This window comes from Acetobacter tropicalis (assembly GCF_030644465.1).
GTDB classification, from domain to species: Bacteria; Pseudomonadota; Alphaproteobacteria; order Acetobacterales; family Acetobacteraceae; genus Acetobacter; species Acetobacter tropicalis.
On the sequence record NZ_JAUYUW010000001.1, the window covers coordinates 228,812 to 344,154 of the forward strand.

The 115,343-nt window shown below is 57.2% G+C and carries 88 protein-coding genes (2 of these 88 running past the window's edge); 48 read left to right on the forward strand and 40 right to left on the reverse strand.

Going from position 1 to position 115,343, the window contains the following annotated elements:
- From QWU00_RS01075 to QWU00_RS01090, 4 genes are all read left to right on the forward strand, one after another.
- Window positions 1-900 carry the 3' portion of an ABC transporter substrate-binding protein gene (locus tag QWU00_RS01075; RefSeq protein ID WP_392388307.1) on the forward strand. The gene continues 828 nt to the left of window position 1, outside the view, so 900 of the gene's 1,728 nt are visible here — the last part of the coding sequence; its start codon lies beyond the left edge, outside the window; it ends in the stop codon at window positions 898-900.
- Window positions 901-1,430: 530 nt separating this feature from the next.
- Window positions 1,431-1,727 carry a hypothetical protein gene (locus QWU00_RS01080; protein WP_052051566.1) on the forward strand — a complete coding sequence of 99 codons (297 nt, stop codon included), beginning with the start codon at window positions 1,431-1,433 and terminating at the stop codon, window positions 1,725-1,727.
- A complete protein-coding gene (locus QWU00_RS01085) occupies window positions 1,724-3,190 on the forward strand; it encodes a PepSY-associated TM helix domain-containing protein (protein ID WP_187668672.1) in 1,467 nt (488 codons plus the stop codon). Before QWU00_RS01080 ends, QWU00_RS01085 begins: the two co-directional genes overlap by 4 nt.
- Complete coding sequence (locus tag QWU00_RS01090) at window positions 3,190-3,510, forward strand: DUF3325 family protein (RefSeq protein ID WP_035382382.1); 321 nt, start codon at window positions 3,190-3,192, stop codon at window positions 3,508-3,510. Before QWU00_RS01085 ends, QWU00_RS01090 begins: the two co-directional genes overlap by 1 nt.
- Before the next feature lie 77 nt (window positions 3,511-3,587).
- Here the strand turns inward: QWU00_RS01090 and QWU00_RS01095 are convergent, their stop codons facing one another.
- Entirely contained in the window at window positions 3,588-4,634 is a 1,047-nt protein-coding gene (locus QWU00_RS01095) for an alpha/beta fold hydrolase (RefSeq protein ID WP_231551921.1), read from the reverse strand.
- Between the two features lie 268 nt (window positions 4,635-4,902).
- Between QWU00_RS01095 and QWU00_RS01100 the strand changes: the two genes are divergently transcribed.
- Complete coding sequence (locus QWU00_RS01100; RefSeq protein ID WP_156105429.1) at window positions 4,903-5,079, forward strand: hypothetical protein; 177 nt, start codon at window positions 4,903-4,905, stop codon at window positions 5,077-5,079.
- Window positions 5,080-5,152: 73 nt separating this feature from the next.
- Here QWU00_RS01100 and pstS read toward each other — a convergent pair whose 3' ends face one another.
- The 5 genes from pstS to rpmI form a co-directional block, all read right to left on the reverse strand.
- On the reverse strand, window positions 5,153-6,202 hold the full coding sequence (gene pstS / locus QWU00_RS01105; protein WP_045542833.1) for a phosphate ABC transporter substrate-binding protein PstS: 1,050 nt from the start codon (window positions 6,200-6,202) through the stop codon (window positions 5,153-5,155).
- Window positions 6,203-6,262: 60 nt separating this feature from the next.
- Window positions 6,263-8,722: a phenylalanine--tRNA ligase subunit beta gene (pheT, locus tag QWU00_RS01110; protein ID WP_035382383.1), complete on the reverse strand. Its 2,460-nt coding sequence runs from the start codon at window positions 8,720-8,722 to the stop codon at window positions 6,263-6,265.
- A gap of 3 nt (window positions 8,723-8,725) precedes the next feature.
- Window positions 8,726-9,796, reverse strand: coding sequence for a phenylalanine--tRNA ligase subunit alpha (pheS, locus tag QWU00_RS01115; RefSeq protein ID WP_035382384.1), 1,071 nt, complete (start codon window positions 9,794-9,796; stop codon window positions 8,726-8,728).
- A 195-nt stretch (window positions 9,797-9,991) separates the two neighbouring features.
- Window positions 9,992-10,351 (reverse strand): 50S ribosomal protein L20, encoded by a 360-nt coding sequence (rplT, locus tag QWU00_RS01120; RefSeq protein ID WP_006557068.1) that lies wholly within the window; start codon window positions 10,349-10,351, stop codon window positions 9,992-9,994.
- A 14-nt stretch (window positions 10,352-10,365) separates the two neighbouring features.
- Window positions 10,366-10,569, reverse strand: a complete 204-nt coding sequence (rpmI, locus tag QWU00_RS01125; RefSeq protein WP_006557067.1) for a 50S ribosomal protein L35 — start codon at window positions 10,567-10,569, stop codon at window positions 10,366-10,368.
- A gap of 460 nt (window positions 10,570-11,029) precedes the next feature.
- Here rpmI and QWU00_RS01130 point away from each other — a divergent pair, with 460 nt between their 5' ends.
- The 4 genes from QWU00_RS01130 (at window position 11,030) to QWU00_RS01145 (ending at window position 17,029) form a co-directional block, all read left to right on the forward strand.
- Window positions 11,030-12,505 (forward strand): mannitol dehydrogenase family protein, encoded by a 1,476-nt coding sequence (locus tag QWU00_RS01130; RefSeq protein WP_035382404.1) that lies wholly within the window; start codon window positions 11,030-11,032, stop codon window positions 12,503-12,505.
- 381 nt (window positions 12,506-12,886) lie between these two features.
- The gene (locus tag QWU00_RS01135) at window positions 12,887-14,215 is read left to right on the forward strand and encodes a c-type cytochrome (RefSeq protein ID WP_035382386.1); all 1,329 of its coding nucleotides are present in this window, start codon (window positions 12,887-12,889) and stop codon (window positions 14,213-14,215) included.
- Window positions 14,216-14,235: 20 nt separating this feature from the next.
- Window positions 14,236-14,712, forward strand: coding sequence for a (2Fe-2S)-binding protein (locus tag QWU00_RS01140; RefSeq protein ID WP_006557063.1), 477 nt, complete (start codon window positions 14,236-14,238; stop codon window positions 14,710-14,712).
- A complete protein-coding gene (locus QWU00_RS01145) occupies window positions 14,705-17,029 on the forward strand; it encodes a xanthine dehydrogenase family protein molybdopterin-binding subunit (protein WP_035382387.1) in 2,325 nt (774 codons plus the stop codon). The genes QWU00_RS01140 and QWU00_RS01145 overlap by 8 nt, the downstream gene beginning before the upstream one ends.
- Window positions 17,030-17,191: 162 nt before the next feature.
- On the opposite strand, the gene QWU00_RS01150 is transcribed toward QWU00_RS01145, so the two are convergent.
- The 6 genes from QWU00_RS01150 to QWU00_RS01175 all read right to left on the reverse strand — a co-directional run bounded on the left by QWU00_RS01150 (window position 17,192) and on the right by QWU00_RS01175 (window position 24,700).
- The gene (locus QWU00_RS01150) at window positions 17,192-18,316 is read right to left on the reverse strand and encodes a hypothetical protein (RefSeq protein WP_035382388.1); all 1,125 of its coding nucleotides are present in this window, start codon (window positions 18,314-18,316) and stop codon (window positions 17,192-17,194) included.
- Between the two features lie 187 nt (window positions 18,317-18,503).
- On the reverse strand, window positions 18,504-18,950 hold the full coding sequence (locus QWU00_RS01155; RefSeq protein ID WP_035382389.1) for a SufE family protein: 447 nt from the start codon (window positions 18,948-18,950) through the stop codon (window positions 18,504-18,506).
- Window positions 18,950-20,263 (reverse strand): ATP-dependent protease ATPase subunit HslU, encoded by a 1,314-nt coding sequence (gene hslU / locus QWU00_RS01160; protein WP_035382390.1) that lies wholly within the window; start codon window positions 20,261-20,263, stop codon window positions 18,950-18,952. Before hslU ends, QWU00_RS01155 begins: the two co-directional genes overlap by 1 nt.
- The gene (gene hslV, locus QWU00_RS01165) at window positions 20,263-20,868 is read right to left on the reverse strand and encodes an ATP-dependent protease subunit HslV (RefSeq protein ID WP_035382391.1); all 606 of its coding nucleotides are present in this window, start codon (window positions 20,866-20,868) and stop codon (window positions 20,263-20,265) included. The genes hslU and hslV overlap by 1 nt, the downstream gene beginning before the upstream one ends.
- 45 nt (window positions 20,869-20,913) lie before the next feature.
- The gene (locus QWU00_RS01170) at window positions 20,914-22,926 is read right to left on the reverse strand and encodes a response regulator (RefSeq protein WP_035382392.1); all 2,013 of its coding nucleotides are present in this window, start codon (window positions 22,924-22,926) and stop codon (window positions 20,914-20,916) included.
- Window positions 22,910-24,700 (reverse strand): ATP-binding protein, encoded by a 1,791-nt coding sequence (locus QWU00_RS01175; protein ID WP_035382393.1) that lies wholly within the window; start codon window positions 24,698-24,700, stop codon window positions 22,910-22,912. The genes QWU00_RS01170 and QWU00_RS01175 overlap by 17 nt, the downstream gene beginning before the upstream one ends.
- Before the next feature lie 390 nt (window positions 24,701-25,090).
- Between QWU00_RS01175 and QWU00_RS01180 the strand changes: the two genes are divergently transcribed.
- Window positions 25,091-25,501: a hypothetical protein gene (locus tag QWU00_RS01180; RefSeq protein WP_035382395.1), complete on the forward strand. Its 411-nt coding sequence runs from the start codon at window positions 25,091-25,093 to the stop codon at window positions 25,499-25,501.
- 61 nt (window positions 25,502-25,562) lie between these two features.
- On the opposite strand, the gene QWU00_RS01185 is transcribed toward QWU00_RS01180, so the two are convergent.
- On the reverse strand, window positions 25,563-26,885 hold the full coding sequence (locus QWU00_RS01185; protein WP_304651017.1) for a zinc ribbon domain-containing protein: 1,323 nt from the start codon (window positions 26,883-26,885) through the stop codon (window positions 25,563-25,565).
- A 275-nt stretch (window positions 26,886-27,160) separates the two neighbouring features.
- Between QWU00_RS01185 and QWU00_RS01190 the strand changes: the two genes are divergently transcribed.
- Genes QWU00_RS01190 through QWU00_RS01200 form a run of 3 tightly spaced genes read left to right on the forward strand, consistent with a single transcriptional unit; the run spans window position 27,161 to window position 29,436 of the window.
- Window positions 27,161-27,832: a cell division ATP-binding protein FtsE gene (locus tag QWU00_RS01190; RefSeq protein WP_035381130.1), complete on the forward strand. Its 672-nt coding sequence runs from the start codon at window positions 27,161-27,163 to the stop codon at window positions 27,830-27,832.
- Window positions 27,833-27,835: 3 nt separating this feature from the next.
- Entirely contained in the window at window positions 27,836-28,819 is a 984-nt protein-coding gene (locus tag QWU00_RS01195; RefSeq protein ID WP_035381132.1) for a cell division protein FtsX, read from the forward strand.
- 53 nt (window positions 28,820-28,872) lie between these two features.
- The gene (locus QWU00_RS01200) at window positions 28,873-29,436 is read left to right on the forward strand and encodes a YdcF family protein (RefSeq protein ID WP_035381134.1); all 564 of its coding nucleotides are present in this window, start codon (window positions 28,873-28,875) and stop codon (window positions 29,434-29,436) included.
- A 23-nt stretch (window positions 29,437-29,459) separates the two neighbouring features.
- On the opposite strand, the gene QWU00_RS01205 is transcribed toward QWU00_RS01200, so the two are convergent.
- The 4 genes from QWU00_RS01205 to fghA form a co-directional block, all read right to left on the reverse strand.
- Window positions 29,460-31,307 carry a hypothetical protein gene (locus QWU00_RS01205; protein ID WP_187668670.1) on the reverse strand — a complete coding sequence of 616 codons (1,848 nt, stop codon included), beginning with the start codon at window positions 31,305-31,307 and terminating at the stop codon, window positions 29,460-29,462.
- Between the two features lie 165 nt (window positions 31,308-31,472).
- A complete protein-coding gene (locus QWU00_RS01210) occupies window positions 31,473-32,552 on the reverse strand; it encodes an IS5 family transposase (RefSeq protein ID WP_007397870.1) in 1,080 nt (359 codons plus the stop codon).
- 49 nt (window positions 32,553-32,601) lie between these two features.
- Complete coding sequence (locus QWU00_RS01215) at window positions 32,602-32,901, reverse strand: hypothetical protein (RefSeq protein ID WP_035377783.1); 300 nt, start codon at window positions 32,899-32,901, stop codon at window positions 32,602-32,604.
- A 213-nt stretch (window positions 32,902-33,114) separates the two neighbouring features.
- On the reverse strand, window positions 33,115-34,011 hold the full coding sequence (gene fghA, locus QWU00_RS01220) for an S-formylglutathione hydrolase (protein ID WP_052051139.1): 897 nt from the start codon (window positions 34,009-34,011) through the stop codon (window positions 33,115-33,117).
- A gap of 281 nt (window positions 34,012-34,292) precedes the next feature.
- Here fghA and QWU00_RS01225 point away from each other — a divergent pair, with 281 nt between their 5' ends.
- The 3 genes from QWU00_RS01225 to QWU00_RS01235 all read left to right on the forward strand — a co-directional run bounded on the left by QWU00_RS01225 (window position 34,293) and on the right by QWU00_RS01235 (window position 37,580).
- Window positions 34,293-35,168, forward strand: coding sequence for a bestrophin family protein (locus QWU00_RS01225; RefSeq protein ID WP_035377779.1), 876 nt, complete (start codon window positions 34,293-34,295; stop codon window positions 35,166-35,168).
- 79 nt (window positions 35,169-35,247) lie between these two features.
- A complete protein-coding gene (locus QWU00_RS01230; RefSeq protein ID WP_035377777.1) occupies window positions 35,248-35,838 on the forward strand; it encodes a CarD family transcriptional regulator in 591 nt (196 codons plus the stop codon).
- Between the two features lie 116 nt (window positions 35,839-35,954).
- Window positions 35,955-37,580 carry a tetratricopeptide repeat protein gene (locus QWU00_RS01235; protein WP_035377775.1) on the forward strand — a complete coding sequence of 542 codons (1,626 nt, stop codon included), beginning with the start codon at window positions 35,955-35,957 and terminating at the stop codon, window positions 37,578-37,580.
- Window positions 37,581-37,689: 109 nt separating this feature from the next.
- Here the strand turns inward: QWU00_RS01235 and QWU00_RS01240 are convergent, their stop codons facing one another.
- Window positions 37,690-39,096, reverse strand: a complete 1,407-nt coding sequence (locus tag QWU00_RS01240; protein WP_035377824.1) for a penicillin-binding protein activator — start codon at window positions 39,094-39,096, stop codon at window positions 37,690-37,692.
- Here QWU00_RS01240 and rsmI point away from each other — a divergent pair.
- Complete coding sequence (rsmI, locus tag QWU00_RS01245; protein WP_035377773.1) at window positions 39,090-40,055, forward strand: 16S rRNA (cytidine(1402)-2'-O)-methyltransferase; 966 nt, start codon at window positions 39,090-39,092, stop codon at window positions 40,053-40,055. The genes QWU00_RS01240 and rsmI overlap by 7 nt on opposite strands.
- Window positions 40,056-40,134: 79 nt before the next feature.
- Here rsmI and QWU00_RS01250 read toward each other — a convergent pair whose 3' ends face one another.
- Window positions 40,135-41,352 (reverse strand): BaiN/RdsA family NAD(P)/FAD-dependent oxidoreductase, encoded by a 1,218-nt coding sequence (locus QWU00_RS01250; RefSeq protein ID WP_052051144.1) that lies wholly within the window; start codon window positions 41,350-41,352, stop codon window positions 40,135-40,137.
- 7 nt (window positions 41,353-41,359) lie between these two features.
- Window positions 41,360-42,028: a glutathione S-transferase family protein gene (locus QWU00_RS01255; protein ID WP_035377771.1), complete on the reverse strand. Its 669-nt coding sequence runs from the start codon at window positions 42,026-42,028 to the stop codon at window positions 41,360-41,362.
- 169 nt (window positions 42,029-42,197) lie between these two features.
- On the opposite strand from QWU00_RS01255, the gene minC reads away from it, so the two are divergent.
- The 4 genes from minC to QWU00_RS01275 all read left to right on the forward strand — a co-directional run bounded on the left by minC (window position 42,198) and on the right by QWU00_RS01275 (window position 44,334).
- A complete protein-coding gene (gene minC / locus QWU00_RS01260) occupies window positions 42,198-42,896 on the forward strand; it encodes a septum site-determining protein MinC (RefSeq protein WP_035377769.1) in 699 nt (232 codons plus the stop codon).
- A 146-nt stretch (window positions 42,897-43,042) separates the two neighbouring features.
- Complete coding sequence (gene minD / locus QWU00_RS01265) at window positions 43,043-43,858, forward strand: septum site-determining protein MinD (protein WP_006557037.1); 816 nt, start codon at window positions 43,043-43,045, stop codon at window positions 43,856-43,858.
- The gene (gene minE / locus QWU00_RS01270; protein ID WP_006557036.1) at window positions 43,855-44,175 is read left to right on the forward strand and encodes a cell division topological specificity factor MinE; all 321 of its coding nucleotides are present in this window, start codon (window positions 43,855-43,857) and stop codon (window positions 44,173-44,175) included. The genes minD and minE overlap by 4 nt, the downstream gene beginning before the upstream one ends.
- A 12-nt stretch (window positions 44,176-44,187) precedes the next feature.
- Window positions 44,188-44,334, forward strand: a complete 147-nt coding sequence (locus QWU00_RS01275; RefSeq protein WP_156105399.1) for a hypothetical protein — start codon at window positions 44,188-44,190, stop codon at window positions 44,332-44,334.
- A gap of 51 nt (window positions 44,335-44,385) precedes the next feature.
- Here QWU00_RS01275 and QWU00_RS01280 read toward each other — a convergent pair whose 3' ends face one another.
- Both QWU00_RS01280 and QWU00_RS01285 read right to left on the reverse strand, forming a co-directional pair.
- Complete coding sequence (locus QWU00_RS01280; RefSeq protein ID WP_006557034.1) at window positions 44,386-45,075, reverse strand: GntR family transcriptional regulator; 690 nt, start codon at window positions 45,073-45,075, stop codon at window positions 44,386-44,388.
- Window positions 45,072-46,862, reverse strand: a complete 1,791-nt coding sequence (locus tag QWU00_RS01285) for an ABC transporter ATP-binding protein (RefSeq protein WP_035377767.1) — start codon at window positions 46,860-46,862, stop codon at window positions 45,072-45,074. Before QWU00_RS01285 ends, QWU00_RS01280 begins: the two co-directional genes overlap by 4 nt.
- A 246-nt stretch (window positions 46,863-47,108) precedes the next feature.
- On the opposite strand from QWU00_RS01285, the gene cysG reads away from it, so the two are divergent.
- The 8 genes from cysG (at window position 47,109) to rsmA (ending at window position 58,694) form a co-directional block, all read left to right on the forward strand.
- Window positions 47,109-48,506 carry a siroheme synthase CysG gene (gene cysG, locus QWU00_RS01290; protein ID WP_006557032.1) on the forward strand — a complete coding sequence of 466 codons (1,398 nt, stop codon included), beginning with the start codon at window positions 47,109-47,111 and terminating at the stop codon, window positions 48,504-48,506.
- A gap of 431 nt (window positions 48,507-48,937) precedes the next feature.
- Window positions 48,938-50,596, forward strand: a complete 1,659-nt coding sequence (locus tag QWU00_RS01295) for a porin (RefSeq protein WP_035377765.1) — start codon at window positions 48,938-48,940, stop codon at window positions 50,594-50,596.
- A 175-nt stretch (window positions 50,597-50,771) separates the two neighbouring features.
- A complete protein-coding gene (locus tag QWU00_RS01300; RefSeq protein WP_035377763.1) occupies window positions 50,772-51,599 on the forward strand; it encodes an aldo/keto reductase in 828 nt (275 codons plus the stop codon).
- Window positions 51,600-51,798: 199 nt separating this feature from the next.
- The gene (lptF, locus tag QWU00_RS01305; RefSeq protein WP_045542857.1) at window positions 51,799-52,947 is read left to right on the forward strand and encodes an LPS export ABC transporter permease LptF; all 1,149 of its coding nucleotides are present in this window, start codon (window positions 51,799-51,801) and stop codon (window positions 52,945-52,947) included.
- A 17-nt stretch (window positions 52,948-52,964) separates the two neighbouring features.
- Window positions 52,965-54,080, forward strand: a complete 1,116-nt coding sequence (gene lptG, locus QWU00_RS01310; protein ID WP_035377759.1) for an LPS export ABC transporter permease LptG — start codon at window positions 52,965-52,967, stop codon at window positions 54,078-54,080.
- Between the two features lie 6 nt (window positions 54,081-54,086).
- Complete coding sequence (locus QWU00_RS01315; RefSeq protein ID WP_035377820.1) at window positions 54,087-56,414, forward strand: LPS-assembly protein LptD; 2,328 nt, start codon at window positions 54,087-54,089, stop codon at window positions 56,412-56,414.
- A gap of 80 nt (window positions 56,415-56,494) precedes the next feature.
- Window positions 56,495-57,856, forward strand: coding sequence for a peptidylprolyl isomerase (locus QWU00_RS01320; RefSeq protein WP_035377818.1), 1,362 nt, complete (start codon window positions 56,495-56,497; stop codon window positions 57,854-57,856).
- A complete protein-coding gene (rsmA, locus tag QWU00_RS01325) occupies window positions 57,828-58,694 on the forward strand; it encodes a 16S rRNA (adenine(1518)-N(6)/adenine(1519)-N(6))-dimethyltransferase RsmA (protein ID WP_052051138.1) in 867 nt (288 codons plus the stop codon). Before QWU00_RS01320 ends, rsmA begins: the two co-directional genes overlap by 29 nt.
- Window positions 58,695-59,149: 455 nt before the next feature.
- Here rsmA and QWU00_RS01330 read toward each other — a convergent pair whose 3' ends face one another.
- The 8 genes from QWU00_RS01330 to QWU00_RS01365 form a co-directional block, all read right to left on the reverse strand.
- Entirely contained in the window at window positions 59,150-60,364 is a 1,215-nt protein-coding gene (locus QWU00_RS01330) for an SAM-dependent methyltransferase (RefSeq protein WP_035377757.1), read from the reverse strand.
- Window positions 60,365-60,472: 108 nt separating this feature from the next.
- Entirely contained in the window at window positions 60,473-61,069 is a 597-nt protein-coding gene (rplI, locus tag QWU00_RS01335; protein WP_035377755.1) for a 50S ribosomal protein L9, read from the reverse strand.
- A gap of 13 nt (window positions 61,070-61,082) precedes the next feature.
- Complete coding sequence (gene rpsR / locus QWU00_RS01340; RefSeq protein ID WP_006557020.1) at window positions 61,083-61,358, reverse strand: 30S ribosomal protein S18; 276 nt, start codon at window positions 61,356-61,358, stop codon at window positions 61,083-61,085.
- A 6-nt stretch (window positions 61,359-61,364) separates the two neighbouring features.
- Window positions 61,365-61,838: a 30S ribosomal protein S6 gene (gene rpsF / locus QWU00_RS01345; protein ID WP_006557019.1), complete on the reverse strand. Its 474-nt coding sequence runs from the start codon at window positions 61,836-61,838 to the stop codon at window positions 61,365-61,367.
- 156 nt (window positions 61,839-61,994) lie between these two features.
- A complete protein-coding gene (locus tag QWU00_RS01350; RefSeq protein ID WP_035377752.1) occupies window positions 61,995-62,579 on the reverse strand; it encodes a GNAT family N-acetyltransferase in 585 nt (194 codons plus the stop codon).
- Complete coding sequence (gene rpoD / locus QWU00_RS01355) at window positions 62,569-64,539, reverse strand: RNA polymerase sigma factor RpoD (RefSeq protein WP_035377750.1); 1,971 nt, start codon at window positions 64,537-64,539, stop codon at window positions 62,569-62,571. Before rpoD ends, QWU00_RS01350 begins: the two co-directional genes overlap by 11 nt.
- Window positions 64,540-64,688: 149 nt before the next feature.
- Entirely contained in the window at window positions 64,689-66,521 is a 1,833-nt protein-coding gene (dnaG, locus tag QWU00_RS01360) for a DNA primase (protein ID WP_035377747.1), read from the reverse strand.
- 62 nt (window positions 66,522-66,583) lie between these two features.
- Window positions 66,584-67,039, reverse strand: coding sequence for a GatB/YqeY domain-containing protein (locus QWU00_RS01365; protein WP_035377745.1), 456 nt, complete (start codon window positions 67,037-67,039; stop codon window positions 66,584-66,586).
- A 180-nt stretch (window positions 67,040-67,219) separates the two neighbouring features.
- On the opposite strand from QWU00_RS01365, the gene carA reads away from it, so the two are divergent.
- From carA to QWU00_RS01410, 9 genes are all read left to right on the forward strand, one after another.
- The gene (gene carA / locus QWU00_RS01370) at window positions 67,220-68,626 is read left to right on the forward strand and encodes a glutamine-hydrolyzing carbamoyl-phosphate synthase small subunit (RefSeq protein ID WP_035377744.1); all 1,407 of its coding nucleotides are present in this window, start codon (window positions 67,220-67,222) and stop codon (window positions 68,624-68,626) included.
- Between the two features lie 107 nt (window positions 68,627-68,733).
- Complete coding sequence (carB, locus tag QWU00_RS01375; RefSeq protein WP_035377742.1) at window positions 68,734-71,988, forward strand: carbamoyl-phosphate synthase large subunit; 3,255 nt, start codon at window positions 68,734-68,736, stop codon at window positions 71,986-71,988.
- A 142-nt stretch (window positions 71,989-72,130) separates the two neighbouring features.
- Entirely contained in the window at window positions 72,131-72,604 is a 474-nt protein-coding gene (greA, locus tag QWU00_RS01380; protein WP_035377814.1) for a transcription elongation factor GreA, read from the forward strand.
- Between the two features lies 1 nt (window position 72,605).
- Window positions 72,606-73,802 (forward strand): threonine ammonia-lyase, encoded by a 1,197-nt coding sequence (locus tag QWU00_RS01385; RefSeq protein ID WP_035377740.1) that lies wholly within the window; start codon window positions 72,606-72,608, stop codon window positions 73,800-73,802.
- Window positions 73,803-74,185: 383 nt separating this feature from the next.
- On the forward strand, window positions 74,186-75,724 hold the full coding sequence (gpmI, locus tag QWU00_RS01390; protein WP_035377736.1) for a 2,3-bisphosphoglycerate-independent phosphoglycerate mutase: 1,539 nt from the start codon (window positions 74,186-74,188) through the stop codon (window positions 75,722-75,724).
- Entirely contained in the window at window positions 75,725-77,233 is a 1,509-nt protein-coding gene (locus QWU00_RS01395) for a murein hydrolase activator EnvC family protein (protein WP_035377734.1), read from the forward strand.
- Window positions 77,234-77,400: 167 nt separating this feature from the next.
- Window positions 77,401-78,843, forward strand: coding sequence for a S41 family peptidase (locus QWU00_RS01400; RefSeq protein WP_006559288.1), 1,443 nt, complete (start codon window positions 77,401-77,403; stop codon window positions 78,841-78,843).
- A 21-nt stretch (window positions 78,844-78,864) separates the two neighbouring features.
- Window positions 78,865-80,004 carry a divergent polysaccharide deacetylase family protein gene (locus tag QWU00_RS01405; RefSeq protein WP_035377732.1) on the forward strand — a complete coding sequence of 380 codons (1,140 nt, stop codon included), beginning with the start codon at window positions 78,865-78,867 and terminating at the stop codon, window positions 80,002-80,004.
- Between the two features lie 3 nt (window positions 80,005-80,007).
- Window positions 80,008-80,517, forward strand: a complete 510-nt coding sequence (locus QWU00_RS01410; RefSeq protein ID WP_035377730.1) for an RNA pyrophosphohydrolase — start codon at window positions 80,008-80,010, stop codon at window positions 80,515-80,517.
- A 353-nt stretch (window positions 80,518-80,870) separates the two neighbouring features.
- On the opposite strand, the gene QWU00_RS01415 is transcribed toward QWU00_RS01410, so the two are convergent.
- The 5 genes from QWU00_RS01415 to QWU00_RS01435 form a co-directional block, all read right to left on the reverse strand.
- Entirely contained in the window at window positions 80,871-82,448 is a 1,578-nt protein-coding gene (locus QWU00_RS01415; RefSeq protein ID WP_035377728.1) for a DHA2 family efflux MFS transporter permease subunit, read from the reverse strand.
- Window positions 82,445-83,620 carry an HlyD family secretion protein gene (locus tag QWU00_RS01420; protein ID WP_035377726.1) on the reverse strand — a complete coding sequence of 392 codons (1,176 nt, stop codon included), beginning with the start codon at window positions 83,618-83,620 and terminating at the stop codon, window positions 82,445-82,447. The genes QWU00_RS01415 and QWU00_RS01420 overlap by 4 nt, the downstream gene beginning before the upstream one ends.
- Window positions 83,621-83,899: 279 nt before the next feature.
- A complete protein-coding gene (locus QWU00_RS01425) occupies window positions 83,900-85,690 on the reverse strand; it encodes an ABC transporter ATP-binding protein (protein ID WP_035377812.1) in 1,791 nt (596 codons plus the stop codon).
- A 150-nt stretch (window positions 85,691-85,840) separates the two neighbouring features.
- On the reverse strand, window positions 85,841-87,064 hold the full coding sequence (locus tag QWU00_RS01430; RefSeq protein WP_035377810.1) for a CCA tRNA nucleotidyltransferase: 1,224 nt from the start codon (window positions 87,062-87,064) through the stop codon (window positions 85,841-85,843).
- A 20-nt stretch (window positions 87,065-87,084) separates the two neighbouring features.
- Window positions 87,085-87,642 carry a DUF1285 domain-containing protein gene (locus QWU00_RS01435; protein WP_045542891.1) on the reverse strand — a complete coding sequence of 186 codons (558 nt, stop codon included), beginning with the start codon at window positions 87,640-87,642 and terminating at the stop codon, window positions 87,085-87,087.
- A gap of 143 nt (window positions 87,643-87,785) precedes the next feature.
- Between QWU00_RS01435 and QWU00_RS01440 the strand changes: the two genes are divergently transcribed.
- From QWU00_RS01440 to QWU00_RS01460, 5 genes are all read left to right on the forward strand, one after another.
- On the forward strand, window positions 87,786-88,799 hold the full coding sequence (locus QWU00_RS01440; RefSeq protein WP_052051137.1) for an AAA family ATPase: 1,014 nt from the start codon (window positions 87,786-87,788) through the stop codon (window positions 88,797-88,799).
- 4 nt (window positions 88,800-88,803) lie between these two features.
- Window positions 88,804-89,865, forward strand: coding sequence for a DUF58 domain-containing protein (locus QWU00_RS01445; protein WP_035377807.1), 1,062 nt, complete (start codon window positions 88,804-88,806; stop codon window positions 89,863-89,865).
- Window positions 89,862-92,846, forward strand: a complete 2,985-nt coding sequence (locus QWU00_RS01450) for a DUF4159 domain-containing protein (RefSeq protein WP_035377722.1) — start codon at window positions 89,862-89,864, stop codon at window positions 92,844-92,846. Before QWU00_RS01445 ends, QWU00_RS01450 begins: the two co-directional genes overlap by 4 nt.
- Before the next feature lie 6 nt (window positions 92,847-92,852).
- Window positions 92,853-95,054: a hypothetical protein gene (locus tag QWU00_RS01455; RefSeq protein ID WP_035377720.1), complete on the forward strand. Its 2,202-nt coding sequence runs from the start codon at window positions 92,853-92,855 to the stop codon at window positions 95,052-95,054.
- Window positions 95,055-95,123: 69 nt separating this feature from the next.
- Window positions 95,124-95,729, forward strand: coding sequence for an ankyrin repeat domain-containing protein (locus QWU00_RS01460; protein ID WP_035377718.1), 606 nt, complete (start codon window positions 95,124-95,126; stop codon window positions 95,727-95,729).
- 90 nt (window positions 95,730-95,819) lie between these two features.
- Here the strand turns inward: QWU00_RS01460 and QWU00_RS01465 are convergent, their stop codons facing one another.
- From QWU00_RS01465 to QWU00_RS01475, 3 genes are all read right to left on the reverse strand, one after another.
- A complete protein-coding gene (locus QWU00_RS01465; RefSeq protein WP_035377717.1) occupies window positions 95,820-96,953 on the reverse strand; it encodes a site-specific DNA-methyltransferase in 1,134 nt (377 codons plus the stop codon).
- Complete coding sequence (locus tag QWU00_RS01470; RefSeq protein ID WP_187668563.1) at window positions 96,950-97,594, reverse strand: ribonuclease HII; 645 nt, start codon at window positions 97,592-97,594, stop codon at window positions 96,950-96,952. Before QWU00_RS01470 ends, QWU00_RS01465 begins: the two co-directional genes overlap by 4 nt.
- A 110-nt stretch (window positions 97,595-97,704) precedes the next feature.
- Window positions 97,705-98,010 carry a CsbD family protein gene (locus tag QWU00_RS01475; protein WP_035377713.1) on the reverse strand — a complete coding sequence of 102 codons (306 nt, stop codon included), beginning with the start codon at window positions 98,008-98,010 and terminating at the stop codon, window positions 97,705-97,707.
- 111 nt (window positions 98,011-98,121) lie between these two features.
- Between QWU00_RS01475 and QWU00_RS01480 the strand changes: the two genes are divergently transcribed.
- The 5 genes from QWU00_RS01480 (at window position 98,122) to QWU00_RS01500 (ending at window position 109,126) form a co-directional block, all read left to right on the forward strand.
- A complete protein-coding gene (locus QWU00_RS01480; protein ID WP_035377712.1) occupies window positions 98,122-99,516 on the forward strand; it encodes an MFS transporter in 1,395 nt (464 codons plus the stop codon).
- A gap of 287 nt (window positions 99,517-99,803) precedes the next feature.
- The gene (locus QWU00_RS01485; RefSeq protein ID WP_035377805.1) at window positions 99,804-101,066 is read left to right on the forward strand and encodes an efflux RND transporter periplasmic adaptor subunit; all 1,263 of its coding nucleotides are present in this window, start codon (window positions 99,804-99,806) and stop codon (window positions 101,064-101,066) included.
- Window positions 101,063-104,242, forward strand: a complete 3,180-nt coding sequence (locus QWU00_RS01490; protein WP_035377710.1) for an efflux RND transporter permease subunit — start codon at window positions 101,063-101,065, stop codon at window positions 104,240-104,242. The genes QWU00_RS01485 and QWU00_RS01490 overlap by 4 nt, the downstream gene beginning before the upstream one ends.
- Complete coding sequence (locus QWU00_RS01495) at window positions 104,239-107,538, forward strand: efflux RND transporter permease subunit (RefSeq protein WP_035377709.1); 3,300 nt, start codon at window positions 104,239-104,241, stop codon at window positions 107,536-107,538. The genes QWU00_RS01490 and QWU00_RS01495 overlap by 4 nt, the downstream gene beginning before the upstream one ends.
- 10 nt (window positions 107,539-107,548) lie before the next feature.
- Window positions 107,549-109,126, forward strand: a complete 1,578-nt coding sequence (locus QWU00_RS01500; protein ID WP_035377708.1) for an efflux transporter outer membrane subunit — start codon at window positions 107,549-107,551, stop codon at window positions 109,124-109,126.
- A gap of 1,187 nt (window positions 109,127-110,313) precedes the next feature.
- Here the strand turns inward: QWU00_RS01500 and QWU00_RS01505 are convergent.
- Together QWU00_RS01505 and QWU00_RS01510 are read right to left on the reverse strand one after the other, a co-directional pair.
- Window positions 110,314-113,640, reverse strand: a complete 3,327-nt coding sequence (locus tag QWU00_RS01505) for a glycosyltransferase (RefSeq protein WP_035377706.1) — start codon at window positions 113,638-113,640, stop codon at window positions 110,314-110,316.
- A 97-nt stretch (window positions 113,641-113,737) separates the two neighbouring features.
- Window positions 113,738-115,343: the 3' portion of a glycosyltransferase gene (locus QWU00_RS01510; RefSeq protein ID WP_231551549.1), read on the reverse strand. It continues 1,298 nt past the right edge of the window; 1,606 of the gene's 2,904 nt are visible here — the last part of the coding sequence; its start codon lies beyond the right edge, outside the window; it ends in the stop codon at window positions 113,738-113,740.

Sequence of the window (115,343 nt, forward strand, 5' to 3'; positions counted from 1 at the left end):
GTCACAGCGGTAGAAAACGGCCAGTATGACTGGATGGAGGGAAGCATTCCCATGGACAGGCTGGGCGAGCTGGGCAGCCGCTACACGGCGCAAACGCATGTCATGCCGCATGCAGCCATGTATTTTCTGCCCATGAACGTCAATCTGCCACCCTTCAATGTTCAGAAGGCCCGGCAGGCCGTGAATTATGCCCTGAACCGTAAGGCCATGGTCATTTTCTATGGCGGCCCCGGCATCGCCCGTCCCCTGTGTGGCATGCTGCCGTCTTCCCTGCCGGGTGCGACGGATTTCTGTTTCTACACCAAAGGCGCCTCTCCCGCCGCACCCGCTCCACGCTGGAGCGCCCCTGATCTGGAAAAAGCGCGCCAGCTTGTGCGCGAAAGTGGCACTGCCGGGCAGAAAGTGACCTTGATCACGGCCAACACCAGTGTGGACATGGCCATGGGCACCTGGGTGCGGGACATGCTGCAAAGCCTGGGCTATCAAGCCACACTGCGTCCGCTCAGCAGTTCTGTGGCCTTTAATTACATGCAGAACACGTCCAACAAGGTGCAGATTGCCCTTAAAGACTGGTCTGCCGACTATCCTTCTCCATCCAATTTTCTGGATGATCTGCTGGGGTGCGAGAATTTCCACCCCAATTCAGACAGTTCCATCAATATTCCTGGCTTCTGTGACAAACGCATTCAGGCGTTGATGGACCGCGCCAAGACAGACGTCTCCCTCACCCCGCAGCAGAGCGAAGCTCTGTGGCGTGAAGCCGATAAACTGGTGATGGAACAAGCCCCCATTGCGCCGCTGATTGAGAAAGACACCGTTCTGCTGACTTCCCCACGGCTGGGTAATTTTTTCTACACCACGGTAAACCAGCTCTTTTTCTCACAAGTCTGGGTTCAGTAACCTCCGCTCCGTGCGTTTATCCACAGAATCTGTGGATGAAAGACGGGATAATTACGGGAGGACACCGGGATGAGAGCGGGATAACAAAGCACGCTCTCCCCCACTCCTACCTGATCAGACACAATGCTCCCTCTCATAATGCCCAAAAGAAAGGCAATTACGTCGGCACACTCCCTCCTGGGCGTTATCCACAGAATCTGTGGATAGACCTCCGGACAACAGCGGGACGATTACGGGATGAGGCGGGACAGTTCAGCCCACAATTTGAAAAATTTCTTTTTATAAAATAACAATTAGAAAGCGGCGATGTTGGAATAACCTTTCCCCTACACTCCATCACCCCAACGCGTCCTCCACGCACAATCTTACAAAACAGCGAGAAATCGGATTTCACTCGCCTCAGATATTGCAAATAAGTCGCAAAACAAACATGGTGACTTACCCATAGGAGTGCGGCACGCGCTTTCTTGCCCGTTTTCACCTTTTTCCTTTCAAGGCTCTGCGTTGCCTCGCGTGACAGTTTCTCTTTCATGATCTTGTTTTTAGCCCCCCGCACACAGGTTGCTCTGGCCATTACATCCCGTGTTCTTGCAGGAGTGGGTGGCGGTTACCTGTCTTCAGCACTTCTGGCCATTGCAACAGCCTCTGTCCTGCCTCTCTCTCGGTCTGATGCCACCATTGTGTCCACGCTTCTGGCATTGCTGTGCTGGCCTGTCATGATGATGATGTGCTTCAGCACCCGCACCGCCACACGGGCATGGGGGCTCACCGTAATGGTCTGCCTCGCACAGGCCGCCATTGCTCTCCTTGCAGGATGGCGACCATGAAGCCCACCTTTCGCGCCTGCATGGCCTGGCTGCACACATGGTCCGGGTTGGTCATGGGATGGTTGCTACTGGTCATAACTCTGGCAGGTACACTCAGTGTTTTTCGGCCAGAAATCAGCACATGGATGCGCCCGGAACTCAAAGCGCATATGGCTGTCAGCCCGGATGCAGCAACACAGGCGGCCATACAGTGGCTTTCCACGCATGCGGCCCATGCCCCCACATGGTATCTTGAAGCCGCGAATAGCCGTGCACCTTATGTGCAGGCCTTGTGGGAGGATGGGCAAACCTATCAGGACCACGCTCTAGATCCGCAAACAGGAAGCCCTTCCCTTTTACGGGAAACACGCGGCGGAGAATTCTTCTACCGTTTCCATTTTGAATTACAGCTTCCCTACCCTTGGGGCAGATTGATGGCAGGCATAGCCGCCATGGCGCTTGTCCTGATACTCCTCACCGGCATTGTGGCCCATAAGCGTATTTTTCTGGATTTTTTCACCTTCCGCCCCAACAAGGGACAGAGAAGCTGGCTGGATGCCCACAATCTTCTTGGCGTGGTAGCGCTCCCCTTCCATCTGATGATCGCCTTTACAGGCGCATTGACGCTCGCCAGCATGTTTATGCCGTGGGGACTCACCACCCTGTATCATCAGGATTTTGCGGCGCTAGAGCATGATTTCAATCCAGCCGACATGGACCGTCCCGCTTCCGGCAAGGCGGGAACGCTGGCCCCCATTGGCCCTGTTCTGGCTGATATAAAACAGCGTTTTGCCCCAAATGATCTCATCCGCCTGACCATCAGCAACCCGTCAGATGCATCCTCCATCATCATGGCCGTTGCCGGACAGAACGCCTCTGGCGTGGGGGTAGAAACCCATACTCTCAGTTACGATGGCACAACAGGCAAGCTCCTTGCTGAGCATATAGAAAAACGGCCCATCATGGGGTTTTATCGCTTCCTGTATGGGCTGCACGTTGCCCACTTTGCGCCCGCCTTCACCCGTTGGCTTTATTTTCTGTCCGGGTTGGGGCTTGCTGGCGTGATTGCCACTGGCCTGCATTTATGGACACGCAAACGCTGCCACCGTGAACGTGGTCTTGGGTTCCTGCTCGTGGAGCGCCTGAATGTGGGTATGATAACGGGCACCCCCACCGCTTTTGCGGCCTTTTTCCTCGCAAACCGGCTTTTGCCTCCCTTTATGGCCAACCGCGCGCAAATAGAAATTCAGACAGTGTTTGGCGTATGGGCCATCCTGCTTCTCTATGCCGCCGTGAGCCCTCCCTCGGTGGCATGGCGAGACCTGATGAGTGTGGCGGCTCTGGCCTGTCTTGGCGTCACCTTTTTTAACGGCCTGCCTCTTACGTCCTTGCAGCTTGGCGTCGGCGTGACGGCATTCTCTCTGGCCTGCCTGTTTTTTTACACGGCACGACGCATGGGCCGATCAGCAATAGGTCAACCCTGATGCTTCTGCCCATTGCCTGTCTGGCGCTGATTGCTGTGTGCTTGCTGGCCCTTGCTACACCTCGTCAGGCTACAACGCTTTTTACGCCGCCACTACGGCCCCGGCATCAGTCACTCTTACGCACGGCCGGATTTTTCCTGCTGGGAGCATCCTTCTTTCTGTGCTGCCTTGCAGAAAACGCTGCACGACTTCTGCTCGCCCTTACAGGCCTGTTAAGCATCTATGCTGCTCTGGCAGCCCTTTGCTGCACAGCATGGACCCATTTCAGAAAAAACCCTCACTCACACCACACGGCAACGCGCCCTAAGCACCCACGCTGAGCAGTCATCTTTCACACCTGAAAAATGATCTGCAAAGACAGCATGAAAAGACGAAATACGCCTCTCCAATTCGCGCTCTATTGCTCGGGAGAAAGCGTCTTCAGCAACGCTTTATGAAAGGAAACCGGGTCCTGAATCTGAGGCGAGTGTCCAAGGTCCGGAAACAGAATGAGGCGCGCATGAGGGATCGCATTGGCCGCAGCTTTACCCAGTTCTGGATAATGGCCCAGTTGTTTCTGAACCTCCGGCGGGGCTGCTGCCTTGCCTATGGCGGTGTTATCCTTCGCCCCAATCATCACCGTTGTGGGCACTGAAATTTTTCCAAATTCATATACCACTGGCTGCGTATAAATCATGTCGTACAGCAGGGCGGAATTCCACGCCACAGTCTGCTTGCCTGCCCCACGATACATCCCCGCCAGCATCTGCACCCATTGTTCATACTCGGGCCGCCACTCACCCGCGTAGTATGTCTGCTTTTCATAAGTGCGGATGGTGTCTGCTGTTGTTGCCAGTTCACGCGCGTACCATTGGTCCACGCTCAAGGATGGCACTCCTTTTGCTTTCCAGTCTTCAAGTCCTATCGGGTCCACCAGCACAAGCTGCGCCGTCTGATCCGGGTACATCAAGGCGTACCGCACTGCCAGCATGCCCCCCGTAGAGTGGCCTATCAGCACCGGATTGGAAACACCAATACTGGCCAGCAGATCATGCGTATTGCGCGCCAGTTGCTGAAAACTGAACTGATACCGCTCCGGCTTGCTGGATTTGCAAAAACCGATCTGGTCCGGTGCAACAACCCGGAACCCTGCATTTACAAGAACCTTGATTGTCTGCTGCCACGTCGCTGCACAGAAATTCTTGCCATGCAGCAAAACTGCTGTGCGTCCATTTGGGGTTTGTGGATGCACATCCATGTAGGTCATGTGCAACCCTTGCCGTTGAGAAGAAAAGCTGTATTGCGCCACAGGATAGGGGTACATAAACCCTTCAAGTTCAGGGCCATACTGCACCGTTTCCGCATACGCCACCGGCTGCATAGCCATCATGCCAACACAGCCCCCCAGCGCCATCACACTTGTCAACTGCAACAAGGTGACACAGCAGTTTTTCTTCTTTTTCATTCTGCTTGCTTCCTTATCCCGGCCCATCTTCACCATACACAGACCCGCGCTTTACCTCTGCCGCTACGGCACAAACGCGCAATAGCAAACTCGTTTCATTTCTGCCCCTTCTCCTTTGATCCGATTTTCCACCGCGCCTTCGTCTGACTGAAAGATTTTTCAGGCAAACAGAAAAGACCGCACGATACCACGGGAAGACGCAGTCCCCTCTTTGTCAGGGGCACAGGATACCCGGCCCGCCACGTAGGCTAAACCAGTCAGAGTGAACGTGGGAATTGCCAAAAACAAAGGAAATTATACTGGAAAAAGAAGAGTGCTGTCCGCTGAAACTGCCCACCAGAAGCCTTTTGAGGAAAGCATCTGCGGCTTTATTTTCACTGATTTAAGAAGACGTTTTTTGTGTTTAAGTAGCGCAGAGAAAAATACTCAACACATCCGCCGTTGAACAAAAGCCCAATGTGCGCAACCGCACAAAATGCACTCAACTGACCTGAAAGATTTTTCAACATCGCCTGCTGTCAGGGCTTTGCGTCACTATTCAAACGTTGCAGCACCGCATCTCGGATACGGGCGGGAATGGGCACGTAATCCAGCTTGCGGCTTTCCGCCTCCCCCTCTGTCAGCCCCCATGAAAAAAAGCGGCTGACAGCCTTGCCGTGTGGCTTTGCCAACGAGGCCCGAGGAACCAGCGCATAGGTAGTGGTGACAATGGGCCAAGCCCCCTGTCCTTCCGTATTGCACAAGGAAGCCGTCAATGTGTCATCAGTCCACTCGGCTGAGTCTGCGGCTTTTGCAAAACTGTCTGCTGTCGGCACAACAAACTCTCCAGCCCGGTTCTGCAACTGCACTGTTGGCATATGGTTCCGTTCCGCATACGCGTATTCCACATACCCCACACTTCCCCGCGTGTTACGCACGTAAGATGCTATTCCGTCATTCCCGCGTGCGCCTGCCCCTATGGGCCATGCAACAGATGTCCCCCTCCCCACATTCTCTTTCCATTGGGGAGCGACCTGGCTCAGATAATCCGTGAAAACATAGGTGGTGCCAGAGCCATCCGCACGATGCAGCGGGGCCACTGGCAGATCAGGTAATGTCAATTCAGGATTAAGGGCGGCAATACGGGGGTCATTCCAAACGGCAATACTGCCATCATACAACCCCGCCAGAACAGGGCCGGTCAGCTTCAGGCGGCCCTCCGGCACACCGGGCACATTCACAATCACCACAATGCCGCCAATAGCGGTGGGAAACTGTAGCAGCTTGCCTTTTTCCAAGCGCTCCGGCGCCATGGGCGCATCAGACGCACCAAAATCCACCGTGCCCGCCAAGACCTGATTTTGGCCCGCCCCAGAGCCAATGGTCTGGTAATTGACCTGCACCCCGGTTTTGGCAACGGAATCCGAAGACCACGCCTCATACAAAGGAGCGGCAAAACTGGAGCCTGCTCCTGTAATACGCTCCGCCGCCAGAGATTGTGGCACCCCGGCCAGCCACACGGAGGCCAGTAGAGCCGAAAGGGGAGCAACACGCCGGACATTACGGCCAAAAGCCCCTGCACACAGCATCCTCATCCCTTTCTCTCCCTGCTTTTTATGGTTTTGCAGGCTTTAACGCCTGCACACCCGTTAACGCAGCACAGCACCTGTGGCTTTGGTAACGGCTGCCACAATCCGCTCGGACACAGCTTCCAGTTCCGCATCCGTCAGGCTTTTGTCCACTGGCTGCAACGTGACTTCAATACCAATGGAACGATGGCCTTCGGGCACATGCGGGCCTTCATACACGTCAAACAGACTGACACCCGCCACCAGGTTCCGATCCGCCCCACGCACGGCCCGCAGCAGAGCCTCGGCAGGCACATCACGCCCGACAACAAACGCAAAGTCACGCCTTACAGGCTGGAAGGCAGACAGGGATGGAGCAGATTTCTTACGGCGCTTGGGTTCGGGCACCGCATCCATCAGCACCTCGAACCCGACAACAGGCACATCAATGCCTTCTGCCTGAAGCAAAGACGGATGCAATTCACCAAAATAGGCCAGCACGTTCTTTGGCCCCTGACGCAGCACACCAGAGCGCCCCGGATGATACCAGGACGGTGCATCGGCTGTGGTTGTCAAAGCATCGGCACTTACGCCAAGCTGCGTCAGCAGTTCCAGCGCATCGGCCTTGGCCGCCCATAGGGAAACCGCACTGCTTTCCTGCCCCGGATAACGGGGAGTATGGCCTGTGCGCACACCAGCCGCCACCAGCGTCTGAGCTTTTTCAGAAAAAGCTGGGCCGACTTCAAACAGCCCGATATCCGCCCAACCACGTGCGCTGTTCCGCTGCGCGCTTGCAACCAGATTGACCAGCGGCGTGGGCCGCATCTGGTCCAGATCAGACGCAATGGGGTTCAGCAGACGCAGACTGTCTGGCGCACCGCCAAACCGCAACGCTTCCTCGTGCGAGACAAACGAGAAACCAACGGTTTCCACCAGACCACGCGCAGCCAGAATACGCCGCGCACGTGCTGCTCGCGTCTGTTTGGCTGTCAACGCCACGCCCGGCACCACACTTAGCGGCGGCAACGGAACGGCTGGCACACTATCCAGCCCTTTCAGGCGCAGAATTTCTTCAACCAGATCACTTTCCGCTTCAATCTGGTCAACGCCTTCAGCCGCCTTGGCCGCAACATCGGCAGCAATATCCGCGCCCTGAGCCAGAACGGACTTCTGGGCAATATCATTCCGCCAGGATGGTACGCTAACCCGCACGGCCGCGTCCGTCTGCTCCTGCACCTCAAAACCCAGCTTTTCCAGCAGGGTCACGCTCTCCTGCGGCGGCACATCCAGCCCACCAAGTGTTTTGACACGTTCAAAACGCAGCGTCGCGTCACGCTGCCACGCAGGTTGGTCACCAGCAGAAACAACCTCGCTGGCTTCACCACCACACACATCAATAATCAGACGGGTAGCGGCTTCCAGCGCGGCAACGGGAAGTGCCTGATCGACCCCACGCTCAAACCGGTAGCTGGAATCAGAAGAGACCCCTACCCGGCGCGCGCTCAGCGCAATACGCACCGGGTCAAACAGCGCACATTCCACAAACACATCGGTCGTGCTTTCATCCGCGCCTGATGCTTCGCCGCCCATGATCCCGGCCAGAGACTGCACGCCATTCGCGTCTGCAATCACGCAATCATCTGGCGTGACGGTGTAATCCTGCCCATCCAGCGCCCGGAATGTCTCACCCTCACCGTGGCACATCGTCAGGCGGCCACCTGCAAGCTTGTTCACGTCAAACACGTGCAGCGGACGGCCCAGATCAAAGCAGAAATAGTTGGTGATATCGACCAACGCGGAAATGGGCCGCAGACCAATACTTTCCAGCTTACGCCGGAGCCATTCAGGGCTTGGCCCGTTTTTCACACCCCGGATGGTGCGTCCGAGAACCCAGGGGCAGGCTTCCGGGTAGCTGTTCTCCCACACAACGAGGGAGTCAAATGTGCCATCCACCGTATCTGCCAGCCAGGGGCGCAAGGTGCCCAAACCTGCTGCGGCCAGATCCCGTGCAATACCCCGCACACTCAGGGCATCGCCCCGGTTGGGCGTGATGGCAATTTCAATCACCACATCATCCAGCCCGGCAAAATCAGCATAGGACTGGCCGGGCAGCGTATCGTCAGGCAGTTCGGCAATGCCGTTGCTTTCTTCACCCAGCCCCAGTTCCCGCAAGGAACAAAGCATGCCGCCGCTGGCTTCGCCACGGATCTTGCCGGCTTTGATGGTGATATCCAGCCCCGGCACATACGTGCCCGGTGGCGCGAAAATAACGGCCAGACCAGCACGTGCATTCGGCGCGCCGCACACCACCTGCACATCCTGCAAACCCGGACCAGCATCCACACGGCAAACCTGAAGACGGTCTGCATTGGGATGCTGCGTCGCTTCAAGAATACGGGCGGTCAGAAACGGCTCTATGGCCGCGCCACGGTTTTCAACGCCTTCAACCTCAAGGCCAATCTGGTTCAGTTTGGCGCAGATTTCAGCCAGCGTGGCGGACGTTTCAAGATGGTCATACAGCCAGGATAGCGTGAATTTCATGGCTTACACCCCCTCGTGCAGCAGCGCGGGCGCAAGCGGGTCAGACCCGTAATGGCGCAGCCAGCGGATATCACTTTCATAGAACGAACGCAGGTCCGGAATACCGTTCTTCAACATGGTCAGCCGTTCAATGCCCATGCCAAAGGCAAAGCCCTGCCACTCACGCGGGTCCAGCCCGCAATTGGCCAGAACACGGGCATGCACCATGCCGGAGCCAAGCACTTCAAGCCAGTCATCCCCTCCGCCAATCTCACCTGTACGGCGGGACCACCCGATATCCACTTCCATGGAAGGCTCGGTGAACGGGAAATAAGAAGAACGGAAACGCACAGGCAGATCCGGCTTATCAAAAAACACGCGCAGAAATTCGATCAGGCAGCCCTTGAGGTGCCCCAGCGTAATGCCTTTGCCCACCACAAGCCCCTCACACTGATGGAACATGGGGGAATGTGTGGCATCATGATCTGCGCGATAAGTGCGCCCCGGACAGATCACGCGGATAGGCGGCTTCTGCGCCAGCATGGTGCGGATCTGCACGCCAGAGGTCTGGGTCCGCAGAACGCGGGTGACATCCAGCCCCGGCGCGGGGGGCAGATAAAAGGTATCATGATCCGTGCGGGCCGGATGGTGATCAGGCGTGTTCAGCGCGGAGAAATTGTGCCAGTCCGTTTCGATATCCGGACCTTCCGCAACGCTGAAACCCATCGCCCCGAAAATGGCGGTCATTTCTTCCACCGCGCGCGCAATCGGGTGAATGAAGCCCTGTTGCACCGGCGGCGGCGGTAGAGACACATCCACACGTTCAGCCACCAGACGCGCTTCAAGCTCCGCAGCTTCCAGCGCCTTGCCGCGATCTTCAACAGCGCGGGTCAGTTCATCCCGCAGGCGGTTCAACGCCACACCGCGCGCCTTGCGCTCATCCGGGGCCATTTTCCCCAAGGCTTTTAACAAGGTTGTCAGGCGGCCTGATTTACCAAGAGTGCCGACACGAATAGCATCCCATGCCCGCAGGTCTGCGGCCTCAGCCAGTTCGGACAGGACATCCTGCCGCAGAATCTCAAGATCGTCGCTCATGAAACCTCGCACGAGGGAAAAAATACGCTACAGGGCGGATACTCTCTCTGCGGCGCGGAGAAAACCCCTCCCCACAGAAAACCAGCCAAAAGCCGGGGTGGCCACCCTACCTCAACCGCTGTTCAAACCATCACTGGCAATAAAAAAGGCCGCCCAGACTGGACGGCCTTTTCTAACACTTTATCGGCCGAAATTTCAGGCAGCCAGAGCGGCCTGAGCTTTCTTCACGATTTCAGCGAAGGTTGCGGCGTCATCAAAAGCGATGGCGGCCAGAACCTTACGGTCGATTTCAATACCAGCCTTGTCCAGACCGTTGATGAAACGGCTGTAGGTCAGGCCATGCTCACGCACGGCGGCATTGATACGCTGGATCCACAGAGCGCGGAATTCGCGCTTCTTGTTCCGGCGGTCACGGTATGCGTACTGGAGAGACTTTTCGAGCCGTTCCAGAGCAATACGGTAGTTTGTGGAAGACCGACCACGGAAGCCCTTGGAAAGTTCAAGAACCTTCTTGTGACGGGCGTGCGTGGTTACACCGCGTTTTACACGTGCCATTTCTCAGATACTCCTCAAACCAGCCCGTAGGGTGCCCACTGCTTGACGGTACGACCGTCCTGCGGTGTCATCACCTGTGCGCCGCGGTTGGTGCGCTTCATTTTCTGCGGGCGCTTGATCATGCCGTGACGCTTGCCGCACGGACCAGAGAGCACCTTGCCGGTTGCGGTGATCTTGAACCGCTTCTTGACCGACGATTTGGTCTTCATCTTGGGCATTTCTTTACTCCTGAAAGCTCGAAAAACGCGTCGCCCCATAAGAACGACAGAACACGGCCGGGCATGCCCCACAAGCCCGGACGCGTGTGCGAAGGGCCTCCCTTAACGGAAGCCCCTTACATTTTCAAGTCATCTCCGCGCAGGATTTTTCAGTCAGAGTATGTTATGCTCCATTCACAGTCAGGCCACACGCACCTGTAAAGCGTTATCAGCCGCCTCCTGCCACTGGGGGGGGCATTCCATGCCTTCATGGCATAAGGCACCTGCTGCGGGTTCCCCTTTTCATCATGGCCCCCGCGGGCCATCCTGCCGGGCAACCCTGTGCTTTCTTCCGCACTTTCTCCTTCGCGCACGGCCTGACCCATGTGCACAGAAGCGCAAAACAGTATTTAGCTGCGCGCTTCTTTTCACCTTTCATGCCCCATTGGGCGTGAACAACATTATGAGGTACGCCACTTTCATGACTCCCCTTTCCAACGCCACGCTCAAACAGCTTCCGCCGCAGGTTCTCACTTCTGCTTATGACCGTCAGAAGACCACACCCGGCATTGCACATCTGGCTGTTGGCAATTTTCACCGGGCTCATCAGGCGATGTATGTTGATCGGGTTCTGGCTCGTCCCGGCCAGCAGGATTGGGCGATTGTAGGCATAGGGCTACGCGATAATGAGCGTGAAACCCGCCGCGCGGCCATTATGGCCGAACAGAACGGCCTTTATACCCTTACCGAATTTGCAACGGATGGCGGCCATACCACGCGCGTGCTTGGCGCCATTACCGAGTATGTGCAGGCAGCAAAAGACCGGGCCGGAGCCATTCGTCGGCTGGCTGACCCTGCCATTAAGATTGTCAGCCTGACCATTACAGAAGGCGGCTATTATGTAGATGCCGATGGCCGTTTCATGCTTGATGATCCGGCCATTGCCGCTGATCTGAAACGGGATGTGCCGGAAACCGCCTTCGGGCTGGTGACGGAAGCCCTGCGCCTGCGCCGGGATAGCGGGGTTGGCCCCTTCACCGTTCTCACATGCGATAATCTGCGGGATAACGGTGTGGTTGCCCGCACGGCCTTCTGCTCCTACGCCAAAGCCCGTGATGCTGCTCTGGGAAAATGGGTTGCGGAAAACGTGACCTTCCCCTCCACCATGGTGGACCGCATCACCCCATCCGTTTCATCAGCAGATGTTACCCGACTGGACGAACTCAGCGGCGTTGCGGACAAGATGCCTCTATTTGCTGAAGATTTCACCCAGTGGGTTGTAGAAGATAATTTCTGCGCGGGCCGTCCGGAACTGGAAGCGGTGGGGGTAGAATTCACCAACGATGTGGGGCCGTATGAGCAGGTCAAGCTGCGCATGCTCAATGCCTCTCACTCCATGCTGGCCCTGCCCGGCCTGCTGATGGACTATCAGACCGTGCCAGATGCAATGGGTGATACCTCTCTGGTCACACTTCTGGAGCAGTTTCTGGCACAGGATGCCTCCCCCTTCATCACGCCTCCCAAAGGTGTTTCGCTTGAAGGCTATGCCCATCAGGTGCTGCACCGCTTCCGCAACCCGGCTGTGGGTGACCAGCTTCTTCGTATTGCATCAGACAGTGCATCCAAACTGCCTGTCTTCCTGACAGACACAGTAAAAGGTGTGTTGGGGGCCAACAAGGATCACCGCCGTCTGGCATTTGGCGTCGCGTGTTTCCTGGAATATCTGCGCGGCGAGACGGAAAGCCACAAATCCTACACGCTGTCTGAACCCGGGCTGCCTGATGCGGCAAAGGCTCTGGCGCTGGAGAGTGATCTGGCCGCAGGCCTGCAGATGCCGGTCTTTGCCGGATGGGGGCTGGATGCTTACCCCGCCTTTACAAAAGATGTGGTGGCTCTGCGCACCAGCATGCGTGAGCACGGCGTGCGCCACACCCGGAAAAATCTAGGCTTGTCATAACAAAACCCCTTCTCCTGAAAGGCTCCAGCGCTTTTCAGGAGAAGCACCTCCCGGTCCCCAACACAATAAAACGGCGTAATGTCACAAGCCTTGACTGCATGGCTTTCATGCAAAATTGGCCTTGTCTATATACGTTAAAACATAGATGCTGCGAAAATCAGCGGTTTCTTCTAACATTCTCGTGATCCAAATAAATCTTATTCATTTTTTGGCGCGCGAGAGCCGAACCTATGCGTTTATTTGCTACTCAATTCAAGATAAGCCTTATCTTTAAGAAATAACGGGCCTTTAGACTGCCGCCTGCCAACGCCAGGGAGGGAAGACTGCTGTGGCGGTCTTTCTGCGTATGGTGGGCGCTGTCTTTACTGGATTGGGGGTAGAGTGATCAAACGTCTCTTAGCCGGAGTGGTTGGAGCCGGTGTCCTGGGTGGACTCGGCTTCCTGTATTATGCGTGGTACCCGCCTATCGCCACAATTGATCCACCGGCGGCGAGCAGCTTCTCGGCGGAGCAGATTGAACGCGGCCGCATTGTTGCGGCTGAAGGTTATTGCGCGGAATGTCACACCCGCACAGACATGGGCGGTGGCCCGGAACTGGCGGGTGACTACAAGATGGAAACCCCGTTCGGGGCCATCTATTCCTCCAACATCACGCCGGACCCGGAAATGGGGATTGGCCGCTGGTCAGAAGAAGCACTGCGTCGCGCCATGCGTCTGGGCGTCTCCCGCAAGGGTGTACACCTGATCCCGGCTTTCCCGTATGATCACTTCACCAAAATGACGGATCAGGACATTTCTGATCTGTACGCCTATCTCATGACCCGCCCGGCCGTACATATGGCGCGGCGTCCGAATGAACTGCCTTTCCCGCTCAGCCTGCGCATTGGTCAGGCAGCCTGGAAACTGCTGTTCTTCACCCCCGGCATATACAAGCCTGATCCAAGCCATGATGCCTTGTGGAACCGTGGGGCCTATCTGGCGGAAGGCAACGCCCACTGTGGCGCGTGCCATACACCCCGTAACTTCATGGGGGCCGAAAAGAAGGGCTCCATGTATGATGGCGCGGTTGTGGATGGATGGATTGCCCCTCCGCTGAACGACAAGAACCCCACCCCCACCACCTGGACCGAAGACGAACTGTATCAGTATCTGCGCTTTGGCGTGGCCCCGCTGCACGGTCCTGCCGGTGGCCCCATGTCTCCTGTACCGCACCGCTTCCTGTCTCAGGTTCCGGAATATGATGTGCACGCCATTGCCCATTATTATGCGGACGTGGACCACGCTGCGGAACGCGAGAAGCATGACAAGGTCGCCCTTGCCCGTGCCATGGAGCAATCCAAGATTGATCTGATCGGCCCGAATGTGGACCCGGACGCCAAACTGTATCAGGGCGCCTGCGCGGCCTGCCATTACAATGCGGCCCCTTCCCCTGTGCTTGGTCGCCCGGATCTGGCGCTCAACAACGCCCTGTGGCTGGACGAGCCGACAAACCTCTTCCAGGTAATGCTGCGCGGCCTTACGGCTGAAGAAGGCCAGTCCGGCATTGCCATGCCCAGTTTCTACAATGCCCTGTCCGATGCCGACATGGCGCGTATTGCAGCCTATCTGCGCCGCACACGCACCACCCTGCCGCCGTGGACAGACCTTGAGAAGAAAGCCGCTGAAGTGCGCGAGACCGTCAAGACCATTCCTGTCAATTCTTCTCACTGAGACGGCACACGGAGCCAGACATGATTAAGTTCAAACTCAATGGCCGTGACGTATCCGTCGATGTGCCAGATGATACCCCCCTTCTGTGGGCACTGCGGGACGAACTGGACCAGACCGGCACCAAGTTCGGGTGCGGTGTGGGCCAGTGCGGTGCGTGCACGGTGCATGTGGGTGGGCGCGCCACGCGCTCCTGCATCACCCCTGTCAGCTCCATTGAAGGTGCTGAAGTAACCACCATTGAAGGCCTGCACCCGGAAGGCAAACATCCGGTGCAGGAAGCATGGCGTGACATTCAGGTGCCTCAGTGCGGTTACTGCCAGTCCGGCCAGATCATGCAGGCGGCAAGCCTGCTGAAGGATTATCCGGACCCCACGGATGAACAGATTGATGGCGTTATGGGCGGTAGCCTGTGCCGCTGCATGACGTACATCCGTATTCGCAAGGCTATCAAGAAAGCCGCTGCCGCCATGCGTGAGGAGACTGCATCAAATGGGTAAACTTGAACGCATTGCGGCACAGCAGGATCGCGCAGCAGGACGTGGACCAACCCGCCGAGGCTTTTTGCTGACGGCTGCTGGCTCCGCTTTTCTGTTCGGGTTCGCGCGGGAAGCCAAGGCCGCGCAGACTTTCCCCGCTTCTGCCGGGCTCCCCGGTGATGGCGCTTTTGAACCGACCATCTGGTGCTCCATCGCACCGGATGGCGTGGTGAACGTCAACGTCATCCGTGCGGAAATGGGCCAGCACACCGGCACCGCCCTCGCCCGGATCATCGCGGACGAAATGGAAGCCGACTGGGACAAGGTCAAGATCACGCAGGTGGATACAGACCCCAAATGGGGGCTGATGGTCACAGGTGGGTCCTGGTCCGTGTGGATGACATGGGATGTCTTCCGTCAGGCTGGTGCGGCAGCCCGTACGGTCATGGTGGAAGAAGGCGCCAAGCTGATGGGTGTTTCGCCCGCCAGTTGTATCGCCCGCAATGGCCGCGTGGTTGCAGGCAGCAAATCCATTTCCTATGGCGATATTGTCAGCCGCGCGCACCCCACGCGCACCTATACGCCTGATGAAATGGCCAAGCTGCCGCTGAAACCGGCCTCCGAACGTCGCCTGATCGGCAAGGACGTCAAGGCGCTGGATATTCCGGCCAAGACCGACGGCACCGCCATCTACGGGATTGATGCCAAGCTGGACGGCATGGTGTATGCGCGCCCCAAACTGCCGCCAACCCGCTATGGCTCCAAGGTTGTCTCTGTAGATGACAGCGAAGCCAAGAAGATCAAAGGCTATATCCGCTATATCGTTCTGGAAGACCCGTCCGATACTGTGCCCGGCTGGGTTGCCGTTCTGGCGTCCTCCTACCCAGCGGCCATCCGCGCGACGGATGCGCTGAAAGTCACCTGGACACCGGGCAAGACAGCCAATGTGTCTGAAAAGGACATTATTGAGCACGGCCGCAAACAGATTGCCGAGAAAACCGGTGGGTCCTGCGTGTTCAATGATTCCGGGGTGGATGAAGCCTTCTCGTCCGCCAAGCAGGTTTTTGAACGCACATATACCTGTGCCTCCGTGCTGCATTACCAGCTTGAACCCATGAATGCGCTGGCACGCCTGCAGGACGGCAAATGGGAAATCCATTGCGGAAACCAGTGGCAGTCGCTGTTCCTGCCGGTTATTGCCAAAGCCTTGCAGGTGCCGGAATCTCAGGTGGTCATGCGCAGCTATCTTCTGGGTGGGGGCTTTGGCCGCCGCCTGAACGGGGACTACGCTGTACCCGCAGCGCTCATCTCCAAGGCGCTGGATGGCAAGCCGGTCAAACTAATCCTGACCCGTTCAGACGACATGCTGTTTGACTCCTTCCGCTCCCCATCCATTCAGACGGTGCGCGTGGCGTTGGATGACCAGAAAAGCCTCAAAGGGTGGGAGCACCACGCTTCCGCTGGCTGGCCCACAGGCGTGATGGCTGCGGCCTTCATGGAAAAAGGAGCCGACGGCAAACCTTACGATCAGTTCGCCATTGCTGGTGCTGACCATTGGTATGATGTTGGCCCCATGCGGGTGCGGGCGCTGGATAATGATCTGGCTGACGCCACCTTCCGTCCGGGCTGGCTGCGTTCGGTCAGTTCCGGCTGGACGCCTTGGGCGCATGAAGCCTTTCTGGACGAACTGGCGCACGAACTCGGCAAAGACCCTGTGGACTTCCGCCTATCCCTGCTGACGGCCAAAGGCCGGAACGTAGGCAGCGCGCCTGATTCCGTTGGCGGCGCCACCCGTCAGGCCAACGTGCTGAAGCGGCTGGTGGAAAAATGTGGCTACGGTAAAGTGCAGTTGCCCGCTGATACAGCCATCGGCATTGCCACAACCTTCGGGCAGGAACGCGCCATGCCCACCTGGACGGCGGGTGCCGTACAGGTGCATGTGGACCGCAAAACCGGCGTTGTGACCTGTCAGAAAATCTGGCTAGTTCTGGATGCGGGCACCATTGTGGACCCCGATGGCGCAGCCGCGCAGACAGAAGGCGGTGCATTGTGGGGCTTGAGCATGGCGCTGTTCGAAAACACGGAAATTGTGAACGGCAATGTCCGGGACCGGAACCTGAACACCTACACGCCCCTGCGTATTTCAGATGCACCCGAAATCGACATCGAATTTGTGGAAAGCACTGAAAAACCCATGGGCCTTGGGGAACCGGGGGTCACCACCATTGGGGCGGCCATTGCCAATGGCGTCTTCAATGCCGTGGGCGTACGACTGCGCCATCAGCCCATTCGTCCTGCGGATGTGCTGAAAGGCCTAGCTGAGAAAAAATCTGCTTAAACCCAGCCTTTTTCTACGGCATGCACTATAAATGAAAAAAACCGGCATCCTGTTTTTCAGGAGCCGGTTTTTTTATCTCCTCAAGGAGTATGACCTCACCCTTCTGACGAAGTTTTCAAACAGTGCGTTGGTTTGCAAAACATGGTGGCTGCCCCGACAGGCCTAACCATCCCTCTGTTTCATAAAACGCATGATGGCCAATGCCCCCCGTTTTGATGCTCCCAGAACTGGATCTCCCAAAGACTCCTTCACAAGCTTTTCCTGCAAGGGGCGATACCGGGCATGAACCGCGTGGGCGCGCATGATGGCTGGCATGACTTCCTCTGGCTGCTCAACCACTTCCCCCAAATTCCAGTGCAGAAAATGCGGGTTGTTCCGCCAGTTTACGCCGCTGGGGTTCAGGAACACACAAGGCCTCGGCTTGACTAGAAATTCGTAAACCTGACTGCTGACATCCCCTACATAGATATCCGCATGGGCCGTGTAGGTCATGTCAATCAGCCGGTCAGAATATGTATCCACATGAATGGTAGGAGCATTATAACGCTTCATAAAGCGCGTTTTCATGCCAAGGCTTTTATGAAATGTCTTGATGTGCGGGGCCACAACCAGATTATAGCGTGATTGTGCCTGAAACCCCTTGAACAAAGCCGGCATGAAGCGTTGCAAAGAAGAAAGCTTACGCTTGCAATGGGCATTATAAAGCACAAAGGGGTTGGCGTTTGAAAATAACCCCACAGGGTAATCCTGCTGCATTGCGGCGCACACATCCATGCGCGGCAACCCAACAGTGGCATAATGGCCTTGCCTTACCAGATTTTTCTGAAGGCTGTATTGCTCAACTTTTGGCCCCGGCAGCAGAATAAAATCAAAATCCCGCATCAGGGCTTCATCATCCACCAACCGATCCCCTGCCCCATGCAGCACAAGGATCAGTTTAGGCCGGGTCACTCCCAATTTGCGTAAAATGCCCGCCGTATATTCGGTGGCTACAAGAGCATCATACTGGTTCAGTTCTTCTGCATTCTGCCGCAGCAGCATCAGCTTTACCCGATCCAGACGCTTTGCTGCCTCGTGCATTTTTATCGAAAAAGAACGTTCCAGAAAACGCATCTCCGGTTCTGGCGCATCCATTGCGCGGCTGATCCGCTTCAAATGCTCCTGCGTTTCCGGAAAGTTGTAGTAATTGACAACATGAACGCCGGCATAAGCCTCAAGCGCCAAAGCCAGAGAGGCGCCATGATAACACTGATACGGCTCGGCAATATAAAGGAACGCTATGTTCATGACGGGCCGAGCCTGCGCAGACCATTATGGAAAGCCGCGGCCATTACCCCGTCCAACCGGCTATATAATCGATACAAAATACGGCCCCTGATACACGACGCCCTCTTTCCTGCTTTCAAGCAGAAAAGAGGGGGCAAAAGCGTTTCTGCCCGCTCCTATCAGAAACAGGCAGAAACCGTACTCTGATTTAGGAAATTTTTTGGGGTGTTGCTGCGGAACGAATTGCCCGCGCCATGGCTTCTACCCCATTGCCGCGATTGGTGGACAACGCCTGCACCAACCCCAGATCCCGCAAAAACTGTGGGTCTGTAGCCAGAATTTCATCCGGGCTGCGTCCGGAATAGACACGCAGCAACAGCGCCACCAAACCGCAGACAATGGCGGCATCGGAAAGACCGGCAAAATACAGAATGCCATCTTCCTCCTTAGCCTCCAGCCAGACCTGGCTCTGACATCCCGGCACCCGACGGGCATCATCACACCAATCCTTGGGAAATGGAGGCAATTTGCGCCCCATTTCTATGATGTACTGATAGCGCTCCATCCAGTCATCAAACAGTTCCAGCTCATCACGAATGGCGTCAATGGCTTCGGCTGCGGTCTCTTCCGCAGGGAGAACGAACGGCGCCTCCATTACAAAATAAACCGGCTGAGATCACCCTTGCGGGCCAACGGGGCAACCTTGTCATTCACAAGCGAGGCTTCCACCACAATGGTTTCCCCCTTCCGGTCAGAAGCCGTGAAGGAGATTTCTTCCAGCAGTTTTTCCAGAACCGTGGCCAGACGACGTGCGCCTATATTTTCCACCCGTTCGTTAATATCCGCCGCCAGTTCAGCCAGAGCATCCACTGCGCCATCAGAGAAGGAAAGCGTCACACCCTCCGTCCCCATCAGAGCGGTATATTGCTTGAGCAAAGAGTGTTCGGGATCGGTCAGGATAGACCGAAGATCCTCACGGGTGAGCGGCTGCAATTCCACACGAATGGGCAAACGCCCCTGCAGTTCCGGCAGCAGATCAGATGGTTTGGCCAGATGGAACGCACCGGAGGCAATGAACAGAATGTGGTCTGTCTTCACCGGCCCGTATTTGGTGGAAACCGTTGTGCCTTCAATCAGCGGCAGCAGATCACGCTGCACGCCTTCACGTGAGACATCGCCCCCGCGTGCGCCGCCTTCTGCCGCGCGGGCGCATACCTTGTCGATCTCATCAATAAAGACAATGCCGTTATCCTGCGCATGAGCTACGGCTTCACGCGTCAGGGCTTCATTATCCAGCAGTTTGTCCGCTTCTTCCCGCTCCAGATACTCACGCGCGGCGGCAACCTTCAGACGGCGCTGCTGGGGTGTGCGGTTCATGAAGCCTTTCATCATCTCGCCAAAATTGATGACATTTCCGGGCATCACGCCAGGCATTTCGCCCCCACCCTGCGGCGGCGCTTCAACCACGGCAATATCAACCTCTTTATCTTCAAGGTCGCCATTGCGCAGCATGGTACGAAACTTGTTTTTGGTCTCAGCCGCAGCACCCTGTCCCACCAGAGCATCTACCAGCCGGTCTTCCGCCGCCTGCTCGGCCTTCACCTTCACATCACGCCGCCTGACATCACGCAGCATGGTGATGGAGGCCTCCACCAGATCACGCACAATGCTATCCACATCGCGGCCCACATAGCCCACTTCCGTAAACTTGGTGGCTTCCACTTTCAGGAAGGGAGCCTGCGCCAGCTTGGCCAGCCTGCGGGCAATCTCGGTTTTACCGCACCCGGTCGGGCCAATCATCAGGATGTTCTTGGGCACAACTTCCTCACGCAGTCCTTCACCTAACTGCGCACGCCGCCAGCGGTTACGCATGGCAATGGCCACAGCCCGCTTGGCGTCACCCTGCCCTACGATAAACCGATCAAGTTCCGAGACAATTTCTCTGGGGGAAAAGGTTGGTGCTTCCATCACGCTTCTCCCTTGCCGGTTGCCGTGCTGGCAGAAAGCGTTTCCACCCTGACGGAATGATTGGTGTAAACGCAGATGTCCCCGGCAATTTTCATGGCGCGGCGCACAATTTCCTCCGCATCCAGCCCGTCTACGGTCAACAACGCACGGGCAGCAGAAAGGGCGTAATTCCCGCCGGACCCGATAGCGATAATGCCATCTTCCGGCTCCAGCACATCACCGTTCCCGGTCAGGGTGTAGGAATGTTCAGCATCCGCCACGGCCATCATGGCTTCCAGCCGACGCAGATAACGGTCTGTCCGCCAATCCTTGGCCAGTTCTACACAGGCCCGCTCAAGCTGGTTGGGGTAGCGTTCAAGCTTGGCTTCAAGCCGTTCAAGCAGGGTGAAGGCATCCGCCGTGGCTCCGGCAAAACCTGCCAGAATGGACCCGGACGGGCCAATGCGGCGCACCTTGCGCGCATTGCCCTTGATGACGGTCTGACCCAGTGTCACCTGACCGTCACCTGCCATGGCAACGTCCGGGCCACGCCGAACACAGAGGATAGTGGTCCCGTGCCATCCGACGGGATCATGCGGGGAGGAGGCTGTGTGATCGCTATACATGGTAGAAAGAAATAGGCTTTCCTTCCGTCAGCACAAGAGGGGAGTTTACGCTGCCAGCATTGCCCGCACGTCCCCCAGCAGCGCATCCCGCGTGTAAGGCTTGTGCAACACCGTTACACCGGCAGGCAGAAGCCCCAGATCCGTATACCCCGTGACAAACAGAACCCGTAGATCCGGCCGCAGAACATGAATGCGCCTTGCGGCTTCATCGCCATTCATGCCCGGCATCATCACGTCCATCACCACCAGCGAGATTTCCGGCCTGCCCTCGACCATGGCCAGAGCTTCCGCCCCACTTGATGCCTCCAGAACCTCATAGCCAGCCCGACGCAGGAAGCCGGATGTGACACTCCGCACCCCTGTCTCGTCATCCACCACAAGAATGAGGCGTCCGTCCCCTACGGGCGGCAGCGTAGCGGCCCGTTCCTGCTGTGCTGGCAGTGGGGTCACGACAGAAGAAGAGGAGTCTTCCGCGTTCACATCCGTCGCCATGGCTGGCAGCCAGAGTTCTATGGACGTCCCCCCTCCCGGCACGCTTTCCACACGGACTTCACCCCCGCAATGGTTGATGAAGCCGTAAATCATGGAAAGACCGAGGCCTGTTCCTTTTCCAATATCCTTGGTGGTGAAAAACGGATCAAAAATACGGGCCTGCATTTCCTCTGTCATGCCCACACCGCGATCCATCACCTGCACCACCACCCACGCACCGCCAGCGGCGGCCGTGGTGCTCCGCCCAAGCAGACGCGCCGCCTTGCGCACTGAAACGCTGATAGTGCCCCCATCGGGCTGCGCATCCTGCGCGTTGATGCACAGATTGAAAATGGCCAGTTCAAGCTGCACTGCATCTGTCCAGACCGGCGGAAGAGCCTCATCCGGGATATCAAACTGCACGGAACCAATTCGGCTAGCGGCTTCCTCGCTGTTTGCGCCCAGGGCGGTTTGCAGGTCATCAGGTACCTGCCCACGCACCATGAAACTTTGCAGATCTCGCAAGATCTGCCCCACCTCCACCTGCTGGCAAGACAAATGGCGCGGACGGCTGAAATCAAGCAGTTTCTGCGTCAGCGCGCCGCCGCGCCGTGCAGCCTCTATTGCATTATGGAACAACCGCGCCACCCCAGGCTCCTTGGGCGGCTCAAGATCCATCACCAGTTCAAGCGATCCCATAATGGCGGTGAGCAGATTGTTGAAATCATGCGCAACACCTCCGGCAAGCGTTCCAATAGCCTGCATTTTCTGCGCCTGCCGTAGCCGCTGTTCCAGATTGAGCAGATCTGTCACATCCCGATCTATCAGGATGGAATAATCAGCCAGTTCATCTTTTCGCGGTTGTCCGGCGTCATCCGGCGCGCCCCCCAGTTTCATACGGGTGAGGTCATGCCAGCGGGCCTGCCCGTCCGGGCTGGTGAGCCTGAGAACCTGCTGGTCCCGTGCGCCAGAGGCCAGAGCCGCCTGCGCCTCTTCAAGGCTTTGCAGGCGTTCAGCATCAATCAGGGCGTCTTCTTTCTGCCCGATACAGTCAGCAGCAGAACGACCAAACTGCGCTGCCATTTGCTGGTTCAGGCGGATAAAACGGCCTTCTTCATCCTTGAACGCAAGCCCGAAGGGCAGGTTGTCCAGAAGCCCACGCAAGAGCCGTTGCTCGCACGCCAGTTCCTTTTCAAGCTCATACCGCCCCGCCGCCTGCGCCACCATAGAGAGCAGGGTTTCATCATCCCATGGCTTATAGGCAAAAAACGAAATCTTGCCCTGATTAAGAGCGGCCTCCACAGCAGAGATATCCGCATATCCCGTCAGCAGGATAGCGCCTGCGGACGAAACCATGCGCGCACGCGCCAGAAAGGCGTCCCCAGTCATGTTGGGCATACGCTGGTCGGAAATTATGACGGCCACATCCGGAGTCTGCTGAAGCAGGGCCAGCCCCTGCTCTCCTGATGATGCGGAAAGAACGTCGTACGTCTCCTCCAGCAGATCAGCCAGCGCGACAAGAATTTCAGGCTCATCATCTACAACCAGAACAACGGCTTTCCGGTCTGGCTCAGGCAGCGTAATCACTCCGCCTCTCCTCCACAGCCCTGTAAGGCACCCGCAATGTAAAGCAGGCACCACCTTTTTCCCGCGCGTTTGTCACAACTATACTCCCACCATGGGCCTGTACAACGCCGTAAGCGGTGGCCAGTCCAAGCCCGGTCCCTGAGCCTACAGGTTTTGTTGTAAAAAACGGTTCAAATATCCGTTCCTGCAAATTTTCAGGCACTCCGGGTCCGGTATCACTGATACGGATCACGTAATCCTGTCCCTCCTCCTCGCCTTGGCGGGGCTCGAGACAGGAGCTGATTTCTATACTGTCCTCTTCCACCACCGGGGAAAGATGCTCCTTGTTTTCACGCCGTTTTTCCAAAATGGCGTCTGCTGCATTACTCACAATATTCATGACCACCTGATTAACCAGTGCCGCCTGACAGAACAGTTCTGGCGGCGCATCCAGATGGCAGACAACGCGGATCTCCTGCCCGAGTTTGGGCGCAAGCAGCATCAGCACCATAGCCAAGGCCTCGGGCACATCCAGCCGGGTAAATTCGCCTTCCTCCAGTCTCGAAAATCGTCTCAGACTAGCCACCAGATCCCGCATGCGGGAGAGGCCGACAAAAGAGGACGCAAGACGTTCCTGGCTTTTGGTCAGCGCGCTTTCAGCCCCCTGCATGTCCCCTTCCCGCACGGCCTGCATGGCGCGCGTAATGCTGCGGTTCACCGTGCCTTCATGCGCCAGAACAAAAGCAAGCGGGTTGTTGAATTCGTGCGCGATCCCTGCTGCCAATTCCCCCAGCGATGCCATTTTGGCAGACTGCACCAGTTTGGCCTGCGCCTCGATCAATTTCCGGTTGGCGGCAGCCAGATCCGCATTCACACGCCGCAGGGCATCGGCCAGTGCCATACGGGCACGTGCGCTTTCAATATGCGCGTCTTCCCGCCGCATTTCATCCTGCAAGATCTTGCGGCGCACAAGGCTGCCAATACGGGCCAGCAACAGATCTGGGGAAATATCGGCATCCACCAGATCATCAATCCCCGTTCCGAAGGCAATGACCGCCAGATGGCTGGAAACCTGCCCCCGCTCCGCCATGCCCAGCACCCGAATACATTGCCGGTTCCTGCGCCGCATGGCCACTAATGTGCGGGCCAACGCCAGCCCATCAAAAAGCGGGCAGCCCAGATCCACCACCACACAATCCGATGGATGGGGACCAACCGGATGCGCCGAAAAATCCAGCCGGTCAGGATCATCTATCAGCTTTACGGATTCGCCATCCTGCTGAAGCAGTTCCACCAGCAAAGGCACGCCCGCATTACCGCCTCCCCGCCAAGACCACAGAGCACCGCCCGGGGCCGTGACCACCGCAACCGATGGCTGCCGGAAAACCGCATTTTCCCGTGCGGGCGTTTCCTCATCATAGTCCCGCAAGAGGGCGCAGATGCGAAACATCAAAAAAGCGGGGTCCCCATTCAGGGGGAAGCAGGCATCAGCCCCCCGCCCCAGAACTTCATGCTCCACCACGGCATCAGCGGCGTGTGTCAGCACCACAACAGGAATCCCTCGTGTTACGGAATTCAGGCGCAAACGCTGACAAAGCTGGCTGGCCGCCATATCCGGCAGAGAAGCCGCAATCACCAGCATATCCGGCAGAGAGGCATCAAACCCGTTAAAGGCTGCTTTCCCATCGGGAAACACAAGAACCTTGAAGCCACGCTGGCTAAACTGGGCGACAAGACGCTCGCTTTCTGCGTCTGCTACTCCCACAAGCCAGATTGTACACGACAAAAAATTCATTCCTGCTCCGCTTCAGGCTCACTCAGCCGGAAAATCTCCTTTGGTCTTTTGCAGCGTTCACCTTGCGCACGCTGTATCCTATTACTGATGCTTCGCCCTACTGGATAGAATTGGCCTCCCCCTGGAAGATACCGCCATAATCCTGTTTTCCTTTAACAAATTGCCCCGGCATCCGTCTGCTCTCGAATGCGTTATCACCCTCTGACCATAGCCGGTATGCGTGCCTTAGCTCCCGTGCAGACGTAGCCGGAAAACCACGCTCTATTGTCTTTTTACTGCAGCGGTGTGACCAGACCGCACGGTGGTGTATAGTCAGCACCATCATGTCTGCGCGCCTGCGGTTCAGGTTGATGCAGAAACCCGTATTACGCCCGAAGGAACTACAGGACCATGGACCAGCGCCCTAACGCCAATTTTGCTCGCCCTCTGGCGTTTTCCTCCCGCTCGGCAGACGGGTCTCCTCTGGCTTTCCGGCTGGTGCGCACCGGCATCTGGTCTGTCTGCTATTTTGCATTCTATTTCATTCAGCAACTGGCGGAACTGTTTGCCCCCCTGCTGCTGATTGCCGGCGTGCTCTGGAAAGTTCTGCCTGCTCTGGTTGGAGCATTGTCCCACGCGGCCGTTGCGGCTGACCCTCAGGCTAAAGATGCGATCACCAACGTTGCCGCAGCCATCCCGCAACATATCCTTGTAGCCGGACATGACCTGACGGCGGGCGGTCTGATCTGGGATGGCATTCTGCTGATGGGCCTTGCTGCCGCAGGCGCCACGCTCGCTACGCTGGCAGGTAGAAACCTCTAAGCCATTTAGTCTAACAGCTTTCACCTCCCTCCTTGAAGGCTGGGAGGCGAAAGCTGCCTTCTTAGCCAGCCTGATGCAGCCGCCCCGCAGCGGGCCACACATGAACAATGGCATTCCACCAATGCCAACCGGCTACCAGAACAATGATCGCCACAATAAAACTGGCAATCCACGCGCGCCGCCAGAAAACGTCCCTCACCATCATATCCCGCAGGCTACCCGCGCCAGCTACCCGCTCGGCCACTCCGGCTCCAGCGGCCTTTACTTGCTGATAAGCTGATGCAGCCTCCTGCTGGAATGCACGTGTCGCACCTGTATGACCGGCTGGCTCTTTGACAGCCTCCGGCTGCCCAGCGGCAGGCTCTGCATAGACCGGCGCAGAAACGCTTTGCTCACTACCGACCAAAGGCTCACCGCGGACTGTCTCAACGGGAACCGCGTCTTCCGGAGGTGCCGGGATGGGTGGAAGCTCGGAGACAGGCGGCGCAACCGGTGAGGAGGGTTCAGTATGCTCTCGGGGGCGCTCTTCCTCTGCTGGCAGTTGGACTTGGTGCCCCTCTTCCGTTGCGTCTTCCGGGGCAGAAACCACTCTCGCTGGCTGAGAAGTGCCCCAAGCAGGTTTAGGCCACGCTGAGGTCACTGAAGACACAGGGGGCACAGGAGAGGCCGGTGGCTTCTCAGTTTCCTGCTCGCCCTTCGGTTCTTCTACAGCTTCCTGTGCGGGCGGCGCTGCCTCCGGTTTTGGAGCAGCCGGAGTAACGGCCTCAGGCTCAGGCTCAGGCTCAGGCTCAGGCTCAGGCTCAGGCTCAGGCTCAGGCTCAGGCTCAGGCTCAGGCTCAGGCTCAGGCTCAGGCTCAGGCTCAGGCTCAGGCTCAGGCTCAGGCTCAGGCTGCCGGGGAACGAAAGAGACTGCAACCTCTTTCGGGGTATCTTCCCCCACTTCTGCCGATTCAACAGAAAATTCTGCTTCTGGCTCTACAGGATGAGGTGCTTCCTCCTCAACAGGCTCTGCTGGCCGAGAGGGTTCGGCCTCAGAAGATGTGGGCGCACCAGCGCGGCCTTCAAAACTTGCAGGAGGCGAAGAAGGCTGGCGTTCTGTAACGGGCAGTGTGTTAGCCGCGTTCTGCTGGCCGGCTTCCTGAGACGCTGAGAAATGAGAGGGCGCATCAGACTGGGGCGCAGCATGGCCAATCTCTGCCTCGGGCGATGGTGCACGCGCGGCAACAGGTTCTGCCTGCGGCGTGTTATGGGATGCGGCCTCCTCTACTGGAAGGTCCACGCGCCATTTCACGCCGCAGGCAGAACATTTTAGCGTGTGCCGTTTGGCCAGTAGAGCCGCAGGGACCTGATAGGCAACGCCACATGAAGGGCAAACAATTCTCATCAGTACTCTCTGTCATGCCGTAGCTGTCATGGCACGCGCTATTCAGCCAATACCTTGCGCATCTACCTGAAAAGCAGCTTTCCAAACATCCTCTTTAATACAAGAGGCTGCCCTCCATGCCAGAGGGGATTTTACACAATCCCCGTTAAATCCGTTCTCGCCACTCTCTTTGCGGCTTATCATCGACAGTGCAGGCTGCTCTCCGCTACTATCAAACCCATGCATCACGTCGCCCAGATCACGCCGCGCCTCAGCGCCCAATCCATTTTTCTCTCATGATCCGCCTGCAGAACGTTTCATGGCGGCGGGAACGCAAGAATGGTGCTCCGGTCCTTTCGGGCCTGTCCTTTTCGGTGCCACAGGGCGGCTTTCGCTGGCTGCTTGGACCTTCTGGCGCGGGTAAAACAAGCCTGCTCAGCCTGCTGCATGTAGAAAGCCTGCCGACAGACGGCAGCATGGACATTCTGAACAAGACCGTAACGGCAGAAGCCCCACGCGCCGCATTGATGCGCCTGCGGCAGCGAATCGGGATGGTACATCAGAACTACCGACTGATGCCCGATCTTTCCGTGGCCGATAACGTAGCCCTTCCCCTACGCCTTCAACATCGCCCGGAAGAGGAAATAACGGATGAGGTGCACGCCATCCTGAAATGGGTGGGGCTGGGAGAACGCGTAAACGTACGCGCCTCACGCCTCTCTGGCGGTGAGCAGCAGAGAACCGCCATAGCGCGTGCCATTGTCCACCGGCCCGGCCTTATTCTGGCGGATGAACCCACCAATGCGCTGGAAGAAACACAGGCGCATAAACTGCTGGACCTGTTTGGAGAACTCAGCAGCATGGGCACAACCGTGATTGTCGCCACCCATAACGAGGCCCTGGTTCGCCGCCTGCCCCAGCCATCCCTCTACCTTGAACGGGGCCGGCTGGTGCGGGAGGGAGACTGACCCATGGCGCTCCCCTTTTCCGGCCGTAAGGACGGCCTCTCCCTTTCAGAAGCTCTGCCGGACAGAAGCCTGTTCATTCTGGTAGCCATGATGAGCTTTCTGGCAGCCCTCACCCTTACAGGTGCAACAGGCGCACGCGCATTGTCTGCCCGTTGGGCTGGCGGCGCGGCCCAATTGCTGACCATTCAGGTTTCTGCCCCGGACCAACCCGCACCGGCTACCGCAACGCCTCCTCAGAAAACGGCCACGGGGCCGACTCCCACACCCCCCCCTCAAACGCAAACACGGGCGGACGCCGTGCTGGCGCGCCTTTCCGCCTTGCCCTCCGGGACGCAGGTTCACAGACTGAGCAAAGAAGAACTTGCACATCTACTGACACCTTGGCTGGGGGATGCCAGCAACAGCGCGCTTCCTCTGCCTGCCGTAATAGAAGTGCGTCTGCCCGCCGGTGCAGCCGCTCCGGCAGATCTGGAGCAGACCCTCAACGCTCAGGTTCCAGGCACCCTTGTTGAACATAATGCCGAGTGGAGCACCCGGCTGCGGGCACTGGCTGATAGCCTGCTAGCCTGCGCCGCGCTGGCGCTTGCCACCGTAGGCGGGATTGCCGCCATGATTACCGGGCTTGCAACCCGCACGGGGCTTTCCACCCGCCGGGATATTATTGAAATTCTGCATGGGCTGGGTGCCACGGACAGCTACATTGCCGGACGTTTTGCAGGACGCACCGGCGGCCTTGCATTGGGAGGCGGCATTCTGGGCACCTTGCTGGCTATCGCGCCGCTTGTCTTCCTGTTCAGAATGGCGGCTCCGTTTGCCGTCTCTTCTCTTCAAACAGCCAGCACCGCCATGCCGGACTGGCGCTCCCTTCCCGGCATGTTGCCACAGGATCTGCTTATCGGGCTTGCGGGGCTACCGTTTGTTGCTGCCTTTATTGGCTGGATGACCACACAGATCATGGTCCGCATCTGGCTCCGCCGCATGCCATGAAGGCCTCCACTCCCCCCCAGAGAACCGCACCCCGACGTTCCCGCTTGAACCGCATGCTATGTGGTGGGGTCCGGTTGGGGCTGTTGGTGCTCCTTTGTATGGGCGTAACATTCGGCTGGTTTGCATATGATGCCCTACAGCCCGCCCATTCGGTTCCCCACACGGACGGCATTGTAGCGCTCACGGGCGGGCAAGGCCGCATAGACATGTCTTTAAGGCTGCTCCGGCAAAATCAGGCCGAGAAACTGCTGATCTCCGGGGTGGACCCACAGACGGGCCGTGATGATCTGCTTCCCCCCATGCCAGCCCCCCTGAAAGAGCGCATTACGCTAGGCTATCAGGCACGTTCAACCATTGAAAACGCGGCAGAAACCGCAGCCTGGGTTGCAGACAACCATATTTATACCCTGACCGTTGTAACCGCTGGCTATCACATGCGCCGCGCCATGCTTGAGTTAGGCCGTACACTGCCGGGCGTGACGCTATACGCATACCCCGTCAAACCGCCTGCGTTGGAACATCCACTGAAAAGCAATACACTCCGCCTGCTTCTGACAGAATATCTGAAATGGCTGGGGGCTCTGGCGGGCATGGTTCATAATCCCTCCAGAGTATAACATGCTACTCGCCAGCACGTGGGTCAGGCAACTTGCACTTGCAGACCAGAAACAGGCTTTCCTGCCTGCTGCCGTTCACGCCACAGGAAAACGCCAAAAAGGATCAGCCCCAGAAGCGGGCTGAATAATGTATATTTCCATGTTTTGGGAAAATACGAGACTGTTAATTCCCCCTGACAATGGGGAGGAACGGTGACAGACAGCAACATTTTTCTGTAACCTGACACGTCAACCTTGCAGGCCAACCCGTGGGCACTATACCCCGGCCAGAACTCGCGTGAAAAAACCATGGTAATGGCGTTTTTTTCGTCAGGGATCGCCAGTTTTATGGTGTTGTTTGCCTCCTTGGAAACAGAAACCGCTGGAGCGCTGGCATAGGCTAAAGAAGACGAATATGTCTTCTGGCTCATCGCATACATCATACCTCGGGGCCCTGGCAAAACCCTGCCAAATCCACAGCGTTTCACAGCATCCAGCATATTTCCGTTACCCAGCACTATGGTGCTGACACCAAACATGCTCAGCAGACACTGATTACCAAACTCCGGTATCTGCTGGGTTAGTTGCGGGAGGGACGCATTCTGATCCAGCAATGTGTGCGGAAGAGAATGCACCAGAACTTGGTCTATGTATTTCTGCCCGTTGGGAGAATAACCATTGGCTGTTTTCACATCATAATAGCCAAACTGAGAAGAATTGATATCTGCCAGTTCATGGGCATCATGATATCCCCATCCGGAAAAGGACATCACAGAACCGCTGAGATTAAGGTTTGAGAGATTTTCGAGTTTTTTGGGTAAATCAATCTGATACATGTATTTTTCTCCCACGCCAGACAACGTGAAAAACATGATCAGAACACTTGCCAACGGCACCACAAAAAGAGGGAGAGACGTCTCTGTCTTGATGGCCTGTTTTTTGATGAAAAACAGATAGGCGCACAATACCAGAACCAGGCTGAAAAAATCAGCCATTAGCAGATTTTTAAATTCAAACGCACAGATAGAATAAGATATTATTGCTGACACTATCAAAAAATAAAAAAACGCTCTTTCTCTTCCTTTGGTCACCACTATTTCAAAACGGTCCAGAATGTAGAAGGAAATCACATTCACCATAAGCGTGAAAAAAGGGAGAAAGCGTATGGAGTACCGTAACATTCCCGATTGCGACGGCATCTGGCATAATATTAAAAACACCACTGAACAGGTGAAGAGTATTTTCAACACCGGGTCATTCAGCTTTATCTTTGAAAAAAAGACCGGAAATATACAGAAGACAGATGCAAACCCAAACGCAACGCAAACGGCTCTGTATCCACCAAAATAATTCATATGCTCGAAATATGTTGGGGAAAACGCAAACAGCATTTGGGTAAGGCTTGGTACCAGAAAATTGTTCAAATTATCCCAACCGGAAGGCCTTACAATAAAATCGCGTAAATACAGAAATTCTGAATAGACGGGAACGGCGCACAGCCCAGCGCACAACGTTGGAACAACCAACGCGATGTTTTTCTTGAAATTCTGCCTCATGACAAACGCCAGAGAGCAGACACCTATGACCAGATAGCCAATAAACCCATGAGGCCACCCTGATAACAAAAGCAAAAAAACTGAAATGAAATTAAAAACATAACTGCTTAGAGAACGTTCTTTTAAAAGAAAAAAGAAAGATGCAACCGACAACATGGCAAGGGCATGTCCATTGGCGGCGTTCCACCATGGACCAGCGTACTGGTATAAAAACATGGCATTTGCAGGCAGGGAAAACCCCAAAAGCACTGAGATGTTTTTCTTAAGCCCCAAAGACTGACCTATAATATAGCCGGCAACAACCAATACAAAAATATCAAGGACAGCAAAAAACACGCCTGTTGAGGTAACAAGGGTGTTTGATGAGGTGGAGGGATCGAAGAACCGTTGATTGATGTGCTTGGCGGGTAATTTCTGGCTTTTGGCGATTTGATTGACGGTTTTTGCGATGGCATCCGGTCTGCGTTTTGAGCAGATTGGGAGCTGTTACCCGCTTGATAGCTACGCTGTGGTGCTGATCCGCTGCAGGAAGAGGAAGCGGCGCATGTTGTAGACGATATTGGCCAGCCCGATCCTCATGGTGGCCCGGGTAATACCGACAGTTCGGATGAACAATCCCGTCTGTGATTTCTGGTCGGCAAAAACATGCTCGACACGCGAGCGGATCATGGACTTTCCTGCATTGGACCGCTGGATATGGAGTGGCATGGGTTTGAGATGCGGCTTCTTCCTGTGAACCTTTGAGACAAAGCCATGCTTTTCCATGAAGTCTTCATTGGCTTTTGAGCGATACGCTGTATCAGCCCAGACGCTTGAGGCCGTATTGGTTTTATCCAGCAGCCCCTCTCTCAATCGCGCACCATCACTGGCGGCGGCATCCGTCGTCTTCCATTTTCGGATGAACCGAAACTTCCGATCGATGGAGACGTGGGATTTGTAGCCAAAGAACGGGATGGCAAGATCGCTGGATGGCATGGTTCCATCATCCTGCTGCTTCGCCTTCGTGAACTTCAGCGTCCATCGTGCATGCCTGTCCTTGTGCGACAGTTTGGAGGGCTTGTCCTGCCAGTCTTCAGGAATACGGCCTGCTCGCAGATCCGCTTTCTCTGCGTTTGTATTGCGCTGCTTCGGAGCCGCTACGAGCGTGGCATCCAGGATCTGGCCTGACATCGGCAGATAACCAGCGCTGCGCAGGGTCGCATCAAAGCGCTCAAACAGTCTTTCAATGGCCCCCGCCTGTGTCAGGCGTTCACGGAACAGCCAGATTGTTTTGGCATCGGGCACCCGATCTGAAAGTCCCAGACCAAGGAAACGCATAAAGGAGAGGCGATCGTTGATGAGATACTCTGTCCGCTCATCAGACAAATTGTTGAGCGTCTGGATCACCAGGATCTTGAACATCAACACCGGATCAAATGGCGGTCGCCCGCCCTTGCTTCCATCTGAATAGGCCAGAGCCTTCTCCAGATCAGGGCGGAACACCTCAAAATCCACAGTCCGGGAAAACGCTTCAAGCTGATCGCCAAGACCGCTCAAACGAGCAAGCCGCTCTTCAACATCAAAGAAACCAGGCTGTTTCATCTTCCACCATCCCCAATCAACGCCGAAGAAATGGAATCACACAAAATACTCAGAGCCAAGAGGTTTTTCGAACCCTCCAGGTGATAAGAGAAGCCACTATGTTGTGCGGTGCAAAAATAGCGCGTTGCAGTTCCACCATGGCGTTGCTGCCAACCAGAATATTCTTGGCAATGAAGGGTATCTCCCAATTCCGCCAGGACTCTCCATATTGCCGCATGAACCCCAGATATTCATTCTGGGAATCATCTTCTGTAAAAAAATATGGATTATTTAAAGTTGCAGCAGCAACAATCACAATCGAAAATATAAAGAAATAAAAATATACGTTTATATTTTTTAAAAAACGCATAAAATTCTCCGACACATTATTATATCTATTTTTGAGGACCATACACACGCGGTTGCCGGACGCAAGATAACCGAACTAAAAATACTCTATCAAAAAGAGGCGTCCATTTTCTGGGAATAAAGTTTGATTATAAAATAATCACTTATGCCTTTTTACTTTAAAGGGTTCGAGAGAGCAGCCATTTACAGCCGCACTCCCTCACCTGAGCCGTTGTTACCGCACCGCCTTCAGAACAGCCGCATGATACCGTATGTGATCAGCAGCAAAGCTCTGCACAAACCAGTATGAGTGATCATATCCATCATGCTCGCGCAAGGTCAGAGCCTGACCGGCTGTTTGTGCCGCAGTTGCCAGATGCCATGGTTGAAGTTCGCGTTCCAGAAACTGGTCGGCCTTTCCCTGATCAACCAACAATGTGGAGGGGTGAGTATGGCCATCCTCCAACAGGCACACGGCATCATACGTGCGCCACGTTGCGCGATCTGGCCCAAGATAATTGGTGAAGGCCTTCTCACCCCACGGCACCTCGGCGGGGTGCACAATGGGGGCAAAAGCCGAGACAGATTTCCAGAACTGCGGAGCCCGCAATCCATGCACAAGCGCTCCATGCCCTCCCATGGAATGCCCCGTGATACCACGCCGCGCACCATCCAGCGGAAAATGAGCCTCTACCAACCGGGGCAATTCTTCACAAATATAGTGCCCCATTCGGTAATGCTTCCGCCACGGCTCCTGTGTGGCATCCAGATAAAATCCGGCTCCGGTTCCAAAGTCCCAGTCTGTATCTTCTCCCTCAACGCCTGCTCCGCGGGGAGATGTATCCGTCGCCACAAGCGCCACCCCTAATCTGGCAGCCTCCGCCAGGGCATCCGCCTTGATGAAAAAGGTCTCTTCCGTGCAGGTCAGTCCGGCCAGCACATAAACAACGGGCACCGGGTTTGCGGTATCTGCACCGGGCGGCACAAACACGGCAAAACGCGCTTCAAGCCCCAGAACGTTTGACTGATGGGTGTAGAAACCAACCCGTCCACCATGACACACATGCTCCGAGCGCGTCTCGATTGTTGTCACCACCCTCTCTTCTCCCTTATTCTCGTCCTGTCGCGCCATGGCTTGATCCTTGTGCCACGTATTCCGTCCCCGCTCGTCCGGGCTGGAAGGCGGAGCAGGAGCCCCTTCCTGTTTTTTGCAGCATAGCAACTCACAGGAAAATCTGTTTCCATCATTTTCGTGCCACACTGAGCATGAACAATGTCTTAATGAACACGCTGAACGCATGACAAAGCTGTAACATGGACAGAATGCGCCCCTTCAGGCAGGAAACCGTAAGCGTCCTTCCAAGTTACTGTGTCTTCTTTTGAACCATAACAACCATAATGGAGACTATCTGGATGATCGTTGACCAAAGGATCGGCTTGCGGATTATCAGCAAAGAGATCCTGGGGGTATTCCTCCTCATGGCAGCATGGGATTGTGTCGTGGTTGTCCTGTTTCAGGTATTCCATCAGGAATGGATGGAACTTCCCAGCCTTCCCACATCGCTTATCGGCTCTGCTCTCGCCCTCTTCATGGGTTTTCGCAGTAACAGCGCCTATGCCCGTTGGTGGGAGGCCCGCACCTTGTGGGGGTCCATTACCAACAACTGCCGCTCCTTCAGCCGTCAGGCAGGGACATTGCTGGGTGATCGACCAGATCTGATGTTCGGCATTGCCGCCTATCCTCATGCCCTGCGCGGTGCATTGGGGAATGTTGATGTCTCGACTGATGTCAAACGGCTGCTCCCACCCAACATGCTCAAGGGCATTGAAGGCTGGCGTAATCAGCCCAATGCCATTCTCTACCAGTTGGGGCTTGGCGTAAGCGAGGAAGTGGCCAAAAAAGGCATTGATGGCGCCGTACATGGGCAAATAGACCGTATTCTGTCTGATCTGGCCAACGCTCAGGGTGGACTGGAACGTATCCGCAATACGCCGCTTCCCATGCAGTTTTCCGCCCTACCGCGTGCACTGGTAAACATTTTCTGCATTATCCTGCCTATCTCCATGGTCCAGACTCTTGAATGGATTACGCCACTGGGGTCTTCCCTTGTGGGTATGCTGTTTCTGGTGCTGGACAAAAGCGCGAACGATCTTCAGGAACCCTTCGCCAGCACACCGCATGCTCTGCCCATGGCGACCATGGCCCGCACCATTGAAATTGATACCGTACAACCTACAGGCCTTGGCTCTCCGCCGCCGCTCACCACCATCAAGGGCATTCAGTCCTGAAAGCAGCATCACGCGTCCCCAAGGCCCTGTCTGCCCTTATGGAAGACAGGGCCACGAATTTATGGTATAAGCCTTGGCTATGAGCACATTCAGAACCACCCCTAAAGGCGGCGTGACAGATGCAATGGCACGCACGGCCGCAGCAACCACCGCAGCCCAGGCCAAAACCAAGATCAAGGACGACGACCCCTTCCAGGAGGGTGACGCCATTGTCTATGCGGCCCACGGCGTAGGGCGCGTGGACCGTATTGGCGTTGATGAAATTGCCGGCACGAAGCTGGAAGTGATCCAGATTTCCTTCCCCGGCAACCAGATGACGCTGCGTATTCCGCTAACCAAGGCCCGCAAGGCCGGTTTGCGCAAGATTGTCTCACGCGAAATTGTTGACAAGGCCATGTCCATTATCAAGGGCAAGCCGCATGTCAGCAAAGGCATGTGGGCACGGCGTGCCGTTGCCTATCAGGAAAAAATCAACTCGGGTGATCTGGTCCAGATTGCAGAAGTACTGCGTGACCTGCGCCGCAATGTGGACAGCCTGGACGGCAGCTTTAGTGAACGCAAGCTGTTTGAAGCCGCACAGGAACGTTTTGTGGCCGAAGTTGCAGTACTGGAAAAGAAAGACCCGGCGGATGTTCTTTCTTCTCTGACCGAAGTTATGAAAGCAGCCTGATACGGCCTCTGTCATAATCCTGAAAAACCCGGCTGGCATGCTGCCTTGCCGGGTTTTTTCTTACCTGCTTCTGTTTTGCTTTCCCGCAACGCATCTGGACGATACATAAGAGAACCATGACGCGCCCTGCTTCTTCTCCCACCCTGAGCCATCCTGACCAGACCACGCTTCGTCGTGCCCTGAGCGAGATAAAAGCCGGTCATTTCGAGGCTATGCTGGCTGTTCTGCAACCCTACGCCAAGCTGGATGAGCCGCAGATACAGACCCTGCTCGGCCTGTGTTACGCGGGAACGTATGCCCCACGGAAAGCTGCGGAACTTTTCTGCGCGACCGCCACCAAAAATCCGCTGGCGCAGCATCCGTTGCAGGACCTCAGCGAGATCATGGTGGCGCTGGACCGTCGGGAAGATGTGCTGCCCGTGTGCCGGGAAGCCCTGAAACTCACCCCCAAGGATGCACGAGTGCTTGAAGCACTTGGCGGCATGCTGGGCCAGATGGGGCAGTTTGACGAAGCGCTGGAGGTGCTGCGTGAAGCCGTTGCTCTGCGCCCAAACAACACACTGGCCGCCAATCTGCTGGCTATGGTGCTGGCAGAAAAAGGGGATATGGAAGGCGCGCTGGACGTTCTTCAGGCTGTTAAGGAAGAACACCCCGATCACGCGGGGACATTGTCCAATATCGGGTGCGTTCTCTCCAACATGGGGAAACTGGAAGAGGCGTTGGATTTCTACCGCCGCGCCATTACTTACCGCCCGACCAATGCTCAGATCCGCCTGAACCACTCCATCACCCTGCTCAAGGCAGGCCGTTACGCTCAGGGATGGGCCGAGCATGAATGGCGCTTCAAGCTTCCCGGCCATACCAGCCTGCCACCTGAACAGCTCATGCCCTCGCTTGGTCCGAACACGGATATCCGGGGCAAGCGTATTCTCATCACGCAGGAAGAAGGGTTGGGCGATACATTAATGTATCTGCGCTATATTGAACCCTTGGCCCGGCGCGGAGCCATTCCCCATTTGTGGGTGCCGGATACGCTGGCAGACCTGTGCCGCCGCGTAACTGGCGCCATCGAAGTGCAGGTTGGGGGCGATGTTCCGGCTTATGACTGGCATTGCCCCTTCATCAGCCTCCCCCGCGTTTTTGCAGCCACGGAAGATGCAATGGGCGCTTCTGTTCCGTATCTGAAAGCAGATCCGGACAAGATAAAATATTTCTCCACCTTTCTGCCACGCAACCGCAAGCTGAATGTGGGGTTGGTATGGGGCGGCGCACCGCGCCCCAATCTGGTTGGCCCCTACATGGTAGACCGCCGCCGTTCCATGAATCTGCACACGTTGGCTCCCCTTGCCGCTGTGCGCTGCATCAACCTCATCAGCCTGCAAAAAGGCCCCTATGCTGAGCAGATGTTGGACCTACCGGAAGATATGGTGCTGTATGATCCAACGGATGAATTGCACAGTATGGATGATACGGCAGCCCTCATCATGTCTCTGGATGTTGTGGTGTCTGTTGATACGTCCTGCGTGCACCTTGCCAGCGCACTGGGCAAACCTGTGCTGATGATGGACCGCTATGATAATTGCTGGCGGTGGCTCCATAATCAGACAACCAGCCCATGGTATCCGGACCTCCGCATTATTCGTCAAAAAGCCCCCCGCGAATGGGACGGCGTTGTGCAGGAAGTGGTTCAGAGCCTGACACATATGGTCAAACAGAAACGGACCGGAACCAAGGCTCGGTGATCTCCTTCGCTCACCATTCTTCCAACCATCAAAAAAGGCGCCTCCTGCCGGAGAGCGCCTTTTTTATTAGCCCGCCAGCCCGAAGCTGACGGGGCCTGCAGGTGATCTTTTAGCCGGAAACATCAGTCTTCAGGCTGGAAGGCGCAATGAGCTTTGCGCCACTTCCATTACCAATCACTTCAAATACACCCAGCGCCCGGCGCGTGCGCCCGTTGGGCTGCAAGGTGAACGGACCATCCACACCTGCAAAGCCTTCAGGCCGTGTCAGCACATCTGCGGGGTAGCCCGATGGGGCAACCTGAGAGACGGTTTTGGCCACCATGGCGGCGTCATACGACAAATCAGCCAGAGGCCGCGGCATATGGTGATTCCGCGCCAGAAAACGGCTGGCAAATGCCTGACGGGAAGACGGGTCCGGTGCCGCATACCAGGCCCCCTTCAGTGCTCCCAGCTTGGTGGCAAAAGCGGACCACAGACCCGGCCCCATAATCCGTACGTTGCTGGCAGTAACCTGACTATCATTCAGGGCGGTAATGACATTTTTCAGCCCAAGCCCCGTATCCCCCAGCAGCAGGGCATCAAACGGAGGAGGAGAAAATGCAGCCGCCGGGGGTGCTGGTGCCGCAGAAGGCGTAGCCGCCGTGCTTCCATCGGGTTTCAGGGCCGCGGCAAGATCAGACGGCAAGGGCTTTTCAGCATCCGCCACGGCATCGGCTGCGGGTGCACCTGTATTGGGTGTTGTGGTTCCGGAGGTTGCGCGGGATTCTGAAAGACGTGTGTCATAAGAGGAAAGCTGACGCATCTTCTGCGTAATACTGTCCACACTGCCTGTATGGTACAGAATGGCAGGCGCATTCAGCCCCTGATCCTGACATGCCGTAACAAGGCCATTCCCCAAAGCGCGACCCAAGGGATTATCCGGCAGCAGCGCTGCAAAACGATGACGCCCTTCCTTGCGGGCGAGTGCGACAAGCCGCTCCACCTGATCTTCCGGCGTAATGCCCATCACCCATACGCCTGCACGCGCCTGAGAGACATCACTGGTAAACGCCAGCACAGGCACGCCAGCATTCTGTGCGGCGGGAGCTGCCGCTGCGGTATCACCGGCTGTCAACGGGCCAAGAAGAATACCATCCCCTGCGGCCAGCGCGGCAGACGCGGCAGCCGCAGCCCCACCAACCCCGGCAGTGTCATGCACATCCATGGTGGGCGCGCCCGCAGCCGGAGCCGCAGTTGCCCCAGCGGGTGCAGGCGCATCGCTCAGGGCAAGAGCCGCGCCAGAAAGAAGTTCACGCCCCAAGCCAGCGTTCGGGCCGGTCAACGGCAGCAATACACCAACCTTATGGCTTGCTTTTGGAGCCTGCGCGCCAGATCCTGCCGAGCCAGACTGATCCGCGCAGCCTGCCAGCATAAGCCCCACCGTGCCCAAAACAGCCATTCCGGCCTTGCGCGCCGCGCGGTTTGCCGTCAGACCACCCGTGGGTGCTCCAGACAGGAAAGAATAGGCGCGTGTCATCATCCAGTTCGTCCTCCGAAAACAACCGGTCTGAGGCACAGTGCGACCGGGACAGTCTCCTCCATAGCGAAGGAAAAGCCTCAAGTCATGCCCCGCGTGCGTTCAGCCTGACTCTGGTGGCAACGCCCATTGGCAATCTGGGAGATTTCAGCCCCCGCGCGGCACAAGCGCTGGCGGAAGCTGATCTGGTGTTGTGTGAGGATACCCGCACAACAGCCCGCCTGCTTTCCGAAAACAGCATTTTCGCCCGCACGGAAGCCCTGCACGAACACAATGAACGCCAGCGTGTGCCTGCACTGATAGAGCGTTTGCAGAACGGCACGCGCATTGCCCTTGTTTCCGACGCGGGCATGCCTTTGCTGTCTGACCCCGGCTACCGGCTGGTGCGCGCCGCCATCGAAGCCGATATTCCGCTGACCGTCATTCCCGGCCCCAATGCGGCATTGACGGCGCTGGTGCTCTCCGGCCTGCCCCCGCACCCGTTCATGTTTGTCGGCTTCCCGCCGCCACGCTCCGCCGCCCGGAAGGAGGCGTTCGCCAAACTGCATGCCGCCGAGCGCGCCGGGCTGGCCGCCACCCTTATTTGGCATGAAGCCCCCCACCGGCTAGCTGAAACACTGGCGGACATGGCCGAGATTTTTGGTCCTACCCGCCCCTGCGCCGTGGCACGCGAACTCACCAAACGGTTTGAGGAAGTCAGGCGCGCGCCGGTAGCTGATCTGGCCGCCTTCTATGCCGAAACACCGCCACGCGGTGAGATCACCGTCCTGCTTGGCCCTGCCGAAGCCGAAGAAACCAGCGCGGATGATCTGGACACGACACTGCGCTCCCTACTGGAAACCCACTCTGTAAAAGACGCAGCCGCCCTTGCTGCCACCGCCGCAGGCCTGCCCCGCCGCACGGTTTACGCCCGCGCACTGGAACTGGCCGCAGAACGAAAAGCCCAAAATCAACCCTAACAAGGGGAACGAAAGACCCATCGGCAAGGGAACATCCAACAAAGGCAGCCGTGGCCCCCTGCGGCCCCTAAAACCACCTTTAGCGGTTCGCGGCTACAGCTTCCCCGGCGGCGTGGCCGCTGGCCCATGCCCATTGAAAATTATAGCCGCCCAGCCAGCCGGTAACGTCTACCGCTTCGCCGATAAAATACAGGCCGGGTACCTGTTGGGCCTCCATGGTTTTGGAGGAAAGCGCGCGCGTATCCACTCCGCCGCGCGTGACTTCCGCCTTGGCAAAGCCCTCCGTGCCCGTTGGGTGCATATCCAGCCGATGAATATGCTCGGCCAAAGCGCGAATGGTTTTATCTGCCCACTCCACCACAGGGCGATCCGGCGCATACTGGCGCGCCAGTTCCTGCGCCAAGCGCTGCGGGAACCAGCGGCTCAACACAGCAGGCCCGCGCATTTTGCCTTTGCTGGCCTTGACCTCCGCCAGCAGGCGGCCACTGTCCTGTCCCGGCAATAAATCAAGCCGCACGGGCTGCCCCACCTGCCAGTAGGATGAAATCTGCAACAAAGCAGGGCCGGACAAGCCGCGATGCGTAAACAGAAGCGCTTCTTCAAACGCCACTTTGCCGCAGGATGCCTTGACCGGTAGGGAAACCCCGGCCAGTTCCTTTACCCAGCTTTCCGTGCCCGCGCCGAATACCAATGGCACCAGTGCAGGTTCTGGTGTGATGACTGGCAGACCAAAATGCCGTGCCACGTCATACCCAAACCCGGATGCCCCCAGCTTGGGGATGGACAGGCCACCCGTTGCCACAACAAGTGCAGCAGACGTGAACTCTCCTGCTGACGTCCTGACCCGAAATGCCTCGGCACGACTGACGTCCGCCACCCGCACATCCGTCAGCAAGCGCACGCCTGCCGCATCACATTCGGCAAGCAGCATTTTGACAATGTCACTGGCGGAATTGTCGCAAAACAACTGGCCGAGCTTTTTTTCGTGCCACGGAATTTTATGGGTTGCGAGCAGCGCCAGAAAATCCGCCGGGGTGTAGCGGCTCAGAGCAGAACGGGCAAAGTGCCTGTTCTGGGACAGAAAACATTCGGGTTTGACATCCCGGTTGGTAAAATTGCACCGGCCTCCGCCAGAAATGAGAATCTTGCGTCCCGGCTCTGGCGCATGATCCAGCACCACAACCCGGCTGCCGCGTCGGGCTGCGGTAAAGGCGGCCATCAGCCCGGCTGCGCCAGCGCCAATCACCACCACATCTGGCGTGCGCCATATGGCCTCACGCCGTTCAGGTAGGGTCACCAGCCGCTCAGAAATCAAGATTGGCGTAATAGTCGGGCGGCGTGATGCCCGCCACACGGTCCGTCAACAGCGGCCGGAAACATGGGCGGGACTTCATGCGGGCATACCAGTCTCGTACCGCCGGGATGCGGGACCAGTCTATGTCCCCAATAAAATCAAGGCTGGATAGATGGGCCGCTGCGGCAAAATCCGCCAGAGACAGGAAATTCCCGGCCAGCCAGTTCCGGTTTTCCGCCAGATGGTTCACGTATTTCAGGTTCGGCTTCATGGCCGCGTAACCTTCACGCAGCACCGTGCCATCGGGGTTGCCCCGACCGCTCAGGCGCTTCATCACACGCTCGCCAATAAAGCGGTTGGTCACTTTTTCAGCAAAATAACCATCAAACCACGCCACAAGGCGGCGCACTTCAACCCGCTCAGCCAGCGTGCGGCCCAGCAGCGGGGTATCGGAATACGCTTCTTCCAGATACTCGCAGATCACGTGAGAGTCTGGAACAATCAGGCCATTGTCTTCCACCAGCACAGGCACCTGACCTGCCGGGTTCATGGCCAGAAATTCCAGACGCTCCTCCCACACCCGTTCAATAATCGCTTCAAACGGCAGGCGTTTTTCGCCCAACACAAGACGGACCTTGCGGCAATAGGGAGAAATGGGGAGATGAAAAAGGGTACGCATGACGCAGATTTATGACATTGTCTGCGCCTGCACCAGAGGATAAATCATATCTTTCATCATCAAATATGCGCGGCCACCCTGCTTGTGTGGCATACGCTCGACAGATCGGCCTCCCCGCTATACTCCTTGCGCCATCCCGTTTGACCTTACCCAGCGAGATCCCCAACCCTTGTCCGGCACGCCATCCTCCCCTCCCCGTATCCGTCTTTCCGGCAGATCCTTTCTGGCGCTCACGCTCACGCCTGAGGCACCTCTGGCAGACTGGCTGCACGCACTTGACCTGCAACTGGCCCGCTCTGCCGGTTTTTTCTCCGGCAAACCCATCATCCTTGATCTCAGCCTGGTGGACGTCCAGACCCCGGATCTGGCGTATCTGCAACAGGCGCTGGAAGAGCGGGGCGTACGCCTGATCGGCATTGAGGGAGCAGACCGCTCCTGGCCTGCCCTTGCCGGGTGGAACTGGCCCGAGAGCTTTATTGGCGGACGGTCTTCCGGCAACATCGATATTCCGGAAGATGATGTTCCCGCCCCACCTGCCCCCAGCACACTTTTGCTTGAAGAGCCCATCCGCTCTGGCCAGCATATTGTCTGGCCGAATGGGGACGTGATCATTCTCGGCTCCGTGGCCTCCGGGGCGGAAGTTTCTGCCGGTGGCTCCATTCACGTTTATGGCGCACTGCGTGGGCGAGCCATTGCGGGCATTGGGGGCCATGCGGACGCCCGTATTTTCACCCGCCATCTGGAAGCGGAACTGGTGGCGATTGATGGATTTTACGCCACAGCGGAGGAAATGGACGCTGAACGGAGCGGAAAACCCACGCAGGTTGTGCTCTCCGGAGAGACGCTCACTTTCCACCCGATGGCATAATTACGGCATTTTCCTTAAAAAGAATGTAGATTGAGTGAATATTCTGCATTCCATTTTTGACCGCAGATTGTAATCTTGCCGCCAACACGGCCGTCACACCCTGATTGATGGCAAGAATGGACTAAGACGAAAGAGGAATAAGACGAATGTCAAAGGTTCTGGTCGTCACGTCAGGTAAAGGTGGGGTGGGTAAAACCACCACAACCGCAGCCCTGGGCGCCGCACTGGCCAAGGGAGGTCAGTCTGTTGTGCTGGTGGATTTTGACGTCGGCCTGCGTAACCTTGATCTGGTTATGGGGGCGGAACGCCGGGTGGTGTTTGACCTCATCAACGTTATTCAGGGCGATGCCAATCTGGCTCAGGCGCTGATCAAGGATAAGCGGGTAGACAACCTCTCCCTGCTGCCTGCCTCCCAGACACGGGACAAGGATGCCCTCACGTCAGAAGGTGTCGCCAAGGTTATTGATGAACTGCGCAAGAAGTTTGACTGGGTGATCTGCGATAGCCCGGCAGGAATTGAACGCGGCGCACAGATGGCCATGTATCATGCCGATGTGGCGGTGATTGTCACAAACCCGGAAGTATCTTCCGTGCGTGACAGTGACCGCATCATCGGTATGCTCGACAGCACGACCGCCAAAGCCAAGAAAGGCGAGAAGCTGGAGAAGCACCTGCTCATCACCCGGTATGATCCGCAGCGCGCCGCGAAGGGAGACATGCTGGGCACGGATGACGTGCTTGATATTCTCTCCATCCCGCTGCTGGGCATCATTCCAGAAAGCGGGGACGTGCTGCGTGCTTCCAACGTAGGCGCACCCGTCACCATTGCCGAGCCGGACAGCGCGCCCGCCCGTGCCTACACGGATGCAGCCCGCCGCCTGAATGGTGAAAAACTGGAAGTGACCATTCCGACCGAACGCAAAGGCCTGTTTGACTGGCTGTTCAAAAGGAGAGTTGCATGAGCTCCTTCCTCTCCAACATCTTCAAGCGCCGCTCTTCCGCTCCGGTTGCGCGGGATCGCTTGCAGATCCTGTTGGCGCATGAACGTATTTCCGTGGGGGATGGCAAGGACGATCTGCTGGCCCAGTTGCACCGCGAAATCATGGAAGTCATCAAACGCCATGTTGCCGTTGATCAGGACAAAGTTCAGATCAAACTGGATCGGGGTGCGCAATATTCCACGTTGGAAATTGATGTGGAAGTTCCGGGCCTGACAGACGGCAAACCGGCAGCCCCTGCCAAGCCTGCACCGGATAAAGCCAAGGCCAAACCAGCCTGAGCAGACACGGGCATGAGTGTTTATGAAAAAACCAGCAGAGGAACCTCCTTTGCTGGCTTTTTCATTCTTAAAGATAACGTCCCGCTCTGCCGCTACAGCAAAAATAGCCAGAACGGATTTTGCAATCCGGTCGGCCATCCAGTGCGCGAAAACGGGTAGGCTCTTGTTCCGCCATAGATGCCGGACAGAACCTGACACCCGCCTGCCTTCTTATGACGGCAGTAACGGCTCCAGCCAGGACTGAGCCTGTGCAAAATCGCGCCGCATGGCTTCCGCTGCTTTTGTAACGTCATGCTCACGAAAGGCCGACAGTAGTTGCAGATGCGGGTGATTTTTATCCGCCGGGCTAATGTCCGGCAGACCATTGGCCGCTGCATAGATCGGTCCGATCCGCGTCCATAACCCGTGCATGAAGCCTGCTGTCAGGGTCAGGCTGGCAAAGTCTGCCACCGCACTATGGAAAGCCGCGTTGGCAACGGCCGTGCCATGCGGGTCTCCAGCCTCATACGCACGGATGAAGTCGTTATGGCATTCTTCCAGCGCGGCAATCTGCTCTGGCGTAATACGCTCTGCCACATTCCGGGCCAGTCGCTCTTCAATATCTGCCCGCAGAGCATGGATTTCCACAAACACCGCGCGGGAAATAACAGGCACACGCGCCGTATTACGCTCATCCAGTTCCAACGCCTGTTCGGACACCAGCCGCAGCAGAGCCTCACGCACCGGCGTAGGACTGAGCTTGAGAGAGGCCGCCAGCGGCCGCAGGACCAGCCGGTCCCCCCCACGATACTGGCTGTGAATAAGCCGTTCGCGTATCTGCTCATAGGCGTAGGCCGCAAGGGCTCCCCGGCCAGTCCGCCGTTCCGTAAGGGGAGTAAGAGCTTCATCCTGCAATATCATGCGTGCGCTACCTGCTTGCTCAGAAAATACCTGTAAGGACCATCCTGCTGTTCCAGCACTGCGGGAGGTCCATCTTCCACAATCCTGCCGTCCTGCATCACGACAATTCTATCAAAGTTCCGCAAGGTGGAAAGCCGGTGTGCCACGGCAATCACGGTTCGGCCCATCATAAGCCGGTCCAGCGCCTTCTGCACATGCTCTTCGCTTTCCGTATCCAGTGCGCTGGTGGCTTCATCCAGAATAAGGATGGGTGCGTTGCGCAGAAAGGCGCGCGCGATGGCAATACGCTGGCGCTGCCCGCCTGAAAGCTTGACGCCCCGATCCCCCACAATGGTCTGAAACCCCTCCGACATGGCCTCAATAAATCCGGCGCATCCCGCCGCCATGGCTGCTGAGCGCACCTGCTCATCCGTCGCATCCGGTCGGCCATACCGAATATTTTCCAACACGGACCGATGCAACAGAGACACATCCTGCGGCACAATGGAAAGACAAGCGCGCAACGCATCATCCGTCAAACCGCGAATATCCTGCCCATCTATCAGGATCTTGCCAGACTGCACAAAACGCAGGCGCTGCAACAACGCCAGCACGGTGCTTTTGCCTGAACCAGACCGCCCCACCAGCCCCACGCGGCTGCCTGCCGTGATGTGCAGATTGAAATCCGACAGCACAGCCGTTCCACCAGGATAGGCAAAATCCACATCCCGAAAGGCCACATCGCCTTTCACTGGCCCTTCCATCTCAGTGGCGTCTTCAGCATCGGGCATGTCATGCGGCACCAACAGGGCGGAAAGCACTTCAGAAAGCCGGGCGTTATGCTGGATGGTTTCCACCAAAGACATGGCGAGGTCTCGCGTGCCGTGCAGAATGGCAAACCCCAGCGTAATGACCATGACCACCTGCCCCACCGTGGCCTGCCCCCACTGCCACAGCAACACGGCCCAGATCAGCAACCCGGTTGTGAGAACGGCAGTCAGGGCCGCGTGAATCATCCGCAGGCGTTCCATGTAACGCAGGGACTTGAGCCGCTGCCCCATTTCCCGCTGAGCCAGCGCATTGAAGCGTTGGCGTTCCCGCCAGCGCATGCCAAATGCCCGCACAAGCGCGATGTTGCCCATGACGTCCAGCGTCTCGCCTTCCAGTCCGGCGGCGGCCTCCGCATACAGCCCGTGCAGGGATCGCCCCCGCACCGCCAGCCGGAACATGAGAAAACACAGACCGGACGCTGTGATGACAGTAGCAGCCCCCATCACCCAACTGACGGACAGCATGAGCGTAACGGACAGCACCACATTCAGCGCAGGAGGCAGCACATTCCACGCAAGCATGTTTTCAATAATAAAGCTGACATTGCCTGCCGTGGCGATACGGGTTGCCAGTGATGTCGGCATACGGTCTGCAAAATAGGCGGGAGAATGCCCCGTAAGAAAACGAAACAGATCCTGCCGGATATCACCTGTAACCGCCACAAAAGTGCCAGATGCAAACCAGCCTGCCACACGCCATGAAAGGTTATCCGCCACAATCAGGCCAATCAGCAGGCCAACGGCTCCCCACGCGGCATTGGTGGACGCGCCGTGTGGAATGCTGGTCATGATATCCACCAGATGCCGGATGCCGTAGGAGGACATGACCGAACACCCAATAGCGGCCGCCACTGCGCCAAACACCATGCAATGAGCAAAGCCCCTGCACCGCATGTACCGCAGCAGAAACCGGACAGGATGCCCTGCATAACGGGGCAGATCCTTGTCTGGCACCATAATGGCAAGCTGTTCCTTCATGCGCCTCAGACCCTGCCCGGCAAACAGGTAGTGGGGACCGTTTTCTCACCCCAAGGCATCTGGCAGCACATTCTTCACGCTCCTCCACTCTCGCGGCGCTCAGGCCCGCACGGCGCTTTCTCTTGTCTGTTATCAAGGCTCTATCATGGCAAGAGCCCTCCAGACGTGCAGAAAAATGAAAAAAGTGCGCTTACGGAGAAAACGCACTCTTGCATCCGGGCGTGAAGACTGCTTGCTCCTTATTTTATGCAACCTCCCTCACAGAAATCTGGCTGGTTCCCTGTTGTCCTCCATCTGGAGGGCGCGCGCGTGCTTGTGGTCGGCGGCGGGAATGTCGCGGCCAACAAGGTACAGCTCCTTGTTCCTACCGGGGCAAAGGTGGAAGTCCTCTCCCCCACCCTCAGCCCGGAACTTCAGACTCTGGCTGAAGACGGCGCGATCACGCACATACAGATGGATGTTACGCCAGCAGATATGGCCGGGCGCCTGCCCGGTTGCCGGCTTGTGTATGTCGCCACCAATGATACCGGGCTGAACCGGGCAGTGGCAGCACTGTGCCAGCAAGCCAATGTGCCAGTCTGTGCAGTGGATGACCCCGGCGTTTCCAGCTTCATTACGCCTGCCCTTACCCTCCGCGGCGCGGTGCAGGTTGCTGTCTCAACAGGGGGTGCGGCCCCTGTGCTTGCCCGCCGTCTACGGGCAAAAATTGAAGAAATTCTTCCTGCAGGGCTGCACAGACTGGCAGATTTCATGCAGGCCATGCGCCTGCCCTTGCGCGACAAACTCCCCAATTCATCAGACAGAAGGCAAATCTGGGAGCGCTTTCTGGACGGACGCGGCAGCCACCTTGCCCTCAATGGTGACATGGCTGGCGCCGAGCAGGAACTGGAGCGCCTTCTTGATGGCCATACGCTCAAGGGCGAAGTCTGGCTGGTTGGCGCTGGCCCCGGTGACCCGAACCTGCTGACCCTTGCCGCCCTCCGGCTGATGCAGGATGCTGATACGGTGCTGTATGACAACCTCATCGGCCCCGAGATTCTCAATTATGTCAGGCGGGATGCCGAGCGCATTTTTGTGGGTAAGCGCCGCAACCGGCACACTTTACCGCAGACAGAGATCAATAACGAACTGGTGCGCCGCGCCAAAGCTGGTGAACGTGTCCTGCGCCTGAAGGGCGGAGATCCGTTCATTTTCGGGCGTGGTGGGGAAGAAATGGAAGCCCTTATGGAAGCGGGTATTCCCTTCCGTATTGTGCCGGGCATTTCCGCTGCCAATGGATGTGCAGCCTACGCAGGCATCCCGCTTACCCACCGTGATTGCGCGCAGGCCTGCCTGTTCATTACCGGCCACGCCCGCGCGGACGGAACACTTGAACTGGCGTGGGAAACCATTGCCCTGCGCAGCCAGACAGTTGTGATCTACATGGGCCTGAACATGCTGCCCTTTTTGTGCACTCAACTGAAAACGCACGGCCTGCCGGGTGACTGGCCCGCTGCCCTTGTGGAACGGGGCACAACCCCACAACAACGTGTCTTCACCGGCACGCTGGATACGCTGCCTGACCTTGCAACCACCCATAATGTGATCAGCCCGACGCTGGTCATTATTGGGGAAGTCGTGCGTCACCGCGTTATTCCGGGCTAAAAGAGAGATAAAAATTTCGTGATAGTTTCTCTTTGCAACCATCGCTAAAGGGCGTTTTTAGAACGCCCTCAAACTTTATTCAGATTGGCAATCCATAATCTGCACATATCTCACCTCATCATTACTGATAAGACTATAGAACAAAAGCAGGATTATCTCGTTCTGTTATAACATTTTTTGATCAAAACAATACTCTCGCAACTCCTTGTTTTTAAATATTTCGTTCTCCGCCCTACTTCCAATTGATCCGACCAAGAGCTCATCACGCGCTCTGAAAACGCAGCGCTCCCCACCCGAATGGGAAGCGCCATCCTCCTGAATATACAGAAAAAACAACCCTCTCCTGCGCCAAAAACACCTGTCATGAAGGTGTTGACGCAAGCCCCCCGCTTCTTCCACAGAGAGAGTTCCATTCCAAGGAGCGGATATTCATGGCGTCGAAGAAGCACGCTTTTTACACTCTTTTACTTGCTGCCTCCGCCTGCGTGCCGTTTTTTGAAGCTCCTGCGGCTCTGGCCGATGATTACAGCGATCTGCTGGATATTTTGCGCGCCAAAGGCAGCCTGACCCAGCACGAATACGATACGCTGCTCTCAAAGCATCTGCGTCACACGGCTGCCCCCGCCCAGCGGAGCAGCGGTCCGGCCCATGCCGTGCATACCTCAGCCTCCTCTGGCGGTGCCCATCACGTTACGCCGCATGTCACACACTCGGTTCAGGCAGGATATGAAGATGGCATCCGCTTTGATCCGGGTGCGGAAGACAACGCTAGCCTGCGCGCCCAGCAGGCCGCAGACCGTGCGGAAGCCAGTGCCCGCTCCGCACAGCAGGCCATGCTCTCCACGCAGGATGCGCTCAACAGCAACAGTATCGTGCGCGTGGCAAAATACGTGCCCGGCAAGGGGCTGACCTTCAAGGCTGGCCCGGTGGACATCAATCTCTCCGGGTTTATCAACGGTTTCTACACGTACAACAGCCCAGCAGGCGGACGGCCTGTGGCGGGTGGTGTCTCCACCGGCTCCAGCGGGTTTGACTCTTCCGCTGTGCGTAACGGCCTCCTGCCCGCAGGCTTCATCCTGAAGCTGAGCACCACGCAGTCTGGCATTGATATGTCTGCCGTGGTGGGCATGTATCCGGGCATCAACAACGCCAAGAACGGTGCGTTCAACGCCAATACTGGCGGTAGCCCGGTTGGGCTTGGCACGGCCGGGATCGATCTGCGACAGGTTTACGTCACCTTCGGCAACAAGGACGTTGGCACATTCAAGGTTGGCCGAGACCTCGCTATTTTTGGCAGCGACGCCATCCTGAACGATGCGACCCTGCTCAGCGTAGGTTCCACCGGCAGCAACGCCGCACCGGGCAATACATCACTGGGGCGCATTGGCGTAGGTTATGTCTATGCGGACTGGATACCGCAGATTTCCTACGTCTCCCCCACCTATCACGGCTTTCAGGGCTCCGTGGGCGTATTCCAGCCTCTGGATGAATTCAACTTTGCCGGCGGGGGGTATTCTGCGGAATCCACGCAGCATTCGTCGCCCATGGTGCAAGGCAAAGGCACGTATGATTTCAAGATTGGTGGCGTTCAAACCCGCATCTGGGCCAGCTTTCTGGTGCAGCATCAGCAAGCCCTCACTAGCGCTTATCTGGAAGAAGAAGGAAGCGGTCGCCGTGGCGCTATGGCGGAAGCAGGCGAAATTGGCACCAAATTCACCTATCATGGGTTTCAGGGCGTTGCCTATTACTATCGGGGGAGCGGGCTGGGCACGACCGGCCTGTTCTTTGATGGGATTGCAGCCAATGGGCGCAAGCGTGCGTCAGAAGGCTATTACGTGCAGGCCATGTATAACTTTACCAAGAAATTCAAGCTGGTTGGCAGCTACGGTGTCAGCAACCTGTATCAGGCACCCGGCGAAAACAGCACGGAACTGGTGCGCCGCAACCAGTCTGAAGTTGGGGCCGCTTATTACAGCCTGACAGACTGGCTGAATCTGGTGGGTGAATTCGCCCATACGGAATCCGCTGCCCACGGCCCCAACCGCAACAGTGACAATTCCGGCTCCGCTGGGGTGATCCTGCTGTTCTGATCCATAGAAGAGGCTGGTCTTCTCGCGTTCCAGATCAGCACTCCCTTCGCGGAAAGTGCTGATCTGGAACGTTACGCCTGCATATACGTTTGCAAGAACAATGCTCCCCTTGCCCCAGAACTTATTTTTCTGAGGCACGGGCAGCCTTTGCATGCTCGGAAAGGTTTGAGACGTAATGCCCACCGCACCCCTTTTAACATTGAATGACGGCCACAAAATTCCTGCCTTGGGGTTTGGCACCTACCCCATGAAGGATCAGGAAGTAGAAACCGCCGTGCAGGCGGCATTGCTGACGGGATATCGGTTGATTGATACAGCCGCCCGTTATGAGAACGAGACTGGTGTTGGCAATGCCATCCAGGCCTCAGAGATTGATCGCAAGGATATTTTCCTGACAACCAAACTGCGAGGATCTGAGCAGGGATATGACGAAGCGCTCCGCGGGTTGGACGCCAGCCTGCAACGGCTGAACATGGAGTATGTTGACCTCTACATCATCCACTGGCCGCTCCCGGCAAAGGATCTATACGTAGAAAGCTGGAAAGCCCTGATTGCCGCCCAGAAGGATGGCAAGGTACGCTCTATTGGTGTTTCCAATTTCCAGCCGGCTCACCTGGAACGCATCATTCAGGAAACCGGCGTTACTCCCGCGGTCAATCAGATTGAAATCCATGTTGATTTCCCACAGCCTGACCTGGTGGCTTTCAATACCCGCCATAATATCCAGACAGAAGGCTGGCGCCCCTTAGGTAAAGACCTGCTGGAAAACCCCGTGATCGGCCAGATTTCCGAAAAACATAACCGCAACCCGGCCCAGATCATGCTGCGCTGGGCTACGCAGTCGGACATCATCCCGATCCCCAAATCCAGTAACCCGGACCGCATGCGCGCCAATCTGGAAATATTCGATTTCACTCTGGATGACACCGATCTGGCCGAGATTGCGACACTCAACACCAATAATCGGCTGGGTGGAAATCCAGATACGTATGAAGAGTTCTGATTTCTGAAAAACGCCTTTTTCACCCCCACGGCAGAGTCTCGCTCAGGGGCCCTGTGGTGAGGGTGAAAATAATTTTTTGGTCTTTTGTCAGCCTGCCGCCACGCTAAAGCCTTATCTCGCTTCTAAAAGCCCCCCTTCCTTGCACATCTTCCTGGTCAGGGGGTGTTGCCCTTGCCACCGGAGGGGCTAGATAAGGCACATGACCGCCCGTTCATTTTCATCCTGGCTGAAAGCCCGCGTTCCTACTCTGGACCGCTACGTGTTTCATCAGCTTCTGGTCGCACTGCTGGCAACAACAGGCGGGCTGGCGGCCCTTATCTGGCTCATGCAATCCCTCCGCTTTGTTTCTCTGGTGGTGGACCGTGGGTTATCTCTGCGGGTGTTTATCGAGCTTACCAGCCTGCTCATCCCCTCCTTTGTCGCGGTCGTTCTGCCCATCACCACCTTTGTGGTCAGTCTGTTTGTGTATCAGCGGCTGGCAGGAGACCGAGAACTAACGGTTATGCGGGCTGCCGGTCTTTCCCCCTTTGCGCTGGCACGACCGGGGCTGGCCTGCGCCATCATGGCCACTCTGGCAGGGTTCATGCTCAACCTGTGGATTGTTCCGCATTCCTATCATGCCTTCCGGCAGTATGAATTCCAGATCCGCAACAAGATGGCTGCCTTCATGTTGCAGGAAGGGGTGTTCACCAAGGTTTCGGATGTCATGACGGTCTATATCCGGTCCCGCACGCATGATGGTACGCTGCACGGCATTGTGGTGCAGGATGACCGCCAACCTGACCGCCGCGCCACCATTCTGGCCAATCACGGCACCATGATGATCGTCAACGACACACCGCGTGTTGTGCTGTATGACGGCTCACGTCAGGTGATTGACCATAAAACGGGGCGGCTCGACATGCTGGTGTTCCAACAGGATTCCATGGACCTGTCTTCCACGCATCAGGAAGACGCCCGTTTCCGCGATGCCGCCGAAATGTCCCTGCACGAACTGCTCCACCCCAACCCCCAGGAAGTCTCCGCACGAGATACAGGCAAGTTCAAGGTGGAAGGGTGGCGCAGGCTGACATCCCCCCTTACCTGCTTCTCCTTTGCCATGGTCGGGCTGTTTGCCGTGCTGCGCGGCGTGTTCTCCCGCCACGGAAATATCAAGCGCCCACTTGCCGCTGTGCTGAGTGTAGTGGGGCTTCTGGCCACCAATCTGCTGCTGCAAAACCTTGCCAGCCGGAATATGGCGCTTATTCCGCTCATTCCCCTCGTTGCCCTTCTGCCCGGACTTGTCTGTTCGGCTATCCTGTTCGGGGCGGAATTCCGGTCTGGTCGCACCCAGACCCGTTCGGCCTGAGGGAAAAAAGCGCCATCATGGTTGTTTCCGTTACGCTCTCTCTCTACATCGCGCGCCAGTTCGTCTTTTCCGTGCTGGCCATGATCGCCTCGCTTACAGGCATTGTGTGTCTTTTTGACTTCATTGACCTCCTGCGCCGCGTGGCAACAAAGCCGGATGTCTCCACCAATGTGGTGACGGAAATTGCGGCTCTGCACGTTCCTTACTTCGCCATTGAAATTCTGCCATTTGGTATCCTGCTGGGCGGCATTGTCTGCTTCTGGCGTTTGACGCGCTCTTCCGAACTGATTGTGGCCCGTGCGGCAGGCATTTCCGCATGGCAGTTTCTGGCCGGCCCGCTTGCCTGCGCCATGCTGATTGGGGCTACAGCCACCGGCATTATTTCCCCTGTCTCCTCGACCATGTATCGGCGCGCGGAGGAGTTGGATCAGCAATATCTGCGCACCGGCGGCGGCCCCCTCAGCCTGTCCAGTGGCTCCCTGTGGCTGCGTCAGTCCGATACGCAGTATGATCCCCATGGCGTGGCCATTCTCCATGCGCGTGGCGTGCAGTTAGGCAAGGACAACATTATCCGCATTCGTGAGATCAGCGTGTTCCGGCTGGATCATAATGACAAACTGATGCTGCGAATCGAATCTCCGGAAGGCTATCTGGGAGATCGCGCTTGGGTGCTTCAGAACGCCCAGACCGTGCGCCCTTACGATATTCTCCGCTCTGTCGGGCAATTTAATCTGCCCACGGATCTGACCGTCAGCCGCGTGCAGGAAAGTTTCTCCTCACCCGAGACCCTCTCCATCTGGGCGCTCCCCAGCTTTATCAAGCTGCTGGACCGCTCAGGTTTTTCCTCAATCCGACATAGAATTCACTTCCAGTCCCTCCTGGCGCTGCCCATGCTGGCAGGCACAATGGCGCTGGTTGCCGCCGGTTTTTCCATGCGGCCCACCCGCCGAGGTGGCGTTGCGCAGATGATCGGGTCTGGCGTTGCGGCAGGATTTCTGCTTTTCACAGTATCAAAAGTTGCAGAGCAGTTTGGTAACTCAGGTGCCCTTCCGCCCGTTCTTGCGGCCTGGGCCCCCACAGTCGCCGGGTTGTGTCTTGCTATTTCGTTGTTACTTCATCTGGAGGATGGCTGATTGACCGTGGCCTATCGGCCTTCCCGCAACCGGCGGCTACGCCGCAGGCATGCTCTGGCTGCCGCTACGGCACTGGGCAGCGTGGCTGCATACGCGGTGCTCGAACCGCCGCGGGCGGCGCACGCCCAGTTCCGGCCCCAGCCCATGCATCTGAACACGGGCCGCACAACATCCTCTAATGATCCCGCCACCTTTCAGGCCGACAAGGTGGATTATGATGATAACGAGCACACCGTCACCTGGACCGGCAACGTGCAGGTTTGGCAGGGCGATCATGTAATGCGGGCGGACAAGATTGTCTTTGACCGTGATACAGGCGTTGTGGCCGCACGCGGTAACGTTGCGACAGTGCAGCCGGATGGCTCCGTGCTGTACGCCCATTATGCCGAACTCAGCGGCAACATGCGCGATGGTATCATGCAGCATGTCCACGCTGTTCTGCCGGAAAACGCCAAGCTGGCCGCCAACGGCATGCGCCGCACGGGCGGCAAGCTCAATGACATGAGCCGCGCTGTCTATACAGCCTGTGAAATCTGCGAAAAAGACAAGACACGCGCGCCGTTCTGGCAGTTCCGAGCCTTTGACGCCACGCAGGATCTGGAACACCAGAAAATTGATTTCCGGGATGCCTATCTGGATATTCTGGGCATTCCGGTTCTGTATCTGCCTTACTTCTCCATGACGGACCCCTCCGCCAAACGGCACAGCGGCTTCCTCATGCCGGGCATCACCCCGCATGACCGTTATTTGGGCACATATTTCACCATCCCCTATTACTGGGTGCTTGATGATCAATCCGATGTCACGGTGCAGGGGCTGTTCTCTACCAGAACCGGCCCGCAGATCAGCGCGCAGTATCGTAACCGTTTCAACTTTGGCTCCCTGAACATTCAGGGCGGTCTGGCGTATGACACCCATCGCGCCGATTCTTACACCAACGATTTCGGGCACGATGTTGAAGGCGGCGGTGGCCACGGCATACAGGGCTATCTGTTTGCCAATGCGCAGTTTGCCATCAACAAATACTGGCGTGCCGGGGCCAACATAAACGTGGCCACGTCAGCCGACTACATGCGCGATTACCGTATTCAGGGGTATGGGTCTGATACCCTGAATTCCAACGCCTATCTTGAAGGTTTTGGCACCGGCTCCTACAGCCGCGTGGATGCCCAGTTCTATCAGGGCCTGAACCAGGGTGTTATCCGCAACACCGATCTACCGTTCGTGCTGCCCCGTTATACCTACAGTTTCCTGAGCCAGCCCGATGCATGGGGTGGCCGCTTTGGCATGTCCACCACGGACTTCAACGTGAAGCGTGACAACGGCACGTCGGACATCCGTGGCCAGATGGCGCTTAATTGGGACCGCCCCTTCCGTAACCGGCTGGGCCAGCAGTTCCTGCTCACGCTGCATGTGGATTCCATGGTCTATCGGGCCCGCAAGCTCTACCAGCAGCCCAACTATTACCAGCACAATAAAAGCCTCACCAGCGGGCAGGTTCTGCCGACCATCGCCCTCAAGACCAACTGGCCGTTTGTCCGCACCTTTGAACATGGACGAGGCTCTCAGATTATCGAACCTATCGTGCAAGGGATTTACGCGCCTAACACGGGGGCTGGCGCGAATGATCTCATCCCCAACGAAGACAGTATGGCTTACGAATTCACGGATTCCACCCTGTTCGCGCTCAACCGCTATCAGGGCACGGACCGGCTGGATGGCGGCCTGCGCGGCAATGTGGGTATCCACGCCAACTGGACATGGGACGGCCATGAAGTGGATCTGTTGGCCGGAGAGAGCTTTCAGGAGCACATCACGCATGACCGCATTCCCTATTCGGGCCTGGAGCACCATGCGTCTGATCTCGTGATGCGGGCGCGTGTCTCACCCAACCAGTATTTTGATTTCAACGCCCGTATGCGTCTTGATCCCTACACCACCAAAATCAACTTTGGTGATGCATTATTCAGCGCTGGCGTGCCGCATTTCCGTATTCGCGGTGGCTATGTGTATGAGCCGGTTACGCCCTATTACTACTACGCCACCAATTACCGCGAATATAATCCGCCCTCACTCTACTACGTCAAAACCAGCGAACTGAGCGGCGGCTTCTCTTCCGACTGGGCAAACTGGCATCTGTCCGGCTTTGCGCGGCGCAGCCTCTCCCGGAAAGAGTTTGTTTCTCTGGGCGGAGATATTGGATACAATAATGACTGCTTCGGCATTGATTTCATGTATCTCAAACAATACACCTCCATTGGCGGCCAGCAGCGTAACTCCACCTATCTGTTTACAGTCAGCCTTAAAACGCTTGGGGCGTTCGGCCTGAAATAAGAACTGCTTCAAAAACCGTGCTCTCTCCGCTATCAGAAACTGTGTTCCTTTTCCGGCAGAAAGCTGAAAGACTGTTCCGCATGCGTCTGCGCTCTCTCACCTTGGCGTGCTCTCTTGCCGCGCTGACTGTTCCTGTTTTTGGTGGCGCTGCCCAGGCAGCCACGCACCATCACACTGCCACGCAAGAGAAAGCTGTTGCAAAACAGCCTGCCGCCCCTGAGCCTGACGACATGATCATCAGGGTTATCAACGGCATTCCCCTTACCAAGCGGGATGTTGATAACCGTGGCAAACTGTTTGCGCTTTCCACGGGCCTGCCGGTCAATGCGGAGCTGATGGACCGTCTCCGGCCCCAGATTATCCGCCAGTTGATTGATGAGCGCCTGCGCACGCAGGAAATTCTCAGCCGCCATATCAACGTGGCGCCAGAACAGATTGCCGCAGCCATTGCTGGTATTGAGCGGCGCAATGGCATGCCGGAAAACGCCCTACGGAACAAACTGGCGGAAGACGGTGTTTCTCTAACCACCTTGATTGATCAGATCCGGGTGCAGATTGGCTGGGTTCAGGTGCTGCGGCAGGAACTGGGAGGCCGAGGCCGTGTTTCTGCGCGCGAAATTGCCCAGCGTGAAGAAGCCCTGAAACGCGAAGATGGCCGGATTGAATACAATCTGAGCGAAATCTTTGTCCGCGTGGAAGACCCCCGGCACGCGGAAGAAGAACTGGCGTTTACCAACACCGTTATTCAGGAACTCCGCAAAGGTGCGCCTTTCCCGATTGTGGCCGCACAGTTCTCTGAAAGCCAGACAGCACTGGATGGCGGCTCCATGGGCTGGGTGCAGGAAGATGAGCTTGATCCTTCCGTGGTGGCCATGGTCAAGCAGATGCCGGTTGGCGTAGGAGCTATTTCCAACCCCATTACGGTACCCGGTGGCTTTGTGATTATCAGCGTAAACGGCAAGCGCGTTATCGGGCATCAGCCCGGCCATGTAGCCACTATCCGGCAGGCTTTCCTGCCGTTTGACACTCCCCTCAACCCCGCACAGGTTACGCCCCAGCAGCAGCAGACCCTGCAAAAGGCCATGCACTATATGCAGACGGCCTCCTCCTGCGCCGAAGTTGAAGCCATCAACAAGCAGTATGGTGAAAAACGCCCAACAGACCCCGGCGAACTTCAGCTTGAACGCCTGAACCCTCAGATGCGGGATCTGATGCTTTCCCTGCCCTTGAACAAGCTCTCCCGTCCTCTGGTGTCAACTGACGGGATCGACATGATCATGGTGTGTTCTAAAAAAGAAAAAAACTTTGCTGACCGTCCCCCCAGTGAAATTGCGGATCAGCTCATGAACGAACGTGTGGAGCAGACAGCCCGCCAGCTTGATAGTGATCTGCACCGTCGCGCCATGATTGTGGATGTGCACGGCAAGCCCCGGGGAGTTTAAGACCCTGTTCCCTGCCCTTGAGAGCCTGCGTGATGTTATCAGCCGGCACGGACTGGATGCGCGCAAGGCTCTTGGCCAGCACTTTCTGCTTGATCCCGATATCACAACCCGTATCGCCTCTCTGGCTGGCAAGCTGGATGGGCGGCATGTGGTGGAAGTTGGCCCCGGCCCCGGTGGCCTGACCCGCGCTCTGCTAGCCACGCCCGCAGCATCTGTCACCGCGGTGGAACTTGATACCCGCGCCGTAAAGGTCATCACGGAACTCGCCACTCACTTCCCCGATCGGCTCACCGTCGTGGAAGCGGACGCCCTGAAGCAGGATCTGACACGCCTGTGCCCGGCACCCCGCCATATTGTCGCTAACCTGCCCTACAATGTTGCCACCCCGCTTCTTATTGGCTGGCTGCGTCAGGGAACCGCGTGGGAACGTCTGACACTGATGTTCCAGTTGGAAGTGGCAGAACGCATCTGCGCCCTTCCGGGCAGCGAGCATTATGGTCGTCTGGGGGTGCTGGCCCAATGGTGCGCACAATGCGCCATTGTCATGAAGCTGCCGCCAGGCGCGTTTTCCCCGCCGCCAGCCGTGTGGTCTGCCGTGGCAAACATCATTCCCCATCCAGAGCAGCCTGAGCCCGCCTTGTTCAAGGCGATGGAGCGGGTAACAGCCGCAGCATTCGGACAGCGCCGAAAAATGCTGCGTGGTTCCCTGAAAAGCCTGCAAGGGGAACGACTTCTGGCCGAAACAGGCATTGATGGCACCCGTCGGGCTGAAACGCTGAGCGTGGCTGAATTCGATCACCTCGCCAAAGCGCACCTGGCCCTGTCCCGCCAAGTCTGACGCTGCCTTGCTGCGTCTCAAAAAGCTGGTGTTAAAAAAGTCACTTAGAGAGCTCTGATATACCGCAGGGCTCATCTATTTAGGCACGAAGGGTTCCTGAGCACTGCCCTTGGACCTGAAAGCAGCGTTTCAAAAGCGAAACAGGGTTGTCTGCATCCTTGCCCCACACAGGGCGAACCTGCGTTGCCGCGCAAAACTCATTCCCTCGCCTCACAATGTCAGAAACCTATTGAGGCAGGGCGCGGAGGGGCATCTCGTCGAAAGCAGAAAATATTTGGTCGGTTGATACCAGCCCGTATGGGCAGGAATTCGTCCATCATGTAGAGCACAAGAGGCATGACCCAGATGCCCAGAGGTTGTTTCAAAAGTCTCCACTCAGGTGATTTTCCTCTGACCACTCCCATGAGGCGGATAAGAGTCATCCCTCATCCGCCTTTGGTAGAAGAAGAATCGCCCTATTGGGACACAGGCCCTTCGGCTTCGACCATATAATCCCGTGTCAGAGGCACGGCATCAATGCCCGGTGAAATCTGTAGCTGAAAATTCATATGCCCCTGAACCCGGAAGGAAAGTTCCGCCGCATCCAGATAGAATTCAAACATCCGCGCAAAACGCTCATCATACAGTGCCACGGCCCGCGCCCGGTTGGCCGCAAACCGCTCCCGCCAGATGGCAATGGTCTTTGCATAATGCAGGCGCAGGATTTCACAATCCGTGACCCACAAGCCTGATTTCTCAACGGCGGTAAAAACCTCGCTTAGGGAAGGAGAATAGCCACCGGGGAAAATGTATTTGTTGATCCAGGGGTTTGTCGTGCCCGGCCCGTCATTCCGCCCAATGGAATGCACAAGAGCCACCCCATCATCCACAAGGCTGTTTTTCAGAATATCAAAAAATTCGCCGTAGTGACGCACGCCCACGTGCTCAAACATGCCTACGGAGACAATACGGTCAAACCGGCGATGCAGATTACGGTAATCCAGCATCTCAAAGCGCACGCGCCCTTCCAGCCCTTCATCGCGCGCACGCTGGCGGGCAATGGTCAACTGCTCCTCGGAAAGCGTGATGCCGGTGACAATGGCACCGTAATCCCGCGCCAGCGTAAGGCCCATGCCGCCCCAGCCGCACCCGATATCCAGCACTTCCATGCCGGGCTTTAGCAGCAGCTTGGACGCAATATGCCGCTTCTTGGCTTCCTGCGCTTCATCCAGTGTCTCGTCCCCACGGCGGAAATAGGCGCAGGAGTACTGCTTATCCTTATCCAGAAACAGATCATACAACCGGCTATCAAGGTCATAATGATGGGCAACATTCTGGCGGGCGCGCTTGACGGGATTGAACTGAATCCAGCCACGGCAGGCATAGCGGAAGCTTGCTGCAATCTGCTCCGGCAGATGGCCGGGAGACATGGCGTTGAGCATCAGCAGATCAAGAAGCTGATACAGCGTGCATCCCTTTGGGCGAATGCCGCCATTCATATACCCCTCGCCAAAGGCAAGCCCTGGGTTGAGCGCCAAAGCCCTTGCACTGGCCGAATCAAGTAGCTCCATACCGGCTTCCGGCCCTGGTTTGCTGCCTTCATACACAGTCTGCGCCCCATCTGGCCACGCCACGTGCAGGCGGCCGGACGAGATAAAATGCCGCAAGATCCGGTCAAGAAGTCGGTTCATCCGTGCTGGCTCCTTCATGCCCAATTTTCGGGGCACCATAAGCCAAAAAAAAGGGTCCGGAAATTACTTCCGGACCCTCTTTCCTGTCAGCAACAAGAAAAAAAACGATTAAGCAACCGTATTTTTTTCTTCTGCAGCAACTTCAGCTTCGTCAGTGACGATTTCGCCTTCAATAACGGCTTCATCGCCAGCCAGTTCGGCTTCTTCTTCCACGCTGGTCGCTTCGCCACGTGCCTGACGTTCAGCTTCTTCAGTAGAACGGGCAACGTTGACGATAACCGGCACGGTGACTTCCGGATGCAGGGAAACCTTCACTTCATACAGACCAAGAGACTTGATCGGATGAGCCAGGGAAACCTGCTGACGGGAGATGGTGAAACCAGCTTCCGTAACAGCTTCAGCCACATCACGCGGAGAAACGGAGCCATACAGGCTGCCGCTGTCACCAGCCTGACGGATCAGGATCACTGCCAGACCATCCATACGTTCGGAAAGACGCTCGGCTTCTTCACGACGTTTGATGTTCTGTGCTTCAAGCTGGGCGCGTTCACGGTCGAAGCGTGAACGGTTGGCTTCGTTTGCACGAATGGCCTTGCCCTGCGGCAGCAGGAAATTACGGGCATAACCCGGACGAACCTTCACCACATCGCCCATCTGTCCCAGATGTTCAACGCGCTGAAGCAGGATCACTTCTGTAGCAGCCATGATCTCGTCCCTCTCAGCTCATCACGTAGGGAAGCAGGGCCAGGAAACGGGCACGCTTGATAGCCTGTGCCAGCTCACGCTGCTTCTTTGCGGAAACGGCCGTAATACGGCTGGGCACGATCTTGCCACGTTCGGACAGGAAACGGCTCAGCAGACGCACGTCCTTGTAGTCGATCTTCGGCGCGTTCGGGCCGGAGAACGGGCAGGACTTGCGGCGACGGTAGAACGGGCGACGGGCGCCTACAGCCGGGCGGCGGGCGGCGGGATTGATTTCCATCGTGTCAGACATGCTGCATCACTCCGCTTCGTTGCCAGCCGTATCGGCTGCTTTTTCATCACGGGCGCGGTATTCTTCACGGTCTTCGGAAGAACGACGGCCACGGCCGCTTTCAAAGCGTCCGGCGGGCTTGGGCCCACGGAAGCCACCGCGTTCGCCACGATCATCGCCCTTGCGGGACAGGATCGGGGACGGTGCTTCGTCAATTTCTTCAACACGCAGCGTCAGCAGACGCAGAATGTCTTCATTGATGGAAAGCTGGCGCTCGACTTCCTTGAGCGTTTCAGACTTCGTATCCAGACCGAGCAGCACGTAATGGCCCTTACGGTTCTTCTTGATACGGTAAGCCAGAGTACGCAGACCCCAGTATTCGCGCTTCTGAACGCTACCACCGTCGGTTTCGATCTGAGCGACGATGCCATCAACAATGGCATCAACCTGCTGCTGGGAAATGTCATTCCGCGCAATCAGCACGGTTTCATAAAGCGGCATTGTGTCTCCCTTCGGATAAGGTCAACCCGACTGCGCCGAACCATTCCGGCAGGCAGCGCTTCCTTTTACAAAAGCACGGGTATAGCCGGTGCGATGCCACGCATCCGGCAGGGAAGATGGCGTGCTAACCACATTCCACGCAAAATAGCAAGGAATTCAGACCAGAAATTTTTCCGGAATGGTCAGACCAAGGCGTTGCGGCACATCCCACACTTCTTCCACCGCCCGCACAATCACAAAACCAGCCTGTTGATACAGCGGCAAAGCGCGTGGATGGTCTGCCGTGCAGGTATTTACCCGCAACGTGAGCGTCCCTTGCCCCCAGGCCTTCCGCACAACGGAATCCAGAAAGGCACGCCCTACCCCGTGCCCGACCGCATCAGGAAACAGGCCGAAATAGACAAGGTTGATATCAAGCGGGTTGGTCAGATCGAGTTCGAAAAAACCCCGAACGGCCTCGCCCTGGCGCAAAAGACCGATCTGCACAGGAGCCGTCGCCAGAAATGTGCCCAAGGTGGCATCAGAAGCCGCCTGCCGCATCCACCAGCAATAGTCCCGCCCCACACGGTCCTGAAGCATGCGGTATTCTGCAATGGTGGGCTTTACATCGTCCTCAATGAACCAGCCCTCCGGCAGGGAAAGGGGCGTCCCACGCGGAGGGCTGGTCATCTGCATGAAGGTGACGGTCACCTTCATGCGGGTTACGGGTTCAAGCGGCGTAATTTTGATCTTAGTTATCATCCAGGAAGGAACGCAGCTTGCGGCTGCGGCTCGGGTGTTTGAGTTTACGCAGGGCCTTGGCTTCAATCTGACGGATACGTTCACGCGTCACGTTGAACTGCTGGCCAACTTCTTCCAGCGTGTGGTCCGTGTTCATGCCAATCCCGAAACGCATGCGCAGCACACGCTCTTCACGCGGGGTAAGGGAGGCCAGAACGCGGGTTGTGGCTTCACGCAGGTTGGTCTGAATAGCTGCATCCAGCGGAATAACAGCCGTCTTGTCCTCAATGAAGTCACCCAGGTGGCTGTCTTCTTCATCCCCGATCGGGGTTTCAAGAGAGATCGGCTCCTTGGCGATCTTCAGCACCTTGCGCACTTTTTCAAGCGGCATACCCAGCTTTTCAGCCAGTTCTTCCGGCGCAGGTTCCCGACCAATCTCATGCAGCATCTGGCGGGACGTCCGCACCAGCTTGTTGATGGTTTCGATCATATGCACCGGAATACGGATGGTGCGCGCCTGATCAGCAATGGAACGGGTGATGGCCTGACGAATCCACCATGTGGCATAGGTGGAGAACTTGTAGCCACGGCGGTATTCAAATTTATCCACCGCCTTCATCAGGCCGATATTGCCTTCCTGAATCAGGTCAAGGAACTGCAAGCCGCGATTGGTGTATTTCTTGGCAATGGAGATCACCAACCGCAGGTTGGCTTCAATCATTTCCTTCTTGGCGCGCGCAGAATCACGTTCACCACGGGCCACCGTTGCATAGACGCGGCGGAACTCGCCAATGGGCAGGCCCGTATCCTGCGCAAGCTGGGCAACCTGATTACGCAGGTCCACCACGGTGTCGCTATGCTTGGCGACAAAGTTTTTCCAGGATTTGCCCGGCAGTGCGGAGACCATATCCATCCATGAGGGATCAAGTTCGCGCCCGCGATACTTGAGCAGGAAGTCCTCGCGGGAGACGCGGCAGCTTTCTGCCAGACGCAGCATGCGGCCTTCCAGAACATTCAGGCTCCGGAACATCTCTTTCAGCTGCATCACCAGATCTTCAATCCGGTTGTTGTGCAGATGAACCTGCTCCACCTTGCCCACCAGTTCATCACGCAACTGGGCATAAACCAGCTCGGACTGGTCTTCCACAGCTTCACCTGCGGTCAGCGCTTCAATGCGCTGCACCTGCAACTGACGCAGTTTTTCGTAGAGCGGTTCAATTTCTTCGAAATGCGCGAGGATTTCAGGCTTCAGTTTTTCTTCCAGCGCAGACAAGGAGAGACCGCTGCCCTCACCTTCTACTTCGCCTTCGGTTTCAGTTTCTGCTTCCGCCTCGTCAGATTCTTCCGAGTCGTCGCTCTCGAAACCTTCCTCACCTTCGCCGGGCGGGTTGCCGCCAGACTGCATGGCTTCCAGATCCACAATGTCACGCAGCAGCATTTCATTGTTACGGATCATCTCATGCCAGGAGATGATGGCGCGGAACGTCAGCGGGCTTTCGCACAGCCCACCAATCATTTCATCGCGGCCAGCCTCAATCCGTTTGGCAATCGCAATTTCGCCTTCGCGGGAGAGCAGCTCAACGGTGCCCATCTCGCGCAGATACATCCGCACAGGATCATCCGTGCGGCCCAGATTCTCGGCGTTGACGTTCCCTGTCGGGGTTTCCGCTTCTTCGGCGTCTTCTTCAGCCGCTTCCTCGCCTTCAGCAGTATTTGCCTTGGCGGTTTCAGCGTCTTCGCCTTCCTCGCTTTCCACCACCTGAATGCCCATTTCGGAGAGCATGGCCATGATATCTTCAATCTGCTCTGAAGACATCTTGTCCTGCGGTAGGACAGCATTCAGTTCATCAAACGTGATGCACCCGTGCTCGCGCCCTTTCGCGATCAGTTTCTTGACCGCGGCAGACTGCGTATCAAGCAGGGTGGTGTCACCATCCTGCTCTGCCTGCGCTACGTTACCTGATGCCGTTTTTGTCGCCATGCCAGACCTGCTCCCTCCCCGCCTGCATTCTGACAGGAATGCAGAACGACCAGCTCACCATACATACTGTTCAGTTTTCCAGGGCGGGCAGGACGTGGGATATCCTGCCTCCGAAGTCAAGGGGAACACTCCCTGAATGTTCCTGCGCCCTAGAGCCCATGCTCTTCCATTTCGCCTCGTTTGAGGCGTGCCAGCGCCTCAAGACGGGGCTGTAATCGTTTCCATTCCGCCGAATCTCCGCCCTTCTGCCAGAAGCGGGCCACTTCCTGCTCAACCTCCTGCTGGAATTGAGAAAAATTCAGCAAACCGTAAAAATGCCACCACTGTGTTCTCACCGCCACAGCCAGAGAAGAGTCCTTTTCCTCAAATGAAAGCGGAAGCGGACCTCCCCTCAACACCTGCTGCACCATCTCTTCTTCCTCCTCCCCCTCAAGGGCCGAAAGAAGAGCCTCGCCTGTCTCCGGCAATGCTCCCTCGGCCGAGAGATCAAGCAGGAGTCCCCGCACCTCGGAGAAGGCATCAGGGAGACTCAGGCGGCATAGAGCATCTTCCACCTCCGGCACAACTTCCGGATAACGGAGGAGCAACGCCAGCAGGATACGCTGCCGTTCCTGCATGGCATCCAGCACCACCGGCTTTCCGTCACCGATACTTGGCCGCGCCGCCGGGGTAAATGCCCCACCTCCACCCTTCCCCTTCCTGCGCCGGAACGTCTCGAAAAAACGGTCCAGCAGAGTCGAACGGTATTCGGACGCCAGAGCCTTGTCCGGTATCAGGCCAGCCGCCTCAACCAATTTGTGGCGCAGAGCCGCCCGCTCTTCCGGCCCCGGGTTGCTGATACCCCCGGCCAAGAGATCAAACAGCACATCCGCCAGAGACGCGGCCGTGGCGAACATTTCCCCCACCACCTGCTGACCCCGGCTACGCACCAGACTGTCCGGGTCTTCACCCTCTGGCAACAGACATACCCGGAGGGTATGATCGGCTTTCAGCAAAGGCAGCGCCACCTCAGCCGCGCGCGCTGCTGCGCGCCGCCCCGCCGCATCCCCATCAAAACACAGGATGGGTGCCCGATCGACCTGCCATAAAACCTCTAACTGTTCGGGGGTCAGGGCGGTTCCCAACGGCGCGACGGCTCCCCTGAATCCGGCCTGATGAAGGCCGATCACGTCCATGTACCCTTCCACCACAATCAGATCAGTGGGAGGTGTGCCTTTGGGATGAGGCGCCCTGACGGCGGCCCGTGCCTTGTCCAGACCAAACAGCAGACGCCGCTTGGAAAACAGAGCTGTTTCCGGCCCATTCAGATATTTGGGCTGACCATCGCCAAGAATACGCCCCCCGAAGGAAACAAGCCGCCCCTTCCTGTCCCGAATGGGAAAGGTCACCCGCCCCCAGAACAGTTCGCCCTTTGGTCGCCCCTCATCATCCAGCCGCATCAGGCCGGCTTCCGCCATCATCTGGGGGGTGATGTTTTTGGCCGCCAGCGCCGCACTCAGGCCCCCACGACCATCACCCGCCCAGCCCAGCCCGAAATCCTCAATGGTCTGGCGTGTCAGGCCGCGCCCCAGCAGATAGTCCAGCCCCACCTTGCCCGCAGGAGCATATAATGCGCTGGACCAGATCGCCTGCGTCTGCGCCAGCACATCTTCCAGAGACTGGCTGCGCGCCACCTCCTCGTGAGAACGGCGGGTATCTTTGGGCACTTCCATCCCGGCCGAGGTCGCAAGTTCCTCAACCGCTTCGGGAAAGTTCTTGCCCTCCATCTGCATGACAAAGGAGATCACATCTCCATGCACGCCACAACCAAAGCAGTGGAAGTGATCATCATACACATAGAACGATGGCGTTTTTTCACCATGGAAGGGGCAGCAGCCCTTCCAGTTCTTGCCGGAGCGAACAAGTTTGACCCGCCGCCCGATAACGGATGTCAGAGGGGTACGCGCACGCAGTTCGTCCAGAAAGCCAGGCTCGATCGCCATATTATGCCAGCCCTCCTGCCTGTTGAGTCACGCTGCGCGCCCCGTATCCCTGCCTGCTCCCGTTAGCTCAGGTGCGCCTTCACCACCGCGTTGGCGCGGCCCATATCCAGCCCTGCACCAAATTTGGCTTTCAGCGCACCCATCACCTTGCCCATGTCTTTCATGGCAGCGGCCCCAGTTGCGGCAATAGCCTCCTTCACGGCAGATTCAAGTGCGGCATCATCCATCTCGGCAGGCAGATAGGAACGGATAACGGCAATTTCACCCTCTTCCTTCTCGGCCAGTTCCGGTCGCCCGGCATCCCGATACATGGTGGCGGATTCGGTGCGGGACTTCACCATGCCGCGCAGGGCGGAAATGGCTTCATCCTCATTCAGGCCTTCCGCCCCTTTGGCGCGGCCGGCAATTTCCACATCCTTCAGCTTGGCGGTGATCATGCGGATAGCCGCCACACGCGCGCTTTCTCCGGCCTTCATTGCCGTTTTCAGATCAGCCATCAGGCGTTCACGTAAAGACATGATCCCTCATACTTCCTTTATCATGCCGCGCACGGTTCCCTAAGGACGCGTGACGGACAGTCATCCTGTGGGAAGAAATTTCCCACTCACCCACCAAACCCAATCCGGTATGTGGGAAATTTCTTCCCACCTCTCTCACGGACTGCTAGAAGGGACGCCACGGGAGGAACAACGTAAGCCATGCCCATGTCAATCGATACCATAATTGCCCGATTAGGCGGCCCCGAAGCAACAGCCCGGCTTACCGGCGTTGGCACGGAGGCCATTCGCAAATGGCGGCAGGCGCAGGCCATCCCCTCCCGTCACTGGCCCGTCATTGCACAGGCCACCGGCCTTTCCCTGGCTGATCTCCAGCCCGCAGACCCCACGCTTCAGGACAAATCCTCCCCTACGGGAGGCAGCACAACAGGATCATCCATGCCCGATGCCCGCCCGGATGGCGCAACAGCCGCCCTTGTTCTTGCAGATGGAACCATTTTGTGGGGCAAGGGCTTTGGCGCCTTCACCCAGCAGCCCAGTATCGGGGAAATCTGCTTCTCCACTGGCATGACGGGTTATCAGGAAACGCTCACAGACCCTTCCTTTGCCGGGCAGATCATTACCTTCACCTTCCCGCATATCGGCAATGTCGGCACCAATGTGGAAGATGACGAGGCCGATCAGGTGGCCGCCCGTGGGCTTGTGGTCAAGGAAGATGTGACCGAACCCGCAAACTGGCGGTCCACAGCCAGCCTTGATGCGTGGCTGAAAAAACGCAACGTGCCCGGCATTGCTGGTGTGGACACACGCTCCCTCACCCTGAAAATCCGTGACAAGGGTGCGCAGAGCGCCGCCCTGTTCTACCCTGAAAACGGCAAGTTCGATCTGGATGCCCTTCAGGCCGCCACCAAGGCGTGGCCGGGGCTGGAAGGCATGGATCTGGCAAAGGAAGTCACCTGCAAAGCCCCCTACACCTGGGACAAAAGCGTGTGGGATTGGCCCGCAGGCACCCGCGCGGTATCCGGCAAGCGCCGCAAGGTTGTAGCCGTTGATTACGGTGCCAAGCGCAACATCCTGCGCTGCCTTGTCGCCGCCGGATGTGACGTAACGGTCGTGCCAGCCACCACCACGGCGAAAGAAATTCTGGACCTGAAACCTGAAGGCGTTTTCCTCTCCAATGGTCCGGGTGATCCGGCAGCCACCGCCAGCTACGCCGTGCCTGCCATCAAGGATGTGCTTGACGCTGGCATCCCGCTGTTTGGCATCTGCCTTGGTCACCAGCTTCTGGCGCAGGCGCTCGGCGGCAAGACCTACAAGCTGGCCCGTGGCCACCGTGGGGCAAACCAGCCGGTGAAAGATCTCTCGACCGGCCGCGTGGAAATTACCAGCCAGAACCATGGCTTTGCCGTGGATGCGGACAGCCTGCCCGCCGATGCGCACGTCACGCATGTCAGCCTGTTCGATGGCTCCAACGAAGGTCTGGCCTCGGACCGTTATGCCGCCTTCTCCGTGCAGTATCACCCGGAAGCCAGCCCCGGCCCGTCTGACAGCTATTACCTGTTTGAACGCTTTGTGGCGCTGATTGATGCTCATGCCAGCAAGAACTGATCTGCCCCGGCCCGCCGTGCGCCTCAGCACGGCAACGCCCCGCATCCATCCTTCTTTTTCCCGCTTTTTCAGCCCCCTGCGGGCTGCCTGTCAGGACTGAACGCATCATGCCCAAACGGACAGATATTCGCTCCATCCTCATTATTGGCGCTGGTCCCATCGTGATCGGGCAGGCCTGCGAGTTCGACTATTCCGGCGCACAGGCCTGCAAGGCCCTGCGGGAAGAAGGCTACCGGGTCATTCTGGTCAACTCCAACCCCGCTACCATCATGACCGACCCCGGTCTGGCGGACGCCACCTATGTGGAGCCCATCACCCCAGAGTGTGTTGAACGCATCATCCTGAAGGAAAAGCCGGATGCCGTGCTGCCCACCATGGGTGGCCAGACCGCGCTGAACACCGCCATGGCGCTGGATGCCTCCGGCTTCCTGAAAAAACATGGCGTGGAACTGATTGGCGCTGATGCGGAAGTAATCGACCGTGCGGAAGACCGTCAGAAATTCCGTGAAGCCATGGATGCCATTGGCATTGAAAGCCCGCGCAGCTTCATTGCCCACACCATGGATGAAGCACGGGAAGCACTAAAAAACATCGGCTTCCCCACCATTATCCGCCCCTCCTTCACCATGGGCGGTTCTGGTGGCGGCATTGCTTACAACCGTGAGGAATTCGAGCAGATTGTGGCCTCCGGTCTGGATGCCTCTCCCACCACGGAAGTGCTGATTGAAGAATCCCTTCTGGGCTGGAAAGAATATGAAATGGAAGTTGTGCGCGATAAGGCGGACAACTGCATTATCGTCTGCTCCATTGAAAACATTGACCCCATGGGCATCCATACGGGTGACTCCATCACCGTGGCTCCCGCACTGACGCTGACCGACAAGGAATATCAGCGCATGCGTGATGCGTCCCTTGCGTGCCTGCGCGCCATTGGCGTGGAAACCGGGGGGTCGAACGTGCAGTTCGGCGTGAACCCGGCAGATGGCCGCATGGTGGTAATTGAAATGAACCCCCGTGTGTCCCGCTCCTCCGCACTGGCCTCCAAGGCCACCGGGTTCCCGATCGCCAAGATCGCCGCCAAGCTGGCTGTGGGCTACACGCTGGACGAACTGAAGAACGACATCACCACAACCACCCCGGCCTCCTTCGAGCCGACCATTGACTACGTTGTGGTGAAGATCCCCCGCTTCACGTTTGAAAAATTCCCCGGTGCACCTGCCCTGCTCTCCACCTCCATGAAATCCGTGGGGGAAGCCATGGCCATTGGCCGCTCCTTCCCGGAAGCCTTGCAGAAGGGCCTGCGGTCCATGGAAACCGGCCTGCATGGGCTGGACCCTGTGGACGTACCCGGCGATGGCGGCGTGGATGCCTTCCGCGCTGCTCTTTCCCAGCCACGCCCGGAACGCATCCTTATGGCGGCTCAGGCGCTGCGTGCTGGCCTGTCCGTTGAAGAGATCAATGAAGCCTGCCGCTTTGAACCGTGGTTCCTGCGTCAGCTTGAAACGATCGTTCATGCAGAACGGCAGGTAGAAAATCATGGTCTGCCGCGTGACGCCCAGAGCCTGCGCCGCCTGAAAGCGCTTGGCTTTTCGGATGTGCAGCTTGCCCGCCTCTCCGGTGTGCAGGCAGACGAAGTGGCCGAACTCCGCACGGAAACAGGCGTAACCCCCGTTTACAAACGCATTGATACCTGCGCGGGCGAGTTCGCTTCCAGCACGCCATATATGTATTCCACCTATGAAGGCATGTTTGCGCCGCCGGTGTGCGAGTCCGACCCGACTGACCGTGAAAAGATTATCATTCTGGGCGGTGGCCCCAACCGCATCGGGCAAGGGATCGAATTCGATTATTGCTGTGTGCATGCAGCCTATGCGCTGCGTGAAGCCGGGTTTGAGACCATTATGGTCAACTGCAACCCGGAAACCGTCTCCACCGATTATGATACGTCTGACCGCCTGTATTTCGAGCCCCTGACGGCGGAAGATGTGATCGCCCTCATCCGGTGTGAACAGCAGAAAGGCAAAATCAAAGGCTGCATTGTGCAGTATGGCGGCCAGACTCCGCTCAAACTGTCTCATGCGCTTGAAAAGGCTGGCATTCCGCTGCTGGGCACCCCGGCAGACGCCATTGACCGTGCGGAAGACCGCGAACGCTTCCAGACCATGCTGCACACGCTTGGCCTGCGCCAGCCCGCCAACGGCATTGCCCGATCCCCGCAGGAAGCGGAAGATGTGGCGGAACGGATTGGCTACCCCGTGGTTGTTCGCCCGTCCTACGTGCTGGGCGGCCGCGCCATGGAAATCGTGTATGACCGCGCCTCCTTGCAACGCTACATGCGTGTGGCCCTGCAACTGGCCGGGCACGAAATTGCCTCCGGTCCCGTGCTGATTGACCGCTACCTGAACGAGGCCATTGAAGCCGATGTGGACTGCATTTCCGATGGCGAGGAAGTGTATGTGGCCGGTGTTATGGAGCACATTGAGGAAGCGGGCATCCATTCGGGTGACAGCGCCTGCGCCCTGCCGCCCTACACGCTCTCCCCCGCCATTGTGACGGAACTGAAGACTCAGACCGAAGCCATGGCGCGCGAGTTGGGCATTGTGGGCCTGATGAACGTGCAATACGCCATCAAGGATCAGGAAATCTTCGTGCTGGAGGTCAATCCTCGTGCTTCCCGCACGGTCCCGTTTGTGGCCAAGGCCACTGGCGTTCCGGTCGCCAAAATTGGCGCCCGCGTGATGGCCGGTGAAAAGCTGACCGCCTTCAATCTGGATGATCGCGCCGTCACGCCGCACGTGGCAGTGAAGGAAGCTGTCTTCCCCTTCAACCGCTTTGCGGAAGTGGACACCATCCTTGGCCCGGAAATGCGCTCCACGGGTGAAGTGATGGGGCTTGATACGTCCTTTGAACGGGCCTTTGCCAAATCCCAGCTTGGGGCTGGCGTGCGCCTGCCGACTGAAGGCACGGTGTTCCTCTCCGTGCGGGAAAGCGACAAGCCACACCTGCCTGCGCTGGGCCGCCAGCTTGCCAAGATGGGCCTGAAAATTCTGGCCACACGCGGCACAGCCAAAAAGCTGCGGGATGCCGGGATAGAGGTTTCCGTGGTGAACAAGGTGCTGGAAGGCCGCCCGCATTGTGTGGACGCCATTCGATCCGGTGAGGTGCAGATGGTCATCAACACGGCACAGGGCGCACAGTCCGTTGCGGACAGTTTTGACATCCGCCGTTCAGCACTGGTGTTGGGCATTCCGCACTACACAACCATGGCCGGAGCCCGCGCTGCAATCCATGCGATTGCGGCAATGCGGGAAGGACCGCTTGATGTTGCGCCGCTTCAGTCATACTTTAGCGGAACATTCTGATCAGAACGGGCAGGCGTTACAGCCTGCCCGGCTGTTCCGGACGGGTGGCTGCCCGCTTTTTTAGCGGCGCGGTGCGTGCCCGCTTATCTGTGTCACTTTAATGCCAGCCAGTGTGCTGGCAAAATCACTTTGGGGATACGCCTTGCAGAAAACTCCAATGACGGGCAAAGGCTTGAAGCGTCTTGAAGACGAACTCCGCAGGCTCAAGTCCGAGGAACGTCCGGCCATTATCCGCGCCATTGCGGAAGCCCGAAGCCATGGGGATCTGTCCGAAAACGCGGAATATCATGCAGCCCGTGAACGGCAGTCTTTTACCGAAGGCCGTATCATTGAGCTGGAAGAAATTGTCTCCACCGCCGAGGTGATCGACCCCACCAGCCTTTCTGGCGATCAGGTGAAGTTTGGCGCAACCGTAACCGTGGTTGATGAAGACACGGACAAGGAAGCCACTTACCAGATTGTTGGCGTGTATGAAGCCGACATCAAACAGAACCTGCTGTCCATTTCCTCCCCGCTGGCCAAGGCTCTGATCGGCAAGCATGAAGGAGACAGCATTTCCGTGCCTGCTCCGGGCGGTGACCGGACGTATGAAATCCTTTCCGTGAAATTCATCTGACATGATCTCGTTTGAGGACGTCACCGCAGCGGCGGGGCGAATCAAGGGCAATGTTCTCCGCACACCCACGATTTCCTCTCACGCGCTGTCCAAGGCCACGGGCGCGGACATTACCCTGAAGCTTGAAAACCTTCAGGCCGTTGGCTCCTTCAAGGAACGGGGGGCCGCCAACAAACTGGCCCTGCTGACACCTGAAGAACGCCAGCGCGGGGTGATTGCCGTTTCGGCCGGCAACCATGCGCAGGGCGTGGCACGTCATGCCAGCCTGCTGGGTATTGATGCCGTAATCGTCATGCCCAAATTCACGCCCGCCGGTAAGGTGGTGCGTACCCGCAACTGGGGCGCCCGCGTGGTTCTGGAAGGCGAAAGCTTTGCAGAAGCCCTGCTGTTCGCACAGGATCTTCAGGCACGGGAAGGCCGCACCTTCATCCATCCGTATGATGATCCTGCCATTATGGCGGGCCAGGGCACATGCGCGCTGGAACTGCTGGAAGATGCCGGTCCGTTGGATATGCTGGTCGCCCCCATTGGCGGCGGTGGTCTGCTCAGCGGGTGTGCTGTCGCCACGCGCGCCATGCGCCCCGACATGGAACTGATTGGCGTGGAAGTGGAAGGGTATGATTCCCTCTCAGCCTTCCCCGGCCCTGCGACCCATCCCAATGGCGGCTCGACCATTGCAGAAGGCATTGCGGTTCTGCAGATTGGCAAAGCACCGGATGAAGTCATCCGCAAGCTGGTCTCCAAAGTTCTGGTCGTGCCCGAATGTGCGGTAGAGACCGCCATCACTCTGCTGGCAGAAGGGGCTAAGCAGATCAGTGAAGGTGCTGGTGCTGCGGCACTGGCGGCGGTGCTGACTTACCCGGACGTGTTCCGGGGTAAAAAGGTGGCGCTGCCTATTTCTGGCGGCAACATTGATAGCCGTATTCTGGCCAACACCCTTCTGCGCGCCATGCTGCGCGATGGGCGCATTCTCCGCCTGATCATGGAAATTCCAGACCGCCCTGGCGTTCTGGCCGATATTTCCAAGACCATTGGGGAAGCAGGCGGCAACATAATAGAAGTGTCTCACCAGCGCCTGTTTGCGGCTCCCTCCGTTCAGGCAGCAGAACTGGAAGTCATGATTGAAGCGCGCGACCCCGAACACGCCGCGCTGATTACCAAAGCGCTCGGCCACTCCTATATTGTGCGCCGCGCCTAAAACACTTTTCGACGGGTGAGGCACACTGCCTCCCCGTCTTTTTTCTCAACACACCCTTCTTTCGTCCTTCTCACTCTCCGCATAAGGCGCGTCCCCATTAAAATGCGGCACGCTGCTGTTGAGAGTGTTTTCCTGACATAGGTTGTCCTGACGAAAAGAACTTCGTTCCGAGCAGAATTTTTCGCCGGAAACCTTCCACGGCACTCTGAACCGGTATTGTCAGGCCCTCTTCCGGCCCGAAACAGCGCTTGCGTCAGTTTGTCCTGAAAATCCACCTCAAGAAGCCCCATGCGCTTTCCAGGAAGAAAACGCCTGTCCCCTTTGTGAAAAAAGGCATTTGGTGGCATGATCTTTCCAACAAAAACATAAGAAGGCATGCCCCCATGAGCACCTCCGCGCCGCAGCAGCACAAACGTCCCGTCATGCTGGTTATTCTTGATGGGTTCGGCTGGAGAGAAGACTCCTCAGATAACGCCGTCCAGCTTGCCAACACGCCCGTTTTTGATGCGCTTTGGGCCAATGCGCCGCGCAGCTTTCTGCGCACCTGCGGCGAGGATGTGGGCCTGCCGGAAGGCCAGATGGGTAATTCGGAAGTCGGGCATCTGAATATCGGGGCCGGTCGCGTGGTCATGCAGGAACTGCCCCGGATCTTTACCGCCCTGCGGGACGGGTCTGTTGCCCGTAGCCCTGTGATGCAGGCTTTTCTTGCTACGCTGAAAAAAACCGGAGGCACCTGCCATCTGATGGGCCTTGTCTCCCCGGGTGGGGTCCATGCGCATCAGGATCATGCGGTTTCACTTGCCCGTATTGTGGCGGAAGCGGGCATTCCCGTCGCGTTTCATGTCTTTACAGACGGGCGAGACACACCACCGCAATCCGCTCAGGGATATCTGGAAAAATTGCAGGCTGAGCTACCCGCTGGTGTCACCCTCGCAACTGTCAGCGGCCGGTATTACGCCATGGACCGCGACAAGCGTTGGGAGCGGGTTGAAAAAGCCTACAACGCCATTGTCACTGCCGAAGGGCCGAAAGCCGCAACCGCGCAGGATGTGATTGCAGACGCCTACAAGGCCAATACCACGGATGAATTCATTCTCCCCACGGTGCTTGAAGGCTACACCGGCATGCAGGATGGAGATGCTATTCTGTCCTTCAATTTCCGTGCAGACCGTATCCGACAACTTCTTGATGCGCTGGTGGAGCCCGATTTTGACGGTTTTGCACGCCATAAGGTGGTTTCCTTCGCGGCCGTACTGGGTATGACCCATTACAGCGATACGTTGGTGGAACGTATTTCCATCCTGTTCCCGCCGGAAGCACTCACCAATATTCTGGGTGAAGTTGTCTCCCGCGCGGGCCGGAAACAGTTGCGCATGGCGGAGACCGAAAAATACCCGCATGTCACCTATTTTCTGAATGGCGGTCGGGAAACGCTGTTTGAGGGAGAAGACCGTATCATGGTCCCTTCCCCCAAAGTCGCCACCTATGATCTCCAGCCGGAAATGTCCGCGCCGGAACTGACGGATAAAGCCGTGCATGCCATTGAAAGCGGCACGTATGATCTGATTGTGCTGAACTTCGCCAATCCGGACATGGTGGGACATACGGGGGTTCTGAAAGCAGCCATCAAAGCGGTTGAGACGGTTGATACGGGCGTAGGCCGTATTCTGGAGGCTTTGAAAAAGCAGAATGGTGCATTGCTGGTTACAGCGGATCATGGCAACTGCGAAACCATGAGAGACCCGGATACCGGGGTGCCTCACACGGCCCACACACTTAATGTTGTTCCGCTGGTGGCCTTCAATGTGGGCGACCGAAAACTGAAAGACGGCAGGCTGGCAGATCTGGCCCCAACCCTGCTGGATATGATGGGCCTGCCCAAACCGGATGACATGACCGGCGTATCCCTGTTAACCGACTGAATGCTCTTTACGCTGCCACCCTCTCCCCCCTCTGCCCAGCGCCGCCTTCTGGCGGGGGGAGTGTGTGGCCTTGCCGCCGTGCTTCTGACTGTAGGGGCTGGAATATCCCCCGGCACGGCGCTAGCTGCTTCGCAAAAAACCAGAGTAGCCAAAAGCAGCCATAGCGCTGGGCATGCAAGCAACCAGTCCTCTGCCAGCCACCGTCACGCCACATCCTCACGCAGCCACACCAGAAGCTCCAAAGCCTCCGGCAGCAGTAGTCCAACGACAAAAGCGGAACAGCAGGCCGAGCAATCTGTGCAGCAGGCGCGGCAGGCGCTGCAAACCACGCAGGCCCAACGGGATGCCATAAACCGGCAAAAAGCGGCACAAGCTGCGGCAGTGGAAGCGTCCCGCGCACGGAATGCGGCGGCTCAGGCGCTGGCCGTTCAAAGTGCCGCCAAAGCCACCGCGCTTTCCGCCGCGACCGTTAGCGCCACCACGCAGTTGCAAACCACGGAACAGCAGATTGCTGATCTCGATTCCCGCATTGCGGATATCCGGAAAGAGCAGACCAGCCTGCATGCCGCGTTGGAGGAAGATGCAAAAGCGCTCTCCCCCGTTCTGCCATTGGCCGAACGCCTGTCCCTTTACCCCTCAGATACCCTTCTGGCTGCCCCCGTACCACAGGGGGAAGCTGTAACAGGGTTTTTGGTTCTGCGTGGCCTCTCACGCGAGTTGGAGCATCAGGCCGAGGATATGCGGGCCAGACAGGAAAAGCTGACAGCCCTTGATACCGAACTCTCAACCCACCTTACCCAGCTTGCCACCCTGCAACAGACCCAGACCCGGCAGCGTGACACGGTAAAGCAGCAGGCCCTCAAAGCGCGTGATGCCCAGCGGCAGGCCAACGCCGCCGCCCGCGCAGCCTCTCAACGGTTGGAAGACGCCACAAAAAAGGCCTCCACCCTTCAGGATGCCGTCTCCCGTCTGGATGCGCTGCAAGCCAATGCGGAAGCCGCCCTGCAAAAGGAAATTGCCGCAGCCGAGCGCGCCCATCAGGCAGCGAAAGATGAGGCCGCCCGCCGCCGCGCGCAGGAGCAGGCCGATGCAGCACGCCGGAAGATGCAGGCTATTCAGACATCAGCAGGTCCGGGCCTGAGTGAGCGTGCGCCAACGGGTGGCGGCACGCGCCCCGTGGCGGGCGCACTGGTAACAACATGGGGTTCCGCCACCGAATCTGGTCCGGCAACGGGTGTGACCTACCGCACCCCGCCGGGTGCCAGCGTACGCACCCCCTGTTCGGGGCGCGTTGATTTTGCTGGCCCGTTCCGAACCTATGGCCAGATGATCATCCTCAACTGCGGGCAGCATTACCGTTTTGTCATGGCCGGACTGGGTGGGCTGGATGTTGAAACCGGGCAAAGCCTCACAAAAGGCGCACCCGTAGGGCATATGGGGGGCTCCGGCACCCTGTTTATTCAGCTTCGCCATGGTCAGAAGGCTGTCAACCCTGCGCCATTCCTGTAAGGAAAAGCGGACAGGCAGTTTTCCTGAGCGGCAGAAGCCGCTACTCTCCGTTGCCGCAGAGTGGTGGCAAGAGGCAGGCACTGCTCCGGTTTGGCCGCACGATGTGCAATACAACAGTACAGGATACGACCGCACGGGCCACGCCCGGCGACAGGAGACGAGATCGCATGAAGTTCCGCACAGGTCTGATGCTCGGCGCTACCTTTCTGGCAGGCCTTGCCGTGGCCTCCCACTCAGGAGTGCTTTCTGGCGCAGGCATGCTCGCCTCCCCCGCGCTGGCTGAGAAAGCGCCCGATGCCTCCCCTACCGCCAACCATGCGGAAACCTACCGGCTGCTGACCCTGTTTGGCACCGTGCTTGATCTTGTCCGTGCAGATTATGTTGAACCTGTTTCTGACAAGGATCTGATCACCAACGCCCTGAACGGCATGCTCACCGGGCTGGACCCCCATAGTTCGTACATGACTGAAAAGCAGTACGAAGACATGATGGTGCAGATGAAAGGCGAGTTCGGCGGGCTTGGGCTGGAGCTTCAGCAGCAGGACGGCCATATCCGCGTTGTCTCGCCTGTGGATGGCACGCCGGGCTTCCGCGCTGGCATCAAGCCGGGTGATTATATCATCGCCGTGGATGGCCACCCCGTTGATGGCACGCCGCTGGATGAAGCCGTGAAGAAAATGCGCGGCAAACCCAACACCAAAATCACCCTGACGCTGGTGCGTGAAAAAACACCCAAGCCCATCGTCCTGACCCTGACGCGTGAGATCATTCATATCGAAGTGATCAAATCCGCGCTGTATGATCGCATCGGCTATATCCGCATTGCCCAGTTCAATGAGGAAACGGAAAAAGGGCTGCTCAAAGCCTACAACCAGTTGAAGCAGCAGGCAGGCGGCAAGCTGGCCGGGCTGGTGCTTGATCTACGGAATGACCCCGGCGGCCTGCTGAATCAGGCCATTGATGTGTCTTCCAGCTTCATCCGGTCTGGCGAGATTGTCTCCACCCGCGCCCGCCACCCCAAGGACAGCCAGCGCTGGGATGCCCATGGTACAGATATTACCGATGGTCTGCCTGTTGTGGTGCTGATCAACGGTGGGTCAGCCTCGGCATCTGAAATTGTCTCCGGCGCATTGCAGGACCATCATCGTGCCGTGCTGGTGGGTACAAAATCCTTCGGCAAGGGGTCCGTGCAGTCCATCATGCCCATTCCGGGCAACGGTGCCATCCGCCTGACCACGGCGCGCTACTATACGCCTTCCGGTCGCTCCATTCAGGCGCTGGGCATTACGCCCGATATTGCCGTTCGGGAAACGCGCGAAGACCCCGGCTTCAGCCTGCATGAAGCAGATCTTGAACATATTCTGAAAAATCAGGGCGGCAACCAGACCAAAGCCGTGCCCCGTACGGATCTGCCGGCCATTGCCAAGGATATTCCGGCTGAGCCTCCGGCCAACTGGCCTGAATTTGACTACACAAAACCCAAAACGGATTTCCAGCTTCAGCAGGGATTGCGGGTTGTGCGCTCCATGGCCGGATTGCCTGCGCCTGATCCGGCAGCCGCCCTGCCGCCTGCAAAAGTGGTGACCAAGGACGAAGCCCCGCACCATTAATCCGTGACAGGAACAGCCATCATGCACAGCACGTCCCTGTGGCAGCAGATGCCACCTTCTGGCCGGGCCTTTGTTCGCTTCTGGGGAGGCACCGCCGCCGCAGTTGGCGTGCTTGCAATCACCTTGCAAATCATGGGGCCGCCGCGTCCGGAAATTGGCGGTCAGGACATTGATCTACCCTCAGCAGACTCTGCGCAGCCGCAGGCGGCCAAAATCGATATTCCCGGCCTGCAGGCGGACCTGCTTGAAAACCATAGCGGCCCGAATGGCTACGCACTGCCCAAGCGCGGCCAGCATGGGCGTATGGCGCGCCAGGTATATGCCGCCCCTGTGGTAGATGTGCCCGCAGGCTCCGCCCAGGTGGCGCTGCTGATTGACGGCGTAGGAGATTCTGAGGCATTGACGCAGGAAGCCATGACCTCCCTGCCCGGTCCGGTTTCTCTGGCCATTTCTCCCTATGTCTCTGATGCGGATGACATTATCCAGCAGGCGCGTGCCCACAAGCATGAAACCTTGTTGTCCCTGCCGGTTCAGGACGATAAGGCCGCAGGCGGAGCAGACGCCAAGGCTGCGAACAATGCTGGCCCAAGAGCCTTGGGGGCTGGGCTTTCCGCATCTAAAAATATGGAAAACTATAGCTGGGCGCTTTCAAGCCTTGCGGGCTATGCAGGTGTAACCAACGCCTTTTCCGGCCAGAATGGCGGCGCGTTTCCTCACTCTCCTGCTTTCACGCCTATTCTGACTGATATTGATAAGCGCGGCCTTCTCTACCTGAACGCAACGCCGGGAACAGCCGCGCAGGGGCCGGGTGCCATTGGCACAGCGGATGTCAGCATCAATACCGATACAGATATCGTCAATATTGATATCCAGTTGCTGAAACTTCAGCAGGCGGCGCGCCGGAATGGCCGCGCCATTGGGGTGATGGGGCCTTTGCGCCCTGTGGCTCTGGCCTGCCTGCGTGCGTGGATTCCGCACCTGAAAGATGTGGGCATTACCCTGGTGCCCGTCAGCATGCTTGTTGCGCCCCAACCGGCTGCGGCACCCTCCTCTACCACGCCAGCACCCTCTACGGGGCCGGCTCAGGCCGATGGTGGCATGCATGTTCACCTGTCCGCGCCCAACTGGAACCAGCAGAACTCCCAGCAGCCCCGATTCTGAGCCATGACAGTCCTTTCTCCTGATGCCCTGCCCTACCGTCCAAATGTAGGAGCCCTTATTTTCCGTGCAGACGGCAAAGTCTTTATCGCCCGCCGCACGGATATGCCCGGCGTGGGTGGTCCCCTTTCAGAAGGCGTATGGCAGTGCCCTCAAGGCGGCATAGACGAAGGCGAAACACCTGAAGCTGCCGTGCTGCGTGAAGTGCAGGAAGAAATTGGCACGGACAAACTGCACATTCTGAAAGAGCATCCAGAATGGATTGCCTATGATCTGCCCGAAAATCTGATTGGCAAGGCGCTGGGTGGCAAGTATCGCGGGCAAACACAGAAATGGTTTGCGCTTGCCTTCACCGGCACAGATCAGGACATCAATCTGAACCTGCAAAACCCGCCGGAATTTGATGCCTTCCAGTGGGTGGACCTCGCATCCCTGCCCCAACGGAACGTGGGCTTCAAAAAGCCTATTTATGAAAAACTGATGCGCGACTTCGAGCCTTTCGCCCACGCAAACTAAGACACACCACACCAGCCCTTCCATCGGCTTTAAGACCTTTTGAAAGGCCAGCCGTATGAAGCTGGCGAGAAAGCGTAAAGGCCAAAAAAGCGGCCAGAGGCGCCTGATGGCGGTTTATCGTGAGGTAAATGCCCTCCTTCGACCACCAAGTCGTCCTGCCAGACCGGCCGTTCAAACAGCCTCTCATAATCTCATGCTCAAAAGCAGCGGTACCGCGCTGCAATGAGATAGCCATACGCCCTGCACTCTGGCTGGCCGACATAAAGATCGACCTCATACCGCTGCTGCCACTTCCACCCATGAACATATAAAAAACCCGCCAGACTGATCTGACGGGTTTTTCAAAGCATCACTTAGTGCGCGGCTCCGGGTTTACCTCCGCCCCTGATCGGGGTGAACAGGAAGCAGAAAGGAATGCACAAGAACGCGCCAATCCCTAGAATCATGAACACTTCATTGTAGGTCAGCATAGCGACCTGCCGGGTAAATTCCAGATACTGCACATGCTGGGCAATGCCTTCTGCCGCATGCTCGGTTGCACCACGCGCCTGCGCCACGGTTTTGGCCTGATCAAAGTAATCATTATAAGGCTGATGATACGGGGTCATCCAATGCACCATATGCGCCTGATGCGCCTGTTTCCGCTCCATCAGCAAGGCTGTGGCGCCCGAAATAGCCAGAGACCCCAACACGTTTCGGGACATACTGAAAAGAGCCGATGCATCCGCATTCAGGCGTTCCGGAATGGTCGAATACGCAATAGTTGAAAGCGGCACGAACAGAAAAGCCAGGCAGGCCGTCTGGCTCATGCGGAACAGCACAAGATGCTTGAAGTCCAGCAAGGGCACCAGATTGGCGGAACTGAACAGCGCCAGCCCCATCAAGCCAAACCCCAGGGCAATCACACTACGCACGCTCATCAGCGTCATGAGCTTGCCTACAATGGGAATCAGAATGATCACCGCAATACCACCGGGCGAGAGAATCAGGCCGGAGAGCGTGGCTGTGTACCCCATCACCTGCTGAGCAAACTGCGGAACAATAATGGCGGAGGCATAAAGCAATGCCCCCATGGCCCCCATCAACGCCGTGCCGACTGCAAAATTGCGATCCTTGAACACACGCAGATCAACCGCGGGACGATCCGTATGCAAAAGCCACAACACCGCGCCTACTAGCCCGATAACCGCCAGAACGCCCATGACACGAATGAAATTGGAGCCAAACCAGTCAGCATCCTCACCACGGTCCACCATCACTTCAAGGCAACTGAAGCCCAGCGTAATCAGACCAATACCGATAATATCAATCGGCGCATTGCGTTTTTGTGCCCAGGGCGGATCTTCTACAACGGCGGCAACCCCAACTGTTGTCAGAAACCCGAAGGGCACGTTGATAAAGAAAATCCAGCGCCAGGAGAAATTATCCGTAATCCAGCCACCCAACGTCGGGCCGATAACCGGCCCCACCACGGCGGCAATGGCGGTCAGGCCAAACGCAGCCGCCCGTTTTTCAGGCGGAAAACTGTCCAGAATGATGGACTGCTGATTGGGCTGAAGGCCGCCCCCAAAAAAGCCCTGCATCATACGGAACAGGATCAGTTCAACCAGACTGGTCGCCATGCCGCATAAAAAGGAAGAGACCGTGAACATCACGATACAGATCATAAAGTAGCGTTTGCGGCCAAAGACTTTCCCCAACCATCCGGAAATGGTGAGCACAATGCCGTTGGCAACAAGATAGGCTGTCAGTGTCCAGGTTGCATCGTCATACGTGCTGGACAGGCTACCCGCGATATGCGGCAGCGAGACGTTGACGATGGTCGTATCCAGAATTTCCATGAACGCCGCCATTGTCACCACAAAAGCGACTGTCCATGGATTATGGCGGGGCTTCCACCCCGCGGCTGCGGCGTCGGCCTGCCCGCTCATTGCGCGGCGGGCTCATGCTCTGGTGTGCGTGCGTCTGTGTTGTTCTGCGGCACACCGTCCGGCTGTCCGGCCGTGTCCACATGCACAACAGGCACAACGGAAAGCCCCAGAGCAAGCTGATGGTTAGGGTCCAGCCCTTCATCAATCACAATCTTCACCGGCACGCGCTGCACAATTTTCACGTAGTTACCCGTCGCGTTTTCAGGCGGGAAGGCGCTGAACGTGGCACCAGTTCCCTTTTGCAGGGAATCAATATGGCCATGCAGCTTGATGGAGGAATAGGCATCCACCTTGATATCAACCTTCTGGCCGGGCCGCATGCGGGTAATCTGCGTTTCCTTGTAGTTGGCCACCACCCACACTTCCGGCTCCACAATGGAGAAAATATGCTGGCCAGCAGCCACGTAATTGCCCTGCTCCACATTACGCTGGGAGATCCAGCCATCATGCGGCGCGCGAATTTCCGTCCATTCAAGGTTCAGGTCAGCGCTGTCCAGTTCGGCCTGAGCGTAGCGCACCTGCCCTTCCTGCTGGCTGACCTGAATTTTGGTGTTTTCAATGTTTGGCAGAACCGGCATGGCGGTCTGCACCGCACCCTGCGCTTCCATAACCTGCGCCTTGGCCGCATCCAGCGCAGCGCGGGCGTAATCAATATCCTGCTGGGACGTAGCTGCCCGTTCAACGGAGCGCTGACGCTTGTAATCAGCTTCCGCCTTGAACACCTGAGCCTTGGCTGCGGCAAGGTTCCCCTGTGCCTGGGTTAGCCTACCGGGAAATTCCAGAGCAGCAACCTGATGCAGCATGTCCGCACCTTGTCTGGCAGCCTGCGCCCGGATGAGGGAGGCGGCAGCCTTGTCCCGTGCGGCTTTCCAGTCACGCGGGTCAATACGGGCCAGCAACTGCCCTTTGCGAACAAACTGGTTATCGTTCACCAGCAGTTCGGTCACGTAGCCGGCTACATGGGGCGCCACGGAAATGGAGCGGCCTGCGGTAAAGGCATCATCCGTTTCCACCTCATTACGGGTCAGAAACCAGTACACACCCGCGGCAATCGCCAACACCACAATTACGATTGTCAGAATAATCTTGCCGCGCGCGCTTTTCTTTTTCTCGGATGGCTTGGCGCCGGTTTCAGATGCGGCTTCAGCCTGTTCGTTATGGTCGTCGGCCATCCTGTTCCCTGTCCATCAAACGCATACTCATTCAGCAGCCACTTCACCCGCAGGGGTATCGGCTGACCGATCGGTTCGGTCAGTATGTGACACGATCATGAGACAGCATCAAGCGGACTTCATGCCGTGGGCATACGTTTGAGCAAAAAACCGAGGACCACGGTGGAAAAGAAAAAGAGACTTAAGGCCGCCCGGTAAGGCTGGCCACCGCCTAGCCGCCAGCTCTCAAAGCCTCTTTAAAACTGCTTTTATACTTTCCAGAAGGCTGATGACGCGGCCTCAGCGCTCAAGCCCCTGGGTCCGCACCAGCCGCGCATACAACCCATCCTGCTCAATCAGCTCATCATGCGTACCGCACTCCACGGCCCGCCCTTCCTTCATGACGATCACAAGATCAGCAGACCGCACGGTAGAGAGGCGATGCGCCACAATAATGGTTGTGCGGGCCTGCCGCATCCGGGCCAGCGCATCCTGCACCGCAGCTTCATTCTCACTGTCCAGAGCACTTGTGGCTTCATCCAGCAGCAGCAGGCGGGGATCACGCAGCAAGGCGCGCGCCAATGCCACACGCTGCCTCTGCCCACCGGAAAGCCGCTGCCCGCCTGGCCCTACACTGGTGCTGTAACCGTTGGGCAATGCAAGAATAAAGGGTTCTGCTGCTGCTGCACGGGCTGCTTCTTCCACAGCTTCTTCCCGCGCTCCAGGTTTTCCAATCTGAATGTTGTCCCGCACGGAGAAATCAAACAGCAGAGGGTCCTGACTAACGTACGCTATGGCATCCCGCAGGCTCTCCAGCGTCAAGGCCCGCAAATCTTCACCATCCAGCAGAATACGGCCTGATGTGACATCATGCAGCCGAGGGATAAGGGAAAGTGCTGTGGATTTACCCGCCCCGGAAAGCCCTACCAGCGCAACCGTCTGCCCGGGCTTTACCTTGAAGCTCAGCCCGTCCAACCCAACGCGGCCATCTGGGTACACAAAACCCACATTTTCAAATACCAGCTCTCCACGGCCGGGCGGGAGAGGAACGGCATTGGGCTGTTCCGTCACAGCGGGTTTTTCATCAATAACGTCAAAGACGCGCACAAGCCCTGCCAGACCTTCCTGCAAGGCCGCATTCAGCGCGCCCAACGCCCGCAATGGCCGGGCTGCCAGCAAAAGAGCCGCCACAAAGCCTGAAAAATCACCCAGCGTTGCGCCCCCCATAGCGGCACGCCAGCCGGCAAACCCCAACACCGCCGCCACTGCAGATCCGCCGAGAGCCTCCAGCAACGGATCAACACGCGCCCGGCCACGGGTAATGCGCAGCATGGCCTGATACAGATGATCAAAGGACAAAGCGGCACGTGCTTTTTCGCGCTGCTCCATCCGATACACCCGCACGGTGCGCGCCTGCGCAAAGCTTTCTGTCAGGAAAGCGGCGGTCTCGCCGATTCTCTCCTGCATACCGCCTGAAGCACGGCGCACCCGCTTGCCCAGTTTCTGGATAGGAACCGCAGCAATGGGATACAGCAGGCCAGCAATCAGGCTGAGTTCCCAATCCATATAGAACATGGAGGCAATCAGCCCCACCACGGTCACCACATCCCCCAGCGAGTTCACGGCGCGGATCATGGCTTCCCGAATAGAAACAGCATCCGTCGTGAAGCGGGCTGCGAGTTTGGCTGGGGGCTCTCGCTCTATCCGGGTGATGTCCGTTTGCACCAAATGGTCAAACATCTCGCCCTGCAAGCCGCGAATCACGACTAGAACCAGCCCCTGCGCGGCCAGTGTCTGCGCATACTGCGCCAACGCCTTGGAGACCGTAATCATCACCACAAGCAATGGCACCTGATACAGAATGCGCGAATCATGGGCCGAGAACATGTCCAGAGCACGCTGGATCACCAGCGGGTAAAGGGCCGTCAACGCCGCTGTCAGCACCGTCAGCCCAATAACCGCAACAATCCGGCCCGGATGTTTGCGCACCTGCTCCCGCCACAGGCGTTTCAGCAACACGCGTGTATCATCTGGCACCAGTCCGCCGCCGCGTGGCGTCTTGCCACCCGCTTTCTGCGCCTTCCCTTGCATGGCAACAGGAACCGTGGACGTGGGAGGATCTGCGGTAATGGAAGCCTGAACAGGCTGGACTGGAGCCGGATGAAATGACGTCATGCTCGTCCCTCTACCAGCCTCCTGCCGCCACGTAAAAGAGAGGGGCGATCTTTTCCTTCCCGATTGTTACCGAAAACCATGCTGCAACTGCGCCAGACAGGCCTCGCGGGATGGCGTGCACCCCTCTGCCATCCACCAGTTTCGCAAATGTGCAAGCACCTGCCCCACCGCAGGGCCGGGCGCATGGCCTGCGGCCAGAATATCTCGTCCGGCTACCGGAAAAACAGGGCGCGGCATGGCCTCAAGACGCTTCCGCAACGCGGCAAAAGCCTGCGCGTCTGGCAAAGATGTTGCTTCCGTATTGGCCTGCGCCTCAGCCAGAAGAGTGGCCTGCCGCAACCATGTCCGGCCAACCAGATGGCGTGCCGGTTCATCGGCCAGAAAGCGCCGAAGGGTTGCATCTGACGCATCTGCCTCCGGCACGGGCCCGTGGGACACAGCCAGCAGAAACGCCGTATCAGCGCGCGAGAGTTTGAGGCGTTGCGCCGCCCCCTCTCTGCCCTTCTCCAGCAAAGCAGCCAAACGCAACACCGCATCAGCCGGTGCGCCCACCTGCACAAGGCCCGTAAACCGGCCAAGCGTAAAACCTTCCGGTAGGATTACGGACAGCACTCCGGCCTGTGCCATCATCGTCACCAGTCCATCTGCATTGGGGCCAGTCAGAATCCGTTGCAATTCAGACCATACCCGCTCCACAGAAAGCCGGGTTATCAGTTCCACCCGCTGCATAATGGCCTGCATGGCATCTGCATCGGGCTGCCCTACGCCATAACGGCCCTGAAAGCGAAAAAAGCGCAGAATCCGGAGGGCATCTTCCTCTATGCGGGTACCCGCATCTCCCACAAACCGCACAAGCCCGCGCGCAAGATCAGCCTGGCCGCCAAAATAATCATACAGAGCGCCATCCCGACTGCGTGACATGGCGTTGATGGTAAAATCACGCCGGGCAGCATCCTCCCGCCAGTCCGTGGTCCAAGACACTACAGCGTGACGGCCATCCGTTTCCAGATCCCGCCGCAGGGTGGTGATTTCATAAGGCGCAGAAGCGATTGCGGCCGTGACTGTCCCGTGTGCCAGGCCGGTAGGCACCGTCTTGATGCCTGCTGCCGTTAATGTCTCCTGTACCTGCTCCGGTGTTTCCGGGGTTGCTATGTCCACATCCGCCACGGGCCGACCGATTAACAGGTCCCGCACCACACCACCCACCAAACGGGCCTGTGGCAATACGGCCCATATCTGCACCAGTGCCTGACGCTGGGCGGGTGTCAGTCCTTCACTGCCTGCGTCCAGAGTTTTCGGGGCAGCAGCCCTCACGCCGTTTTGCTCTCTGCACATAAGCGGGCCAGCGGGAAAAAGCAGTCACAACTCCATACACCCATGCAGGGCACGCCATTGCACGTGCCTGGTTCCGCCAAAGCGGCCAGTTCATACCACACGGAGCGGGTTAGCCGCGCTTCTACCGGAAAACGCCCATCCCCGGCCCGCACAAGGAGATAAGGCGGGCACCCTCCATCTCCGCACGCATCCGGTGGTACGTCCCACACAGCGCGAATCGGGTGCTCACGGCTGGCCACCACAGGTTCATCCACATTGGTGCGAAAACACAGGCGCTGCATGCGGCCACACCCCTTCCATTCCAGCTCTACCGCCAGGAAAGGCACGTCTTCCACCTCAATAGACCCGGATTCAAAAGGGGTACGCAGCAGATATTCGCCATTTTCGTCCCTGGTCAGCATGGAGCCGAACAGACACACCATGGTCTTGCGCTCTATGGGCGTGCCCCGGTACAGCCACACTCCATCCCGACGGATCAGAAACGGCAGTTTTCTGGGCTCTGCGCCTGCTTTTGCCGGATCCAGTCCTGCAATATGGCAGGGGGTCCCGCGCTCAGGGAATGGGCCTTCATCATGCACTGACAGATAATCCTGTTATGACTGTTTCACTGCGTGGAGAATGATATAGGGATCATACCCCGCTTGATGTAAGCCCTGTATCTGCACAGACTGGACCCATGACCGCATCAGACACACAGCCCCAGCCCGCCCCGACCCAACCCGATGTGCGAGAGGCTGACCGCCTTTGCGCTCACCTGCAGGCCGTGCAGCAGGAAACATCCCGTGTAATTTTCGGGCAAGGCAAGGTTATCAGCCAGACGCTTACCGCCATATTGGCCGGAGGGCACGCTTTGCTGGTTGGTGCACCTGGCCTAGGCAAGACCCTTCTGGTCACTACTCTTGGCACGGTACTGGGGCTGGATGCCCGGCGCGTGCAGTTTACGCCTGACCTGATGCCCTCCGACATCACAGGCAGCGAAATTCTGGATGAAGACTCCTCCGGCCACCGCAGCTTCCGTTTTGTGCCTGGTCCGGTTTTCTGCCAGTTGCTGATGGCTGATGAAATCAACCGTGCCAGTCCGCGCACCCAGTCCGCGTTGCTCCAAGCCATGCAGGAACGTCGCGTGGCCGTGGCCGGCGCTGAGCACAAGCTGCCCCAACCCTTCCATGTGCTGGCAACCCAGAACCCTCTGGAGCAGGAAGGCACCTACCCCCTGCCAGAAGCCCAGCTTGACCGCTTCATGCTACAAATTCCGCTCACTTTCCCCGATGCGGACTCTGAACGCGCCATGCTACTGGCCACCACAGGCGCAGAACAGACACCTCCTCAGCAGATCATGAGTGCGGAAAGCCTGATCGCAGCGCAGGCTCTGGTGCGCGCCCTGCCTGTAGGCGAAAAAATTGTGGATGCCATTCTGGCGCTGGTGCGTGCCGCGCGCCCGGAAACCACGCAGGATGAAACCCTGCGCACCCAGATTGCCTGGGGCCCCGGCCCCCGTGCCGCACAGGCACTCATGCTCGCCACCCGTGCTCGCGCCCTGCTGGATGGCCGCCTCTCCCCCAGTCTGGATGATGTCATTGCCCTTGCCCGCCCCATTCTGGCGCACCGTATGGCGCTCACGTTTGCCGCACGGGCAGAAGGCGTGCATCTGGATGATGTGATCACCCGGCTTGTTAACCGGCTGGGCTGACGCCTTGGCACAGTCTGCCTTTTCACCCACATTTTTCCTGCGCAAGGTGCTGGGCCGGTCAGTGGAACGGCACCACTCGGGGCCGACTGCCGCTTTTACGTCTCCCTCCGGCCTGCAACCAGACGCCCCCGCGGGAGCAACCTTGCTGGGGCAGGCCTCGGGAATCGCCAATCAGGCGTCTTCCCTTGCGGCGCGCCTGCCGGATCTGGTGCTTCAGGCAGACCATATTGCCGCCACGCTTTATGCAGGCCAACACGGCCAGCGCCGCGCGGGGTGGGGAGATACGTTCTGGCAGTATCGTCAGGCGCAACCGGGTGAGCCGGCAACGCATATAGACTGGCGACAATCCGCCCGCAGCACCCACGCTTATGTGCGCGAAACGGAAGCGGAATCCGCCCAGACCATCCTCCTGTGGTGTGATCTCTCTCCCTCCATGCAGTGGCGTTCCGCATCCTCCCTGCCCGAAAAGCGGGATCGCGCGGTCCTGCTGCAACTGGCCATGGCCGCCCTGTTGCTGCGCAATGGGGAACGGGTCAGGCTGCTCGCTCCCTCCGGCATGGCTCCCATGCCTGCCAGTGGCACACCGCTGGAACGGCTGGCCCTTGGGCTGGCGCATATGGAAGCTTCTTCCGCCACACATCCTGCGGGCGCTCTTCCTCCTGTCACGCTGGTGCCTCGTCATGCCCACATTCTGATTGCCAGTGATTTTCTGTGCGCGGATGAGGCTCTCGTCCCCTGTCTGCGCCATATGGCGGGGTTGCCCGCCCGTGCGCACCTCATCCAGATTGCAGATCCAGCCGAACTCAGCCTTCCGTATCAGGGGCGTGTGGAATTTGAAGGGCTGGAACAGGAAGCCCCTGTTGACCTGCCCCATGTACAGACTCTGCGACAGGACTATGAAAGCCTCGTTACCGCCCGCAATACCGCTTTGGCAGCGCAGGCAGCAACGTATGGACATGACCTCGTGCTGCATTGCACGCAGGATGCGGCACTTCCCACACTGCTGGCGCTTCATGGGCTGATCAGCGGCAGGCCCGGCAGCCACCGAGAGGGCCGGCGCATATGATTTTTCTTACGCCTTTTGCCTTACTAGGCCTGCTAATCCTTCCTCTGGTGTGGTGGTTGCTGAAGGCAACTCCCCCCACGCCCCGCCGACAGAGCTTCCCGCCTATCCAGATTCTACGCCGCCTGCGCCCGCGTGAAGCAGATGTCGCACGGTCGCCTCTGTGGCTTCTTCTGGTGCGGCTGGCAGCCGTCACCCTTCTGGTTCTGGGTCTGGCTCACCCCGTGCTGCCAGGCGAACATGTGCCAACCTCCGGCCACGGCCCCCTGTTGCTGGTGCTGGATGATGACATGCTTTCCGCTTCAGGATGGTCGCAGCGCATTGCCACCGCCCAAGGGTTTGTGGATGACGCAGCCCATGCAAACCGTCCGGTCCTCCTGCTGCGTACCGCCGCCACATCGGACTCCCTTGGCGCACAGGACACGCCCCACGCTCGTCCAGCCACCATCGTGCAGCAGGAACTCAACAGCCTGCGCCCAGCCCCGTGGGGCACGGATCGGGCAGCACTGGCCCATATGCTGGAAACCCACCCTCCGGGTGATGTCGGCAACGTGGTCTATCTAGCCAACGGTGTCGCCTCTACAGGAGATGCGGCCTTCAGCAAGGCTTTGAAGGCACTCGGCCCGGTGCAGGAAGTCCGGTTCCCGGATGCGCCACCGTTGGCTCTTGCGCCTGCCTCCGCACGCAATGGGCCCGTTATTGCCCGCATTCTGGCCCTGCCCGATGCCTCAGCCCCTCGTTCCTTCACCGTGCGCGTGCATACACAGGATGGTGGCACGCTGGCCGTTGTGCCCGTGACCCTGCCGGCAGGGGCCTCCAGTGCGGATGTGCCAGTCGAACTTCCCAACACCGTTCGCAACCGGATTGATCAGATTGCACTTGCTGGTCAGGCCAGTGCGGCGGCAACAGTGTTCTTTGATGAAGGGGACCGCCTGCGCCCTGTAGGGTTAATGACGTCAGGCGCTGCTGATACGCCTCTGATCGGGCCACTTTTCTATCTGCGCCGAGCACTTGCTCCTACGGCAGACCTGCATGAAGGCAACGGTGCTGCCCTTCTGACACAGCCGCTTTCCGTGATTATTGCGCCCGACGGCACGCTGACAGACCCAGCCACACGCCAGAAGGTGACTGACTGGGTAAAAAATGGCGGCACGCTTGTCCGTTTTGCAGGCCCTGCGCTGGCAGGCGAACACCACGAGGCAGGTCAGCCCGCTCCCGCCGGTGAGGGAGAGGACGATACCGCTCCACAGCAACCCTCTGCGCAGACATCAACAGACCCCACGACTGATCTCCTGCCCGTCGCCCTGCTGGATGGATCTCGCCAACTTGGTGGCACCATGACATGGGGCGCTCCACAGAAACTTGCGCCTTTTGACGCCGCCTCCCCATTTTACGGGCTCGATATTCCGGCAGATGTCACAATCTCGCAGCAGGTTCTGGCCAGCCCTGTGGCGGATCTGGCCGCTCATAGCTGGGCCCGTTTGACAGATGGTACGCCACTGGTCACCCACGCGGCTCTGGGCAAAGGAGAAATCGTGCTGTTTCACATCAGCAGCACGGCGGACTGGTCCAACCTGCCGCTCTCTGGCCTGTTTGTGGCCATGCTGCAACGGCTGACAGATCACGCCAACGGTGTCAGCATCCCCGCGGATGATAGCCTTCTTGCCCCGGTCATGACGCTGGATGGTGAAGGCGTGCTTGCCCCCCCGCCCCCTTCTGCGCGCGGGTTAAAAGCCAACGCCTTTGCCGATACCGTTGTTTCCCAGGCTCATCCGCCAGGGCTATATGGGCCGCGTGCCGCACGGCGCGCCCTGAACGCAGGCACGCATCTGGTCAACCTTGTACCTGCTCAGCCTGTGGGCACTGTCACCACTCCGGCAGGCCGTAGACCTGACACACCTTTGGGCCGCTATTGCCTCCTTGCCGCTACCCTGCTTCTGTTACTGGATGCGGTCATGGTTCTGCTCATGCGCGCAGGCGTTTCATTTGGCAAAAGAAATCCCACAAGGAGTTCAACTCTTTCTCTGGCTCTTCTTCTCGCCATTGGAGTGCCCATAAACGCGCGGGCAGCAGAGGCTCCTGCGGCCTCAGCTACGCCGGCGCAATCCGTGCAGAGCCCGACGCTGGCCGGAAATCAGAACGCGGACCATACGGCAACGCCTCCACCAGCAGAGGCCGATTCTCCAACCCTCCCCGCTCCACAGCCAGCCACCGCCTCGCTGGCCTCTCCTCAACAGGGCACGCCTTCGGTGCCTGGCGCTGCACTGGAAACGCGCCTCGCCTATGTTCTGACGGGCCATGAGGATGTGGATACGGTCTCCCGCCAAGGGTTACAGGGGCTTTCAGACTACACAAATGCCCGCACATCCGCCAAACTTGGTCATCCGGATGGCGTGCGGCCGGGGCAGGATGATCTCAGCTATTACCCCCTGCTTTACTGGCCCATCACACCCGATGCACGCACAACCCCGGCGCAAACTGCTGCTCTCACCACCTTCATGGCGCATGGCGGCATTTTGCTGATTGATACCCAGGGGCAGGACGCCAGCAGCCAGAATGAAGGGGACACCTCTGGCAGCTTTGCGGGAGACGCACCCGGCACACGCTCTGCCTTGCGGCGCGTAACCAGCGGTCTCCCCATTCCGCCTCTGGCCACCATTACCGACCATCATCTTCTGGCCCACACTTTCTACATGCTGCATGACTTTCCCGGTCGCTATGCAGGTCAACCTATCTGGGTTGCACGTGAAGGACAGGCTGAGAACGATGATGTCAGCCCCGTTATTATTGGTTCAGCAGACTGGGCGCATGCGTGGGCCGTGGATGAAAATGGCAATACACCCTATGCGGTCATCCCGGACGGAGCGGACCAGCGCCAGCTTGCCTACAGGTTTGGGGTTAACGCCGTGATTTACGCCCTCACCGGCAACTACAAGGCAGATCAGGTGCATGTGCCCATGCTGCTGCAACGGCTGGGAGAATAACCGCCCATGCTGAACCATCTTGCGCAATCCTATGGGTTTGCCCCTCTTGTTCCGCTCTGGCTGCTGGCCGCGATTGCCGTGCTGGCGGTATTGCTCTGTGCCTACGCCATAAGCAGACGCACCAAGGGCGCCGTGCTTCGTCTGGCCGCCATTGCCTCCCTTCTGTTGTGGTTGTCCGGCCCACAGCGGCTGCATGAAAGCTGGCACGTTCTGCCCGAAACTGCCCTGCTGCTGGTGGATCAGTCTCCCTCCATGTCCATCGGTCAACGCTCGGCTCTGGCTCGGCAGGCTGCACAGGCCATGGCGCAGGCTCATACGCAGGGGCTTTCCCTCCGGACCGTGACTGTCCGCAATTCCGGGCATAACGGCACACGCCTGTTTGACGCACTGGATCAGGCTGCCGCCGATATTCCTCCGGATCAGCTTGCAGGCGCTGTCATGCTGACGGACGGTCAGGTGTCTGACACTCCCGATTCCGTGCCGGAACGGCTCACTCCCGTTAACCAGACTGGCGCAAAAGCGCACCTGCCCCTGCATGTCCTGATCCCGGCAAAAGGGGAGGAAACGGACCGGCAACTGCGTATTCTTCAAGCCCCGCCTTACGGGATTGTAGGCCAACCCGCTAAACTACGCGTGCAGGTGGATGATGCAGGCCCCGGAACCACACCGGGCGCACAGGCGGAACTCACCTTGCGCGTGAATGGAGAAGAACCACTCTCCATACCCGTAACAACAGGTACGCCGCAGGATATCTCCCTGCCGGTGTCCCATCCCGGGCAGATGCTGATCAGTCTGGCGGTCTCGCCTCTGGCGGGCGAAGTCTCGCAAATCAACAATCAGACCATCACGCGCATGACGGGCATCCGTGACCGTCTGCGCGTCCTGCTGATTTCCGGCACCCCGAATCAGGGGGAGCGGGTCTGGCGGCGGCTACTCAAGGCTGATCCCTCTGTTGATCTGATCCACTTCACCATTCTGCGCCCACCGGATAAGGATGATGGCACCCCGCTGTCCGATCTGGCACTGATTGCCTTCCCGGTGCGGGAACTGTTTCAGGAAAAGATCAACCAGTTTGACCTCATCATTCTGGATGGCTTTGAAAACCAGAACATTCTGCCGCACGCCTACCTGAATAATATTGCCAACTTTGTACGCAAAGGAGGTGGTTTGTTGCTGACGGCCGGGCCGGAGTTTGTCGGCCCCGGCACCCTTCAGGATACGCCTGTGGGTGACATCCTGCCCGCACACGTGCCGCTGGAAAATGGCATGGTGGAACAACGCTTCCGCCCCCATCTGACGCCGGAAGGCCGCAGACACCCGGTAACGGCCGCGCTCCCCGGCGCGCCGCCCACCAACGCGGACTCTGCGGCTCAGACCATTCCGGGCCAGTGGGGACCGTGGTACCGAGCGCTAAAGCCGGACACCACCCACGGCCAAGCCCTGATGAGCGGGCCAGACAACGCCCCCCTGCTGGTGCTGGATCATGTGGATCAAGGCCGTGTGGCCCTTCTGCTGTCTGATCAGATCTGGTTATGGTCCCGTGGAGAAGGCGGTGGCGGCCCACAGGCTGAACTACTGCGCCGTATTTCCCACTGGCTGATGAAAGAGCCGGAACTGGAAGAAGAACAGCTGAACGCGTCCATTGCCGGAGGGGAACTGACCGTCAGCCGCCGTAGCACAACGGGCGAGGCACAGCATGATGTAACCGTGACACCGCCAGACGGAAAACCTGTCACGCTAACACTCCATGCAGCTTCCTCTGCGCCGCAGAATCAGAAAGAGAATGGAGCCTCTCACACTCGACCGGAAGAAAACCAGAGCGGTCTGAGCATCGGTCATCTGGCGGCGGAGCAACCGGGCATCTGGCAGGTGGACGATGGTACGCACAAGGCGTTTGCAGCGCCCATACCACCTGATCCGCAGGAGTTTGCAGACCTTCGCGCCACAGCTAGCAAGCTGCAAAACATTGTCTCGGCCACGGGTGGCGGCATTCTCTGGACAGGGGATAACGCCACCGCCCCGACGGTCCCAAGGCTTCAGCTAGCCGATGGCGGCAGCCTGCATGGCGAGAACTGGTTTGCGTTTCCGCACAGGAATGCCCATGTGGTAACCGGCAGAAGCGCCACGCCCCTGCTGCCTGCATGGGTTATGCTGAGCCTGTCCCTTCTGCTGCTGTTTGCTGGCTGGTGGCGGGAAGGCCGAAGCTGAACCGCAGATCCTTTCCGCAATCTCACCATTGTGGTAATTTATATGTGACGTTTCCTGTATGGACAGACCATGACCCGCTCGTTCCGCATTATTCCGGCTGCTCTGGCCTGCAGCAGTTTTCTGGCTCTTGCCCTCCCCGCCACCGGCTGGGCCCAGTCCGCCCGCGAGCAGGAAGCGCAGGCTGCGGCGGAAGAAGCCGCTCAGAAGGCTGAAGCAGCCAAGGCTGCAAAGCGCGCAGCTCCTCCCGCATCCATTCCGGGTGCCGCTGGTGAGGAAGACGATGACGGGGATCATTCCAATACGGATATGGAGCCTACGGCTGCGCTGTTTGAAGCCATCAACCGTGGCAGCATCAGTGCCGCCAAGGAATCCATCAACCGTGGAGCGGATCTTCACAGCAGGAACGTGCTGGGTCAGACGCCCCTTGATATGTCCATTGACCTGAACCGCAACCCCATCACCTTCCTGCTGCTCTCCCTGCGTGGCAATGATGATCGTCCCCGCACGGATATTGCGGCGGAAACACGCAGCATGAAGATGGAAAATGGTAGCGGACACCTGACCATTGGCGGCAGCGCCGGGCGGCATAACGCTCAGCCACATGAAAGCCGTTACGACACCACAGGCGGCAGACCTCAGCCGGATGTCGGGTTCCTCGGGTTTAGCGGCGGCTGACCCTGTTCTGTTTTTTTCGTACGGAAATGTTCTGCCCAATAAAAAAGCCGCCCTGTTGAGGCGGCTTTTTCCTATCTACGTTTTGCCCTCTCAGCCTGCGGCGGCTGCCTTGGCGGTAGCGGCAGCAGTTTTTGCCAGATCCAGACTTTCCTGACGCAACACATCCAGCGGCAGAAACTCGCCATTGCGTTCAAAATGCCAGAAGGTCCAGCCATTGCAGGATGGCGCGTTGGTTAACTGTGCGCCCAACTTGTGGATGGACCCACGCTTGGTACCGCTCACCAATGTGCCGTCAGGCGAAACCGTGGCATTCACCCGTTGCTTTTTATCACACAGCACTGTGCCAACCGGCAGCAAACCCAGCTCCACAAGACTGCCAAAAGGCACACGTGGCGCTTCACGCTTGTCCTGCGTGGTCACAACAGCATCATCAGCTAGCGGCGTTTCCCGCGCCACACGGCTCATGGCTGCTTCCACATAGTCCGGGTGGCGCTCAATGCCGATAAACCGGCGGCGCAACCGGCGGGCCATGGCGGGCGTTGTGCCTGTGCCGGTAAAGGGGTCCAGCACCACATCATCCACCGTGGTGGACGCCAGCAGCACCCGGTGCAACAGGCTTTCCGGCTTCTGCGTGGGGTGCAGCTTCAGCCCGTGTTCATTCCGCAGGCGTTCATTGCCGGTGCAGAGCGGCAGATACCAGTCAGACCGCATCTGAACATCATCATTCAGCGCTTTCATGGCCTGATAATTGAACCGATACCGGCTATCCTCGCTCCGGGCTGCCCAGATCAGGGTTTCATGCGCGTTGGTAAAACGACGCCCCCGAAAATTCGGCATGGGGTTGGATTTGCGCCACACAATATCATTCAGGATCCAGAACCCCAGTTCCTGCAAAATCGCGCCGATGCGGAAAATGTTATGATAGGAGCCGATCACCCAGATGGTGCCATCCTTGTGCAGCACACGCCGCGCTTCTGTCAGCCATGCACGGGTAAAGCGATCATACTCCTGAAGATCGGAAAACTTGTCCCAATCATCATCCACACCATCCACCAGGGAATCATCGGGGCGGCGCAGTTCACCACGAAGTTGCAGGTTGTACGGCGGATCAGCAAACACGCAATCAACAGAGCCGGAGGGCAACGTGCGCATGGTTTCAACACATTCGCCACGCAGAATCTGGTCCAGAGGCAGTTCCATGCTCATTGATTTTGCGCCGCTCATGCCCGGCCCTCCGTATAAAAATGTTCAATTTGCCGGCGCACAGTGCCGAAGGTTCTACGATGATGCGGGGTGATCCCCGTTGTGGTCAGCGCCAGCCGGTGGGCTGCGGTGCCGTAGCCCGCATTTCTCTCCCACCCATAAGCGGGCCAGCGCGTATCAAGGCGGGCCATGATGCGGTCCCGCACAACCTTGGCCACAATGGAGGCTGCGGCAATGGACAGGCTCAGGCCATCCCCCCCAACCACAGTTTGCGTGCTGCATCCAAAATCGGGCGCTTTATTGCCATCCACCAGCACATGATCCGGCAGGCGCGGCAGCCGGGCAACGGCGCGCTGCATGGCCAGATGGGCTGCATGATGGATGTTCAGATCATCAATTTCGGCAGTCGAGGCTGCACCAAGCCCGATTTCAATACCGGGCACATCGGGCAGGCGGGCTGCAATAGCCTCACGCACCACCGCTTTCAGTTTTTTGGAATCATCAATAATGGCCGCCAGATCAGCGGGCACGCCTGCGGCAAAGACCACGGCGGCGGCGACTACGGGACCAGCCAGCGGGCCACGGCCCACTTCATCCACTCCGGCGACACGTCCGCCATGTTGCTGTTCCCGCGTAAAATCCGGCATTGCCCCTCTTTCCATCGATTTGGTGCGACTCGGTAAAAAATACCGAGTCGCACCAACTGCGACTCCGTGAGGCAAGGAGAATCACTTTTCACCGCTCAGCGCAAGAGTCGCGGTGCAGGAAATTTTCAGGAGCGCTTGCCGCGCGGGAACACCAGCCAGCCAATCAGCAGGCCCACCACGGAAACAATTCCCAATGAAAGCAAAGGCTTATCACGTACAAACGTGACAGCTTTTTCCACCACACCTTCCCCTTCCTCATACAGGTCAGCAAATTCCTGCTGCGCCATGCCGGAAAACTGATCGAACTTGCCTTCCGCCTGCAGGCCCAGATCTCCCGTCAGACCGCCAGCCGCATCCTTGAGGCGACCCTTGGCTTCATCAGCAATCCCTTCAACCTTGTTTGCGACCGTCTTGAGTTTATCATCAGCCATCGGCTTTCTCCTTGTTTTGTGACCGCATTCTTCCGCCCGGCGGCCCTTTAGGGTTTATCCAGACCGCGGTCTTCTGTTGCATCAGAACGCAAAAACTCGTCTCTGACTAGCATGCTGTCTGTCAGTCGCGTCCATCTTACCGCCCTTATCGTCGCATCCATGCTGTTCATGGAGCAGCTTGATGGGACCATCCTCTCAACCGCGTTGCCATCCATTGCTAACAGTTTGCATGTGGATACGGTTGCAACATCGGTTGCGCTAACCTCCTACATCATAGGGTTAGCCATCTTTATTCCCGCTTCCGGCGCTCTGGCGGACAGACTGGGCAGCCGCACCGTTCTCAGTTGCGCCATCGTTATTTTCGTTCTGTGCTCGGTGGCCTGCGGCTCGGCGCACAGCCTCCTGTTTCTGGCTTGTATGCGCACTTTGCAGGGCATTGGGGGCGCGCTCATGGTCCCGGTCGGGCGACTTGTCGTGCTGCGCAGTACGCCGCGGGAGGAGTTGGTGCGCACCATGACGTGGATGATGCTCCCCGCAACACTGGGTCCGCTGCTGGGGCCAGTGGTGGGCGGGTTTGTAACCACCTACCTGTCCTGGCGCTGGAATTTTTACCTCAATATCCCCGTCGGTATTCTGGGGTTTATCCTCACCCGCCGCTTCATTCCGGAGGTAAAGGAGGACACTCCTCCCCCTTTCGATCTGACGGGGATGTTCCTTGCCGGGGGCGGCTTGGCCGCATTGTCCGTCGGCACCGAACTCTTCACCCATAATCAGGGATCTACCACTCTTCTTCTCTCGCTGTTTCTCGGTGGGCTCGGTTTTATGGGGGGCTATGGTTTTCACGCAGCGCGCCTGAGTTCTCCTCTGCTGGACTTCAAGCTGCTGGCCATCCCCACATTCCGCATCTCGGTTCTGGGTGGCGCAGCCTCCCGTATTGCTGTGGGGGCCCTTCCCTTTCTTCTGCCTGCGTTTCTGCAAATCGGGTCCGGGCTGACAGCCGCCCAAAGCGGAATGGTCACGTTCATCGCCCCCGTGGGGGCATTGGTCATGCGGCCTTGGGTGCCAGCAGTGTTAAAACGGTGGGGGTTTCGCCGGGTGCTCATGTTCAACGGATTTTCAGCGGGCATTCTGTGCGGCCTAATCTCCAGCTTTCATCAGGGGCTAACTCTCTGGCCGCTCTATCCCATTCTGCTGGCCGCCGGCATGGCACAGGCCACGCAGTTTTCGGCTTATAACACCATTGCTTACGCGGATATTCCCGCCAGCCGTATGAGCGCCGCAACCAGCTTTTACGCCACCATGCAGCAGCTTATGCTCTCCCTTGGCATTTGCATCGCCGCAGGAACGCTGACACTCACCTGCCTCTTCCACGGACGCGCTGAGCCCACATCACACGATTTTTCAACCGCGTTTATTGCCGTGGGTCTCATCTCGTTACTGGCCGTGCCTGCCGCAGCCTGCCTTTCCGCCAACGCTGGCGCAGCGCTCAGCGGCAAAAAGGAGTAAAGCGCAGGCCATCGCCACTTTAAGGCGTAAAAAAGGCCTCTTTTTTTAAGTTTTTATTTATAGTTTTTCTTTTCCAGCCTTCCCCTTGGACCAGCCCCGCATTCTGGTATAGGCTCGACACATTCTCATGGGCTGCCGGAGGTATGCCTGCCTTATACTTGTTTCTTAATGGCATTGAATCTGGCATAGACAACCGCCTAGGCCATTCATGTTCTCTGACAGACGGTGGGATGAGCCACCGGATCTGTTTTTTCAACATTCAATTAGGTGAACGACCCGCGCGCCCCATGGATAACCAGACCACGGACCCCCGATCCGATTCACCCACGCCCCCCCGCTCTTCCAGCAGAAAAAAACGTCTTATCTGGAGCGGCGTTGCCGTTGCTGGCGGTTGCGTGCTGGCTTTTGCGCTCTTCCGGCCCCATGGCGGGGAAAACACGGGAACAGGCAAGCACCGCCGCCACGCCGTGCAGCAGACCGCCGATGGGGGTGATGCCCAACCCGTGGCCGTTGAAGCCGTTAAGACCGGCTCCATGCCTGTTGTGCTGACCGAACTTGGCACAGTGGTGCCCATCACCAACGTGACGGTCCAGACCCGCGTGGAAGGCTATCTGACCAAAGTGCTCTTCACGGAAGGCCAGCATGTTCACAAGGGTGATCTTCTCGCCCTGATTGATACCCGTCCATACGAGGTGCAACTGGCACAGTATGAAGGCCAGCTTGAACGGGACAAAGCGCAGCTTGCTCAGGCCCGCGTGGACAACGCGCGTTATCAGCGCCTGATCAAGCAGGACAGTATCGACGCCAAAACGGCACGGGATCAGGAATTTACCGTCGAGCAGATGGAGGGCACGGTCAAATCTGACCAGGCCTTGGTTGATAACCAGAAGCTCCAGCTTGTTTACTGTCATATCATCGCCCCGGTGGATGGACGAATTGGTATTCGTGCGGTTGACCAAGGGAACTACATCGCTGCGGGGCAGTCGGGCGGCCTCGCCATCCTGACGCAGATGCAGCCTATTTCCGTTATTTTCACTCTCCCTCAGGATCAGTTGCCGGAAGTGGCAGAGCAACTGCGTGCCAGAGGCTCTCTGCCAGTTGAGGCATGGGACAGTTCCAACACCCACAAGATTGCTGATGGCACAGTCAGCACGCTGGATAGTCAGATTGATACGGCAACCGGCACCGTGCGCCTGCGCGCCATCTATCCCAATACGGATGAACATCTCTTTCCCAATCAGTTCGTGAACGCGCGCCTGCTGGTCAAGACACTGGAAGATGTCATCCTCGTTCCAGCCACATCTCTTCAGACCGGCCCCTCCGGCCAGTTTGTCTATGTGGTCAAAGCGGACAACACGGTTGAAGTACGGCCTGTCACGGTTGGTATTTCAGACGGCAACCGCACGGTGGTCAGCGGCGGGCTGAAAACGGGAGACCGCGTGGTAACAGATGGTACGGATCATCTGCGCGCTGGCATCAAAGTAACTATCCCGGCCGCTACCCCCGACACCGAGAAATCTGACACCCCTTCAGGTACCCCAGCCCCGTGAACCCCTCAGGTCTCTTTATCCGCAGGCCGGTCGCCACCACGCTGCTGATGCTCGCCATTCTGATGGCGGGGCTGCTTGGCTACCATTTTCTGCCTATCTCCGCCCTGCCGCAGGTTGATTACCCCACCATCACGGTAGAAACTTTCTACCCCGGCGCAGGGCCGGATGTGATGGCAACCTCCGTCACTGCACCGCTGGAAACCCAGTTCGGCCAGATGCCGGGGCTGGACCAGATGACCTCCCGCTCCTCTGGCGGGGCCTCTGTCATTACGCTGCGGTTCAACCTGACCATGTCCATGGACGTGGCGGAACAGGAAGTGCAGGCGGCCATCAATCAGGCCAACTCCCTGCTGCCAACGGACCTGCCCGCTCCGCCCATCTACGCCAAGGTCAATCCGGCGGACACACCCGTGCTCACACTGGGCATTACCTCCGCCACCGTCCCCCTGCCTGAGGTGGAAGACTATGTGGACACCCGCCTTGCGCAGAAAATCAGCCAGATTTCAGGCGTGGGGTTGGTGACGCTGTCTGGTGGCAACCGCAAGGCTATCCGCGTTCGGGTGAACATCCCCAAGCTCACCTCCTACGGGATTGATCTGGATACGCTGCGTACCACTATTGGCAACGTTAACGTCAACTCTCCCACCGGCACGTTTGATGGCGCAACCCGCGCCGCGACCCTCCGTGTGGATGGACAGATCACGTCCATTGATACGCTGCTCAACCAGGTTATCGCGTATCAGAACAGTGGCCCCATTCGGATCCGGGATGTTGCATCTGTTGTGATCGGCGCGGAAAACACGCAGCTTGCCGCGTGGTCTAACCTCACCCCCGCCCTTATCATGAACGTGCAGCGGCAACCGGGCGCGAACGTGATCTCGGTGGTGGACAATATCAAGACCGCCCTGCCCATCCTGCGCAAATCTCTGCCGCCCGGTATTGATATTGTGCCCCTAACGGACCGCACCACCACCATCCGCGCTTCCGTTGCGGATGTGGAGTTCGAGTTGTTTCTGGCACTGGTTCTGGTTGTGGCCGTTATTTTTGTGTTCCTGCGCAATATACCGGCCACCATCATCCCCAGCCTGTCCGTGCCGCTTTCCATCATCGGCACGCTGGCCATCATGTATCTGCTTGGGTTCTCGCTGGATAACCTCTCGCTCATGGCGCTGACCATCGCCACCGGCTTCGTGGTGGATGATGCCATTGTCATGATCGAGAACATTTCCCGCTATGTGGAAGCCGGGGAAGACCGCATGAGCGCCTCCATCAAGGGGGCGGGAGAAATCGGGTTCACCATTATCTCCCTGACCATCTCCCTGATTGCGGTTCTCATCCCGCTGCTATTCATGGGCGATGTTGTGGGACGCCTGTTCCACGAATTCGCCATGACACTGGCCATCACCATCATTCTGTCCGCCGTGGTGTCCCTTACCTTGGTGCCCATGATGTGCGCACGCATCCTCACGGAGCGCCCACATGATGAATCCAGTGCCACAACGGCGTTCCAGCGTTGGTCAGCCCGCGTTGAAGTCGCTACGGAAAAACTGATTGCCGCCTATGACCGCGCACTGGATGTTGTGCTCGCCCACCGCGTGCTGACACTGATGGTCGCTGTGGGCACGCTGGTGCTGACCGGCGTTCTTGCGCTTGTCATCCCCAAAGGATTTTTCCCTGAGCAGGATACGGGCGTTATTCAGGGTATTTCCGTTGCAGCCCAGTCCATTTCCTTTGAGAGCATGAAGGCGCACCAGCAGGATCTGGCAAAAGTTATTCTAAAAGACCCGGATGTGGTCTCCCTTTCCTCCTTCATCGGAGTGGATGGGCAGAACGCCACTCTGAATCAGGGGCGCTTTCTGATTAACCTGAAAGACCATGATTCCCGCTCCAGCAGTGCGGCGGAAGTTGCCCGTCGCCTTTCACAGGAGACGGCGCAGGTTACGGGTATCAAGCTCTACATGCAGCCCATTCAGGACCTTTCACTCGATACAACCGTCACCGCTACCCAATACCAGTTCCTGCTGGAAAACCCGGATTACGACGCCTTCAAGACGTGGATTCCAAAGCTGCTGGAAAAGCTGCGGGCCGAGCCTTCTCTTGCCGATGTCACGTCCGACCTTCAGGCGCAGGGGCTGGTGGCAAAAGTCACGCTGGACCGGACAACGGGCGCACGGTACTCCATCACACCGCAAACCATTGATAACGTGCTGTATGACTCCTTTGGTCAGCGGCAGATTTCTACCATCTACACGCAGTCCAACCAATACCGTGTCATTCTGGAAGCTGATCCTCGTTTCCAGGGTAGCCTGTACTCCCTGAACCAGCTTTACCTGCCCGGTATCAGCGGCAATTCAGGAGAAAGCGCCTCCGGTCCCACCCGGTCCCCCACATCCGGATTGGTACCGTTAGCCGCAGTCACCACGGTTACGCATGAAACCGCGCCCCTGCTGATTACCCATTTCGGGCAATTTCCGGCCACCACCATCTCCTTCAATCTGGCCAAGGGATATTCTCTGGGTGACGCCACCGCCGCCATCCAGAAGGTGGAAAAGGAAATCAACTTACCCGCGTCTTTCCAGACCTCCTTCCAGGGAACGGCTGCCGCGTTTCAGGGCTCGCTCAGCAATGAACTGTTCCTTGTAGGGGCAGCGCTGGTTGCCGTTTATATCGTGCTGGGCATTCTCTACGAAAGCTTCATTCATCCCATCACCATTCTCTCCACCCTGCCCTCCGCTGCTATTGGCGCACTGCTCACATTGTGGGTGGCAGGAGCCGGACTGGATGTCATGGGTATCATCGGCATTGTGCTGCTGATTGGCATTGTGAAGAAAAACGCCATCATGATGATCGACTTCGCACTGGAAGCCGAGAGAGAACATGGCATGGACTCCCTGCAATCCATTCGGCAGGCAGCCACCCTGCGTTTCCGCCCCATCCTCATGACAACTCTAGCCGCCATGTTAGGCGCCGTTCCTATGGTCATTTCACAGGGTACGGGCTCTGAGCTGCGCTTTCCGCTTGGTCTGGCCATTATCGGGGGGCTTGCGCTGTCTCAGTTGCTCACGCTCTTCACCACACCAGTTATCTATTACACGCTGGATACCTGGGCACACCGCTGGAACACCTGGCGGCAGGGCAACCACTCTCTTCCGCCTTCTGAGCAAACCACGCCGTGAACTTCAGCCGGATCTTCATTGATCGGCCTGTAGCCACCATTCTGATGACTGTGGCGCTTCTTCTTGCAGGAGTGCTGGGTTACAGAAGTCTGCCGGTGGCGGACCTGCCGAATGTCGATTTTCCCGTCATTCAGGTACAGGCCCGCCAGCCCGGCGGTTCACCCGAAGAAGTTGCCAGCGCGGTTGCTGCCCCGCTTGAGCGGCATCTGGGCCAGATTGCAGACCTCACGGAAATGACGTCTCAGTCCTCCCAGAACACCACGCGCATTACCCTTCAGTTTGCCCTTTCACGGGATATCAATGGGGCCGCGCGGGATGTTGAGGCCGCCCTTCAGGCCGCCCATGCGGATCTGCCGTCTTCCTTGCGCCAGAACCCCAGCTATTCCAAAGCCAACCCCAATGGCGCGCCCATTCTCATTCTGGCCCTGACATCAGACACCCATACACAGGCACAACTCTACGATTACGCAACCAATGTTCTGGTGCAGCATCTTTCACAAATTCGTGGCGTTGGGCAGGTGGAAATTGGCGGCAGTTCCCTCCCTGCCGTGCGGGTGGAAATCAACCCCCTCCCCCTCTACCGGTACGGGATCGGGTTTGAAGACATCCGTGCTGCTCTGGCTTCCGCCAATGCGCATGGCCCCAAAGGCATTATTGACCAGAACGGCACACGCTTCACGCTTGATACAAATGATCAGGCCAGAAGTGCGCAATCCTACCGTGATCTGATTATCGCATGGCGCAACAGCCGCCCCGTACGTCTGGCAGATGTCGCAACAGTTGAAGACAGCGTTGAAGACCGCCGCAATGCTGGCTACTTCAACAGCTCTCATTCCGTCATCGCCATTGTTTTTCCGCAGGCAGGCGCAAACGTTATTGAGACCGTGGATGAGATCAACGCCAAGCTCCCCATGCTGCGCGCCGCCCTTCCCGGCGGGGTTGATCTGCATATCGGGCTGGACCGTTCACTTACCATCCGCGCGTCTCTGGCGGATACACAACTCACCCTGGTCATTTCAATCGTGCTGGTTGTGCTTGTGGTTTTGGCGTTTCTTCATTCCCTCCGCATGACCCTTATTCCCGCCATTGTGGTGCCCACGTCCATTATCGCCACTTTTGGCGTCATGCGGTTTCTGAATTACTCGCTGGACAACATGTCCCTGATGGCATTGACGGTCTCCACCGGCTTTGTGGTGGATGACGCCATTGTGGTGATGGAAAATATTGCCCGCTATATTGAAGAAGGCCTCTCCCCACGTGATGCCGCCCTGAAAGGCAGCAGCGAGGTTGCGTTTACCGTTATCTCAATTTCCATTTCCCTGATTGCCGTTTTTCTGCCCATCCTGCTTCTGGGCGGTTTAGCCGGACGCCTGTTTCATGAATTCGCCATGACGGTTTCCGTTACCATTCTTGTCTCCATGGTGCTGTCTCTCACCCTCACGCCAATGATGGCAGCACAACTTCTGAAACCAACACATCCCAACAAAACATCCAACCGCATCACACAATTTCTGATTTTCCAGATTACACGCCTGCTTGATGGTCTGCAAAAAGGCTATGAACGCTCTCTGAATACTGCACTGAGATACCGCAAGATTGTTATTCTCTCTTTGCCATTCACGCTTGTTATCATTGTTGCGCTTTTCATCAGCATGCAGAAGGGGTTTTTCCCCACCGAAGATACGGGCCTCCTGATGGGCCATTTGCAGGGCGACCAGAATATCTCGTTCCAGGCCCTTTCTAAAAAGCTGACAGATGTTCAGAAGGTTATCAAATCTGATCCTGATGTACAAAGCGTTGCCAGTTTTATGGGAAGCCGTGGTTCGTCCAACTCTGCCAACATGTTCCTGCAACTTAAAGACAAAAGCGAACGCAGCGACACGCCAACAGAACTGATTGCGCGCATCGAAAAAAAGCTCAGCAAACTGGTAGGCGCTCAGTTTTTCCTGATGCAACCCGGTGCCGTGCGCGCAGGGGCACGCCAGGGCAACGCCTCCTACCAATATACTCTGGATGGAGAAGATGCCTCCGAAGTTTACCAGTGGACCGATAAACTCCTTGCTGCTCTCCGCAAATATCCGGAACTAACTGAAGTGTCTTCCGATGTTCAGCAGGGTGGTTCCGCCATTGATGTAGACATTGACCGAGACACATCTTCACGTGTCAGCATTACCCCACAACTACTGTCCAACACGTTATATGATGCGTTCGGACAGCGTGCCGCATCCGTTATCTATAACCCCCTGAACCAGTACCGCGTGGTTATGGAAGCCGATCCCACGTATTGGTCAAACCCCAACAGCCTGATGCAGGTATGGATCAGTGTATCGGGCGGCAGTGCGGGGGGCGGCACTGCGTCCAACACAGTCCGCGTACGTAACACAACAGGTCGGGATTCTTCAGGCAACAGCAGCGCCTCAACATTAAGCAGCCAATCTTTCAGAAACCAGATTGCCAACTCTCTGGCGGGCGGCAACAGTGCCTCCAATGGCTCCGCTGTTTCCACTTCCTCTTCCGCCATGGTACCCTTGACACTGGTTTCAAAACTCCGGGCCTCCCAAACACCCCTGTCCGTCAATCATCAGGGCCAATCAGTTGCCTCAACCATTTCCTTCAATCTGGCCAAAGGGGTCTCTCTCGGGGTTGCAACACACATTATTCAGACAGCACAGGTTGAACTGCATATGCCACCCACCATTCATGGCAGTTTTGCTGGTAATGCCGCGCAGTTTCAAAAAACCGTCAATAACGAACCCATTCTGATCCTGGCAGCACTAGCGGCTGTGTATGTCACTCTGGGCGTGTTGTATGAAAGCTACGTCCATCCCCTCACCATTCTATCCACCCTGCCATCAGCTGGTGTGGGCGCGCTGCTAGCGCTGCAACTGGCAGGGGAAGAGTTCTCCTTGATCGCCATGATCGGGGTTATTCTCCTGATCGGCATTGTGAAAAAAAATGCCATTATGCTTGTCGATTTTGCAATCGCCGCAGAGCGTGAACATAATCTTTCGCCACTTGAAGCCATCCATACGGCCTGCCTGCTACGCTTCCGCCCGATCATGATGACATCCATCGCGGCGGCTCTGGGGGCCTTTCCGCTAATCATCGCCAACGGCTATGGGGCGGAGCTACGTCGGCCCCTGGGTATTGCCATCGTGGGCGGCTTGATCGTCAGTCAGGCACTCACCCTCTATACAACGCCAGTTGTTTATCTGATGCTGGACACCCTGCGTCTGCGCTTTAAACACATAAAGATCCGGCCCTTTTTCTTCTCCCGCAACCCGCAAGATACCTGAAGTTTTACCCATGAAGCCCTTCTCTTCCCGTCCGCCTTCACGCCGCCTGGGTATCCTGCTGGCGCCTCTTGTCCTGACCAGCTGTATGGTAGGCCCCTCTTACAAGCGGCCTACCGCCATTATTTCTCCCAAATTCAAGGAACTGCGCCCCGCCCCTGGCTGGAACTACGCCAATCCTGCGCTGGCGGAGCTTCCCAAAGGCACATGGTGGACCATTTACAATGATCCCATCCTGAACCAGCTTGAGGCGCAGGTTGAAATCAACAACCAGAACGTGAAGGAATACGAGGCACGTTACCGCAGTGCACGCGCAACCATCAATTCCGTTCGGGCGCAACTTTACCCTACCCTGAGCGGCTCTCTTTCCTTCAACCGCCAGAGTTCAGGCCGTGGTTCCCGTTCCAGTGGCACCATCATCAATTACGGTGGGGATGGCTCCTCCGGCACTGGCTATACGCCTTCGAACACCACTGAAAATACTTACGGTATGGGACCAACGGCCTCGTGGGATCTGGATTTGTGGGGCAAGATCCGCCGGCAGATTCAGGCTCAGGTGACAGAAACACAGGCCAGCGCCGCAGATTTGGCCAATGCCAAACTTTCCTACCAGGCACAGCTTGCCACGGCCTATTTCAACATGCGGTATCAGGATAGTCTTTATGATCTGCTCCAGCGAAACGTAAAGTTTTATGAACGCTCCTATCAGATTACCCGTAACCAGTACGAAGCAGGCACAGCAGACCCCACCAGTGTGCTTCAGGCTCAAACCCAGTTGGAACAGACGCGCGCTCAGGCCACGGCTACTCAGGCGAGCCGGGCACAGTATGAGCACGCCATTGCGGTGCTGATTGGCAAACCGCCCGCTGAGGTCTCCATTGCTCCGGGCGCACTACCCCGCGCCATTCCCACCATTCCTGTTTCCGTGCCCGCCCAGCTTTTAGAACGGCGGCCTGATGTGGCCGCAGCAGAACGCCGCATGGAAGAATATAACGCCCAGATAGGCGCCGCCATTGCCGCCTTCTACCCAGAGGTGAAGCTGAGCGCCTCCTATTCCTATAGCGGGGACCCTGTTGGCACTCTTGTACAGGTGGCAAACCGTATCTGGTCCCTTGGCGCTTCCGCTACGGAAACACTTTTTGCGGGTGGCAGCCGAACTGCCGCCGTGCATGAAGCCGATGCAACATATGACAACTATGTAGCCACCTATCGGCAAACTGTTTTGACAGCTCTGCAGAATGTGGAAGATCAACTCTCCAATCTGCACATACTGGCGCAGCAGGCTGATCAGCAACAGGTTGCGCTGGAAGCCGCCAACCGGGCCGTGACTGTCGCCCTGAACCAGTATCTGGCAGGCACCCAGATTTACACCACCGTCATCACATCGGAAGTGACAGCCCTCTCCAATGCGGAAACGGCACTGCAAATTCAGCAGAACCGTATTCTTGATTCTGTCAGCCTGATCCAAAATCTGGGTGGTGGCTGGAATGTTTCCGAACTACCAAGCAAAAACTCCATGCAGAAAGACAACCCCTTCCTGCCCTCTTTCATCCAAAAAGATAAAAACTTCTTACCGAACGATCATAAGTAAGAACATCAAGCCTCTTGAGAACCTCCTCGTGAAAATGGGTTCCTCAAGAGGCTATTCTTTGCCGTAAATACTTTCCCCTAAAGTTCTTACGATTAGATCAGAACTGAACTGAACCGGACAGAGCAGTCTTTCCGGCTCGGGTGAAAATAGAAGCCCTACATAGGCAAGCCCCTTTTTCACTCAGAGCATCACCATTTTTCCCGAATAGGATGTAAAAGATTTTTCAAAAAATCCTTTCCTAATCATACCCAAACCATAACGCATTGATGCTGACAGAAAAGCCGCAACAGAAATTTTCTGCCCTCTCCATGTCTGCCCGTAATTGTGTGCTCCCCACACATCTATCGCGCTCTTCAGTCTGCACGTTCTAATGTGCGCATAGATCTGTAAACTACTTATATAGTGCTGAAATTATAATTCTAAGCACCCGAACCAACCGTAGAAATCTGTAAGATCAGCCCTTCTGATTTCTGCTCTTGAATGCGCAATGCCGCCTCCATAGCCCATCACATCCAAGCCGCGACTATTACTCATCCATATCACATGCTTGATCTTGTAAACATGAACGGCGCAATACGCCCTAAGAAGCATAACTCTTGATATTGCTTGCACCTAAAAGGCTGGATCAGTTTTTTAGAATTATCCAGATTCAACCACGCGAACAGGATGAACGCCTTTTCCCCCAAAAATGACGGGAATGATAATTTGATACAGGATTACGTAAAAAAGCAGAGAACCTAACTAGCCGGACAAGCTTTCCAGACAGCTCTAACAGCCTATAAAACCAACCTACGTTCGTATGAGCCCATTGGCTATTTCAGGAGCATCCTGACTGCACGCTCTCCATATTTGGAGGAAGACACTGCGATGTAACTCCGAGCGGAAGATATTGGTATAAGGTTTGGCCACGCCCCCGCTCTCTGGCATGACCGCCAATCCTGTCGCCACGATCATTTCACCATCAAATAAGACACACAAGGGCGTGCCATGACGTAAAATAATTTCCGTAATTAGTTTTTTGAAGAAGCACTTTTAATGGCTGGAGTAATCCCAACCCTCCCCTCCAGCAACATCATATAGAGATCGTTGAAGAAGAACTTTGGCCCCCACAAAAGGGGTGACCTAAACAGAAACGCCTCTGGTTTTCACAACGAAAAGGCAGAGGCGTTCCAAGCAAAAAATTAACGTTAGGCGAGAACGATATCTTTCACGCGCTCAACAATTTCCGGCGTAACATCCTGAACAGACAGGCTCTGAATAGCGCTGTCCTTCAGTTCCACAATAATACTAAGCGGCATCACCCCAACCGTATCATTGACAATGTTTACCAATGATACCCGGTATTTCCCACTCAGCGGTTTTGAGAAACCACTGTTAAAGTTGATGTTGGCCGTAAAGCCACTGCACAGAGGCGCATCAGAGAAAACACCGCTGACATCATTGCGGATAGCGCGGGTGGTGCGGAAATAAACGGCATCATCCTCTTCTTCATTCACACAGGCCAGATACACCTGCCCCGCCGCACGAAGATTATGCATGAAGGTCCATCCCTTCATGTAAATACCTTTTTCATCAACTTCCGGCGGCGGATCACCAATCAGACCGCTGCAGTTATCAATGAAATACACCATATCGCCACTGTGATCTCTTTCCAGAGCATCAGTGTCGATATCCACCATCTTGATGTTTCTGAGCTTACCATCACGATGAGAAACCCGTGCAAAATCGCTCAGAATCTGCTTGTCTGTCGGGTTTTCCTGTTCGATTTCAACAATCTTACCTTCTTTTACTGTAATCTGACAGTTGGTTACAGCAAAACTGGCTTTGGTGTTGATCACGTTCATCAGCGCAATACGGTATGTTCCTTCACACCATTTACCACGCAGTGCCGCCTGCCCCGCAAAGCCGGAACGGCGTGGCGCATCCGGGTAAACAGTCAGAACATCAGGGCGAGATTCCCTGATACACGGCAGGAAGATAATCGGCTGATCCTCATTGCCAATTAACACCGTATAGAACGTACCGGATGCATTGACGCGCGGTACGGCATACCAGCCACGGATATGAAATTCGTAGGCTTCTTCAAAATCAGATGGTTCGCTTTCTGCAAAGACAAGGAAGCAAACATCATCAATATAGAATTTGGCATCCTGAACGGAGAACCAGTCTGTGACAGGTTCAGGCAATTCCACCGTAACATCACGCGTTGTCGGTGGATCAAAAATATGCCGCGGCGGAGCCTGATGGCGCCAGGATGGATGCGGAAGCAGATGCACCTGACCGGCATCAATCTGCATTTCAGAGAACCCAAGACGGGTGATCGGGGCAACTTCGTTATAGATTTCAAAAAGGCTTTCACCATAGCTCTGCCCATCAGGCCACAGATCCGGTGAGATATTGCCCATGATTTCTTTACGCAGAGGCTCGGATGACCGCAGCAGCTCAAGGCGCTCCAGCACTTTTGCCGGGCTGTTGAGCTTCAGGGCAAAGCCATTCACACCATCCTGCACACGGTCATGCAGCGCGCCAATATCGCTGACAATGGGGATAAGGCCCGTTTGCCATGCTTCTGAAAGAGAAATACAGTATGTTTCAGGCCATATGCTGAGATTAAGCGCAACATCCGCAATTTTCAGCTTATCAATATTCCCCATGGAATACTGACCATGAACGGTAATATTCGGCCGGTTCAGATCCGCCAGAACCTGCTTGTATTCCGGATGAACAGCTCCAAAAATATGGAAATGGAAATGATCAGGATGCGCCAGTTCAAACAGGCTCAAAATAGTATCCGCGCCTTTAGTGCGCAGGAAATTTCCCACCACCGCAACCCCTAGAGGGCGACCATTCAGGGGAGCGTACTCTTTGGGCGTAACCGGCAACGTGCTTTCAGGAGAAGGAATACCCAGAATGGAACATTTCTTTGTTTCAACAACCGGATAGACTTCGCTGATCAGATTGTAAGAATGTTCTGAACCAAAAAGGAACGCATCCACAGAATGCAGCATGTTCGAAATGAACGCGCGCCGCGTCTGCTCTCCACCAAACTCCACATTTTCCGCATTTTTCAGGATAATGTCATAGGCAACAACAGATTTTGCCTTTTCCTCATCATACTGAAAACTTTGATCAAGCAGGTTATAGCGTGAAGAAACCAGCCAGAAATCATGCGCGGAAAAGACCACGCCTGCCCCGCAGGACTTGGCGATAATGGGCAAGGACAACGCATGGTGACCAAGGTGCTGAAAATGCACAAGGTCGATATTGTAATGGCTAATAACGTTGGAGAACGCCATTTCTTCCGGACCATCGCACATGGCGTCTGTCCAGCCGACTTCCGGCACATCAAACCGTTCGATTTCCTCACCATCGGCCGTCAGGAAGCGACATTTGTCGCCACGACGCAGCCAATAATAGAAATCGACCTTTCTGCCGAGCAGATTGCACAGGGTTTCCTGATAAACCTCAACACCGCCCCACGCAGCTTCATAAACCGTGGAGTGAGTGCACATAAGCACGCGCAGGCGCCGGCTTTCAGCGACAAGTGCCGTCGGCTGAACGCGCCCGAAATTCGCACCGCTGACTTCCATAATCGTGCGGATACGGTTTTCGTAAAGATGCTTGTTCTGAACATCTTTTTTCGCGCTCTGCGCAGAACGCCGTCTCAGGGTCGAGTTACTCAGAAGCGCATCAATGGCAGCAATCACTTCGTCCACGTTGCGGCACAGCACAGTGCCGCTCACGTCGTCAAAATAGTCCTTGTCCATCACCTCAGGGGCTTCCACCACCTGAGCCGTACCTGCCAGCCCGAGTTCATAAAAACGCGGTCCCGGCGCCGTTGCCTGACTGGTGTCACCATGGCTTGCATAGTCACGGAACATGGTCAGGGTGACGGCGCTGGCATTGGCGAAGTCAATAAACGCTTCATGGCTGACCGGACGCTGAATGGCAATTTCAGCAAGATCGCTCGGCAGAGGCGGCAGATATTCATTACCCGGGCAGATCAGCTTCAGGCGTGCATCCGGAAACGCGGTAATAACATGCCGCAGCGTTTCCACACGGTTAGGCCACATCGTGCCTGCAAAAAAGATATCGTAATCAAGCTCATCCGCTTTCTTGACTTTACGATCATGCAAAGACGTAGACGCAGCCAAAGGCAGATAGTGCCCCTTGCTACCATAAGCCTCCACGCACAGCGGATCATTGGTGAACACATGATCGAACAATCCTGCATTCGCAGCATTGAATTCTTTCATGAACGGATCCTCGAATGTCCAGAGGATCATAGTCTTGAAAGCAGGGCGCACACGTTGCAGAAGAGGAATGTTAATGCGCTGCCCGTCAATACAGATGAGAGTCTCATGCTCACCTTTGGCAGCCAGTTCACCCAAGGACCGATTGTCAGCAACGACAACCTCATCCTTCCCCAAAATTTCCCGCGCAGCCCGCTCGATGGCGAGTGTCAGGTAGGCATTCGGGTTGTGCGTATAGTTAGTGTTATAAATAACTGCCATCGTGCTCTCTTCTGCGGGGAGGTGTTTACTGAGTCAAAATAACGTTAAAGCCAGTTCACCTGATACTTTCTGAAAATACTCTTCTTTGGAACTGATTTTATGACGTTAGAGAAAAGCCTTCAACCTCATTGCCAGACTGTTGGGAAAATTGAGACAGAATATTTCTGATCTCAGCGGTATAAGCCTCCGCGTTATTTTCGCGCGCGATACGGCGCAAAGCATTGTAGCGCAACTTCTGCCATAACTCCCGTTCATCATAAAGCGACACTATTGCGTCAGCAAAAGAAGCGGCGTTTCCTGTTGCCGGAGCCAGCATATCTTCTCCAGCCTGCCAGCCAACCTGCTCGCACAGGATATCAGACGCCACAATTGGCAAACCATGCGCTGCGGCCTCATGAATTTTATAGGGTATGCCACCGGCAAACCGTGTAGGCGCCACAAAGATACGGTGCGTATCATAATATGGCGTCACCTCATTTACACGCCCCACAATCTCAACTCGTGGGTTGAGAACCAGGCGAGAGACATCCACTTCAGGATTCAAATAACCGCAAATCCGAAATTTTACATCCGGCGGCAGCCTGTCATCCAGTTTCGGGAGAACCTCGCTTACGAACCAGATAAGTGAATCTAGATTAGGCGAATCTGCATCATGTATCGCACCAATGAACAGAATATCGCGCCGCTCCTTGAAGCTGGGTGTAAAGCGGTGAGCCTGTTGCAAATGGCCCAGCACATGTACATCCCTATGCCCCAGACGGCGCAGGATGGTGGCGTCCTTCTGATTAACGGCCACAAAGCGGTTCACAAACCAGGCGGACCGGAACTCCTTTTGCAGAAGTTCATCCAGATTATGCTGCGGTGTTTCGCCTTTCAAAACCCATTTTTGCAGATCGCGCGGTGCGGCCACAGCTTCTGTGTCCAGAACAATGCGGCTACCTGCCAGCGCCCCGGCACATTCCGCAAACACGGGAGCCAGCCTGTCCAGATTATGCGTGCGCGCGATCCAGATGACATCATAATATCCGGGACGGGAATTGAGGAACCCGACCAGATCCTCAAGCCCCTTGTTCCACATAACTTCCGCCCGATCGGGAAAGCCTGTATATATATCTTCCGTTATACTGAGCGGGCGAAAAATAGGATAGACTGTGACATGACAGTTCAGGTCCCGCACCATGACTGTCATGATATCATTGGACCGGGTAAAACCTGACCCTAGATGCCTGAAGGGCAGAAAATCCTCCAGAAACAGAACCTTTTTCTCAAAAGCACGCGCAGACCGGGCCAGCAGGTCTTTCTGGGCATTTCTTGGATAGCGGGTAGCAATATAATTTGCGTTCTTCTCAATAAAGAGGCCCTGGTTCCTCTGCATCATATGAACACTTTCTGTATTACCAGATGTGCCATATTCATAATGAAGGATCACGACGCCAGGGTCATAAACAACATCCCAACCCAGCTCACGTATACGAACGCAAAGATCTGTTTCCTCAAAATAAGCTGGCGCATAATCTTCCAGGAAACCATTCAGCCGACGCAGGAGATCCGTTCTGACCACAAGAAACGCACCGGAACAAAAATCAACCGAGCGAACATAGTTAGCTTCCGGGCTGTCAGGCAATTCATCTCGCAGGTAGCCGCAGACAGACCCATTTTTCCAAATGATGCTTCCCGCCTCCTGCAAGAGACCGTTTGTGCGC

Coding starts and splice junctions, on each gene's coding strand:
- QWU00_RS01185 (WP_304651017.1), bottom strand. CDS start 26,885: ATGAGAATTGTTTGCCCTTCATGTGGCGTTGCCTATCAGGTCCCTGCG.
- QWU00_RS01485 (WP_035377805.1), top strand. CDS start 99,804: ATGGATAACCAGACCACGGACCCCCGATCCGATTCACCCACGCCCCCC.
- QWU00_RS01385 (WP_035377740.1), top strand. CDS start 72,606: ATGATCTCGTTTGAGGACGTCACCGCAGCGGCGGGGCGAATCAAGGGC.
- QWU00_RS01095 (WP_231551921.1), bottom strand. CDS start 4,634: ATGAAAAAGAAGAAAAACTGCTGTGTCACCTTGTTGCAGTTGACAAGT.
- QWU00_RS01150 (WP_035382388.1), bottom strand. CDS start 18,316: ATGAACATAGCGTTCCTTTATATTGCCGAGCCGTATCAGTGTTATCAT.
- QWU00_RS01465 (WP_035377717.1), bottom strand. CDS start 96,953: ATGAGCGGCGCAAAATCAATGAGCATGGAACTGCCTCTGGACCAGATT.
- pheS (WP_035382384.1), bottom strand. CDS start 9,796: ATGAGCGACGATCTTGAGATTCTGCGGCAGGATGTCCTGTCCGAACTG.
- QWU00_RS01450 (WP_035377722.1), top strand. CDS start 89,862: ATGATTTTTCTTACGCCTTTTGCCTTACTAGGCCTGCTAATCCTTCCT.
- QWU00_RS01090 (WP_035382382.1), top strand. CDS start 3,190: ATGCTTCTGCCCATTGCCTGTCTGGCGCTGATTGCTGTGTGCTTGCTG.
- rpsR (WP_006557020.1), bottom strand. CDS start 61,358: ATGTCTGACACGATGGAAATCAATCCCGCCGCCCGCCGCCCGGCTGTA.
- QWU00_RS01475 (WP_035377713.1), bottom strand. CDS start 98,010: ATGGCTGATGATAAACTCAAGACGGTCGCAAACAAGGTTGAAGGGATT.
- QWU00_RS01400 (WP_006559288.1), top strand. CDS start 77,401: ATGAAGTTCCGCACAGGTCTGATGCTCGGCGCTACCTTTCTGGCAGGC.
- minD (WP_006557037.1), top strand. CDS start 43,043: ATGTCAAAGGTTCTGGTCGTCACGTCAGGTAAAGGTGGGGTGGGTAAA.
- QWU00_RS01200 (WP_035381134.1), top strand. CDS start 28,873: ATGCTATGTGGTGGGGTCCGGTTGGGGCTGTTGGTGCTCCTTTGTATG.
- QWU00_RS01210 (WP_007397870.1), bottom strand. CDS start 32,552: ATGAAACAGCCTGGTTTCTTTGATGTTGAAGAGCGGCTTGCTCGTTTG.
- dnaG (WP_035377747.1), bottom strand. CDS start 66,521: ATGGCGATCGAGCCTGGCTTTCTGGACGAACTGCGTGCGCGTACCCCT.
- QWU00_RS01225 (WP_035377779.1), top strand. CDS start 34,293: ATGATCGTTGACCAAAGGATCGGCTTGCGGATTATCAGCAAAGAGATC.
- QWU00_RS01180 (WP_035382395.1), top strand. CDS start 25,091: ATGGACCAGCGCCCTAACGCCAATTTTGCTCGCCCTCTGGCGTTTTCC.
- QWU00_RS01255 (WP_035377771.1), bottom strand. CDS start 42,028: ATGCGTACCCTTTTTCATCTCCCCATTTCTCCCTATTGCCGCAAGGTC.
- QWU00_RS01330 (WP_035377757.1), bottom strand. CDS start 60,364: ATGAACCGACTTCTTGACCGGATCTTGCGGCATTTTATCTCGTCCGGC.
- hslV (WP_035382391.1), bottom strand. CDS start 20,868: ATGTATAGCGATCACACAGCCTCCTCCCCGCATGATCCCGTCGGATGG.
- QWU00_RS01195 (WP_035381132.1), top strand. CDS start 27,836: ATGGCGCTCCCCTTTTCCGGCCGTAAGGACGGCCTCTCCCTTTCAGAA.
- lptG (WP_035377759.1), top strand. CDS start 52,965: ATGGTTGTTTCCGTTACGCTCTCTCTCTACATCGCGCGCCAGTTCGTC.
- lptF (WP_045542857.1), top strand. CDS start 51,799: ATGACCGCCCGTTCATTTTCATCCTGGCTGAAAGCCCGCGTTCCTACT.
- QWU00_RS01470 (WP_187668563.1), bottom strand. CDS start 97,594: ATGGAAAGAGGGGCAATGCCGGATTTTACGCGGGAACAGCAACATGGC.
- QWU00_RS01235 (WP_035377775.1), top strand. CDS start 35,955: ATGACGCGCCCTGCTTCTTCTCCCACCCTGAGCCATCCTGACCAGACC.
- QWU00_RS01295 (WP_035377765.1), top strand. CDS start 48,938: ATGGCGTCGAAGAAGCACGCTTTTTACACTCTTTTACTTGCTGCCTCC.
- rpoD (WP_035377750.1), bottom strand. CDS start 64,539: ATGGCGACAAAAACGGCATCAGGTAACGTAGCGCAGGCAGAGCAGGAT.
- QWU00_RS01280 (WP_006557034.1), bottom strand. CDS start 45,075: ATGATATTGCAGGATGAAGCTCTTACTCCCCTTACGGAACGGCGGACT.
- QWU00_RS01215 (WP_035377783.1), bottom strand. CDS start 32,901: ATGCGTTTTTTAAAAAATATAAACGTATATTTTTATTTCTTTATATTT.
- hslU (WP_035382390.1), bottom strand. CDS start 20,263: ATGGAAGCACCAACCTTTTCCCCCAGAGAAATTGTCTCGGAACTTGAT.
- QWU00_RS01415 (WP_035377728.1), bottom strand. CDS start 82,448: ATGAGCGGGCAGGCCGACGCCGCAGCCGCGGGGTGGAAGCCCCGCCAT.
- fghA (WP_052051139.1), bottom strand. CDS start 34,011: ATGGCGCGACAGGACGAGAATAAGGGAGAAGAGAGGGTGGTGACAACA.
- carB (WP_035377742.1), top strand. CDS start 68,734: ATGCCCAAACGGACAGATATTCGCTCCATCCTCATTATTGGCGCTGGT.
- QWU00_RS01365 (WP_035377745.1), bottom strand. CDS start 67,039: ATGTCTTTACGTGAACGCCTGATGGCTGATCTGAAAACGGCAATGAAG.
- QWU00_RS01300 (WP_035377763.1), top strand. CDS start 50,772: ATGCCCACCGCACCCCTTTTAACATTGAATGACGGCCACAAAATTCCT.
- QWU00_RS01350 (WP_035377752.1), bottom strand. CDS start 62,579: ATGATAACTAAGATCAAAATTACGCCGCTTGAACCCGTAACCCGCATG.
- cysG (WP_006557032.1), top strand. CDS start 47,109: ATGCAACCTCCCTCACAGAAATCTGGCTGGTTCCCTGTTGTCCTCCAT.
- rpmI (WP_006557067.1), bottom strand. CDS start 10,569: ATGCCCAAGATGAAGACCAAATCGTCGGTCAAGAAGCGGTTCAAGATC.
- gpmI (WP_035377736.1), top strand. CDS start 74,186: ATGAGCACCTCCGCGCCGCAGCAGCACAAACGTCCCGTCATGCTGGTT.
- carA (WP_035377744.1), top strand. CDS start 67,220: ATGCCCATGTCAATCGATACCATAATTGCCCGATTAGGCGGCCCCGAA.
- QWU00_RS01080 (WP_052051566.1), top strand. CDS start 1,431: ATGATCTTGTTTTTAGCCCCCCGCACACAGGTTGCTCTGGCCATTACA.
- QWU00_RS01410 (WP_035377730.1), top strand. CDS start 80,008: ATGACAGTCCTTTCTCCTGATGCCCTGCCCTACCGTCCAAATGTAGGA.
- QWU00_RS01440 (WP_052051137.1), top strand. CDS start 87,786: ATGACCGCATCAGACACACAGCCCCAGCCCGCCCCGACCCAACCCGAT.
- pstS (WP_045542833.1), bottom strand. CDS start 6,202: ATGCTGTGTGCAGGGGCTTTTGGCCGTAATGTCCGGCGTGTTGCTCCC.
- rsmA (WP_052051138.1), top strand. CDS start 57,828: ATGTGCACGGCAAGCCCCGGGGAGTTTAAGACCCTGTTCCCTGCCCTT.
- QWU00_RS01460 (WP_035377718.1), top strand. CDS start 95,124: ATGACCCGCTCGTTCCGCATTATTCCGGCTGCTCTGGCCTGCAGCAGT.
- rpsF (WP_006557019.1), bottom strand. CDS start 61,838: ATGCCGCTTTATGAAACCGTGCTGATTGCGCGGAATGACATTTCCCAG.
- QWU00_RS01505 (WP_035377706.1), bottom strand. CDS start 113,640: ATGGCAGTTATTTATAACACTAACTATACGCACAACCCGAATGCCTAC.
- QWU00_RS01130 (WP_035382404.1), top strand. CDS start 11,030: ATGACTCCCCTTTCCAACGCCACGCTCAAACAGCTTCCGCCGCAGGTT.
- QWU00_RS01405 (WP_035377732.1), top strand. CDS start 78,865: ATGCACAGCACGTCCCTGTGGCAGCAGATGCCACCTTCTGGCCGGGCC.
- QWU00_RS01085 (WP_187668672.1), top strand. CDS start 1,724: ATGAAGCCCACCTTTCGCGCCTGCATGGCCTGGCTGCACACATGGTCC.
- QWU00_RS01155 (WP_035382389.1), bottom strand. CDS start 18,950: ATGGAGGCGCCGTTCGTTCTCCCTGCGGAAGAGACCGCAGCCGAAGCC.
- QWU00_RS01140 (WP_006557063.1), top strand. CDS start 14,236: ATGATTAAGTTCAAACTCAATGGCCGTGACGTATCCGTCGATGTGCCA.
- QWU00_RS01500 (WP_035377708.1), top strand. CDS start 107,549: ATGAAGCCCTTCTCTTCCCGTCCGCCTTCACGCCGCCTGGGTATCCTG.
- QWU00_RS01190 (WP_035381130.1), top strand. CDS start 27,161: ATGATCCGCCTGCAGAACGTTTCATGGCGGCGGGAACGCAAGAATGGT.
- QWU00_RS01395 (WP_035377734.1), top strand. CDS start 75,725: ATGCTCTTTACGCTGCCACCCTCTCCCCCCTCTGCCCAGCGCCGCCTT.
- QWU00_RS01175 (WP_035382393.1), bottom strand. CDS start 24,700: ATGAATTTTTTGTCGTGTACAATCTGGCTTGTGGGAGTAGCAGACGCA.
- QWU00_RS01230 (WP_035377777.1), top strand. CDS start 35,248: ATGAGCACATTCAGAACCACCCCTAAAGGCGGCGTGACAGATGCAATG.
- rplI (WP_035377755.1), bottom strand. CDS start 61,069: ATGGCTGCTACAGAAGTGATCCTGCTTCAGCGCGTTGAACATCTGGGA.
- QWU00_RS01320 (WP_035377818.1), top strand. CDS start 56,495: ATGCGTCTGCGCTCTCTCACCTTGGCGTGCTCTCTTGCCGCGCTGACT.
- QWU00_RS01285 (WP_035377767.1), bottom strand. CDS start 46,862: ATGAAGGAACAGCTTGCCATTATGGTGCCAGACAAGGATCTGCCCCGT.
- QWU00_RS01480 (WP_035377712.1), top strand. CDS start 98,122: ATGCTGTCTGTCAGTCGCGTCCATCTTACCGCCCTTATCGTCGCATCC.
- QWU00_RS01240 (WP_035377824.1), bottom strand. CDS start 39,096: ATGACACGCGCCTATTCTTTCCTGTCTGGAGCACCCACGGGTGGTCTG.
- QWU00_RS01420 (WP_035377726.1), bottom strand. CDS start 83,620: ATGGCCGACGACCATAACGAACAGGCTGAAGCCGCATCTGAAACCGGC.
- QWU00_RS01425 (WP_035377812.1), bottom strand. CDS start 85,690: ATGCAAGGGAAGGCGCAGAAAGCGGGTGGCAAGACGCCACGCGGCGGC.
- pheT (WP_035382383.1), bottom strand. CDS start 8,722: ATGAAATTCACGCTATCCTGGCTGTATGACCATCTTGAAACGTCCGCC.
- QWU00_RS01275 (WP_156105399.1), top strand. CDS start 44,188: ATGAGTGTTTATGAAAAAACCAGCAGAGGAACCTCCTTTGCTGGCTTT.
- rplT (WP_006557068.1), bottom strand. CDS start 10,351: ATGGCACGTGTAAAACGCGGTGTAACCACGCACGCCCGTCACAAGAAG.
- minE (WP_006557036.1), top strand. CDS start 43,855: ATGAGCTCCTTCCTCTCCAACATCTTCAAGCGCCGCTCTTCCGCTCCG.
- QWU00_RS01455 (WP_035377720.1), top strand. CDS start 92,853: ATGCTGAACCATCTTGCGCAATCCTATGGGTTTGCCCCTCTTGTTCCG.
- QWU00_RS01145 (WP_035382387.1), top strand. CDS start 14,705: ATGGGTAAACTTGAACGCATTGCGGCACAGCAGGATCGCGCAGCAGGA.